The 111,892-nt window shown below is 75.5% G+C and carries 113 protein-coding genes and 1 riboswitch (1 of these 114 only partly in view); of the genes, 34 read left to right on the forward strand and 79 right to left on the reverse strand.

Features of this window, described 5'->3' with window-relative positions; translation table 11 throughout:
• A protein-coding gene (locus ABWU78_RS01340; protein WP_439157335.1) for a penicillin acylase family protein crosses the window boundary here: on the forward strand, window positions 1–653 show its 3' end. The gene continues 1,666 nt to the left of window position 1, outside the view; 653 of the gene's 2,319 nt are visible here — the last part of the coding sequence; the start codon falls outside the window, past its left edge; it ends in the stop codon at window positions 651–653.
• The gene (locus ABWU78_RS01345; RefSeq protein WP_439157336.1) at window positions 650–1,369 is read left to right on the forward strand and encodes a GNAT family N-acetyltransferase; all 720 of its coding nucleotides are present in this window, start codon (window positions 650–652) and stop codon (window positions 1,367–1,369) included. The genes ABWU78_RS01340 and ABWU78_RS01345 overlap by 4 nt, the downstream gene beginning before the upstream one ends.
• A 69-nt stretch (window positions 1,370–1,438) precedes the next feature.
• On the opposite strand, the gene ABWU78_RS01350 is transcribed toward ABWU78_RS01345, so the two are convergent.
• The 5 genes from ABWU78_RS01350 to ABWU78_RS01370 all read right to left on the reverse strand — a co-directional run bounded on the left by ABWU78_RS01350 (window position 1,439) and on the right by ABWU78_RS01370 (window position 5,259).
• Window positions 1,439–1,798, reverse strand: a complete 360-nt coding sequence (locus ABWU78_RS01350; protein ID WP_253049507.1) for an ACT domain-containing protein — start codon at window positions 1,796–1,798, stop codon at window positions 1,439–1,441.
• 65 nt (window positions 1,799–1,863) lie between these two features.
• A complete protein-coding gene (locus tag ABWU78_RS01355; RefSeq protein WP_253049505.1) occupies window positions 1,864–2,412 on the reverse strand; it encodes a hypothetical protein in 549 nt (182 codons plus the stop codon).
• A 30-nt stretch (window positions 2,413–2,442) separates the two neighbouring features.
• Window positions 2,443–3,555, reverse strand: coding sequence for an NAD(P)/FAD-dependent oxidoreductase (locus ABWU78_RS01360; RefSeq protein ID WP_439157337.1), 1,113 nt, complete (start codon window positions 3,553–3,555; stop codon window positions 2,443–2,445).
• A 10-nt stretch (window positions 3,556–3,565) separates the two neighbouring features.
• On the reverse strand, window positions 3,566–4,126 hold the full coding sequence (locus tag ABWU78_RS01365; protein ID WP_253049501.1) for an isoprenylcysteine carboxyl methyltransferase family protein: 561 nt from the start codon (window positions 4,124–4,126) through the stop codon (window positions 3,566–3,568).
• Entirely contained in the window at window positions 4,123–5,259 is a 1,137-nt protein-coding gene (locus ABWU78_RS01370) for a type III polyketide synthase (protein ID WP_439157338.1), read from the reverse strand. Before ABWU78_RS01370 ends, ABWU78_RS01365 begins: the two co-directional genes overlap by 4 nt.
• A gap of 146 nt (window positions 5,260–5,405) precedes the next feature.
• Here ABWU78_RS01370 and ABWU78_RS01375 point away from each other — a divergent pair, with 146 nt between their 5' ends.
• A complete protein-coding gene (locus tag ABWU78_RS01375) occupies window positions 5,406–6,260 on the forward strand; it encodes a UbiA family prenyltransferase (RefSeq protein WP_439157339.1) in 855 nt (284 codons plus the stop codon).
• Between the two features lie 44 nt (window positions 6,261–6,304).
• On the opposite strand, the gene ABWU78_RS01380 is transcribed toward ABWU78_RS01375, so the two are convergent.
• The 3 genes from ABWU78_RS01380 to ABWU78_RS01390 are packed head-to-tail and all read right to left on the reverse strand — an operon-like array spanning window position 6,305 to window position 9,231.
• Window positions 6,305–7,165 (reverse strand): family 1 encapsulin nanocompartment shell protein, encoded by an 861-nt coding sequence (locus ABWU78_RS01380; RefSeq protein WP_439157340.1) that lies wholly within the window; start codon window positions 7,163–7,165, stop codon window positions 6,305–6,307.
• Complete coding sequence (locus ABWU78_RS01385) at window positions 7,162–8,274, reverse strand: Dyp-type peroxidase (protein WP_439157341.1); 1,113 nt, start codon at window positions 8,272–8,274, stop codon at window positions 7,162–7,164. The genes ABWU78_RS01380 and ABWU78_RS01385 overlap by 4 nt, the downstream gene beginning before the upstream one ends.
• Window positions 8,275–8,322: 48 nt before the next feature.
• Complete coding sequence (locus ABWU78_RS01390) at window positions 8,323–9,231, reverse strand: LysR family transcriptional regulator (protein WP_439157342.1); 909 nt, start codon at window positions 9,229–9,231, stop codon at window positions 8,323–8,325.
• A gap of 94 nt (window positions 9,232–9,325) precedes the next feature.
• Between ABWU78_RS01390 and ABWU78_RS01395 the strand changes: the two genes are divergently transcribed.
• Both ABWU78_RS01395 and ABWU78_RS01400 read left to right on the forward strand, forming a co-directional pair.
• Window positions 9,326–10,306 (forward strand): threonine ammonia-lyase, encoded by a 981-nt coding sequence (locus ABWU78_RS01395; RefSeq protein WP_353709260.1) that lies wholly within the window; start codon window positions 9,326–9,328, stop codon window positions 10,304–10,306.
• A 77-nt stretch (window positions 10,307–10,383) separates the two neighbouring features.
• A complete protein-coding gene (locus tag ABWU78_RS01400) occupies window positions 10,384–11,004 on the forward strand; it encodes an L-threonylcarbamoyladenylate synthase (protein WP_439157343.1) in 621 nt (206 codons plus the stop codon).
• Window positions 11,005–11,040: 36 nt separating this feature from the next.
• Here the strand turns inward: ABWU78_RS01400 and ABWU78_RS01405 are convergent, their stop codons facing one another.
• Complete coding sequence (locus tag ABWU78_RS01405; protein ID WP_439157344.1) at window positions 11,041–12,582, reverse strand: lipase maturation factor family protein; 1,542 nt, start codon at window positions 12,580–12,582, stop codon at window positions 11,041–11,043.
• Between the two features lie 94 nt (window positions 12,583–12,676).
• On the opposite strand from ABWU78_RS01405, the gene ABWU78_RS01410 reads away from it, so the two are divergent.
• Together ABWU78_RS01410 and ABWU78_RS01415 are read left to right on the forward strand one after the other, a co-directional pair.
• Window positions 12,677–14,098, forward strand: a complete 1,422-nt coding sequence (locus ABWU78_RS01410) for a UTP--glucose-1-phosphate uridylyltransferase (RefSeq protein WP_439157345.1) — start codon at window positions 12,677–12,679, stop codon at window positions 14,096–14,098.
• Between the two features lie 223 nt (window positions 14,099–14,321).
• Window positions 14,322–14,606 carry a DUF6881 domain-containing protein gene (locus ABWU78_RS01415; protein ID WP_439157346.1) on the forward strand — a complete coding sequence of 95 codons (285 nt, stop codon included), beginning with the start codon at window positions 14,322–14,324 and terminating at the stop codon, window positions 14,604–14,606.
• Between the two features lie 341 nt (window positions 14,607–14,947).
• Here ABWU78_RS01415 and ABWU78_RS01420 read toward each other — a convergent pair whose 3' ends face one another.
• The 10 genes from ABWU78_RS01420 to ABWU78_RS01465 form a co-directional block, all read right to left on the reverse strand.
• Entirely contained in the window at window positions 14,948–15,604 is a 657-nt protein-coding gene (locus ABWU78_RS01420; RefSeq protein WP_439157347.1) for a YigZ family protein, read from the reverse strand.
• Window positions 15,605–15,745: 141 nt separating this feature from the next.
• Window positions 15,746–17,194, reverse strand: a complete 1,449-nt coding sequence (gene argG / locus ABWU78_RS01425) for an argininosuccinate synthase (protein WP_439157348.1) — start codon at window positions 17,192–17,194, stop codon at window positions 15,746–15,748.
• A gap of 735 nt (window positions 17,195–17,929) precedes the next feature.
• Window positions 17,930–18,418 carry a VOC family protein gene (locus tag ABWU78_RS01430; protein WP_439157349.1) on the reverse strand — a complete coding sequence of 163 codons (489 nt, stop codon included), beginning with the start codon at window positions 18,416–18,418 and terminating at the stop codon, window positions 17,930–17,932.
• 178 nt (window positions 18,419–18,596) lie between these two features.
• The gene (locus tag ABWU78_RS01435; RefSeq protein WP_253049476.1) at window positions 18,597–19,175 is read right to left on the reverse strand and encodes a Dps family protein; all 579 of its coding nucleotides are present in this window, start codon (window positions 19,173–19,175) and stop codon (window positions 18,597–18,599) included.
• Between the two features lie 103 nt (window positions 19,176–19,278).
• Complete coding sequence (locus ABWU78_RS01440; RefSeq protein ID WP_439157350.1) at window positions 19,279–19,833, reverse strand: hypothetical protein; 555 nt, start codon at window positions 19,831–19,833, stop codon at window positions 19,279–19,281.
• On the reverse strand, window positions 19,830–21,185 hold the full coding sequence (locus ABWU78_RS01445; protein ID WP_439157351.1) for a DUF58 domain-containing protein: 1,356 nt from the start codon (window positions 21,183–21,185) through the stop codon (window positions 19,830–19,832). Before ABWU78_RS01445 ends, ABWU78_RS01440 begins: the two co-directional genes overlap by 4 nt.
• Complete coding sequence (locus ABWU78_RS01450; protein WP_439157352.1) at window positions 21,182–22,189, reverse strand: AAA family ATPase; 1,008 nt, start codon at window positions 22,187–22,189, stop codon at window positions 21,182–21,184. The genes ABWU78_RS01445 and ABWU78_RS01450 overlap by 4 nt, the downstream gene beginning before the upstream one ends.
• Window positions 22,186–22,740: a hypothetical protein gene (locus ABWU78_RS01455; RefSeq protein ID WP_439157353.1), complete on the reverse strand. Its 555-nt coding sequence runs from the start codon at window positions 22,738–22,740 to the stop codon at window positions 22,186–22,188. Before ABWU78_RS01455 ends, ABWU78_RS01450 begins: the two co-directional genes overlap by 4 nt.
• A complete protein-coding gene (locus ABWU78_RS01460) occupies window positions 22,737–23,522 on the reverse strand; it encodes a DUF4129 domain-containing protein (protein WP_439157354.1) in 786 nt (261 codons plus the stop codon). The genes ABWU78_RS01455 and ABWU78_RS01460 overlap by 4 nt, the downstream gene beginning before the upstream one ends.
• Entirely contained in the window at window positions 23,519–24,688 is a 1,170-nt protein-coding gene (locus tag ABWU78_RS01465) for a DUF3866 family protein (RefSeq protein ID WP_439157355.1), read from the reverse strand. Before ABWU78_RS01465 ends, ABWU78_RS01460 begins: the two co-directional genes overlap by 4 nt.
• Before the next feature lie 36 nt (window positions 24,689–24,724).
• On the opposite strand from ABWU78_RS01465, the gene ABWU78_RS01470 reads away from it, so the two are divergent.
• The 10 genes from ABWU78_RS01470 (at window position 24,725) to ABWU78_RS01515 (ending at window position 37,130) form a co-directional block, all read left to right on the forward strand.
• A complete protein-coding gene (locus tag ABWU78_RS01470; protein WP_439157356.1) occupies window positions 24,725–25,825 on the forward strand; it encodes a helix-turn-helix transcriptional regulator in 1,101 nt (366 codons plus the stop codon).
• On the forward strand, window positions 25,818–26,831 hold the full coding sequence (locus ABWU78_RS01475; RefSeq protein ID WP_253049460.1) for a helix-turn-helix transcriptional regulator: 1,014 nt from the start codon (window positions 25,818–25,820) through the stop codon (window positions 26,829–26,831). Before ABWU78_RS01470 ends, ABWU78_RS01475 begins: the two co-directional genes overlap by 8 nt.
• A 10-nt stretch (window positions 26,832–26,841) precedes the next feature.
• The gene (locus ABWU78_RS01480) at window positions 26,842–27,168 is read left to right on the forward strand and encodes a hypothetical protein (RefSeq protein WP_353709273.1); all 327 of its coding nucleotides are present in this window, start codon (window positions 26,842–26,844) and stop codon (window positions 27,166–27,168) included.
• A gap of 57 nt (window positions 27,169–27,225) precedes the next feature.
• Entirely contained in the window at window positions 27,226–27,492 is a 267-nt protein-coding gene (gene tatA / locus ABWU78_RS01485; RefSeq protein WP_439157357.1) for a Sec-independent protein translocase subunit TatA, read from the forward strand.
• Between the two features lie 36 nt (window positions 27,493–27,528).
• Window positions 27,529–28,272: a twin-arginine translocase subunit TatC gene (tatC, locus tag ABWU78_RS01490; protein ID WP_253050706.1), complete on the forward strand. Its 744-nt coding sequence runs from the start codon at window positions 27,529–27,531 to the stop codon at window positions 28,270–28,272.
• Between the two features lie 43 nt (window positions 28,273–28,315).
• The gene (locus tag ABWU78_RS01495; protein ID WP_353709275.1) at window positions 28,316–29,431 is read left to right on the forward strand and encodes a diacylglycerol/lipid kinase family protein; all 1,116 of its coding nucleotides are present in this window, start codon (window positions 28,316–28,318) and stop codon (window positions 29,429–29,431) included.
• Window positions 29,432–29,519: 88 nt separating this feature from the next.
• Window positions 29,520–32,495 carry a DEAD/DEAH box helicase gene (locus tag ABWU78_RS01500; protein ID WP_439157358.1) on the forward strand — a complete coding sequence of 992 codons (2,976 nt, stop codon included), beginning with the start codon at window positions 29,520–29,522 and terminating at the stop codon, window positions 32,493–32,495.
• A gap of 127 nt (window positions 32,496–32,622) precedes the next feature.
• Window positions 32,623–34,263, forward strand: coding sequence for an amidohydrolase (locus tag ABWU78_RS01505; RefSeq protein ID WP_439157359.1), 1,641 nt, complete (start codon window positions 32,623–32,625; stop codon window positions 34,261–34,263).
• A 438-nt stretch (window positions 34,264–34,701) separates the two neighbouring features.
• The gene (gene lnt / locus ABWU78_RS01510; RefSeq protein WP_439157415.1) at window positions 34,702–36,315 is read left to right on the forward strand and encodes an apolipoprotein N-acyltransferase; all 1,614 of its coding nucleotides are present in this window, start codon (window positions 34,702–34,704) and stop codon (window positions 36,313–36,315) included.
• Complete coding sequence (locus ABWU78_RS01515; RefSeq protein WP_439157360.1) at window positions 36,312–37,130, forward strand: polyprenol monophosphomannose synthase; 819 nt, start codon at window positions 36,312–36,314, stop codon at window positions 37,128–37,130. The genes lnt and ABWU78_RS01515 overlap by 4 nt, the downstream gene beginning before the upstream one ends.
• Before the next feature lie 166 nt (window positions 37,131–37,296).
• Here ABWU78_RS01515 and ABWU78_RS01520 read toward each other — a convergent pair whose 3' ends face one another.
• Window positions 37,297–37,641: an RNA polymerase-binding protein RbpA gene (locus tag ABWU78_RS01520; RefSeq protein WP_021483180.1), complete on the reverse strand. Its 345-nt coding sequence runs from the start codon at window positions 37,639–37,641 to the stop codon at window positions 37,297–37,299.
• A gap of 368 nt (window positions 37,642–38,009) precedes the next feature.
• On the opposite strand from ABWU78_RS01520, the gene ABWU78_RS01525 reads away from it, so the two are divergent.
• The 3 genes from ABWU78_RS01525 to ABWU78_RS01535 all read left to right on the forward strand — a co-directional run bounded on the left by ABWU78_RS01525 (window position 38,010) and on the right by ABWU78_RS01535 (window position 40,912).
• On the forward strand, window positions 38,010–39,197 hold the full coding sequence (locus ABWU78_RS01525; RefSeq protein WP_253049444.1) for an LLM class flavin-dependent oxidoreductase: 1,188 nt from the start codon (window positions 38,010–38,012) through the stop codon (window positions 39,195–39,197).
• Window positions 39,198–39,373: 176 nt separating this feature from the next.
• Window positions 39,374–40,012 (forward strand): FMN reductase, encoded by a 639-nt coding sequence (locus tag ABWU78_RS01530; protein WP_253049442.1) that lies wholly within the window; start codon window positions 39,374–39,376, stop codon window positions 40,010–40,012.
• Between the two features lie 150 nt (window positions 40,013–40,162).
• Window positions 40,163–40,912, forward strand: coding sequence for a hypothetical protein (locus ABWU78_RS01535; protein ID WP_439157361.1), 750 nt, complete (start codon window positions 40,163–40,165; stop codon window positions 40,910–40,912).
• 25 nt (window positions 40,913–40,937) lie between these two features.
• On the opposite strand, the gene ABWU78_RS01540 is transcribed toward ABWU78_RS01535, so the two are convergent.
• Window positions 40,938–41,378, reverse strand: a complete 441-nt coding sequence (locus ABWU78_RS01540) for a pyridoxamine 5'-phosphate oxidase family protein (RefSeq protein WP_439157362.1) — start codon at window positions 41,376–41,378, stop codon at window positions 40,938–40,940.
• Between the two features lie 91 nt (window positions 41,379–41,469).
• On the opposite strand from ABWU78_RS01540, the gene ABWU78_RS01545 reads away from it, so the two are divergent.
• Window positions 41,470–42,303 (forward strand): class I SAM-dependent DNA methyltransferase, encoded by an 834-nt coding sequence (locus ABWU78_RS01545; RefSeq protein WP_439157363.1) that lies wholly within the window; start codon window positions 41,470–41,472, stop codon window positions 42,301–42,303.
• A gap of 6 nt (window positions 42,304–42,309) precedes the next feature.
• On the opposite strand, the gene ABWU78_RS01550 is transcribed toward ABWU78_RS01545, so the two are convergent.
• The gene (locus ABWU78_RS01550; protein WP_353709283.1) at window positions 42,310–43,068 is read right to left on the reverse strand and encodes a DinB family protein; all 759 of its coding nucleotides are present in this window, start codon (window positions 43,066–43,068) and stop codon (window positions 42,310–42,312) included.
• A gap of 271 nt (window positions 43,069–43,339) precedes the next feature.
• Between ABWU78_RS01550 and ABWU78_RS01555 the strand changes: the two genes are divergently transcribed.
• Entirely contained in the window at window positions 43,340–43,864 is a 525-nt protein-coding gene (locus ABWU78_RS01555; RefSeq protein WP_253049437.1) for a putative immunity protein, read from the forward strand.
• 47 nt (window positions 43,865–43,911) lie between these two features.
• Here the strand turns inward: ABWU78_RS01555 and ABWU78_RS01560 are convergent, their stop codons facing one another.
• A complete protein-coding gene (locus tag ABWU78_RS01560; RefSeq protein WP_253049435.1) occupies window positions 43,912–44,334 on the reverse strand; it encodes a hypothetical protein in 423 nt (140 codons plus the stop codon).
• A 48-nt stretch (window positions 44,335–44,382) separates the two neighbouring features.
• On the opposite strand from ABWU78_RS01560, the gene ABWU78_RS01565 reads away from it, so the two are divergent.
• On the forward strand, window positions 44,383–44,550 hold the full coding sequence (locus tag ABWU78_RS01565; RefSeq protein WP_439157364.1) for a hypothetical protein: 168 nt from the start codon (window positions 44,383–44,385) through the stop codon (window positions 44,548–44,550).
• Here ABWU78_RS01565 and ABWU78_RS01570 read toward each other — a convergent pair.
• Complete coding sequence (locus tag ABWU78_RS01570; RefSeq protein ID WP_253049431.1) at window positions 44,538–44,927, reverse strand: hypothetical protein; 390 nt, start codon at window positions 44,925–44,927, stop codon at window positions 44,538–44,540. The genes ABWU78_RS01565 and ABWU78_RS01570 overlap by 13 nt on opposite strands.
• A gap of 188 nt (window positions 44,928–45,115) precedes the next feature.
• Here ABWU78_RS01570 and ABWU78_RS01575 point away from each other — a divergent pair, with 188 nt between their 5' ends.
• From ABWU78_RS01575 to ABWU78_RS01600, 6 genes are all read left to right on the forward strand, one after another.
• Entirely contained in the window at window positions 45,116–45,580 is a 465-nt protein-coding gene (locus tag ABWU78_RS01575) for a hypothetical protein (protein WP_439157365.1), read from the forward strand.
• 229 nt (window positions 45,581–45,809) lie between these two features.
• Window positions 45,810–46,514, forward strand: a complete 705-nt coding sequence (locus tag ABWU78_RS01580) for a histidine phosphatase family protein (RefSeq protein ID WP_439157366.1) — start codon at window positions 45,810–45,812, stop codon at window positions 46,512–46,514.
• A gap of 113 nt (window positions 46,515–46,627) precedes the next feature.
• Window positions 46,628–47,692 carry a tyrosine-type recombinase/integrase gene (locus ABWU78_RS01585; RefSeq protein ID WP_439157367.1) on the forward strand — a complete coding sequence of 355 codons (1,065 nt, stop codon included), beginning with the start codon at window positions 46,628–46,630 and terminating at the stop codon, window positions 47,690–47,692.
• A gap of 33 nt (window positions 47,693–47,725) precedes the next feature.
• On the forward strand, window positions 47,726–49,195 hold the full coding sequence (locus ABWU78_RS01590) for an outer membrane protein assembly factor BamB family protein (protein ID WP_439157368.1): 1,470 nt from the start codon (window positions 47,726–47,728) through the stop codon (window positions 49,193–49,195).
• Window positions 49,196–49,298: 103 nt separating this feature from the next.
• Window positions 49,299–49,568 (forward strand): DUF7218 family protein, encoded by a 270-nt coding sequence (locus ABWU78_RS01595; RefSeq protein ID WP_277515497.1) that lies wholly within the window; start codon window positions 49,299–49,301, stop codon window positions 49,566–49,568.
• Window positions 49,569–49,670: 102 nt separating this feature from the next.
• Window positions 49,671–50,924: a phospholipase D-like domain-containing protein gene (locus tag ABWU78_RS01600; protein WP_439157369.1), complete on the forward strand. Its 1,254-nt coding sequence runs from the start codon at window positions 49,671–49,673 to the stop codon at window positions 50,922–50,924.
• A 59-nt stretch (window positions 50,925–50,983) separates the two neighbouring features.
• Here ABWU78_RS01600 and ABWU78_RS01605 read toward each other — a convergent pair whose 3' ends face one another.
• The 11 genes from ABWU78_RS01605 to ABWU78_RS01655 form a co-directional block, all read right to left on the reverse strand.
• Window positions 50,984–51,247 carry a DUF2510 domain-containing protein gene (locus ABWU78_RS01605; RefSeq protein ID WP_253049417.1) on the reverse strand — a complete coding sequence of 88 codons (264 nt, stop codon included), beginning with the start codon at window positions 51,245–51,247 and terminating at the stop codon, window positions 50,984–50,986.
• Between the two features lie 79 nt (window positions 51,248–51,326).
• Window positions 51,327–52,079, reverse strand: coding sequence for an MBL fold metallo-hydrolase (locus ABWU78_RS01610; protein WP_439157370.1), 753 nt, complete (start codon window positions 52,077–52,079; stop codon window positions 51,327–51,329).
• A 79-nt stretch (window positions 52,080–52,158) separates the two neighbouring features.
• Entirely contained in the window at window positions 52,159–55,557 is a 3,399-nt protein-coding gene (locus tag ABWU78_RS01615; protein ID WP_439157371.1) for a pyruvate carboxylase, read from the reverse strand.
• Between the two features lie 196 nt (window positions 55,558–55,753).
• Window positions 55,754–56,344, reverse strand: coding sequence for a MerR family transcriptional regulator (locus tag ABWU78_RS01620; protein WP_439157372.1), 591 nt, complete (start codon window positions 56,342–56,344; stop codon window positions 55,754–55,756).
• Window positions 56,345–56,556: 212 nt separating this feature from the next.
• Entirely contained in the window at window positions 56,557–57,030 is a 474-nt protein-coding gene (locus ABWU78_RS01625) for a bifunctional nuclease family protein (protein WP_024839673.1), read from the reverse strand.
• 109 nt (window positions 57,031–57,139) lie between these two features.
• Complete coding sequence (ftsR, locus tag ABWU78_RS01630) at window positions 57,140–57,901, reverse strand: transcriptional regulator FtsR (RefSeq protein ID WP_353709291.1); 762 nt, start codon at window positions 57,899–57,901, stop codon at window positions 57,140–57,142.
• Window positions 57,898–58,380: an FHA domain-containing protein gene (locus ABWU78_RS01635; protein ID WP_047234767.1), complete on the reverse strand. Its 483-nt coding sequence runs from the start codon at window positions 58,378–58,380 to the stop codon at window positions 57,898–57,900. Before ABWU78_RS01635 ends, ftsR begins: the two co-directional genes overlap by 4 nt.
• Window positions 58,381–58,557: 177 nt before the next feature.
• Window positions 58,558–59,940 carry a DUF881 domain-containing protein gene (locus tag ABWU78_RS01640; protein ID WP_439157373.1) on the reverse strand — a complete coding sequence of 461 codons (1,383 nt, stop codon included), beginning with the start codon at window positions 59,938–59,940 and terminating at the stop codon, window positions 58,558–58,560.
• Window positions 59,937–60,269, reverse strand: a complete 333-nt coding sequence (locus ABWU78_RS01645; RefSeq protein WP_021483549.1) for a small basic family protein — start codon at window positions 60,267–60,269, stop codon at window positions 59,937–59,939. Before ABWU78_RS01645 ends, ABWU78_RS01640 begins: the two co-directional genes overlap by 4 nt.
• The gene (locus ABWU78_RS01650) at window positions 60,266–61,237 is read right to left on the reverse strand and encodes a DUF881 domain-containing protein (RefSeq protein ID WP_439157374.1); all 972 of its coding nucleotides are present in this window, start codon (window positions 61,235–61,237) and stop codon (window positions 60,266–60,268) included. Before ABWU78_RS01650 ends, ABWU78_RS01645 begins: the two co-directional genes overlap by 4 nt.
• Complete coding sequence (locus ABWU78_RS01655; RefSeq protein ID WP_253050704.1) at window positions 61,234–61,860, reverse strand: CDP-alcohol phosphatidyltransferase family protein; 627 nt, start codon at window positions 61,858–61,860, stop codon at window positions 61,234–61,236. The genes ABWU78_RS01650 and ABWU78_RS01655 overlap by 4 nt, the downstream gene beginning before the upstream one ends.
• A gap of 400 nt (window positions 61,861–62,260) precedes the next feature.
• On the opposite strand from ABWU78_RS01655, the gene ABWU78_RS01660 reads away from it, so the two are divergent.
• Window positions 62,261–64,171: a DEAD/DEAH box helicase gene (locus ABWU78_RS01660; protein ID WP_353709294.1), complete on the forward strand. Its 1,911-nt coding sequence runs from the start codon at window positions 62,261–62,263 to the stop codon at window positions 64,169–64,171.
• Window positions 64,172–64,266: 95 nt separating this feature from the next.
• On the opposite strand, the gene ABWU78_RS01665 is transcribed toward ABWU78_RS01660, so the two are convergent.
• From ABWU78_RS01665 to rpe, 8 genes are all read right to left on the reverse strand, one after another.
• Window positions 64,267–64,761, reverse strand: a complete 495-nt coding sequence (locus tag ABWU78_RS01665; protein ID WP_253049401.1) for a PH domain-containing protein — start codon at window positions 64,759–64,761, stop codon at window positions 64,267–64,269.
• Between the two features lie 60 nt (window positions 64,762–64,821).
• Window positions 64,822–65,676 (reverse strand): ATP phosphoribosyltransferase, encoded by an 855-nt coding sequence (gene hisG / locus ABWU78_RS01670; RefSeq protein ID WP_253049399.1) that lies wholly within the window; start codon window positions 65,674–65,676, stop codon window positions 64,822–64,824.
• 109 nt (window positions 65,677–65,785) lie between these two features.
• Entirely contained in the window at window positions 65,786–66,049 is a 264-nt protein-coding gene (locus ABWU78_RS01675) for a phosphoribosyl-ATP diphosphatase (protein WP_024839663.1), read from the reverse strand.
• A 73-nt stretch (window positions 66,050–66,122) separates the two neighbouring features.
• On the reverse strand, window positions 66,123–66,590 hold the full coding sequence (ribH, locus tag ABWU78_RS01680) for a 6,7-dimethyl-8-ribityllumazine synthase (protein WP_439157375.1): 468 nt from the start codon (window positions 66,588–66,590) through the stop codon (window positions 66,123–66,125).
• Window positions 66,587–67,966, reverse strand: a complete 1,380-nt coding sequence (gene ribB / locus ABWU78_RS01685; protein ID WP_439157416.1) for a 3,4-dihydroxy-2-butanone-4-phosphate synthase — start codon at window positions 67,964–67,966, stop codon at window positions 66,587–66,589. The genes ribH and ribB overlap by 4 nt, the downstream gene beginning before the upstream one ends.
• Before the next feature lie 53 nt (window positions 67,967–68,019).
• Window positions 68,020–68,655, reverse strand: a complete 636-nt coding sequence (locus ABWU78_RS01690; protein ID WP_439157376.1) for a riboflavin synthase — start codon at window positions 68,653–68,655, stop codon at window positions 68,020–68,022.
• Window positions 68,655–69,779, reverse strand: coding sequence for a bifunctional diaminohydroxyphosphoribosylaminopyrimidine deaminase/5-amino-6-(5-phosphoribosylamino)uracil reductase RibD (ribD, locus tag ABWU78_RS01695; RefSeq protein ID WP_439157377.1), 1,125 nt, complete (start codon window positions 69,777–69,779; stop codon window positions 68,655–68,657). The genes ABWU78_RS01690 and ribD overlap by 1 nt, the downstream gene beginning before the upstream one ends.
• Window positions 69,780–69,938: 159 nt before the next feature.
• Window positions 69,939–70,062, reverse strand: a riboswitch (FMN riboswitch).
• A gap of 214 nt (window positions 70,063–70,276) precedes the next feature.
• A complete protein-coding gene (gene rpe / locus ABWU78_RS01700) occupies window positions 70,277–70,945 on the reverse strand; it encodes a ribulose-phosphate 3-epimerase (protein ID WP_439157378.1) in 669 nt (222 codons plus the stop codon).
• 148 nt (window positions 70,946–71,093) lie between these two features.
• On the opposite strand from rpe, the gene ABWU78_RS01705 reads away from it, so the two are divergent.
• Window positions 71,094–71,612 (forward strand): GNAT family N-acetyltransferase, encoded by a 519-nt coding sequence (locus tag ABWU78_RS01705; protein ID WP_439157379.1) that lies wholly within the window; start codon window positions 71,094–71,096, stop codon window positions 71,610–71,612.
• 97 nt (window positions 71,613–71,709) lie between these two features.
• Here ABWU78_RS01705 and ABWU78_RS01710 read toward each other — a convergent pair whose 3' ends face one another.
• The 25 genes from ABWU78_RS01710 to ABWU78_RS01830 form a co-directional block, all read right to left on the reverse strand.
• Window positions 71,710–72,981, reverse strand: coding sequence for a type II toxin-antitoxin system HipA family toxin (locus ABWU78_RS01710; RefSeq protein WP_439157380.1), 1,272 nt, complete (start codon window positions 72,979–72,981; stop codon window positions 71,710–71,712).
• Entirely contained in the window at window positions 72,978–73,205 is a 228-nt protein-coding gene (locus ABWU78_RS01715; protein WP_253049387.1) for a helix-turn-helix domain-containing protein, read from the reverse strand. The genes ABWU78_RS01710 and ABWU78_RS01715 overlap by 4 nt, the downstream gene beginning before the upstream one ends.
• Before the next feature lie 87 nt (window positions 73,206–73,292).
• Window positions 73,293–75,011 carry an RsmB/NOP family class I SAM-dependent RNA methyltransferase gene (locus ABWU78_RS01720; RefSeq protein ID WP_439157381.1) on the reverse strand — a complete coding sequence of 573 codons (1,719 nt, stop codon included), beginning with the start codon at window positions 75,009–75,011 and terminating at the stop codon, window positions 73,293–73,295.
• Window positions 75,008–75,961: a methionyl-tRNA formyltransferase gene (gene fmt, locus ABWU78_RS01725; protein ID WP_439157382.1), complete on the reverse strand. Its 954-nt coding sequence runs from the start codon at window positions 75,959–75,961 to the stop codon at window positions 75,008–75,010. Before fmt ends, ABWU78_RS01720 begins: the two co-directional genes overlap by 4 nt.
• A 52-nt stretch (window positions 75,962–76,013) precedes the next feature.
• The gene (locus ABWU78_RS01730; protein WP_253049381.1) at window positions 76,014–76,385 is read right to left on the reverse strand and encodes a hypothetical protein; all 372 of its coding nucleotides are present in this window, start codon (window positions 76,383–76,385) and stop codon (window positions 76,014–76,016) included.
• Window positions 76,386–76,508: 123 nt separating this feature from the next.
• Window positions 76,509–77,159 (reverse strand): HAD family hydrolase, encoded by a 651-nt coding sequence (locus ABWU78_RS01735; protein ID WP_439157383.1) that lies wholly within the window; start codon window positions 77,157–77,159, stop codon window positions 76,509–76,511.
• On the reverse strand, window positions 77,156–79,480 hold the full coding sequence (locus ABWU78_RS01740; protein WP_439157384.1) for a primosomal protein N': 2,325 nt from the start codon (window positions 79,478–79,480) through the stop codon (window positions 77,156–77,158). Before ABWU78_RS01740 ends, ABWU78_RS01735 begins: the two co-directional genes overlap by 4 nt.
• A gap of 136 nt (window positions 79,481–79,616) precedes the next feature.
• Window positions 79,617–80,813, reverse strand: a complete 1,197-nt coding sequence (gene metK, locus ABWU78_RS01745) for a methionine adenosyltransferase (protein ID WP_439157385.1) — start codon at window positions 80,811–80,813, stop codon at window positions 79,617–79,619.
• A 63-nt stretch (window positions 80,814–80,876) separates the two neighbouring features.
• A complete protein-coding gene (gene coaBC, locus ABWU78_RS01750; protein ID WP_439157386.1) occupies window positions 80,877–82,166 on the reverse strand; it encodes a bifunctional phosphopantothenoylcysteine decarboxylase/phosphopantothenate--cysteine ligase CoaBC in 1,290 nt (429 codons plus the stop codon).
• 107 nt (window positions 82,167–82,273) lie between these two features.
• The gene (gene rpoZ, locus ABWU78_RS01755; protein ID WP_047234226.1) at window positions 82,274–82,552 is read right to left on the reverse strand and encodes a DNA-directed RNA polymerase subunit omega; all 279 of its coding nucleotides are present in this window, start codon (window positions 82,550–82,552) and stop codon (window positions 82,274–82,276) included.
• Window positions 82,553–82,728: 176 nt separating this feature from the next.
• The gene (gmk, locus tag ABWU78_RS01760) at window positions 82,729–83,403 is read right to left on the reverse strand and encodes a guanylate kinase (RefSeq protein ID WP_439157417.1); all 675 of its coding nucleotides are present in this window, start codon (window positions 83,401–83,403) and stop codon (window positions 82,729–82,731) included.
• Window positions 83,404–83,464: 61 nt separating this feature from the next.
• Window positions 83,465–83,776: an integration host factor, actinobacterial type gene (mihF, locus tag ABWU78_RS01765; protein WP_021482878.1), complete on the reverse strand. Its 312-nt coding sequence runs from the start codon at window positions 83,774–83,776 to the stop codon at window positions 83,465–83,467.
• 222 nt (window positions 83,777–83,998) lie between these two features.
• On the reverse strand, window positions 83,999–84,889 hold the full coding sequence (locus ABWU78_RS01770) for a tyrosine-protein phosphatase (RefSeq protein WP_439157387.1): 891 nt from the start codon (window positions 84,887–84,889) through the stop codon (window positions 83,999–84,001).
• A gap of 119 nt (window positions 84,890–85,008) precedes the next feature.
• Window positions 85,009–85,878, reverse strand: a complete 870-nt coding sequence (gene pyrF / locus ABWU78_RS01775; RefSeq protein WP_439157388.1) for an orotidine-5'-phosphate decarboxylase — start codon at window positions 85,876–85,878, stop codon at window positions 85,009–85,011.
• On the reverse strand, window positions 85,875–89,243 hold the full coding sequence (carB, locus tag ABWU78_RS01780) for a carbamoyl-phosphate synthase large subunit (RefSeq protein ID WP_439157389.1): 3,369 nt from the start codon (window positions 89,241–89,243) through the stop codon (window positions 85,875–85,877). Before carB ends, pyrF begins: the two co-directional genes overlap by 4 nt.
• A 2-nt stretch (window positions 89,244–89,245) precedes the next feature.
• Window positions 89,246–90,439: a glutamine-hydrolyzing carbamoyl-phosphate synthase small subunit gene (gene carA, locus ABWU78_RS01785; RefSeq protein WP_439157418.1), complete on the reverse strand. Its 1,194-nt coding sequence runs from the start codon at window positions 90,437–90,439 to the stop codon at window positions 89,246–89,248.
• Between the two features lie 62 nt (window positions 90,440–90,501).
• Window positions 90,502–91,206: a PH-like domain-containing protein gene (locus ABWU78_RS01790; protein ID WP_439157390.1), complete on the reverse strand. Its 705-nt coding sequence runs from the start codon at window positions 91,204–91,206 to the stop codon at window positions 90,502–90,504.
• Window positions 91,203–92,567 carry a dihydroorotase gene (locus ABWU78_RS01795; RefSeq protein ID WP_439157391.1) on the reverse strand — a complete coding sequence of 455 codons (1,365 nt, stop codon included), beginning with the start codon at window positions 92,565–92,567 and terminating at the stop codon, window positions 91,203–91,205. Before ABWU78_RS01795 ends, ABWU78_RS01790 begins: the two co-directional genes overlap by 4 nt.
• Window positions 92,564–93,655, reverse strand: coding sequence for an aspartate carbamoyltransferase catalytic subunit (locus ABWU78_RS01800; RefSeq protein ID WP_253049358.1), 1,092 nt, complete (start codon window positions 93,653–93,655; stop codon window positions 92,564–92,566). The genes ABWU78_RS01795 and ABWU78_RS01800 overlap by 4 nt, the downstream gene beginning before the upstream one ends.
• Window positions 93,652–94,311, reverse strand: a complete 660-nt coding sequence (pyrR, locus tag ABWU78_RS01805; protein ID WP_439157392.1) for a bifunctional pyr operon transcriptional regulator/uracil phosphoribosyltransferase PyrR — start codon at window positions 94,309–94,311, stop codon at window positions 93,652–93,654. The genes ABWU78_RS01800 and pyrR overlap by 4 nt, the downstream gene beginning before the upstream one ends.
• 184 nt (window positions 94,312–94,495) lie before the next feature.
• Window positions 94,496–94,915 (reverse strand): transcription antitermination factor NusB, encoded by a 420-nt coding sequence (gene nusB / locus ABWU78_RS01810; RefSeq protein ID WP_253049354.1) that lies wholly within the window; start codon window positions 94,913–94,915, stop codon window positions 94,496–94,498.
• Window positions 94,916–94,943: 28 nt separating this feature from the next.
• The gene (gene efp, locus ABWU78_RS01815; RefSeq protein ID WP_021482610.1) at window positions 94,944–95,507 is read right to left on the reverse strand and encodes an elongation factor P; all 564 of its coding nucleotides are present in this window, start codon (window positions 95,505–95,507) and stop codon (window positions 94,944–94,946) included.
• Window positions 95,508–95,617: 110 nt separating this feature from the next.
• Entirely contained in the window at window positions 95,618–96,109 is a 492-nt protein-coding gene (locus ABWU78_RS01820; protein ID WP_439157393.1) for a hypothetical protein, read from the reverse strand.
• Complete coding sequence (locus tag ABWU78_RS01825; protein WP_439157394.1) at window positions 96,106–96,756, reverse strand: hypothetical protein; 651 nt, start codon at window positions 96,754–96,756, stop codon at window positions 96,106–96,108. The genes ABWU78_RS01820 and ABWU78_RS01825 overlap by 4 nt, the downstream gene beginning before the upstream one ends.
• A gap of 93 nt (window positions 96,757–96,849) precedes the next feature.
• Window positions 96,850–97,296 carry a type II 3-dehydroquinate dehydratase gene (locus ABWU78_RS01830; RefSeq protein ID WP_439157395.1) on the reverse strand — a complete coding sequence of 149 codons (447 nt, stop codon included), beginning with the start codon at window positions 97,294–97,296 and terminating at the stop codon, window positions 96,850–96,852.
• Window positions 97,297–97,418: 122 nt separating this feature from the next.
• On the opposite strand from ABWU78_RS01830, the gene ABWU78_RS01835 reads away from it, so the two are divergent.
• Both ABWU78_RS01835 and ABWU78_RS01840 read left to right on the forward strand, forming a co-directional pair.
• On the forward strand, window positions 97,419–98,441 hold the full coding sequence (locus ABWU78_RS01835; RefSeq protein WP_439157396.1) for an alpha/beta hydrolase: 1,023 nt from the start codon (window positions 97,419–97,421) through the stop codon (window positions 98,439–98,441).
• Window positions 98,438–99,220: a glycerophosphodiester phosphodiesterase family protein gene (locus tag ABWU78_RS01840; protein WP_253049346.1), complete on the forward strand. Its 783-nt coding sequence runs from the start codon at window positions 98,438–98,440 to the stop codon at window positions 99,218–99,220. The genes ABWU78_RS01835 and ABWU78_RS01840 overlap by 4 nt, the downstream gene beginning before the upstream one ends.
• A 39-nt stretch (window positions 99,221–99,259) precedes the next feature.
• Here the strand turns inward: ABWU78_RS01840 and aroB are convergent, their stop codons facing one another.
• The 3 genes from aroB to aroC all read right to left on the reverse strand — a co-directional run bounded on the left by aroB (window position 99,260) and on the right by aroC (window position 102,305).
• A complete protein-coding gene (gene aroB / locus ABWU78_RS01845; RefSeq protein WP_353709531.1) occupies window positions 99,260–100,378 on the reverse strand; it encodes a 3-dehydroquinate synthase in 1,119 nt (372 codons plus the stop codon).
• Window positions 100,379–100,479: 101 nt separating this feature from the next.
• Entirely contained in the window at window positions 100,480–101,088 is a 609-nt protein-coding gene (locus ABWU78_RS01850) for a shikimate kinase (RefSeq protein ID WP_439157397.1), read from the reverse strand.
• Window positions 101,088–102,305, reverse strand: a complete 1,218-nt coding sequence (aroC, locus tag ABWU78_RS01855) for a chorismate synthase (RefSeq protein WP_253049342.1) — start codon at window positions 102,303–102,305, stop codon at window positions 101,088–101,090. The genes ABWU78_RS01850 and aroC overlap by 1 nt, the downstream gene beginning before the upstream one ends.
• A gap of 177 nt (window positions 102,306–102,482) precedes the next feature.
• Between aroC and ABWU78_RS01860 the strand changes: the two genes are divergently transcribed.
• The gene (locus tag ABWU78_RS01860; RefSeq protein ID WP_439157398.1) at window positions 102,483–103,178 is read left to right on the forward strand and encodes a prepilin peptidase; all 696 of its coding nucleotides are present in this window, start codon (window positions 102,483–102,485) and stop codon (window positions 103,176–103,178) included.
• Window positions 103,179–103,227: 49 nt separating this feature from the next.
• On the opposite strand, the gene ABWU78_RS01865 is transcribed toward ABWU78_RS01860, so the two are convergent.
• The 8 genes from ABWU78_RS01865 to ABWU78_RS01900 all read right to left on the reverse strand — a co-directional run bounded on the left by ABWU78_RS01865 (window position 103,228) and on the right by ABWU78_RS01900 (window position 111,839).
• The gene (locus ABWU78_RS01865) at window positions 103,228–104,103 is read right to left on the reverse strand and encodes a shikimate dehydrogenase (protein WP_439157399.1); all 876 of its coding nucleotides are present in this window, start codon (window positions 104,101–104,103) and stop codon (window positions 103,228–103,230) included.
• Window positions 104,100–105,257: an endolytic transglycosylase MltG gene (gene mltG, locus ABWU78_RS01870; protein ID WP_439157400.1), complete on the reverse strand. Its 1,158-nt coding sequence runs from the start codon at window positions 105,255–105,257 to the stop codon at window positions 104,100–104,102. The genes ABWU78_RS01865 and mltG overlap by 4 nt, the downstream gene beginning before the upstream one ends.
• Window positions 105,254–105,790 (reverse strand): Holliday junction resolvase RuvX, encoded by a 537-nt coding sequence (gene ruvX, locus ABWU78_RS01875; protein WP_439157401.1) that lies wholly within the window; start codon window positions 105,788–105,790, stop codon window positions 105,254–105,256. The genes mltG and ruvX overlap by 4 nt, the downstream gene beginning before the upstream one ends.
• Window positions 105,787–108,474 carry an alanine--tRNA ligase gene (alaS, locus tag ABWU78_RS01880; RefSeq protein WP_439157402.1) on the reverse strand — a complete coding sequence of 896 codons (2,688 nt, stop codon included), beginning with the start codon at window positions 108,472–108,474 and terminating at the stop codon, window positions 105,787–105,789. Before alaS ends, ruvX begins: the two co-directional genes overlap by 4 nt.
• A gap of 72 nt (window positions 108,475–108,546) precedes the next feature.
• Window positions 108,547–108,906, reverse strand: a complete 360-nt coding sequence (locus ABWU78_RS01885; protein ID WP_253049333.1) for a hypothetical protein — start codon at window positions 108,904–108,906, stop codon at window positions 108,547–108,549.
• Window positions 108,906–109,301, reverse strand: coding sequence for a DUF948 domain-containing protein (locus tag ABWU78_RS01890; RefSeq protein ID WP_253049331.1), 396 nt, complete (start codon window positions 109,299–109,301; stop codon window positions 108,906–108,908). The genes ABWU78_RS01885 and ABWU78_RS01890 overlap by 1 nt, the downstream gene beginning before the upstream one ends.
• Before the next feature lie 249 nt (window positions 109,302–109,550).
• A complete protein-coding gene (gene rpsD / locus ABWU78_RS01895) occupies window positions 109,551–110,177 on the reverse strand; it encodes a 30S ribosomal protein S4 (protein WP_047234514.1) in 627 nt (208 codons plus the stop codon).
• 195 nt (window positions 110,178–110,372) lie between these two features.
• The gene (locus ABWU78_RS01900) at window positions 110,373–111,839 is read right to left on the reverse strand and encodes a replication-associated recombination protein A (RefSeq protein WP_439157403.1); all 1,467 of its coding nucleotides are present in this window, start codon (window positions 111,837–111,839) and stop codon (window positions 110,373–110,375) included.
• Window positions 111,840–111,892: the final 53 nt, after the last annotated feature.

Below are 111,892 nucleotides of genomic sequence, written 5' to 3' on the forward strand. Positions count from 1 at the left end.
CCCTGTTCGCCGCGTGGCGTGCGGCGCTCGTGCGGGTCGCCGCGCATCCCGCCCTGGCGCCCCTGCACGCGCCGGACGGGCTCGACACCGTCTTCACCCCGTGGCTGTCGGTCACGGCGCGCGTCGCGGACGCGCTGCCGGCGCTGCTCGGCGCCGCGTGGCTGGGGATCGACGGGACGAGCGAGGCGTGGGCCGCGCTGCGCGAGGTCGTGCGTGCTCCCGCGGGCGCGCGTGTCGAGGGCCCCGACGGACCGGACCGGGTGCCGCCGCACCCCGACGGCGCGAGCACCGTGCCCGCGAGCACCGTGCCGGTGTGGGGCGCGACCCACCGCGTGCTCGGCCTGCACGTGCTCCTCGACGTCCCGGGCGCCACGGCGCCACGCGTGCCGTCGCTGCCGCTCGGCGGCGACACGGACACCGTGCGCTGCACCGCGAGCGTGCCCGGGATCAGCGACGTGTGCGTGCGCGGGTCGGTCGCGCGCTGGGCGTGGGACCTGGCCGACCGCGACGCGAGCCGCTGGGGCGTGCCGTTCGGCGCGAGCGGGGACCCGCGCTCGCCGCACTTCGCCGACCAGCTCACGGCGTGGGCGGTCGGGGAGACCGTGCCCGTCGTGACCGACTGGACCCTGCTGCGCCACGAGGAGACCCGATGACGACCCCCGCGAGGACCGCGACGACCGCGACCTTCCCCGACGTGCCGACCGGACCGGGTGGCGAGGCCGACCTCGCCGCTCCCGCTGCCGACGTCGCTCCCCCCGGGAGCGGGCGGCTGCTGACGGGGGCGCCGGGCGAGCTCCTGCTGACGCACGCCGCCCCGGGCGGTGGCCGGCTGACGCTGCGCGTGCTCGACCCCGATGCCGACCTCGACGTGCTGCACGACTGGGTGACCCGGCCGCGGGCGCGCTTCTGGGGTCTGGCGGAGCTGTCAAGGGCCGAGCTGCGCGACCTGTACGCGTACGTCGGCTCGCTGCCCACGCACCACGCGTTCCTCGTGCGGTGGGACGAGACGCCCGTCGCCTTGCTGCAGACGTACGAGCCGGAGCACGACCCGGTGGGCGAGGCGTACCCGGTGCAGCCCGGCGACGTGGGCGCGCACCTCCTGCTCGGGGCGCGGGGCCCCCGCGGCGCGGACCTGTGGGGTGCCGTCGGGCCGCTGATGGTCGCGTTCTGCTTCGCGAACCCGCGCGTCGACCGCGTCGTCGTCGAGCCGGACGCGGCGAACGCGAGGGCGCACGCCCGGATGCGCGCGCTCGGCTTCGAGACCGCGGGCCGCGTGCGCGTCGGGGAGAAGGACGCGGTGCTCGCGTTCCTCACCCGCGAGCGCGCCCGGGACCTCCTCGCCGCGGCGGCGGCGGTGTCGCGCGACTGACTCCCGCGCGCGACGTCGTCGACGGGGTCGGGCGCGGGGGCGCGCGGTGCCCCCGTCCCGGTGCGCGCCTCAGCGGGGGGCGACGGCGTGACCGGCGTCGCGGAGAGCGTGCGTGGCCTGGTCGAGGCGGTCCTCGGGCACGAGCACGAGGTCCGCGTGGAACGTGGACGCGACGAACACGGCGATGCCCGCGTCGGCGAGGGGCCCGACGACGGAGGCGAGCACCCCGGTCGTCGTCAGGTCGTGCGCCGAGCCGTAGAACCCGGCCCACCGCTCGGCGTCGTCGAAGGGCGACGCGTGCCGCACGACCGTCAGGCCCTCGGGGGCACGCACGAGCGCGACCCACTCGTCGTCCTCGGGGAACGTGGCGCCGGGGACGTGGGCGAGGAGGAAGCGGTCGGGGACGACGTGGAGGTCGAGCGAGGTCATGCGCGGGACGGTATCCGCCTGCGCCCACACGGCCGTCGTCGCCCCGGCGTCCGCGGGCGCGTGCGCTACGGGGCGAGCGCGAGCAGCGGCTCGGGGTCGTCGACCCCGACGAGGACGGTGGTCGCGGTCACGCGACGGGTCCCCGCGACCCGGGCCGCGACCGGGGCGGCGAGGTCGAGGCGGACCACGGGTGAGCGCGCGGACCGCACGAACGACACGACGCCGTGCGCGCCGGTGCGCTCCCCGCCGTCCGCCGGGTCGTCGTGACCCGCGCCGATCTCGACGGGCCGCACTGCTGTCCCCGTCCAGGTGCCGGCGGCCACGACGTCCGCCCGGGGCACGACGACGCCGCCGACCCAGCCGAACCGCACGACGAGCGCGTCGGGGCCGAGGCGGACCGACGCCCAGAGGGGCGAGGCGAGGGCGAGGACCAGGGCGAGCGTCGCGAGGCCGAGGACGACGTCGACGACGAGGGCCGCGACGTCCGGCAGCAGCGCCCCCGCGACGAGGTGCACCGTGAGCACCTCGACGGCGCCGAGCCCGACGACGCCCGCGACGAGCGCCCACCACTGGCCGCGCGCGCCCGCGCCGAGGCGCTGCCGGGACCGTGTCACGCGCCGACCCTACCGGCCGGGCGCGGCTCGTCAGCGGGCGAGGCGCTCGACGACCGCGCCGTACAGCCACGGGGCGACGCTCGCCGCGGGCACGATCGCCCCGCGGGCCGGGCTGCCCGCCCATGCGAGCAGGCCGGTCGTCAGGACGCGGTAGTCCCGCGTGGCGCGCGACCACGCCCGCTCGTACGCTCCCGCGTCGTCGAGGTGGCGCACCGCGGCGTCGGCCTGGGCGAGCCCGACGCGCACGCCCTCGCCCGTGAGCGCGTCGACGTACCCGGACGCGTCGCCGACGAGCCGCACCCGCCCGGCGGTGCGCCGTCGGGCGCGCTGGCGCAGCGGCCCGGCGCCGCGCACCTGCCCCACCGCGGGGGCGTCGCGCAGCCGGTCGGCGAGCTCGGCGAACGCGTCGAGCCCCGCCCGCGCGCCGTCGCCGTCCGCCCGCGCCGGGCTCGCGTCGCCGCGCCGCGCCAGCACGGCGACGCCGACGACGTCGGGCGCGACGGGGGTCACGTACGCCTCGGCGTGCGGGGCCCAGTGCACCTCGACGAGGTCGCTCCACGGCGTCGTGCGGTAGTGGGTGCGCAGCCCGAACCGGGCGCGGCCGTGGGCGGGGGCGTCGAGCCCGGTGAGGCGCCGGACCGTGGAGTGCAGGCCGTCGCACCCGAGCACCCAGGACGCGCGCACGTGCGTGCGTGTGCCGCCCGCGTCCTGGCCGAGGCGGTGCGCGGCGCGGGGCGAGGTGTCGAGCGCGACGTCGACGCCGCGGTCGTCCTGGCTCAGCCCGCGGAGGGTTGCCTGCTCGATCAGGACGCCCTCGGCCAGCGCGCGCTCGCGCAGCGCCGTGTGCAGGGCGGTGCGTCGCACGCCGCGCCCCGGTCCGGCGGCGAAGGGGTGGTCGGCGTGGCGGGTCGCGTCGCGGTAGCTGATGCCCGCGAGCCGGTGCCCGGGCGGGTCGACGCCGAGGTCGAGCACGGCGGCGAGCGCGCCGGGAAGCAGGCCCTCCCCGCACGCCTTGTCGATGACGCCCGCGCGCCGGTCGACCACGACGACCTCGCGCCCGGCCCGCCGGGCGTGCAGCGCCGCCGCCAGGCCGACGGGGCCGCCGCCCACGACGAGGACCTCGGTGCGTGCCGGGACGCTCACGTCGCGCCCGTCACGACCGGGGGCGCGGCGGGCCGTCGGCGCTCGCCCCCGCCGCGGTGGCGAGCGCGAGCGCACGCTCCTCGGCGGGGATGCGGAACCGGGCCAGCAGCACGGCGTTGAGGACGGTGAACGCGAGAGCCGTGACCCAGCACGAGTGCACGAGCGGGAGGGCGAAACCCTCGACGACGACCGCGACGTAGTTGGGGTGACGCAGCCACCGGTACGGACCGCGCGCCACGAGCGGGAGGCCGGGCACGACGATGACGCGCGTGTTCCACCGCGGTCCGAGCGTCGCGATGCACCACCAGCGCAGCCCCTGGCTCGCGAGCACCAGGGCGAGCATGGGCCAGCCGAGCCAGGGCAGGAAGGGCCGGTCCGCGAGCCACGCCTCGGCGACGCACGCGACCAGGAGCCCGGTGTGCAGGGCGACCATGGCGGGGAAGTGCCCCCGGCCCGACTCCACGCCGCCGCGCGCGAAGGACCAGCGCGCGTTGCGCGCGGACACCACGAGCTCCGCGAGGCGTTCCACCGCCGTGGCGCCGACGAGCACGACGTACCAGGCGAGGCTCATCCGTCCGCCCCCGCGCGGGGTGCCCCGCGCCCGTCGAGGCGCAGGAGCACGAGCTCGGTGCTGACCCCGGGGCCGAACGCCAGGAGGACGGCGGGCGTGCCGGGCGGCGTGCGGTCGCGTCCGAGCGTGGCGGCCAGCACGTGCAGCACGGATGCGGACGACAGGTTCCCGACGTCGCGCAGCGAGGCCCGGCTCAGCGCGAGGTCCTCCTCCACGAGGCCCAGCGCGTCCCGCACGGCGTCCAGGACGCGGGGGCCGCCCGCGTGCACGACCCACGCGCCGACGTCGGCCGGCTCGAGGTCGTGCTCGGCGAGGAGCGCCTTGACGTCGCCGAGCAGGTGCGCCCCGATGAGCTCCGGCAGGCGCGCGGACAGCACGATCTCGAACCCGGTGTCGCCCACGCGCCACCCGAGGTCGCCCGTCGTGCCCGGGTGCAGGTGGGAGCGCGAGTCGACGACGCGCGCCCCGCGCGCCCGCACCCCGTCGCGCGCGGCCCGCCCGTACGGACCGGGGCGCCGCGCGAGCGGGTGTTCGTCGCCCACGAGGACCGCCGCCGCCGCGCCGTCGCCGAACAGGCCCGACGCGACGAGGTTCGCCGTCGACGGGTCGCCGCGCTGCAGCGTCAGGGAGCACAGCTCGACCGCGACGAGGAGCGCGACGTCGCGCGGCCGGCCCCGCAGCAGGTCGTCCGCGCGCGCCAGGCCCGCCGCGCCCCCGGCGCACCCCCACCCGAACGACGGCGTGCGCCGCACGTCGGTGCGCAGGCCCAGCCGGGCGGCGACCAGCACGTCGAGCGTGGGCGCGCCGACGCCCGTGACGGTCGTCAGGACGACGTGGTCCACCTCGTCCGCGCGCAGCCCCGCGTCGTCGAGCGCCGCCCGGCACGCGCGCTCCGCGAGGTCCGTGCCGAGCGCGAGGAACGCGTCGTTGGCGGACCCGAACGACAGCCCGCCGTAGTCCTCGACCGGCAGCGCGAGGTGACGGGTCTCCACGCCCGCGTGGGCGTGCAGGCGGCGCGTGAGCGCACGCCGCACCGGGTCGTCCGTGAGCAGCTCGCTCGTGACCCGGGAGATCTCGTCCTGGCGGTACGCATGGTCGGGAAGCGAGGTCCCGACGGCGACGACGCGCGACATGCCCGCATCGTCCCACCGGCCTGTCCCGCCCGCGCGGGGGCGAGCCGCTCCGAGCGGTCGGCCGCGTCGCCGTCCGACGGGTGACGAGCCGCGCTCAGGCGTCCCGACGGCGGGCACCGCACCCGCAGCCGGACTACGGTGCGGCCATGGCGTCGAGGCGGTCGCGGGGGCTCGTGCGCGGGCTGGTCGTCGCGAGCCACTTCCCGCCCACGGTGATGGTCACCCTGTTCGCGCTCGCGCTCTCGGCCGGGATCGGTGCGGGTGCCCGCACGACGACGCTCGTCGCGCTCGCGGTCCTCACCGGCCAGCTCTCGGTCGGGTGGAGCAACGACTGGCTCGACGCGCGCCGCGACCTCGCCGTCGGGCGCGCGGACAAGCCCGTCGTGACCGGACTCGTCACGCCCGCGACCCTGCGCACGGCGGCGCTCGCGGCCCTCGCCGCGTGCGCGGCGCTCTCGCTCGCGACGGGCGTGGTGCCGGGGCTGGTGCACGTCGTCGCGGTCGCGAGCGCGTGGTCGTACAACGCGGCGCTCAAGGCGACGTGGTGGTCCTGGGCCCCGTACGCGCTCTCCTTCGGCCTGCTCGCGGTGTTCGTCGTGCTCGCCGCGCCCGGGGACGGACGGCCCGCTCCGTGGGCCGTGGCCGCCGCGGTGCTGCTCGGCGTGGGCGCGCACGTCGCGAACACGCTTCCGGACCTCGAGGACGACGCCGCGACCGGGGTCCGTGGCCTGCCCCACCGGCTCGGGCGGCGGGCGAGCAGCGTCCTCGCGCCCGCGCTGCTCGGCATGGCCGCGCTCCTCGTCGTCCTGGCGCCCCCGGGTGCGCCGGACGCCGCGGCCTGGGTGCTGGGCGGGGCAGGTTTGCTCCTCGCCGTCGCGGCGGGGGTCGTGGGCGTGCTGCGGCCCCGCAGCCGGGCCCCGTTCGCGCTGTCGATGGCGGTGGCGGGCGTGTGCGTCGTGCTGCTCGTGCTCGCGGCGCCCGCCGTCGTCGTCCCGGGCTGACCGGGCGGCGCAGGTGTCGACCGACGCGAGACCCGGGAGGTGGGTCAGCGCGTGAGGTGGACGGACGCCTCGGCGGTGTAGGTCTGGAACGTGAGCGAGGCGAACAGGTAGAGGCGCACCTCGTCGGCCGTGTGGTCGAGGTAGCCGATGGACACGTCCTGCCCGATCGTCAGCTCGTGGTCGCCGCCGCGCGTGGTGAGCAGGTACCCGCCGCGCAGCGCGGGCGCCCACACGATGTCGCGCTGCACCATGCGCTCGAGCTGCTCGCGGATCGGGTACCCGTGGTCGCGGGTCTCGGACACCGCCGTGTACAGGTCGGCGTCGAGCACGAGCGCGTACGGGCCCTCCACGCCCGCGAGGCGCAGCTCGGTCTGCGCGGCGGCGACCGCGTCGGGCAGGTCGCGCGGGTCGGCGGGGACCGCGATCGGCGGGTTGTCCGAGCCCGGGCCGATGCCGCGGATCCCGGCGGCCGCGTACCCCTCGAACACGGCCCGGTCCTCGGCGCGCGCGAGCGCCGTGGCGGCGTCCTTGACCGGCTGCCAGTCGGAGTCCTTCGAGCCGCGCGCGACGTCGTCGACCGCCTGCCGGGACACCGTGAACGGCACCTGGAGCTCGACGAGCGGCACGACGTCGCGCAGGCGCGCCCGGATACCGTTGTGCGGCGCCTCGACGTCGGTCACGTGGCCCGTGCGGGCGGACGCCGTGCCGAAGCCGAGGGGGCCCGTCACGTCGACCACGCGCCGCCCGGCGACGTTGCGCACGAAGGTGCGCCGCGCCTCGTCCGCGATCTCCTCCCACGCCGCGTCCGTGACGGGCGCGAGCCAGCGGTGCAGGTTCGAGTCCCCGGGCGCGCCCGCGCCGCTCGTGGGGACGACCGAGCCCAGGTCCGGTTCCGAGGTGCTCACGACGGTTCTCCCTTCAGCGACCCGATCGCGAGAGTCCCGACGGGCGCGGTGGTGGCGGGTGCGGCGGGTTCCCCGAGCGCGGGACCCGGGTCGGCGGGCGTGTCCTGGCCGAGGGCGTCCGGGGCGTCGTCGGCCAGCGACTCGAGCAGGTCGAGCGAGGGGACGAAGAACGACGTGCCCGTCAGCGCGGTGGACACGTCGAGGATGTGGTCGTACCGACCCGGCGGGTTCCCCACGAACATGTTGTCCAGCATGCGCTCCACGACGCCGACGTCCGCGGCGTAGGCGATGTAGTAGGTGCCGAACTCTCCGGTCGACGGGTCGCCGAACGCCATGTTGTCGCGCAGGACGTCACGCTCGGTCCCGTCGTCGTCGACGATCGTGTTGAGCGACACGTGCGAGTCCGGGGGCTGCACGTCGTCCGCGAGCTCGACGTCGTCGAGCTTGGTCCGCCCGATGATGCGTTCTTGCGCCTCGACGGGCAGCGCGCCCCAGGCCGCGAGGTCGTGCACGTACTTCTGCACGACGACGTGGCTGCCGCCCGCGAACGGTCCGTCCGGGATGATCGCGGCGCCCGCGGCCGAGCGGCCCGTCGGGTTCTCGGTGCCGTCGACGAAGCCGAGCAGGTCGCGCGAGTCGAAGTAGCGGAAGCCCGTCACGTGGTCGTCGACGCGCACGGCGTCGCCGAGCGCGGCCATGACCTGCCGGGTCAGCTCGAACGTGAGGTCGGCGCGGTCGGCCCGGACGTGGAACAGCACGTCGCCCGGGGTCGAGGGGGCGTCGTGCACGGCGCCCTGCACGGCGCGGAACGGGTGCAGGCCGTCGGGCCGCGGCGCCCCGGGCGGGCGCACGGCGTCCCAGAACGCCGCACCCAGCCCCACGACGCACGTGAGACCCGCGGCCGACTGGCGGAACCCCACCGCGCGCACCAGGTCGTTGACCGACGAGGCGACGTCGAGCAGGCGCCCGCGCGACCCGGGCGACCCCGTCGCGCTGACGACGAGGAACACCGCGGACTCGGTGAGGCCGCCCAGGACGGGCTGCGGCTCCGGGACGTCGGCCGGCACGCCGATGCTCGCGCCGGTTCCCTGGGTCGTGTTCTGCGGCACGAGGCGAGCGTGCCACGCGTGCCGGGGGAGCGCACCCGCGCGGCGGCGTCACGCCGCAGCGCGCACCAGGCCCTCGACGACGGCCGCCGTGCCCGGCGCGGGGCGGTCCCCGTACGTGACCGCGAGGACGCGGCGGGCCGCGCCGGGCAGGGCCCGCACGTCCACGCGCGGGTCGCGGTGGGCGCGCAGCGCCAGGGCGGGCAGGAGCGAGACCCCGACCCCGGCCGCCACGAGGGACTGCACCGCGACGTAGTCGTCCGTCTCGAACGCGACCCGTGGCGTGAAGCCCGCGCGCTCGCACCGGCCCACCAGGTCGGCGCGGCACCTCTCGCAGCCCGCGATCCACGCCGCGTCCGCGAGCGTCGCGAGGTCCCCCGGCGCGGCGTCCGCCCCCGGCACGCGCTCGCGCCCGCCGGGGGTCGGCGCGGGGTCCGCCGCCCGCACGAGGAACAGCTCCTCGGCGAGGACCGGCACCGCGCGCAGGCCCTCCACGTCGACGGGGGAGCGGTCGTGCTCGAACACCAGCGCCACGTCCACCGCGCCACGCCGCAACGCCTCCAGCGCCTCGGGCGGCTCCGCCTCCACGAGGCCCACGCCCAGGCCCGGATGGTCCCGCGCGAGCCGCGCCACGACGTCGGGCACGAGCGTCGCGAGCGCCGAGGGGAACGCCGCCAGCCGCACCCGCCCCGCCGAGAGCGACACCAGCGCGTCCAGCTCGTCCCGTGCCGCGCCCACGCGACCCAGGATCTCCTCCGCGCGCGTCGCCAGGAGCCGCCCCGCCGCCGTCAGTCGCACCCCGCGCCCGTGCCGCTCCAGCAGGGGCACGCCCACCTCCGCCTCCAGCCGCGCCAGGTGGTGGCTCACCGACGGCTGCGCGTAGTGCAGCGACCGCGCCGCGGCCGTCACCGACCCCTCGCGGGCCACGGCCGCCAGGACGCGCAGCCGTGTCAGGTCCATCTCGACTCCCTCACCGACGAAGCATAGATCCGATCGATCGATCCACTCAGAACAGGCATTGGACCTATGGGACGGCACCCGTCACCGTGGACGCATGGCCCCCGCAGACCTCGCCCCGCCCACGATGCGCGACGTCCTCGACGCCCGCCGCCTCCTCGCCGCACACCTCGACCCCACCCCGGCGCGCACCTACGCGGCCCTCGACCACGCCACCCGCGCCCACGTCGTCGTCAAGCACGAGAACCTCCAGCCCACCGGCGCGTTCAAGGTCCGCGGCGCCCTCAACCTCCTCCAGCGCCTCACGCCCGACGAGCGCGCCCGCGGCGTCACCGCGTTCTCCACCGGCAACCACGCCCAGGCGGTCGCCCACGCCGCCCGCACCACCGCCACCCCCTGCACCATCGTCATGCCCACGAGCCCCAACCCCACCAAGGCCGACGCCGTCCGCGACCTCGGCGCCCGCCTCGTCCTCGCCGGCACCACGTTCGACGACGCACGCGAGCACGCCACGGCGCTCGCGGCCGACGACGGGTCCCGGCTCGTCAGCGCCGCCAACGAGCCGCTGCTCGTCGCCGGCGTCGCGACGGCCTACCTCGAGCTGCTCGAACGCGCGCCGGACCTCGACGTGCTCGTCGTGCCCGTCGGCGGGGGCAGCGGCGCCGCGGCCGCGTGCCTCGTCGCCCGCGCGCTCGCCCCCGACCTCGACGTGGTCGCCGTGCAGTCCACCGCCTCGCCCGCCGCGCACGACTCCTGGCGCGCCGGGGACCTCCTCGCGCGGCCCAACGCCTCGCGCGCCGAAGGCCTCGCCACCGGCACCGGCTTCGCGCTCACCCAGGCGATGCTGCGCGAGCACCTCGCCGACTTCGTCCTCGTCGACGACGACGCGATCGACCGCGCCGCCGCGATCTACCTCACCGCGGCGCGCACCGTCGCCGAGGGCGCGGGAGCGGCGGCGCTCGCCGCCGTGCTCGCCGACCCGGAGCGGTTCGCCGGACGTCGGGTCGGGGTCGTGTGCTCGGGCGGCAACGCGAGCCCGGCGGAGCTGCGCCGGGTCGCCGCGCACCTGCCGGGGTAGCTCGGGTCGCGTCGCGGTCACGGCACGCCGGGCACGCGCACCGGGCCCTCCCGCTGGACGGGCCTAGGCTCGGGGCCATGGCCCGCTACCTCGACGTCCACCCCGACAACCCGCAGCCGCGCGCGATCGCGCAGGTCGTCGCCCTCCTCGAGGACGGCGGGCTCGTCGCCTACCCGACCGACTCCGGCTACGCCCTCGGGTGCCGCATGGACGACCGGGAGGGCGCGGACCGCATCCGCCGGATCCGGCACCTCGACGACCGGCACCACTTCACGCTCGTGTGCGCCGACTTCGCGCAGCTCGGCCACTTCGTCATGGTCGACAACTCCGCGTTCCGCTCCATCAAGGCCGCCACGCCCGGCCCGTACACGTTCATCCTGCGCGCGACGTCCGAGGTGCCGCGGCGCCTCGCCCACCCCAAGAAGAAGACCGTCGGCGTGCGCATCCCCGACGACGCGGTCGCGCAGGCCATCGTGGCCGCGCTCGGCGAGCCCATCCTGTCGAGCTCGCTCATCCTCCCCGGCTCCGCCGAGGCGCTCACCGACGGGTGGGCGATCAAGGAGGAGCTCGACCACGTCGTGGACGCCGTCGTCGACGGCGGCGAGCGAGGCAGCGCGCCGACGACGGTCGTGGACTTCTCCGACGGCGCCCCCGAGGTCGTCCGCGTGGGTGCGGGCGACCCCTCCCGCTTCGAGTAGGGATCGCCCGCTCAGGCGGCACGAGACCGTGGCCGGTCAGGCGCCGGGACCGAGGAGACGGCGCAGGCGCGCGAGGTCGACCGGGTCGACGAGGGTGCCGCGCTCCGCGCGCACCCACCAGTCGCCCAAACGGCGACGCTCGTCGCGCGTGGTGAAGCGGTAGCGGAACACGCGGGCCCGGACCCACCGGGGCGCCGGTCCCTCCGGGTCGAGCGCGAACGGGTCCGCGGCGAGCAGGCGCAGGGTCGCGCGGTCGGCCTCCAGGAGGCGCAGCAGCAGCACCTCGAACCACCGGGTGCCCGGCGACCCGAGCGCGAGGAACCACATCTGCCAGTCCAGCCGCAGGTGGTACGGCGCGACCTGCGGCGGGCGCCGCCCCACGTCGCCGGGCTTGCCGCGGAACGCGTACTCGACCCAGTCGTCCGGACCAGGGGAACGGGCAGTCGACCCCTCGATCACGACCTCGTCCCGCCGCCGCGACACCGACCCGAACGCCCCGTAGGCGTTGACGAGCCGGAACGGCTCGAAGCTCGCGTTCATGAGCTGGCGGCGCGCGACCAGGTTGCGCGCCGGGCGCACGCTCAGCACGAGCAGCAGCGCCGACACCGCGAGCACCGCCAGGACCAGCGACACCGGACCGCCCAGGCCCGTCCCGCCGTCGGGCACCGGCGCCTCGCCCCGCCCGAGCGCCGGCACGAGCCACGACCCCACCGTCGCCCACGCGCCGTCGCTCACCACGCCCAGCCCCAGCACGACCGTCAGCCAGTTCAGCCACGCGAAGTTACCCGTCACCAGCAGCCACGCCTGCGTGAGCACCACCACGCCGCCCGCCACGCTCGCGACCGGCTGCGGCGCGAACAGCGCGAACGGCACCACGAGCTGCGTCACGTGGTTGCCCGCCACCTCCACCCGGTGCCACCACCGCGGCAGGTGGTGCGCGTGCCACGAGAACGGGCCGGGCAGCGGCTGCGTCTCGTGGTGGTAGTACAGCGCCGTCAGGTCCCGCCAGACCCGGTCGCCGCGGATCTTGATGAGCCCCGCACCCAGCTCGACCCGGAACAGGCACCACCGGGCCGCCAGCAGCACCAGCACCGGGGGAGCGACGCCCCCGCCCGACGACCCCAGCCACCCCACGAGGAACGTCACCTCGCACAGCAGCGACTCCCAGCCGAACCCGTAGAACCGCTGCCCGACGTTCACCACCGACAGGTACGCCGCCCACAGCAGCAGGAACGCGAGCGTCGTCACCCACCACGGGCCACGCTGCGGCACCCCCACCACGAGCAGCCCCGCGAGCACGACGCCGCACCACGCCATCCCCGCCACGAACCGGTCGCCGCACCGCCACCGGAGCACGCTCGGCCCGTCCCGCCACGACGTGCGGGCCACGAACGCCGCCACGGGCAGCAGCCCGTGCTCGCCCAGCAGCGGCCGCCACTGCCGCACCACGACGACGAACGCCACCACGAGCACGGCCGCCGTGCCCCGCTGCAGCACCTCGCGCGCCACGTCGTAGTCCGGCGCCCAGAACCACGACCCCAGCCACGTCGCCCCGCGGCCGGGCCACCCGTCCGCCATCCCTCCACGGTAGGCGTGTGACCCGTGTCTCACCCGGCCGCGGTGAGCACCCGCCGCCCTGCCCCGGACGATGCCCCACCCCTACGATCGGGGCATGAGCAGCCAGGGCCTCACCCAGTCCACCGACCGCATGCGCGACGCCGGAGTCGCCCCCGCCGCCATCGACGTCTTCACCCGCTTCTACCGACTCCTCGAGTCCGGCGCGACCGGCATGATCCCCGAGACCGACGTCGAGCCCCTCACCGACGTCGCCCACCGCGACCAGCTCGACGTCCCCGACGCCGCCGCCCGCGACGCCCTCCAGCGCACCGCGATCATCAAGCTCAACGGCGGCCTCGGCACCTCCATGGGCATGGACCGCGCCAAGTCCCTCCTCACCGTGCGCGACGCCGACCCGCAGCGCCCCGACAGCGGCCCCCTCACCTTCCTCGACGTCATCGTCGCCCAGGTCCGCGCCGCCCGGCACGCCACCGGAGCACCCCTGCCCCTGCTCCTCATGAACTCGTTCCGCACCCAGGACGACACCCTCGCCGCGCTCGCCCCCCACGACGACCTCCCCGTCGAAGGCCTCCCGCTCGACTTCCTCCAGAACCGCGAGCCCAAGCTCCGCGCCGACGACCTCACCCCCGTCGACTGGCCCGCCGACCCCGAGCTCGAATGGTGCCCGCCCGGCCACGGCGACCTCTACACCGCCCTCTACGCCTCCGGCGCGCTCCGCGCATTGCTCGACGCCGGCTACCGCTACGCGGCCGTCTCCAACTCCGACAACCTCGGCGCCGCCCCCGACGCCGCCATGGCCGGCTGGTTCGCCGCCAGCGGCGCCCCCTTCGCCGCCGAGGTCGCGCGCCGCACCCCCGCCGACCGCAAGGGCGGACACCTCGTCGTACGCCGCAGCGACGGCCGTCTCGTCCTGCGCGAGACCGCGCAGACCCCCGTCGACGACCAGGACGCCGCCGCCGACATCAGCCGGCACCGGTACTTCAACACCAACAACCTCTGGTTCGACCTCGAGGCGCTCGCAGCCGAGCTCGACCGCACCGGTGGCGTGCTCGAGCTCCCGCTCATCAAGAACACCAAGACCGTCGACCCGACCGACCCGTCGTCGCCCGAGGTCGTGCAGATCGAGTCCGCCATGGGCGCCGCCGTCGAGGTGTTCGACGGCGCCGTCGCCATCGAGGTCGGGCGCGACCGGTTCCTGCCCGTCAAGACGACGAACGACCTCCTCGTCCTGCGCTCCGACGTCTACGACCTCGACGACCGGTACCGGTTCGTCGCCCGGACCGACGCTCCGCTCGTCGACCTCGACCCGGCGCACTACAAGACCATCGCCGCGTTCGACGCCCGGTTCGACGACGGCACGCCGTCCCTGCGCGCGGCACGCTCCCTCACGGTCCGCGGCGACTGGACCTTCGGCTCCGGCGTCACCGTCACCGGCGACGCCGAGCTCGCCGACCCGGGCGGCTCCTCGCGCGTCCCCGACGGCGCCGTCGTCGGCCCGGACGGAGTCAGCGACTGACCGAGGGAGCACCCCGGATGGCCGAGGTAGAGCCCTGGTGACCAGAGGTAGAGGCGTGGTTCTCGTGCTCGACGGCGCATGGTTCGCCGGGGGTGGTCGGCACGGGTGGTGGTTCGGCCGCGCCATGCCGTGGGTAACCGTGCAGCTCGCGGTCCGGGCCTCGCGTCGGGCAGATAGGGCGTGTCTCTCATACGGGTGGTGGCGCGCGCGGGAGCATCGGAGGGTGAGTGGCTACTTCCAGCGCGTTCAGTGGCGTCATGACGACGCGGAGGACCCGATTGTGCTCTGGGCGCATGTCGTCGACGGCTGGGAGGTACGGAAGGTCGACGAGTTCGCCGATGGGCGTCTCGCGTGGGCGGACGGCGAGCACGAGTCCGGCAGCACAAGGCTGGGCGTGGTACCGGTGCCGCCACCTGAGGAGATTGCCATCGATACGCAGTTCGTGGTCGAGGTTGTGGATGAACTCGTCTTCGAGCGTGTCTGGCTGCGAGCTCGCCGCGGTGCCTGAGCAGTTTGCTACGCGCGCGTCCAGGCGATGCAGGCGCAAAGGTTGTCGGCGGCACGGTAGGTGATGGCAAGGTGGCCGCGCGCCCGGTCGCGAAGGTTGCGCGGGTCGTCCGCTCGGCCGGGCACCGCCGCCTGGTCGACCTTCCTGGTCACAGCATCGGCCGAGCACAGTCGTCGCCCCGACCGCCGCAGGCGCCCGACCACCTCGGGAGCTGACCGGCGACGGCGGACGATCGACCGCCGTCGGGCATGACCAGGGCTCTACCTCGCGCTACCAGGCATCTACCTCGTGATACCAGGCCTCTATCTCGGCCGGCCGCGGCTCTACCTCGGCGGGTGGGCTCAGGCCGGGAGGTCGACGACGCGGTCCTCGCCCCGGCGGGGCGTGAGGGTGCCGGACGAGGTGGCGGCGAGGTCGGCGTCGAACCGGTCGAGCTCGGCCGGGGGGACGAGGACGGTGAACTGCGCCTCGGTGCCGTACGTGACGTCGTCGAGGGTGCCGTCGTGCTGAGCGCACCAGTCGCGCAGGACGCCGTGCAGGCGGCCGGCGTCGGCGTGCGGGACGTCGACGCGCACCTCGGTGAGCACCGCGCGACGGACGGGGCGCGCGACGTCGAGCGCCTCGCTCACCGCGGACGAGTACGCCCGGACGAGCCCGCCCGCGCCCAGCAGGACGCCCCCGAAGTAGCGCGTGACGACGGCGACGACGTCCGTGACCTGACGGTGCCGCAGCACCTCGAGCATGGGGACGCCCGCGGTGCCGGAGGGCTCGCCGTCGTCGGTGGAGCGCTGCTGGTCGGCGTGGGCGCCGACGACGAGCGCGACGCAGTGGTGCCGCGCGTCCCAGTGCTCCTTGCGGACCCGGGCGATCACGGCGTCCGCCTCGGCGACCGAGGTGACGGGGGAGAGGTGCGCGAGGAACCGGGACTTCTTGACGACGAGCTCGTGGTCGACGGGTCCGGCGATCGTCCCCCACAGCTCACCGGTGCCCGCGCTCATCCCGCGAGCCTATCCGTGGGTGCGGTCGCCCGGAGCAACCGGCGAGCGAGCGGCCTGCCGCCGAGAGAGCGACGGGCGACTGTGCGGAACCTGCGTTCCGTGCGGTCGCCCGGCGCTCTCTCGGCGGGTGCGGCTACCGGGTCAGTCCGTGCCGGACTCCATGGCGGCGCGGTCGAGGAGCGCGTCGTCGCCCTCGGCCATGCCGCGCGAGGCGATGACCTCGGCGCCACCCTCGGGCATCGCGCCGATGAGCTCGGTCGTCGCCCCGGCTCCGGCCCCGATGAGCGCCGCGTGCGCGGTGCCGACGATGCCGATGCCGGCGTACTGCTCGAGCTTGGCGCGCGAGTCGGCGATGTCGAGGTTGCGCATGGTGAGCTGGCCGATGCGGTCCATGGGACCGAACGCGGAGTCCTCGGTGCGCTCCATCGAGAGCTTGTCCGGGTGGTAGCTGAACGCGGGCCCGGTCGTGTCGAGGATCGAGTAGTCCTCGCCGCGGCGCAGGCGCAGCGTGACCTCGCCCGTGACGGCGGTGCTGACCCAGCGCTGGAGGGACTCGCGGATCATGAGCGCCTGGGGGTCGAGCCAGCGGCCCTCGTACATGAGGCGACCGAGACGGCGGCCCTCGGTGTGGTACTGCGCGAGCGTGTCCTCGTTGTGGATCGCGTTGACGAGGCGCTCGTACGCGGCGTGAAGGAGCGCCATGCCGGGCGCCTCGTAGATGCCGCGGCTCTTGGCCTCGATGATGCGGTTCTCGATCTGGTCGGACATGCCGAGGCCGTGGCGGCCGCCGATCGCGTTGGCCTCCTGGACCAGGGCGACCGCGGACTCGAACTCCTGCCCGTTGATCGTGACGGGGCGGCCCTGGACGAAGCCGATCGTCACGTCCTCGGTCGCGATTTCGACCGAGGGGTCCCAGAACCGGACGCCCATGATGGGCTCGACGGTCTCGATGCCGGTGTCGAGGTGCTCGAGCGTCTTCGCCTCGTGCGTGGCGCCCCAGATGTTGGCGTCCGTCGAGTAGGCCTTCTCGGTGCTGTCCCGGTAGGGGAGGTCGTGGGCGAGGAGCCACTCCGACATCTCCTTGCGGCCCCCGAGCTCGGCGACGAAGTCGGCGTCGAGCCACGGCTTGTAGATGCGCAGGGCGGGGTTCGCGAGGAGGCCGTAGCGGTAGAACCGCTCGATGTCGTTCCCCTTGAACGTGGAGCCGTCGCCCCAGATCTGGACGTCGTCCTCGTGCATCGCGCGCACCAGCAGGGTGCCGGTGACGGCCCGGCCCAGGGGAGTGGTGTTGAAGTACGCGCGCCCGCCGGAGCGGATGTGGAACGCACCGCAGGCCAGGGCCGCGAGGCCCTCCTCGACGAGCGCCGCGCGGCAGTCGACCAGGCGCGCGACCTCCGCGCCGTACGCCGTGGCGCGTCCCGGCACCGACGCGATGTCGGGCTCGTCGTACTGGCCGATGTCGGCGGTGTAGGTGCAGGGCACGGCGCCCTTGTCGCGCATCCAGGCGACGGCGACGGACGTGTCGAGGCCGCCGGAGAACGCGATCCCGACGCGCTCGCCGACGGGGAGGGAGGTGAGAACCTTGGACATGCTCAAAGTATGCGCGAATCTGCATAGGTATTCAATCTCGCCCGACGAGTCGGGCTCTCGCGCGCCGGTGCCGGCGTGTCTCCATCCGTAATAGTGTGCCAAGCGGATAGGTTCTCGACCGTGACCACCGCCTCCGCCGTCTCACCTTCCGAAGGCCCCGACCGCACGGGTGCCGACCCCGCGGCCTCCCCGTCTCGCTATCCCCGGCCGACGGTCTCGCTGGACGAGGCCGAGTGGGTGTGGCGGACGCTCGCCACCGAGGCGATGGTCGAGTCGGCGAAGCCGGAGACGGTGCGGCTCGCCGTGATCGCGGGGCTCACGCGCGCGACGGGCGCCCGGTACGGCGACCTGCTGCGCTGCACCGCCGACGCGATCGACCTCGGCCCCGCGACGGCGCGGGCGGGGAAGGGGAGGGTCGTGCTCACGCACGGCAAGCACCGCACGGTGCGCGAGCACGTGCTCAGCGCGAGCGTCGTCGTCGTGCTGCGTCGCTGGATGGCGGTACGCGAGGTGCTGGCGGCAGACCTCGAGGGGTCCGTGCCCCGCGCGCTGCTGCTCACGGTGCACCACACGCACGACAACGGCGTGACGGTCTCCAGCGGCCTGCCCATCACCAAGCAGGGGCTCGTGCTCTCGTGGCGGCGGTTCGTGCACCGGACGAACGCCCGCTACGGCGCCGTGCGGGCTCCGCTGCCGACGCGCTTCGAGCAGGTCCGGCGCGCGTGGGTCGAGGCGTCAGCGCCCGCCGGCAGCGGGATCGTCGCCGGTCCCGGGCTCGGCGACGACGCCGGGCGGGACGCCCTCCTCGCCGCCGAGCTCCTGGAACAGGGTGACGTGGAGGCCGGCGGGGGCGTCGAGCCGTGAGTTGAGCGAGCCCCACGGGGTGCGGGTCGGGGGAGCGACGAGGTCTGCCCCGGCCTCGACGGCGCGCTCGGTGGCGGCCCGCGCGTCGTCCACCTCGAACGCCACGCGCAGGTGGCCGGCCACCTGGCGCCCGACCTCGACGTCGTCGATCGCCCGCTTGTGGGCCGGGTTCGCGATCTCGAGCGTCGCGTGCCCGACGTCGAGGATCGCCACCCGGTCCTCCTCGCCGTCGGCGTACGCGATGCGCTCGGGGAGGCCCAGGACGTCGCGATAGAAGGCGAGAGCGACGTCGTAGTCCTCCGCCTCCACGACGAGACGGAGCTGGCGGACGGTGGGCTGGCGAGGAGTGTTGTCGCTCATCAGGCGACACTACGTCACATCGGAGAAAAATAGTGTGCCAAGCGGCCTCAATCAACCCCACCCACCGGACACAACTCACCAAACAGCACGGAAAAGCCGGCCGCGCGCCGGGTCGGGTGGACCGTGGCGCGCGGCCGGCTCTGAGCTGTGGAGCAGCGGTCCGGCAGGGGAGCGGGCGTCAGGGCTGGCCGGCGGCCGCCTGCTCGGCCTTGCGCGCCGCGCCCGTCTCGGTGCGCGCGCCGTCGGTGGAGAGGTCGCCGCCGGTCGACTCGAGGTGCGCCCGGACGAACCAGTGGAACAGCTCGAGGTCGTGCAGGTGTCCGATGAGCAGGTCGTTCGTGACGTCGTCGAGGCCCTCGGTGGCGGACGCCGCCTCGCGGTGCGCCGTGATGACCCCGACGTACACCTCGTCGAGTGCCCCCAGGTGGGCGATGGTCGAGGCGCGGCCGAGGGAGTAGTCCTCCCAGGTCCGCTCCGCGACGAGCGCGCCGGGAGTGCCCTTCGGGGAGACGCCGAGGGTCGCGATGCGCTCCGCGACCGCGTCGACCATGGCGCGGACGGCGTCGACCTGCGGGTCGATCATCTCGTGCACCGCGATGAAGTGCGGCCCGACGACGTTCCAGTGGATGTGCTTGAGCGTGAGCTGCAGGTCGTTGAGCGCGTGCAGGCGCTCCTGGAGGATCCCGGCGACCTTCGCCCCTTCCTCGGGGGTGAGCGACGGGACGGTGTACTTCGGCAGGTCGGAGCGAGCGGCCATGGGTGCCTCCTCGGGTCGGTTCGTGCGCCGCGGCGGCGGCGGGACGGTCTCGGGTGCCGTCCCCGCCATCGTCGGGCGGTCCCCGGCCGCTCGCAGGGCGAGGTCAGTCCCGCGGCGTGACGAGCAGCACGAGGCCCAGCACGGCGACACCGCCGAGCGCGGTCGCGACCGCGGACGAGACCTCTCGCGCGGTGACCGCCTGGACGCCGAGCGCCACCACGAGCAGCGCGGCCTGCAGCACGACGACCCGACGGAGGTCCGGCAGGACCGCCCGCAGCTCGGCGCGCGCGTCGGGTGGCACGTGGTCCGCCCACCAGGCGGCGCGCAGGACGAGGTGGCCCAGCGGGAGGAGCGCGAACACGACGGGGTCGAAGGGGCCGTCACCCTCCACGATCAGGAGGAGGCCGCCGAGGAGCACGAGCACGTGCGGGACCGGCGGCGCGGGGAGGAAGGCCGTCGCGGTCCCGAGGGCGACGGCGGTGCCCCAGACGAACGACGGTGCGAGACCCGTCGTCTGGAGCGCGGCTCCGGTGAAGGCGGTGGCGAGGACGAGGAGGACGACGCGCGGCCACCAGCCCGCGACGGCGCGCCCGGTCTCGACCTCGAGGCGGGGACGCGGCCCTGCGGTGACGACCTCGCGTCGGACGAGGCGTCTCATCGGGCACCCCCGAGAGGGCCCGGTCGACCGGGGCCCTGCCGGTCGAGCCGTCGTGCCGCGAGCTCGAGCGTCCCGCGAGCGCCGTCGGCGCCGGGTGTGCCGTCGTGCCAGCGAGCGACGACGATCCCGCGCTCGCGCAGGTCGTCCACGCGGTCCGCGCGCTCGTGGCGCGTGACGGCCCAGGCGGTCGCGACGTGGTCGTCGACCTCGGCGAGGGAGACCGGTGGGAGGACGTCGACGACGACGACCACGTGCCCGGTGTCGTGCCACTGGCGTGCGAGGCGGGGCGCCTCGTCGTCGAGGAGGGTCGAGAAGAGGTAGACGGCGGCGCCGGCGGGCACCTGGGGCGGGCGGAGGCGGGCGGAGGGGTCGCCGACGGGTCGGGCGAGGGCGAGTCCGTGGAGGACGCGGCGCAGGTGGCGTCGTCCTCCGCCGGCGCGGACGGGTCGGGCGAGGCGGCCGAGGTCGTCGAGGGCGACGCGGTCGCCGTCGGCGAGGACGGTCTGGGCGACGGACGCCGCGGCGTGGCGCGCGAGGTCGAGGGAGGTGGCCTCGTCGGGGCGCTGGGCGCCGACGCCGCTCCAGGTGGCGAGGTCGGGGGCGACCTCGTCGCGGGAGTCGACGACGAGGACGACGGTCGCCTCGGCGGTGCCGAAGGTGCGGCGGACGTACAGCGTGTCGAGGGCGGGTGAGCGGCGGGCGGTGGCGCGCCAGTCGATGCGGCGGAGCCGGTCGCCGGGGCGGAAGGCATCGACGTCGCGGAGCTCGGTGCCGTCGCCGGGGCGTCGGGAGGTGTGGGGCCCGGAGAGGCCGCGCAGGCGGGAGGCGAGGGGCAGGCGTCCGAGGGGTCGGGGGCGGGGCAGGACGAGTCGGCGCGGGCCGTGGGCGACACGGGCGACCTGCTCCTCGACGCCGTCGGGCCCGTAGGCGGCGTAGTCGACGCGGAGGGTGTCGGTGACGCCGGTGCGCGCCGAGGGCGCGCGCCAGGTGAGCTCGCGGGTTCCGGCCGTGGTGCGGACCAGGCGTTCGGTAACGAGGCCACCGGGGGCGAGGGCGCGCAGCCGCAGGAGCTCGACGCCGGGCGGCACGTCGGCGACGGTGCGGGCTGCGAGGGTGCCGGGTGGGGCGTCGGCGTCGAGGACGACGCGCACGGTGACGGGTCCGTGGGGGCGGCGGGTCCAGCCCCAGACGGCGCCGAGGAGGGGCGCGACCCCGAGGAGGGCGGCGTCGGGGCGGCGGAGGAGGACGCCGAGGGCGAGGAGCGTGGTGCCGAGGAGGACACCGGCGGCGAGGTGGACGGTGGTGCGCCAGCGGGGCGCGTCGTTGTCCCGGTCCGCCGTGGTGGTGCTCATCCGCGGTCGCCGACGGTGGCGGGTCCGGGGACGGTCTGGAGGATGCCGGCGACGACGGTCTCGGGCCGCAGGTCGGCGGCCCAGGCCCCGGGGGTGAGGGTGAGGCGGTGGGCGAGCACGGGGACGGCGACGCGCTTGACGTCCTCGGGCAGGACGACGTCACGTCCGTCGAGGACGGCGACGCCACGGGCGAGGAGAGCGAGGTTCTGCGAGCCGCGGGGCGACGCGCCGACCTCGAGGTCGCGGTGGGTGCGGGTGGCGGCGGCGAGGTCGACGCAGTAGGCGACGACGTCGGGGTGGACGTCGACCTGCTCGACGGCGGCCTGCATGGCGAGGACGGTGTCGCGGTCGACGACCTGGCGCACGACGGGGTCGTCGTGGCGGCGGGCGATGCGGCGGGTGAGGACCTCGCGCTCCTCGTCGCGGCCGGGGTACCCGACGGACAGGCGCACCATGAAGCGGTCGAGCTGCGCCTCGGGGAGGGGGTAGGTGCCCTCGTGCTCGACGGGGTTGGACGTCGCGACGACGTGGAAGGGGCGGGGCAGCGCGTGGGTGGTGCCCTCGACGGTGACCTGGCGCTCGGCCATGGACTCGAGCAGCGCGGACTGCGTCTTGGGGGCGGTGCGGTTGATCTCGTCGGCGAGCAGCAGCCCGGTGAAGACGGGCCCGGGCCGGAACTCGAACGTGCGGGTCGCGGGGTCGTACACGGAGGACCCGGTGACGTCCGACGGCAGGAGGTCGGGGGTGCACTGCAGGCGGGTGAAGTCGAGGCCGAGGGCCCGGGCCAGGCTGCGCGCGGCGAGGGTCTTGCCGAGCCCGGGGACGTCCTCGAACAGCACGTGCCCGCCGGCGAGGACCGTGGCGAGCGCGAGGGTCAGGGGTTCGCGGGCGCCGACGACGGCGGTCGCGACCTCGTCGAGGACGGCGCGGCCGTGCGCGGCGACGGTGGGCACGTCGAGGGTCGTGCCCGGTCCGGCGGTGCGGGGGGCGGGTTCGGCGGTCATCGGGGTGTCCCTCCGTCGGGGCTGTCCGGGTGGTCGTGGATGGTCGTCGTCGGGTCGAGCCGGTCGAGCGCCGCGAGCCAGGCGTCGAGCTCGGCGGGCGTGGGGAGGCGCCCGTCGGCGACGAGGTCGTGGACGGTGCGCGCCACGCGGGGGCCGAGGAGGCGGGCCACGTCGGTCGCGGCGCCGGGGTCCGCGAGGTCGTCGATGCCGTGGCGGGCCAGGCGACGTTCCGTGAGGTGGCGCACCCGGCGGGCGGCGCCGACCGTGACGCGTCCGTCGCGGCCCAGGACCGACCAGCCGAGGTCGGACACGTCGCGCCGGTTGCCGTCGCGCCGCACGTCGGGGACGCGCGGCCACACGGTGTCCCCGGCGTACCCGGTGCGGTGCCACAGCAGGACGCCCGCGACGCCGAGGGCGGTGAGCATGAGGGCGTGCGCGGGCGAGGAGCCGAGCAGCACGAGGGCGACCCCGAACCCGACGGCGGCGGTGGCCGCGAGCAGGGCGCGCCGGTCCGCCGGGCGCAGCCGGTCCCAGCGTTCGCGCGCCCTCATGGCCGGGCCTCGTCGTGGAGCGGGGACGCGTCGGGACCCTGGGTGCCGACGACCCGTGTCGTGAGGTCGGCCGCGATGCGGGCGAGCGCCGCGCGTGCTGCCTCCAGGTCGTGCTCCCCGAGCGGCGTCTCGCCGAACCGGGCCCGGTGGTACAGGCCGCGCAGCGTCGCGACCGCGTCCGCGTCCACCCGGGTGCTCGCCAGGACCGCGGTCGTGAACTCCGTGGGCGTCTGCGCGGGGTCGCGCCGGGTGCCTGCCCGCTCCGCGGCGCGCTCGAGCGCGACCCAGGCGGCGACGACGGCGTGGTGCGGGTCCGCGTCCGGCGCGCGCAGGTCGTCGTGCGCCCGCTCGACCGCCTCCCGCAGCTCCGGCACGACCGGGTCCTCGGCAGCGTGGACGGAGACGTCGCCCGGCGCCGCGACGAGGAGGTCGCGTCGACGTCGCCGCACGAGGAGGGCCGGGAGGTAGCGGCGCGCCAGCACGACGAGGACCACGAGCACGACCACGCCCAGGGACCAGAGCAGGTACGCGTCGAACGACAGGCCGCCGGTGTCGGTCAGTGCCCGGAGGTCCTCCCGCTCCTGCGACAGGACGTCGGTCGCGGCGGTGTCCGGCGGCGGCGCGACCGGGTCCTGCGCGAGGTCGTCGAACCAGCCGGGCGCGTCCCAGCCCCACGGCGCGCCGACGGCGGCGGCGAGCACGGCCGCGAGCGCCAGCGCCGTGACGGCGGCGAAGCGGGCCGGTCCGGGCCGGCGGTGGTCGTCCCCCTGCGGTGCGGTCATGCGGGTCGGAGCGACTCTGCGTGGACTCCGGCGACGGCGGCGGCGACGAACGCGGCGGGGTCGGTGTCGAGGCCGCGGCCCATGGTGGAGAGCCGGACGGGGGTGTCGTGGAGGGCGTCGAGGAGGGCGGGGCCGGCGGGGACGTCGACGAGGTGGTGGCGCCCGGTGGGGGCGGCGAGGGTCGCGGCCTGCTGGGTGACGCGGCGGGTGAGGTCGGCGCCCCACCCGGTGAGCGCTTCGAGGTCGGGCGCGGGGACGGGCACGGGGACGTCGCTGGGGGCGAGGGCGACGCGGCCGTAGGCGGTGAGGGAGTGGTGGGAGATGCCGAGGTGGCGGTCGCGGGCGTCGGCGCCGGAGACGCGCAGGGAGGCGACGGGGCGGCCGCGGAGGGCGGCGACGGCGTTGAGGGCTTCGCCGGCGGCGACGCCGGAGAAGCCCCAGCGGGTGCCGGTGCCGAGGTTGCCGGGTCCTTGGGCGACGACGACGAGGTCGGCGCCGGTGACGTGGTGGGCGGCGAGGAGTCCGGTGTGCACGGTGACGGCCTCGAGGTCTCCGCCGAACGCCTGCCCGACGGTGAGGCAGGTGTCGATCCAGCCGGTGTCGCGCAGGGTGGCGACGGTGCGGGAGAACGCGGCGGGGAGGGCGCCGCCGTCGGTCATGACGTAGGCGACCCGTGGCGTGGGGCGGCCTGCGAGCGCCGCGGCGTGCCGGGCGCCGGCGACGACGGCGGGGAGGGCGGAGTGGAGGTCGGCGACGACGACGGGGGTGCCGTCGAGGTCGTCGGCGTCGCGGAGGGTGTCGTGGTGGGGGGACTCCTGCTCGTCGACGCCGAGGACGAGGGCCTGGAGGGGGGTGTAGCGGGCCTTGACGAGGTGGCCGGGCCCGGGTGCGGGGTCGGGCGGGAGGGGTGTGCCGGGCTGGGCGGGGCCGACGACGAGGGCGTACCCGCCGGTGCCGAGGCCGCGGGCGAGGGCGGAGACGTTGAGGAGCACGTGGTCGCCGGGTCCGGGGGTGCCGACGAGCTGGGTGTAGGCGAGGGCGCGCACGGTCGCGTCGGGGTCGTCGTCGCGCCCGGGCAGGGGGGTGTGGAGCCGCACGTGCAGCTCCTGGGCGCCGGTCCAGGTCTTCGCGTGCGACACCACGGTCGCGGTCCGCCACGTGATCACGCGGCACACCCTATCGACCGACTAGCGTGGTGCCCGATGTCCGAGCCCACGCCCCCCTCGTCCGTGCCCGACCCTGCGCCGTCGTCGTCGGGGTCGTCGCCGACGAACCCGGCCGCGCGTCTGCTGAACCTGGTGATCGCGCTGGTGAACACGAACGCGTCGATGACGAAGCAGCAGATCCGCGTCAGCGTGGCGGGGTACGGCGACGCCCCGTCCCCGGACGCGTTCGAACGGATGTTCGAGCGCGACAAGGACACGTTGCGCGACCTGGGGATCCCGATCGTGACGGTGGACGCGGGCGGGCACGCGGACGAGGTGGGGTACCGGATCGATCAGGACGCGTACGCGCTGCCCGCGGTGGACCTGACGCCGGCGGAGCTGGGGGTGCTGGCGCTGGCGGCGCAGTTCTGGCAGGACAAGACGCTGCGGACGGACATCTCGCGGGCGCTGACGAAGCTGCGGGCGGCGGGCGCGGGGGAGACCGCGATGGACGTGGTGGCGGGTCTGGCGCCGCAGGTGCGGCCGGTGGGGGACGCGTACGCGACGCTGATGGACGCGATCTCGGCGCGGCGCGCGGTGTCGTTCACGTACCGGGCGGCGAGCACGGGCGAGGTGCGGGCGCGGCGGGCGCAGCCGTGGCGGATCGCGGCGCGGCGCGGGGGCTGGTACCTCGTGGGGTTCGACCTGGACCGGGGGGCGCCGCGGTCGTACCGGCTGAGCCGGGTCGAGGGCCGGGTGCGGGCGACGGGTCCGCGCGACGCGTTCGAGGTGCCGGCGGAGGTGGACGTGGACGCGGCGCTGGGCACGCGCGACGCGGGCGGGGTGGCGCGTCTGGCGGTGGTGCCGGAGCGTGCGGGTGCGCTGCGGGCGCGCGGCACGGTCGTCGGGTCGGTGCCGGACGCGCGGGCGGGCGACGGCGCGGGCCGCGACGTGCTGGAGGTGGCGTACGACGTGCGGTACGCGCTGGCGGACGAGGTCGTGGGGTACGGCGACGCGGTGCTCGTGCTCGGGCCGCCGGACCTGCGCGCGGCGGTCGTGCGCCGGCTGCGGGACGCGGCGGCGCTGGGGTCGTCGTCGGGACCCGTGCCGGGTTCCGGCCAGGGCGAGGGGTCGACGGAGGTGGCGGGGCGTGGCTGAGCGCGCGGACGACCGGCTGGTGCGCCTGCTGGGCATCGTCGCGTACCTGGACGGGGCGGGCCCGGTGCCGGTGGGCGAGCTCGCCCGGCACTTCGGCGTGAGCGAGCGCCAGGTCCTGGACGACGTCGACGCCCTGTGGGTGTCCGGCACGCCCGGGTACTGGCCGGACGACCTCATCGACTTCGACGCCGACTCGATCGAGCGCGGCGTCGTGCGGCTCACCGAGGCGCGCGGCATGACCCGGCCCCTGCGCCTGGGCACGCGCGAGGCGGTGGCGCTCATCGCGGCGCTGCGCGCCATGCGGGAGACGGCGGCGGTGCAGGCCGACCCCGAGCGCGCGGGCGTCGTCGAGTCGGTGCTGCGCAAGCTCACCGACGCGACGGGCGAGGCGGCGGCGGCGCTCGACGTGCAGCTCGCCCCCGAGGGCGACCCGCGCGTCGTCGCGGCGATCACGAGCGCGCTCGTCGCGGGCCACCGCCTGCGCATCCGGTACGTGACGGCCGCCGACGAGGAGTCGGAGCGCGAGGTCGACCCCGTGTCCCTGCACACCCAGGACGAGCACGCCTACCTGCTCGCCTGGTGCCACCGCGCGCAGGGCCGGCGCACGTTCCGCGTCGACCGGATCCTCGCCGCCACCGAGCTCGACCAGCCCGTCGAGGGGCACGACGTCGACCCCGACGTCGACTTCACGCCCACCGGCGACGCGCCGCTCGCGACGATCACGTTCGCCAGCCCCGCGCGCGCCGTCGCGGAGCAGGTCCCCGTCGAGTCCGTGCGCAACCTGCCCGACGGCGCGTTCGAGGTGCGCCTGCGCGTCACCAACCCGGTGTGGCTGCGCCAGCTCCTCACGGAGCGGGCGCGGCACGTGCTCGCCGTCGAGCCGGCCTCGGTCGCGCGCGACGTGCGCGAGGCCGCGAGCGCCGCCCTGTCCGCGTACGCGCACCTGCCGGGCGAGCCCGACGGCGCGTCGGGCGGCGTCGCGTCCGGCGGCACGGCTGCTGGCTAGGGTGGGCGGCATGTGGTTCTGGGTCTGGACGCTGCTCGTCGTGGGCACGCTCGTGGGCGCGTTCTTCCTCGCGCGGCGCCTGTGGCGGTCCGTGAAGGGGCTGGGGCGCGAGCTGTCGCGCGCGTCGCAGGTGGCGGCGGACATGAGCGCGCGGGCGGACGAGCTGTCGCGCGCCCTGGAGGAGGCGCAGCCGTCGACCGCGCCGACCCTGTTCGACGACCCGGTCGCGCTCCAGGAGCGCGTGGACCTGCTGCGCGCCGAGCGGGCGGAGCGGCGTGTCCAGCGGCGCCGGCGCGACGAGCAGGTCTGGTCCCGCTGGCGCCGGTTCAACGCGTAGGGTTCACCACGTAGACTCGCTCGCGTAGCGCCGTTCGCCTCGAGGAGGAGTTAGCCCATGGGCATGCTCAAGCCCTGGCACATCATCGTGCTGGTCGTCGTCATCCTGCTCCTGTTCGGTGCGCGTCGGCTCCCCGACCTGGCCAAGAGCGTCGGGCAGTCGCTGAAGATCTTCAAGAGCGAGGTCAAGGACCTGCGCGAGGACGACGCCACGCCGCCCGCGGCGGGTGGCGCCGGGTCGTCGCCCGCGTCGACCGGCACGTCCTCGCCGACCGTGACCGGAGGGACGACGTCGCCCGAACCGGGCGACACCTCGAAGGGATAGTCGGTGTCACGTACGTCCCGTGACCCCGAGGGGCGGATGCCGCTCCGCGAGCACCTCCTGGAGCTGCGCAAGCGGCTGTTCCTCGCCGCGTGCGGCCTCGTGGTCGGCGCGATCGTCGGGTGGTTCCTCTACGAGCCGCTGCTCGAGGCGCTGCAGGCGCCGCTGCTCAAGGCGGCGGAGGAGCAGGGCAAGGTCATCAGCCTGAACTTCTCGGGCCTGGCCTCCGCGCTCGACATGAAGGTCAAGGTCTCCCTCTTCCTCGGCGTCATCGTCACCTGCCCGTGGTGGCTGTACCAGCTGTGGGCGTTCATCACGCCGGGCCTGACCACCCGGGAGAAGCGGTACGCGTTCGCGTTCCTCGGTGCGTCGGTCCCGCTGTTCCTCGGGGGCGCGTTCCTCGCCTGGTGGGTGCTGCCGCACGCGGTCGACATCCTCGCCGGGTTCGTGCCCGACGGCGCGACCAACCTGGCCGACGCGCAGGGCTACCTGAGCTTCGTCATGCGCCTCGTGCTGGCGTTCGGACTCGCGTTCGTGCTGCCCGTCGTCCTCGTCGCGCTCAACGCGGCCGGGATCCTGCGGGCGTCCGCGATGGCCAAGGGCTGGCGGTGGGCGGTGCTCATCGCCTTCGTGTTCGCGGCCGTGATGACCCCGACCCCGGACGCGCTGACGATGATCTTCGTGGCGCTGCCGATCTGCGGCCTGTACTTCGCGGCACTCGGCATCAGCTACCTCCACGACCGGCGCGTCGACAAGCTCGACGCCGCACGGCTCGCCCTGTGAGCGCCCCGCCCCGGCCGCGCCCCCGCGGGCGCGGGGGTCGCGCGTGAGCACGGTCGCCCTCGTCGTCAACCCGACGGCGGGGCGCGGCCGCGGCCGCGCGGCCGGGGACCGCACCGCCGACGCGCTGCGCGCCGCCGGGCACGCCGTCGTCGACCTCAGCGCCCCGAGCCTGCCCCTCGCCCAGGAGTCGGCCGACGCCGCCGTGCGCGGCCCGGGCGGCGACGGCGCGGGAGCACGGCCCGGGGTGGACGCGCTCGTCGTCGTGGGCGGGGACGGCATGGTGCACCTCGGCGTCAACGCGACCGCCGGGACCGGCGTCCCGCTCGGGATCGTCGCGGTCGGGACGGGCAACGACTTCGCGCACGGCCTCGGGCTGCCCACGACCCGCACCGACCGGTGCGTGGACGCCCTCCTCGCGGCCCTCGGTACCGCCACGAGCACCGTGTCCTCGGCGAGCGCGCCGCCGTCCGTGCGCGCGGTCGACGCCGCGCGCGTCACGGGCGAGCACCTGGCAGCGCCCCGCTGGTACGCGGGCGTGCTGTCCGCGGGGATCGACGCCGCCGTCAACGCGCACGCGAACGCGGCCACGTGGCCCCGCGGCCGGTCCCGGTACGCGCGCTCGGCCCTCACGGAGATCACGCGCTACCGCCCCTACGGGTACCGGGTCACGCTGCACGGCGTCCCCGCGGGCGACCAGCTGCCCGACCTGCTCGCCGGGGCGCCCCTCCTGCTCGACGGCGCCGCCGTCGGGACGAGCCCCGACGGCGGCGGCACGCAGGGCGGGCGGACCGTGGTGTGGGAGTCGCCGGGCGCGCTCGTGTCGGTCGCGAACGGTCCGCGGATCGGCGGCGGCATCCGGATCGCGCCGGGCGCGGCGCTCGACGACGGCCTCCTCGACGTCGTCGTCGCAGGCCCGTTCGGGCGCTGGGGCGCGACGCGCATCTTCCCCGGCATGTACGCGGGGCGGCACCTGGCGAACCCGGGCGTGGGGACGCTGCGCGCGACGTCGGTGACGGTCGCGGCGACCGAGGCGGGCGCGACCCCGCCGCACGCGTTCGCCGACGGGGAGCACCTCGGCCCCCTGCCGCTGCGGGTCGACGTCGTCCCGGGCGCGCTGCACGTCCTCGACGCCCCGGCCCGTCCCGCCGCGCAGCGCTGACACCCCGCCGGCGACCGGGAGGCGGCCGGTCGGCGAGGCGGCCCGCGCGCCGACCGGCGAGGTCGGCGGTGGACCGTAGGCTGGCACCATGACGGCCGCTGAATCGCCCGCCGCCCGTTATGCCGCGTCCCGGGCCCGCCAGGCGGCGTCCCGCACCCGGCTCGCGGAGTTCCGGCAGGTCCTCGACTTCCCCCTCGACGACTTCCAGGAGCGCGCGTGCGAGGCGCTCGAGGAGGGCCGCGGCGTCCTCGTCGCCGCGCCGACGGGCGCGGGCAAGACGGTCGTGGGCGAGTTCGCCGTCCACCTCGCCCTCGCGGGCGGGCGCAAGGCGTTCTACACCACCCCGATCAAGGCGCTGTCAAACCAGAAGTACGGCGACCTCGTGCGCCGCTACGGCGCCGACTCCGTGGGTCTGCTCACCGGCGACACGACGATCAACGGGGAGGCGCCCGTCGTCGTCATGACGACCGAGGTGCTGCGCAACATGCTGTACGCGGGCTCGCGCACGCTCGACGGCCTCGCGTTCGTCGTCATGGACGAGGTGCACTACCTCGCCGACCGGTTCCGCGGGCCGGTGTGGGAGGAGGTCATCATCCACCTGCCCGACGACGTCCAGCTCGTGTCCCTGTCCGCGACCGTGTCGAACGCCGAGGAGTTCGGCGACTGGCTGGAGATGGTGCGCGGCGACACCACCGTCGTCGTCAGCGAGCGCCGGCCCGTGCCGCTGTGGCAGCACGTGCTCGTCGCGTCGGCGAACCCGGCGACCGGGGTCGCGCACGCGGGCGGCGGGCGGGCGCTCGGCGCGGACCTGCTCGACCTCTACGCCGGGCACGTGGACCCCACGGACCCGGGCGTGAACCCGCCCATCAACCCGGACCTGCTGGCCGCGTTCCGCGCGGCCCCGCGCACGAGCGCGTCGGGCCCGGGCGGGCGGCGCGGCGCGGGCGACCGCGGGTACCGGGGGCGGGGCGGGCGGCGCCCCGGTCCCGACCGGTCGGGGCTCGGGGCGCGCCGCACCCCGGCGCGGTTCGCCGTCGTGGACGCCCTGGACGCGGACGGGCTGCTGCCCGCGATCTACTTCATCTTCTCCCGCGCCGGGTGCGAGGGCGCCGTGCAGCAGTGCCTCGCGGCGGGGCTGCGCCTCACCTCGCCCGCGGAGGAGGCGGAGATCCGGCGCGTCGCCGAGGAACGCACCGAGACCATCCCCGCGGAGGACCTCGAGGTGCTCGGGTACTGGACGTGGACGGAGTCGCTCGCGCGCGGGATCGCGGCGCACCACGCCGGCCTGCTGCCCGTGTTCAAGGAGACGGTCGAGGAGCTGTTCAGCCGCGGCCTGGTCAAGGTCGTGTTCGCCACCGAGACGCTCGCGCTCGGCATCAACATGCCCGCCCGGTCCGTCGCGCTGGAGAAGCTCGTCAAGTGGGACGGGACCGCGCACGTCGACGTCACCCCCGGCGAGTACACCCAGCTCACCGGCCGGGCGGGGCGGCGCGGCATCGACGTCGAGGGGCACGCCGTCGTCGTCGACCACGCGGGCCTCGACCCCGTGCACCTCGCGGGCCTGGCGTCCAAGCGCCTGTACCCGCTGCGCTCCAGCTTCCGGCCCACGTACAACATGGCGGTCAACCTCGTCGCGCAGGTCGGGCGCGACCGGGCGCGCGAGGTGCTGGAGACGTCGTTCGCGCAGTTCCAGGCCGACCGCGGGGTCGTCGGCCTCGCGAAGCAGGCGCAGGCGCACGCCGAGGCGCTCGACGGGTACGCGCAGGCCATGACGTGCGATCGGGGCGACTTCGCCCAGTACGCGGCGCTGCGGCGGCGCATCACCGCGCGCGAGGGCGACCTGTCGCGCGCCGCGAGCCGGTCCCGGCGCGCGGAGGTCGTGGCCGCGTTCGAGCGGCTGCGGCCCGGGGACGTGGTGGAGGTGCCGTCGGGGCGGCGCGCGGGCTACGTCGTCGTGCTCGACCCGGGGGAGGGGGCCGGGTTCGACGGCCCGCGCCCCACCGTGCTCACGCAGGACCGGCAGGTGAAGAAGCTCACCGTGGCCGACGCGCCCGGCGGCATCCGCACCGTCGCCACGGTCCGGGTGCCGAAGTCGTTCAACCCGCGCGTCCCGGCGCAGCGGCGCGACCTCGCGTCCACGCTGCGCAACGCCCTCGGGGCGCTCGACGAGCCCGGCACGCGACCCGGGCGCACCACCCGCACCCGGTCCGCCGCCGCGGACGACGCCGAGCTCTCCCGCCTGCGCGCGCAGCTGCGCGCCCACCCGTGCCACGACTGCCCCGACCGCGAGGACCACGCCCGCTGGGCCGAGCGGTGGGCCCGGCTCAAGAAGGAGCACGACCAGCTCGTGCGCCGCGTCGAGGGCCGCACCGGGTCCATCGCGCGCGTGTTCGACCGCATCTGCGACGTCCTGCTCACGCTCGGCTACCTCGCCCCCGGCGAGGTCGCGGACGACCCGGCCGCACCGCTCGAGGACGCCCTGGACGCGGAGGAGCCCGCCCACGGGGCCCGGGCCGGCGGCGAGCGCGACCGCGCGGGGCGGGCCGGGCTGCGCGTCACGCGCGACGGACAGTGGCTGCGGCGCCTGTACGCCGAGAACGACCTGCTGCTCGCCGAGTGCCTGCGCCGCGGCGTGTGGGAGGACCTCGACGCCCCCGCCCTCGCCGCGGTGGTGTCCACGTGCGTGTACGCGGGACGGCGTGAGGACCGCGGCGAGCCCGACGTCCCCGGCGGGCCGCACGGCACGCTCGCCCGTGCGCTCGAGGCGACCACGCGCGTGTGGTCCGAGGTGGACGACCTCGAGGAGGCCCACGACATCGACGCCACCGGCGCCCTCGACGAGGGCCTCGTCACCGCCGTGCACCGGTGGGCCGTGGGCCGCAGCCTCGACGCCGTGCTGCGCGGCTCGGAGATCGCGGCCGGCGACTTCGTGCGCTGGTGCAAGCAGGTGATCGACGTCCTCGACCAGGTCGCGACCGCCGCGCCCACGCCCGCCGTGCGGCGCACCGCGCACCAGGCGATCGAGAAGCTGCGGCGCGGCGTCGTCGCGTACTCGAGCGTCTGAGCCGCCCGCGCCCGCACCGCCGGGAGCGCGCGCGGGCGCGTGACGTGCGCGACACCCGCCGCCACCTGCGCGGACGTCGCGCCGGAACGGCGAGGTTCGGGCGGTTGTGGCGGTATCGTGAAGGATTGTGGCCTCAACCCTGTACCGCGGCGGCGTGATCCACTCCCAGGCCGACCCGTTCGCAGAAGCGCTCCTCGTCGACGACGGCGTCATCGCCTGGATCGGCGCCGACGACACGGCCGACGGGCTCGCCGCCCGCGCCGACCGCGTGATCGACCTCGACGGCGCGCTCGTCGCGCCCGGGTTCGTCGACGCGCACGTCCACCTGTTCGAGGTCGGGCTCGCCCTCGCGGGCGTCGACCTGTCCGCGAGCGCCGGCGTGACGACGCTGGCGGCGGCGCTGGAGGCGGTCGCGAAGGCCGCGGCGGGCGTCGGGGACGACGACGTCGTGCTGGCGTTCGGGTGGGACGAGCGGTCCTGGCCCGAGGGGCGGCCGCCGACGCGCGACGAGCTCGACGCGGCCGCGGGCGGTCGCGCGGTGTACGCGGCGCGGGTCGACGTGCACTCCGCCGTGGTCTCCACGACGCTCGCGCGGCGCTGCGCCCTGGCGGAGCGCCCCGGGTGGGACGAGTCAGGCTGGGTCACGGGGGAGGCGCACCATGTCGCCCGGGACGTCGCGCGCGACGTGTCGCCCGCGCGGCGCACCGCCCTGTACCGGGCGGCGCTGCGCGCGGCGGCGGAGCAGGGGATCGTGTCGGTGCACGAGATGAGCGCCCCGCACATCGACACGCGCGCCGGGCTGCGCGAGCTCCTCGCGCTCACAAGCGACGCGTCCTCGGGGCTGGCGCACGTCGTCGGGTACCGGGGCGAGCTGTGCACCACGGTCGACGACGCGCGCGAGGTCCTCGCGGACGTGCCGGGACTGACGGGGCTCGCGGGCGACCTCAACGTGGACGGGTCGATCGGGTCGCGCACCGCGGCGATGCGCCTGCCCTACCAGGACGGGCCCGACCCCACCGACCGGGGGAACCTCTACCTGAGCGCGGAGCAGATCGCGAACCACCTGTCCGCGGTCGGGGCGGCGGGCACGCAGGGCGGCTTCCACGTCATCGGGGACCGCGCGATGGACGAGCTCGTCCTCGGGCTCGAGGTCGCCGCGCAGGTCCACGGCCAGGGCGCGGTGCGCGCGGCGCGGCACCGGGTGGAGCACGCGCTGTTCGTGGACGCGACGGCGCTGGCGTCGCTGCTGCTGTTCGGCGTGAGCCTGAGCATCCAGCCGGGGTTCGACGCCGCGTGGGGCGGGCCGCAGGGCATGTACGCGGCGCGCGTGGGCGCGACCCGGGCCGAGGGCCTGAGCCCGTTCGCGGACCTGGCGGGGGCGGGCGTCCCGCTCGCGTTCGGGTCGGACGCGCCCGTCACGCGCCTCGACCCGTGGGCGGGCGTGCTGGCCGCGATGTCGCACGTGGACCCCGACCAGCAGATCTCGGCGCGGGCCGCGTTCCGCGCGCACACGCGCGGCGGGTGGCGCATCGCGGGCCTGGACCACACGGGGGCCGGCCAGCTGCGCGTCGGGGCGCCCGCGCACCTCGCGGTGTGGCGGGGCGAGCACCTCGTGGTGCAGGGCGCGCTCGGGCGCACGACGTCGTCGTGGAGCACGGACGCGCGCGCCGGGCAGCCGCTCCTGCCGGAGCTCGGCCCCGACGTGCCGCGACCCCGGTGCCTGCAGACGGTGCGCGACGGCGCCCCCCTGTTCGACACGTTCGTGTGACCGCTACCGCTTGACAGGGCCGTGAGCCGGAGTAGGTTCGACAGGGTGTTCCGGCCCCCGCGGCCGCAGGGGGATCAGCCACCGACGACGACCCCTCGGCGTTCCGCGCCGGGTACCTGGCCGGGCTCGCGCGCTCAGTAGAAAACGTGCTCCGCCGGTGGCGGCGGCGTACGGGCCGAAGGGCGCGCGAGCCCGCACACACCACCCTCGGGCCGCCTGCGGATCACCCGCCGGGCCGACGCCGCGGACCCCGGTCCGCGCAGGTGCGTGGCGTAGGGTGCACCCGTGCACGCCCCCGAGCCCGCGGCCACCCCGGCCGGGCGACCCCGCCCCGCAGGACCGGCCACCTCAGGACCGGAGACCCCGTCGTCGCACGCCTCGTCCCCGGCGCCCCCCGCGCCGGTGCGCGCCGAGAACGGACGCGGGACCCCCGCGGTGGTGGACGGCGGCAGCCCCGTCGGGCCCCCGTCGCGGCCGCTCTCGCTCCTCCTGGCCCTCGCGGGCGGCCTCGCCACCGACGCGGCCTTCCCCGACCGCGGGTGGTGGCCCCTCGCGTTCGTCGGCGTCGCCGCGCTGTTCTGGGGGCTGCGGCGCGACGGCGCCCGCTGGGGCTTCCTCGTCGGGCTCGTGTGGGGTCTGGCGTTCTTCCTGCCGCACCTGTGGTGGGCCAACTACGCGACCGAGACCGTGCCGTGGGTCGCGCTGTCCGTCATGGAGGCGTGCTTCGTCGCCGTGCTCGGTGCCGCCTGGGCCTGGGCCCGCCGGTGGTCGTGGCTGGCCGGGCGCCCGGGGGCGCAGGCCGTCGCGTTCGCGCTGCTGTTCGTCGGCGTCGAGCAGGCGCGCACCGAGGTCCCGTTCGGCGGCTTCCCCTGGGGCCGGCTCGCGTTCTCCCAGGCGGACTCCCCGCTCGGGCGCGCGGCCTGGCTCGGGGGCGAGGTCCTCGTGTCCCTGCTCGTCGCGCTCGCCGGGTCGCTGCTCGCGGTCGCGGTGCTCGCGCTGGTGCGCCGCCGCGACGTCGTCACGGGCGCCGTCGTCCCGGGCGCCGTCGTCCCGGCCGCCGTGGCCGGTGCGCTCGTGGCCGCGCCCCTGCTCGTGCCGCTCGACACGCGTGCCGAGGCCGGCACGCTCGCCGTCGGGGCGGTGCAGGGCAACGTGGGCGAGCCCGGGCTCGGGTCGTTCGCGAACCGGGCCGAGGTGCTCAACAACCACCTGCAGGGGACGGTCGCGCTGCTGGACCAGGTGGAGCCCGGCGACCTCGACGTGGTGCTGTGGCCCGAGAACGGCTCCGACCTCGACCCGCAGACCGCGCCCGACGTGGCGCGCGCCATCGACGACGCCGCGCGCGAGGTCGAGGCCCCGATCCTCGTCGGCGCGCAGGAGTACCCCGAGACCGGCGGCCGGTACAACGTGTCGCTGCTGTGGGAGCCCGGCGCGGGCGTCGTGGACCGCTACGCCAAGCAGCACCCCGCGCCGTTCGGCGAGTACATCCCCCTGCGGTCCCTGCTGCGGATCTTCTCCGACCAGGTCGACCGGGTCACCATCGACATGATCCCCGGCACCGAGACCGGGGTCGTGGACCTCGCGTCCGAGCGCCTCGGGCGCACCGTGCCGCTCGGCGTCGTCATCTGCTTCGAGGTCGCCTACGACGGCCTCGTGAACGACGCCGTGGACGCGGGCGCCGAGGTGCTCGTCGTGCAGACCAACAACGCCTCCTTCGGGTACACCGCCGAGTCCACGCAGCAGCTCGCGATGTCGCGCCTGCGCGCCGTGTCGACCGGGCGCGCGACCGTGCAGGTCTCGACCGTCGGCGTCAGCGGCGTCATCGCCCCCGACGGCGAGCTCCTGCAGAGCACCGACCTGTTCACCGCCGACCAGATGGTCGCCGACCTGCCGCTGCGCACGAGCCTGACCCCGGCCGTGCGGGCGGGGGACTGGCCGGGCCGCGTCGTCGAGCTCCTCGCCCTCGGGCTCCTCGCCGCGGGCGTCGTCACCGCGGTCCGCGAGCGCCGCACCCCGACCGCCGCGGCCCCGGCCGGAGACGAGGCGCCGTGAGCGGGCCGGCGGGGGAGGGCGGCGTCCTGGGCGGGCGCGTGCTCGTCGTCGTGCCCACGTACGACGAGGCGCTGACCCTGCCGGGCACGCTGGCACGCCTGCGCGCCGCGGTCCCGGACGCGGACGTGCTCGTCGTGGACGACGCCAGCCCGGACGGGACGGGCGACCTCGCCGACGCCGCCGCCGCCGTCGACCCGGGCGTGCACGTGCTGCACCGGGCCGGGAAGGAGGGCCTGGGCGCCGCGTACGTCGCGGGGTTCGGGTGGGGCCTGGACGCCGGGTACGACGTGCTCGTGGAGATGGATGCCGACGGCTCCCACCAGCCGGAGCAGCTGCCGTCCCTGCTCGCCGCCCTCGGCTCCGCCACGGCGAACGGCGCGCACGACGGCGCGGACCTCGTCATAGGGTCGCGCTGGGTCCCGGGCGGGCGCGTGGAGAACTGGCCGCGGCACCGCGAGGTGCTCTCGCGCGCGGGCAACGCGTACGTGCGCCTCGCGCTGGGGCTGCACCTGGGCGACGCGACGGCGGGCTACCGCGCCTACCGCGCGTCCGCGCTGCGCGCCGTCGACCTCGCGAGCGTGGAGTCGCACGGGTACTGCTTCCAGGTCGACATGGCGTGGCGGGTCGTGCGGGCGGGGGGTCGCGCGACGGAGGTGCCGATCACGTTCGTCGAGCGCACGGCGGGGCGGTCGAAGATGAGCCGCGCGATCGTCACCGAGGCGCTGTGGAAGGTCACGGTCTGGGGTGCTCGACGGCGCGCGGCCCAGCTCGCGAGCCTCGCGCGGTCGGTCGCGGGGCGGCGCGGCCCGCGCTGAGGCGTCGCCGTGGTGCGGGCCGCGTGAGTCCGCGACGTGCCGAGCGAGCCCGGGCCGTGCCGGGCCGCGTCGGCGCGCACGGGCCCGTGCGAGGGCGACGGCCCGGCCGCGACGCAGAGAGGCCCGGACCCCCGCGGGGTCCGGGCCTCTCAGTGGTCGCGGGCGGTCAGGCGCTGCGGCGCAGCTTGCCGGCGCGCAGCAGGCCGAGGCGCTCGTCGAGCAGCTCCTCGAGCTCGGAGATCGTGCGCCGCTCGAGCAGCATGTCCCAGTGGGTGCGGGCCGGCTTGCCGGCCTTGGGCTCGGGGCGCTCGGCGTCGCGCAGGAGCGCCTCGGCGCCGCAGCGGCACTCCCACACCGGGGGGACCTCGGCGTCGGTCGAGAACGGCAGGATGATGGTGTGCCCGTTGGGGCAGTCGTAGTGCGCCTGGAAGCGGGGGGCGAAGTCGACGCCCTCGTCCGACTCCATGCTCTTCGCACCGATGCTCATCCCGCGCAGCGAACGGTCGGCCATGGTGTCCTCCTGAGGGGTCTTCGGGGGTGGGTGGGCGCGCCCGGTGGGTGCGGGCAGCGGCCCGGTCTACGAGAGGCAACGCCTCACCGTCGGTCGGTGTTCCGGCGCGCCGTGAAGGTCCGGTGAACGTCGCGGGGTGTCTCCACGGCCTGGCCGCCGCCCACGGCGTCGAGCCGGTCCGCCTCGGCGCGTCGCGGTCCCAGGCTCCCGGGTTTCGATGCCCGACGCAACTCGTCACGGTCGCCACGGCCCCCGACGTGCGCACGCTCACACCCGTGCCGGGAGGGCCCGGGAACAAACCCGGGGGACACCCGGTTGAGGCGCATGTACATGCAAACGCATCGACCTAGGACTCACGGGAGCACACCATGCAGTTCGGCATCTTCACCGTCGGCGACGTCACGACGGACCCCACGACGGGCCGGACCCCCGACGACACCGAGCGCGTGCGCTCGATGCTGACGATCGCGAAGCACGCGGACGAGGCGGGCCTGGACGTCTTCGCCACGGGCGAGCACCACAACCCGCCGTTCGTGCCGTCCTCGCCGACGACCATGCTCGGCTACCTCGCCGGTGTGACGAAGAACATCGTCCTGTCGACGTCCACGACCCTCATCACGACGAACGACCCCGTGCGCCTCGCGGAGGAGTACGCGATGCTCCAGGTCATCTCGGACGGCCGCATGGACCTCATGATGGGCCGCGGCAACACGGGCCCGGTGTACCCGTGGTTCGGTCAGGACATCCGCAACGGGATCCCGCTCGCGATCGAGAACTACGCGCTGCTGCGCCGCCTGTGGACCGAGGACGTCGTGGACTGGGAGGGCAAGTTCCGCACCCCGCTGCAGGGCTTCACCTCGACCCCGCGGCCGCTGGACGGCGTGCCGCCGTTCGTGTGGCACGGGTCGATCCGCAGCCCCGAGATCGCCGAGCAGGCCGCCTACTACGGCGACGGGTTCTTCCACAACAACATCTTCTGGCCCATCAGCCACACGAAGCAGATGGTGCAGTTCTACCGCCAGCGCTGGGAGCACCACGGCCACGGCCCCGCGGACACCGCGATCGTCGGGCTCGGCGGCCAGGTGTTCATGCGCAAGGACTCCCAGAAGGCGTGGGACGAGTTCCGGCCCTACTTCGACAACGCGCCCGTGTACGGGCACGGCCCGTCGATGGAGGACTTCACGCGCGAGACGCCGCTCACCGTCGGCTCCCCCCAGCAGGTCATCGACCGGTACGCCGCGATGCGCGAGCACGTGGGCGACTACCAGCGCCAGCTGTTCCTCATGGACCACGCCGGCCTGCCGCTCAAGACGGTGCTCGAGCAGATCGACCTCCTCGCGGGCGAGGTCGTGCCCGTGCTCCGCAAGGAGATGGAGGCCGCGCGCCCCGCGCACGTGCCGGCGAACCCGCCGAGCCACGCCGAGCGCGTCGCCGCCGCCAGGGCCTCCGGGACCGAGGGCGCCGCGCACGTCGGCGGCACCGAGGACCGCTGGACCGGGCGCACCGCCGAGGACGACCAGGAGCCGGCGAAGGCCGGCGCCGCGTTCGGCCTGTAACCGGACCTCGCGGCCCGCGCCCACCCGGGCGCACGAGCCGCACGACCACCCGCCCGACGGCGTACGGTCGACGGGTGCCCCGCGCACCCGGGCGCCCGGCCGCCGTCGGGCGACCGCACCACCCGGCCCGGTGACGGGCCGCACCCGCACCGCACGCCAGACCTCAGGAGCACCGCATGACCGCCAGCACCCCCGCCCCGGACCGCCGCCTCGTCGTGGTGTCCGCCGGGCTGTCCAAGCCGTCCTCCACGCGCCTGCTCGCCGACCGGCTCGGCGAGGCCACGGTGCGCGAGCTGCAGGGTCTCGGCGTGAGCGCCGAGGTCGAGACCGTCGAGCTGCGCGACCACGCGCACGCCGTCGTGGACGCCATGCTCACCGGGTTCCCCACGGGCGACCTCGCCGGGGTCCTCGAGCGCCTCACCGCCGCCGACGGGATCGTCGTGACGACCCCGCTGTTCACGACCACGTACTCCGGGCTGCTCAAGTCGTTCGTCGACGTCCTCGACAAGGACTCACTCACCGGCACGCCCGTCCTGCTCGGCGCGACCGGCGGCACCGCCCGCCACTCGCTCGCGCTCGAGTACTCCCTGCGCCCGCTGTTCACCTACCTGCGGGCCGACGTCGCCACGACGTCCGTGTTCGCCGCCACCGACGACTGGGCGGCCGCCGAGGCCGACTCCGGTGGCGGTCTGCCCGCCCGGATCGCGCGCGCGGGCCGCGAGCTCGCGGAGAAGGTCGCCCTGCGCAAGAACTCCGGGCCCGCCGACCCGTTCGCCGCCACGCCCGACTTCACGGCGCTCCTCGGCGGGCTCTGACCGCCCCCACGCTGCGCGCCCCCGGCCACCGGTGCTCCCGGCCGGGGGCGCGCTCATGTCTCCCTGACCTGCGGCGACACCACCCGAGGGGTTGCTCTCCGCAGGGGTCGCGCGGCAGGATCGGGGGACCGACGACGACGGGGGAGCACCATGAGCACGAGCGCGACCGAGGACCACGCCGGGCAGCACCCGGCAGGACCCGCCCCGGAGCCCGGTGCCGAGCCCGTCGCCCCCGTCACGGTCGCGGTCCCCGTCGTGGAGACCCTCGCGGCGCACGCGCACGGAACCACCCCCGCGGTCCCGCCCCGACGGCGGACCGTCGGCGTCGTCACGATCCCCGGCCGCGCGCCCGACACGTCTCGCTTCGCCGCCGCGCCCCGCTACCCGGCCATGTTCCACGTCGCGGGCGGCCGGCTCGTGTGGGACGGCGCACGGCTGCGCCTCGTCCGCGGCGACGACACCGTGCTCGAGCCCGCCGGGCGACCCGTCGTGACCGTCACCGGCGACGGGCCCACCGTCGTCGTGACCTGGCGGGACGAGCACCCCGGGGCCCGGACCACCCGCGCCGTCCTCCTCGACGGGTCGTCCGCCCGGTTCGCACGCTTCGCGCGCTCGCTCGCCGACACGCGCCCCGGGAGCATCGTCGTCGACGACCGGACCGTGCCCTCGCCGCGCGTACCGCGCCTGCACCCCGGCCAGGCGGGCACCACCCGGCGCCCGGGCGTGTTCGCCCGCGCGCTGTGGCGCGTCGTCGGGCGCGGCGCACCCGCCGCGGGCGCCACCACGGGCGACGGGGGAGCAGCCCTCGTCGGCCGCCTCGAACGGCTCGCCGCCCTGCACCGCGCGGGCGACCTCACCGACACCGAGTTCGCGCGCGCGAAGCAGGCGCTGCTCGGCTGAGGAGTCGATCGAGGACGGGCGGCCGTCAGCCCCCGAGCGGACCCCACCCGGTCACGTCGAGCTCCGTCATGACGGACCGGCCGTCGCGGAAGTCCCCGTACCGCGCCCACGTCACCGCGACGCGCAGCAGCACGATGCCCTCGTCGGTCAGCGAGGCGGCGAACTGCGGGAACGCCGCCGCGTACGCCGCCGCGCACCGGTCCCGGTCCGCCCCGACCGGGACGTCCGCCAGGCCCTCGCACTGCAGCGTCGTCCCGTCCGTCCCGCCCACCGTCACGGCGACCCGCGCGTCCCGGGCCAGGTTCGCCACCTTGCGCGACGTCGCGCGCGCGTCGAACACCAGCTCGCCCGCGCCCGTCGCGGCCACCGCGAGGAACGCGGCCTGGGGCCCGCCGTCGTCGCCCAACGACGCCACGACGCCCCACCCCTGCGAACGGACATAGCCGACGAACGCCTCACGATCCATGCCGCCACCGTAGCGGCCGCGCTCCCGACACGAGGCGCGACGACACGAAAACCCTGGACCACCGCAGACGCCACCTGGCACCGTCGACCCGATGGCCCACCCCCGCACCGACCTCGCCGGCACCGACCAGGAACGCCTCTGGGACGCCGGCGCCGCCGCCCGGTACGACACCCCCGGCGAGGGCATGTTCGCCCCCGACGTCCTCGACCCCGCCGTCGACCGGCTCGCAGCGCTCGCAGGCCGGGGGAGCGCCGTCGAGCTCGCCGTCGGCACCGGCCGCGTCGCGATCCCGCTCGCCGCACGCGGCGTGCCCGTCACCGGCATCGAGATCTCCCGGCACATGGTCGCCCGGCTGCGTGAGAAGGCCGACGAGACGACCCTGCCCGTCGTCGTCGGCGGCATGGCCACCGCCCGGGTGCCGGGGGAGCACGCGCTCGTCTACCTCGTGGACAACACGATCTCGAACCTGCTCACCCAGGAAGCCCAGGTCGAGTGCTTCCGCAACGCCGCCCGCCACCTCGCCCCCGGGGGCCGGTTCGTCGTCGAGCTCTGGGTCCCCGAGCTGCGCGCCCTCCCGCCCGGGCGCACCGCGACCGTCTGGCACGACGAGCCCGGCTACCTCGGCGTCGACACCTACGACGTCCTCCACCAGCGCGTCGTGTCCCACCACGTCCGGTTCGACGACGACGGCAGCGCCACGGTAGGACGCTCGCCCCACCGGTACGTCTGGCCCGCCGAGCTCGACCTCATGGCCCGCCTCGCCGGGCTCGAGCCCGAGACCCGGCACGCCGGATGGGCAGGGGAGCCGTTCACGGCCGAGTCCCGCTCCCACGTGTCCGTGTACCGCCGCCCCACCACAGACGTCGCATCGACCGGCGGGGAGCCGTCGTACCCGGAGGACCACGTCGTCGACGGCGGACGATAGACCTCCTCACGCACCCCAGGACGCCTCCACCGCCTCCAGGTCCCGCACCGCGAAGCGGTGGTGCTCCCACTCCTCCTCCAGGATCACGTGCAGGCACGACAACGTCGTCTCCGGATACTCCGGCGACCACGGGTTGCGCCGCACCACCACCAGCTCCTCCGGCGTCACGCCCGCCAGGAACTCCCGCACCATCGCCACCCGGCCCGCACGCGCCTCCAGCACCTCCCCGTAGGGCGGCGTCCCCGTCACGAACAACGACAGGTCCAGCCCGTCCTCCGCCGCCTGCGGTCCCGCCTGACCCAACGGGTGGAACGGCTGCGCGATCCCCAGCACCGCCCGCCCCAACCACGCGTCCGTCGCCAGCACCAGGTGCCGCACCGTCTGCGCGAACGACCACTCACCGTCCACCGACACGTCCACGGCGCTCGCGGGCAGCGCCGCCACCCGGTCCAGCGTCGCGGCCCACGTCGACTCCAGCGCCGACCACGCCGCGCGCAGCCCCGCCGGGTCGCCGGCACGACGCAGCTCCCGGCCCGGGAACCGGCGGTCCAGCTCCGCCTCCACGAAGCCCGTCACGTCCACCCCGTTCACCCGGAACGACGCGTCGCCGTCCGCGAGCCAGGGCGCGTCGATGTCGACACCCTCCACCTGCACGCCCCGCATCACCGCACCGGACAGATCGGACTCCACGAACCGCGCACCGCGCAGGTCCGCACCGTCGAACCTCGCGCCGCGCAGGTCGTCAGAGCGGGTGAACCGGGCCATGAACGCCTCCTCGGGGAGCGACCCGCCCGCAGCAGCCGACCAGCCCGGGGGAGCGGCCTCCGTGCGGCGACAGCGCCGCACCAGGGCACCCGGGCGGGGGAGAGGCGTGCACCTCGTCGACGGTCACGACGAGCGGGGACGACGAACGCACCGTACGCCCCGCCACCCACGCCCACCAGAGGGGGACGCGACCCCGCAACCCCACCGCTCTCATGGGCGACGGCCACCACCAGGGTGGTCGGCAGGCGTCGACCTGGGGCAGCATCGGACCATGCCGATCCTGCCCACCGCACGCGACCCCCGACTCGTCACCGTCCGCCGCGGCGGCACCCTCACCGACGACCACCACCGCCAGCTCGCCCAGTGGGCCGTCGACTGCACCGAGCACGTCCTGCCGATCTTCGAGCACGCCCGGCCCGACGACACCCGACCCCGCGACGCCCTCGACGTCGCCCGCGCCTGGATCCGCGGCGACGTCCCCATGAAGACCGCCCACAGCACCGCGTTCGTCGCCAACGCCGCCGGCCGCGACCAGCCCGCACCCGTCAAGTTCGCGGCGCTCGCGGCCGGGCAGGCCGTCGCGGTCGCGCACGTCGCGGCGCACGACCTCGGCGCCGCGGCCTACGCGATCCGGGCTGCCGCCGCGGACGCCGCCGCCCGGGGCGAGGACCCGGAGGCCGCACGGCTCGCGGAGCGGGACTGGCAGCGCGAGCGCATCCCGGCGGAGCTGCGCGAGCTCGTGCTCGACGACCAGCGGCGGCGCAGCGCGATCTGCTGGGACGTGTTCGACGACTGAGACCGGACCGGTCGGTAGGCGAGACCGGAGCGGTCGTCGCGGGGGACTCAGCGCAGGAGGTCGTCGTAGGAGACGAGGGGAACCCGGCCGTCCGCGGCGGCCGCGACGCGCTCGTCGCCGGCGACGAGGACGTCGGCCTGCAGCACGGCCACGGCGACGTACTCGGTCAGCGCCGTGTCGTCCGCGTCGAGCTCGCGCGCGATCCGCCACGCCGTGGCCCGCGACACGCGGTCGCCGAGCAGGCGGATCTTCAGCGTGGCGAGGCCCTCCAGGCGTGCGCGTGCCGTCGTCTCGTCGAGCACGCCGCGGCGCACGTCGCGGTAGAGCATCGACAGCGCGTGGCTGCGCAGCACGACGGGGCCGACGAGCGGGCGCCGCGCACCGAGGCCGACGTCGTCGCGCACCAGGCGCAGCGCCGTGACGGCGTCGATCGCGCACCGGGTCGTCGGAGCGACGCCTGAGGAATCCATAGGTCTCAGTAGACACCCGGCCCTACCGGCGCGGGTACGGTCGGGCTCGTGGACGGTGGTGGGGACGGCAGCGGGTGGCTCGTGCTCGGTGGCGGCATCATCGTCCTGGCCCTCCTGATCGGCTGGTACGTCGCCCGGGCGTCACGTCTCGACATCCGTCGGCAGACCGAGAAGGGCGACCCTCTCGACCACCGTGACGACCACTACGCGCCGTAGGTCGGCTCGACCGGTGGCGGTGGGGTGGTCTCGCCGGTGAACGTCAGCAGCAGGTAGATGACCAGGGCGACGGCGAGGATGACGGTAACGACCTTGCCCACGTGCCTGGGGCGTGTGATGAGGAGCCCGACGACGGTGGGCGCGACCAGCATCACGATCGACTCTGCATACCCCTGAGCTGCCGTGTGGTCGCACGTGTCAGGGATCGGCCCCGACTCCCGACAGGTGCCGTTCTGGAAGTCCTTCGCGACGCCGAACGAGAGCGCGGCCGGGACGAACAGCGCGACGGTGCCGAGGACGGCCACGAACAGGCCGAGCAGCGCACGCCACCACGGGACCGACCGCGGTGCCTGTGGGATTCCTGCCTGCGAGCTCACGGATGAAGTATCCCGGGTGCGATGACTGCACTGACGGTGGCTTCCCGAGAATCGTCCGTCAGCGCGAAGCCTTGGTGAGCTACGGACACCTGCACCAACACGGCGCCGATAATGTACATTATGTCATTTCGAGGTCGGACGAGTCGCTCCGACGCATCACGGAGGGCCCGCGCACACTCCCCTTCGTCATGAGCACGACGACGTACGCACCCCGGCTCGGCATGCGCCGCCCGGGCGCACCGAGCACGGACCGACGCGCCGGCCGGCGGCCGCTCGCAGGTCTGGTGGCGCTCGCGCCGTCCCGGGCGTCGTCAGGAACCGTCTCCAGGACGTTCGCGGCGACGTCGCCGTTCACCGGGCTCGCACCGGACGGCCGTCGTCCGCGACGCCTCGTCACGGCGACGCTGGTGACGCTGGCCTGGGTCCCGGCCCTCGTCCTGACTCTCGTGGCGTTCGTGCTCGTCGGTGCCGCTGCCGGCGCGGCGACCGTCGCCGTGTGGGCCTGGCGCTCGGTGTCCCCCGCGCGGGCGCCGCGGTCCGGGCCCGACGACGTCGACGCGCCACGGGACGAGCTCGAGCCGTCGATCGCGCCAGGCGTCCGAGCGCCTCGACGACGTCTGGTGCGCGACCGCACGCTGGGCTACGATGCCTAGAATCGGACATACAACGCAAACCATTGTGTTTAGGTCAACAGCATGGTGACGCGGCATCGCCGGCCCGGCGGGCCTCGGCAGTCCTCCGCGGTCCGGTAGCCAGCGGCGGGCACGTCGCTGCGTCCGACCGAGCCCGCGCCGGGATCGCGCCCACGCCCGGTCCCCTGCCCTCTGGCCGACCGCACCGCCTCCGGCGTCCCGACGCCCGAGCGTGTGCCAGCCTGGGCACGTGCCCGACTCCACCCGCTCCCGGACCGCCTTCCCTCCCCCGCCCCTGGCCGACGTCGTCGGCGCGCGCGAGCGCACGGTCCACGTCGTGACCCATCCCGAGGCGACGCACCACGTCGCGGGCCTGGTCGGCGGCGTCCACGACTCCGACCTCACCGCGCGGGGCGCACGGCAGGCGGCCCTGGTCGCCGCGGCGCTGCGTGCCCGGATCGCGCACGACGCCGCCGTCGACGTCGTCACGTCCGACCTCCTGCGCACGCGCCGCACCGCGACCGCGATCGGCGAGGCGCTCGGCGTCGTGCCGTCGCCGGACGCGCGGCTGCGCGAGGCGTCCTACGGCGACGCCGGCGGGCGGCCACAGTCCTGGCTCGACGCCCGGTTCGTCCCGCCGCCGGCCGTGGGCGACCGCCTGCGGCACGACGTGGGCATCGTCGGCGCGGAGACGAGGCTCGAGGTCGCGCTGCGCGTGTACGCGGCGACCACGGATCTGCTCCGTCGCGCCGCGGACCACCAGGTGGTGGTCACGCACGGGTTCGCGGCCACGTTCGTCGTCGCGGCGTGGATCGGGATGCCGGTCGAGGCCGCCGGGCACGTCGCGTTCCCGGTCGCCTCCGGGAGCATCACGACCCTGCGCGAGGACGGGTTCTTCCACAACCGTGCCGTGCTGAGCGTCGGGGACGTCGCGCACCTCGACGAGGGGCACTGAGCCGTCGACCCCGCGGTTCCGGCGTCGGCGCAGGTCAGGGCGCCGCCCGGCCGCGTCGTTGTCGGTGGTACGACCTAGGCTGGCCGCGACCGCACCCCGAAGGAGGCTCGCTCATGGTCGCCCCGCCCCGCCTCGAGCGGATCACCGTCGCCGAGGCGGCCGACCGCTACCTCGCGTCCGTGGCCGCGCAGACCCTCCGGGGCGTCCTGTCGCCGACGACGCGCCGCAGCTACGAGCGGGACGTGGCCGAGTTCGCGCGGCTCGCCGGCCCGACCCGGGTGCTGGACGACGTCGCCGGCGAGGACGTCGACGACGTCCTCCTGCGTTACCAGACGACGCCTGACGGCCGGTACACGGACGCGTCGCGCAAGCCGGGGAGCTCGGGCCGCTCCGCCGCGACGGTCAACCGGTTCCGCCAGTCCGTCACCCGCTTCTTCTCCCACGCGGCGCGCGAGGGGTGGGTCCAGGCCGACCCGATGCAGTGGGCCTCTCCCCCGGCCCGCGTGCGCGACGGCCTGCGCGTCGCGCGCACCGCGTTGTCCGCGGGGTCGGCGGCGTCGCTGCTCGAGGTCTCCGCCGCCCGGGCCCCAGGAGACCCGGCCGCGGCGGCGCGCCGCGACCAGGACCTCCAGCTGCGCGACCGACTCGTCGTCGCGCTCCTGCTGGTCCTCGGCCCCCGCGTCTCCGAGCTCGAGCGCGCGAACCTCGACGACTTCTCCCGCGAGCCCGACCAGACGCGCTGGCGCATCCAGGGCAAGGGCGGGCACGTCCGCACCGTGGCGCTCTCTCCCCCGCTCGCCGCGGCGCTCGAGGAGTACCTGGAGCGCCTGCGCCCCGCACTGCTCGCCCGCCGCCCGGACGACCCGGACGCGCGGCGCGCGCTCCTGCTGTCCTGGCGGGGCCGCCGCATCGACGCGCAGGCCGTCCGCGGCCTCCTGCGACGCTGCGTCGCGCGCATGCCCGCGCAGTACCGGCGCGAGGCGACGCCGCACGCCCTGCGCCACACGACCGCGACCCTCCTCGCCGCCGAGGGGTGGGACGTCAAGGTCGTCGCCGAGCTCCTCGGGCACGCGTCCATCGCGACCACCGGCGTGTACCTCGACCGGATCGAGGGCGAGCTCGCCGCGGCGATCCGTGCCCACCCCCTCTCGGCCGCGCTCGAGCCCGCCGAGACCTGACGCCGGCCCGGCGGGGCGCGTAGCGTCACCGGTATGGCCTCGCTCCACCGGGTGGAGCTCGTCCCGGACGACGAGCCCGCGCCGGCCGGGCGCGGCGCACCCGCGGAGGGGGCCCACGGGCCCGCGGCACCGGCCCGACGACGTGCGCTGCTCCTGCGCGTCGTCGCGCCGCTCGTCCTCCTCGTCCTCGCCCTCGTCGCCGTCGGGACGTGGCGCACGACCACGGCCGAGCGGGAACGCCTGGCCCGGCCCGGCGCCGTCGCCTCCCTCGCGGTGGCGCCGGCGCCCGACTGGGAGACGGACGCCGCCGCGCCCCGGCTGTCCGTGGTCGGTGACGGCGACGACGCGGCCCTCGCCGTGGTCACCGGCGCGGGCGTGGAGGCGTACGACGTCGGGTCCGGTGCGCGGCGCTGGCGGGCGCTCGACCCGACGGCCTGGTGCGGGCCTGCCGCCGACGAGACGTCGGCCCCGGCTCCCCACCCGGCTGTCATCACGTGCCTGACCGGCCCCGCCCTCGCACCCGTCGCGCACGTCCTCGGCCCGGGAGGACCGACGAAGGACCCGGTCCCCCTCGGCGACGAGCTCGGGCGAGCGGTCCCCGCCCCCGGCGCGACCGTGCTGCGCTGGTCGCGCACCGGCGGCGTCGTCCACCTCGCGCTCCAGGACGCCCGCACCGCAGGCGTGCGCTGGCAGCAGGAGGTCCGGCCCGACGACGCGGAGCGCACCGCGATGTGCCGGCCCCAGGTCGCCGGCCAGGCCGCCGTCACCGTCGAGGACGACCTGCTCGTCGTGCGCGGCTGCCGCCTCAGCGCAGTCCTCACTCTCGCCGGGACCCGGCTGGACGCCGCCGGCGACGCGATCACGACGACCGTCACGCCCCGCGCCGACGGCACGTTCTGGCGCACGACCGCCCGGCCCCCGGACCGCACCGGGTCCACCCAGCTCCTCGCTCCCGACGGAACGGTCCGCGTCGCCGTCTCCGGACGGCTGCTCGTCCCGCTCGCCGGACCGGGCCGCGACGCGACCACCTGGCTCGTCACGACCCCGGGCGGGGTGCGCGCGCTCGCGTCCCCGCCCGGCGGCGTGGCTCACGCCCCGCGCGAGCTGTGGCGCGCCGACGTGCCCGTCGTGCAGGCCGTGGCGCTCGCGGACGACCGCGCGGTCCTCGCCACCGGCGGCGCGCTCGTCGCCCTGGACGCCCGCACGGGCGAGCGGGTGTGGTCGTGGTCGGGGTCCACCCCGGGAACGTCCGCGGGCGAGCCCGGCGTCGGGCCGGACCTCGCGGGCGGCGTGACGGCCGCGTTCTCCGACGGCGCGACGCTCGCCGTGGTCGTGCCCGACCCGGACTCCTCGCGGCGCTCGCTCCTGGTCGGCCTGTCGCTCCACGACGGCGGGGTGCGCTGGCAGGCCGGGTACGACGCGGACCCGCACGGGTTCGCCGCGGTGACGGGGCGGGTCGTGCACGTGGACCCGCGCACGTCGCGCGTCGTCGTGCTCGGGTGAGGTGCCCGCGCGAGGTCCGCGTGCGAGCGCGCGGCGTCGGGGTGAGCCTGACGGGAGACCGGCCGCGCCCCGATGCGGCCGGGCCGAGACGAGGGAGGACGCCGTGCCGAAGCGCGACCCGGGACCCAGCGTGAAGGACCCCGAGCTGTACGAGAAGCTGCGGGACGAGGGCGACTCGAAGGAGAAGGCGGCGCGCATCGCGAACGCCGCGGCGGGCTCGTCCCGCCGGAGCGTCGGCCGCAAGGGCGGCAAGGCCGGCGACTACGACGACTGGACGGTCGAGAAGCTGCGCAAGCGTGCCGCGGAGATCGGCATCGAGGGCCGCTCCTCGATGCGCAAGGCCGAGCTGATCAAGGCCCTGCGCTCCCACTGACCGGACGCTCGTCGACCCCGACGGCGGTGGGGGTGCAAGATCTCACCCGCGGCGCGCCTGCCCTCGGGTCGCGCCGGGAGGCGCGCCCGCTACGGTGAGTCCGTGCACCTGTCCGCCGACTCCGCCCTGCGCACCGCCCGCCGTCTGCTCTCCCGTGCGCTCGTGGTCGCCGTCGCGGCGCCCGTCACGGTGGCAGGCGTGCTCGTCACCGCCGACGCGATCCGCAAGCGTCGCAACACGACCGAGGCGTCGTTCCCCCGCTCCTCCCCCGCCGACGTGGAGGTCGCGGGCACCACGACCACGGTCTTCACGTACGGCGAGGACGTGTACCGGGAGATGCTCGGGGCGATCCGCGGGGCGCAGCGCCGCATCCTGCTGGAGACGTACATCTGGAAGGCCGACGCGCTCGGCGAGGAGTTCAAGCAGGCGCTGGTCGAGGCGAGCGACCGCGGCGTCGAGGTGTTCGTCGTCTACGACGGGTTCGCCAACCTCGTCGTCCCGCAGTCGTTCTTCGACCTGCCGGAGCCGATCCACGTGATCCGCTACCCGGTGTTCCGCCCGGGCGTGCTCATGCTCAACGTGCGCAAGTCGGGCCGGGACCACCGCAAGATCCTCGTGGTCGACGACGAGATCGCGTTCGTCGGCGGGTACAACCTCGGCGCCCTGTACGCGACGCAGTGGCGGGACACGCACGTGCGCCTCGTGGGGCCGAGCGCGTGGGAGCTGCGCAACGCGTTCGTCGACTTCTGGAACGCGAACCGCAAGCCCGGCCAGCCGCTCCTCGCGGACCCGGGGTCGGTGCACTGGGAGCCGCGCCTGCGCGCGGCGCGCAACGCACCCGCGCACCTCGTCTTCCCGATCCGCGGCATCTACCTCGACGCGATCGACCGCGCGAGCTCGCACGTCTACATCACGCAGGCATATTTCATCCCCGACCGGGAGATCCTCGCGGCGCTCCTCGCCGCCGCTGCCCGCGGGGTCGACGTCCGCGTGCTGGTGCCCGAGCGCTCCAACCACGTGCTCGCCGACTGGCTCTCGCGCGGCCTCTACACGGCGCTGCTCAAGGGCGGGGTGCGCATCCACCTGTACCGGGACGCGATGGTGCACGCGAAGACGGCGACGATCGACGGCGCGTGGACGACGATCGGGACGGCGAACATCGACCGGCTCTCCCTGACGGGCAACTACGAGGTGAACCTCGAGATCACCGACCCCGGGGTGGCCGAGCAGATGGAGAAGGTGTTCGAGGTCGACCTGTCGAACTCGCGCGAGCTGACGCTCGCCGAGTGGGACTCCCGCTCGGTGGCGGCGAAGCTCAGCGAGGTCGTCCTGACGCCCCTGCGTCCGCTGCTCTGACGCGCGGACCCGCACGGGTCACGAGTCCCGACCGGGTCCGGCGCGGGACCAGCGCCGCGTCAGTCGCAGTAGTGGGGTGCCTCGCCGCAGACGACGCCCTGCACCATGAGGACGAAGAACACCACGACGGCGGCGACGACCGCGAGGGCGAGGAGCACGCCCAGCACGATCGCGACGATCGCCCCGGGGTGCATCGTGCGAGGGCCGCCCGCGCCCGCGGGACGGTCCCGGACGTGCGGCGTCCACGCGCGCCCGTCGAACCACCGCTCAGCTCGCACGCCCCACGGGTCCGGGTACCAGCCTGGCACCGGGGGGCCGCTCACCGGCCAGTCTCCGCGCGGGCGACGTCGGCCGCCTCCTCCTCGGGGCGCGGGGGCACGGTCTCGTCGGCCTCGAGCAGGGTCACCTCCCCGTACTCGGGGTGCGCGTCGCGCAGGGCCCGCGCCGCAGCGTCCCCGGTCCCGTCCAGGCTCCCTGCGGCGACGTCGAGCGCCCCGCCGGGCACGAGGGGCCGGTACGCGTAGTCCCGCCGGTGCGCTGCTCGCCGAGCAGACGGTCGACGAGGCCGTGCCCGGCCGCCGAGAGCAGGGCGTCGTGGATCGGGACGACGACGCGCGGGTCGAGCCCGCGCACGAAGTCGATCGTCTCAGCGAGCTTGAGCCACGGCGCGGCCACCGGTGCGAGGAGCACGTCGAGCCGCCTTCCCTCGAGCGCGGCGTCGTCGGGCGCGTCGAACGAGTCGCCCGGATGCAGGAGCGTCGCGCCGTCCCCGCGGACGAGGTACGTCACGTTCGCGATCCGGGGCACGTCACGGTGGATCACCGCGTGCTGCCCGCCACCGACCACGACCTCCAGCCCGCCGAGGTCCAGCCCGTCACCCGGCACGACCACGCGCGCCGACGCGCCCTCCGGCAGCGACGGCCGCAGCGCGGCGACGACCGCCTCGGGCGCCCACACCACGAGCCCGGGCCGCGCGGCGAGGGCGGCGCCGAGCGCGGCCGCGTCGACGTGGTCCGGGTGCTGGTGCGTGACGAGCACCGTGTCGGCGTCGCGCAGCGCCGTCGCGGCGTCACTGAACGTGCCCGGGTCGATCACGACGACCTGCCCGCCGTGGCGCACCGACACGCACGCGTGGCCGTGGAACGTGACTCGCATGGATCCTCCTCAGCTCACCCTGCCCGGCGCGACGGCCGTCGCCTCAGGCTGCCACCCCGATCACGAGAGCGCCCACCGCTCAGCCCACGACGAGGACCAGGTCGCCGCCCTCGAGCTGCTGCACCGCCCCGATCGCGACGCGCTGGACCGTGCCCGCGACCGGCGTCGTGATCGCGGCCTCCATCTTCATCGCCTCGACCGTGGCGACCGTCTGCCCCGCCTCGACGACGTCACCGGCCACGACGACCGGCGTCACCGCGCCCGCGAACGGCGCCGCGACCTGCCCGGGCTGCGACGGGTCCGCCTTCTCCGCCGTGCGCGCGTCGACGTCGACCGCACGGTCGCGCACCTGGATCGGGCGCAGCTGACCGTTGAGGGTGAACATCACCGTGCGCATGCCCCGCTCGTCGGGCGTCCCGATCGCCTCGAGCCCCACCAGCAGGCGCACGCCCTTGCCGAGCGCGACCGCGACCTCCTGGCCGGGCTCGAGCCCGTACAGGTACGTGGGGGTGTCGAGCACGGACACGTCGCCGTACGCCAGGCGCACCTGCCCGAACTCCTTGGTCGGGCCCGCGAACAGCAGGTGGTTCAGCCGCCGGCGCCGCACCTCCCCGGCCTGCGCGAGCTCGGCCTCGTCCTCCGACGAGAGCGGGGTCACGCCACCGCGCGCGGCACGACCGGCGAGCGCGCGCGAGCGGAACGGCTCCGGCCAGCCCCCGGGCGGGTCGCCGAGCTCGCCGCCGAGGAACCCGATCACCGAGTCCGGGATGTCGAACGCCTGCGGGTCGGCCGCGAACTCCGCCGGGTCCGCGCCCGCCGCCACGAGGTGCAGCGCGAGGTCGCCCACGACCTTCGACGACGGCGTCACCTTCACCAGGCGCCCCAGGATGCGGTCCGCCGCGGCGTACATCGCCTCGATCTGCTCGAACTTGTCCCCCAGGCCCAGCGCGATCGCCTGCTGGCGCAGGTTCGACAGCTGCCCGCCCGGGATCTCGTGCTCGTACACGCGCCCCGTCGGCCCGGGCAGCCCCGACTCGAACGGCGCGTAGACGCGACGCACCGCCTCCCAGTACGGCTCCAGGTCCGCGACGGCGGCCAGCGACAGGCCCGTGTCGCGCTCGGTGTGCTCCAGGCCCGCGACGAGCGCCGACAGCGACGGCTGGCTCGTCGTGCCCGCCATGGCGGCGCTCGCGGCGTCCACCGCGTCCACGCCCGCGGCCGCCGCGGCGAGCAGCGTGGCCATCTGACCGCCGGACGTGTCGTGCGTGTGCAGGTGCACCGGCAGGTCGAAGCGCTCGCGCAGCGCGGTCACGAGGCGCGTCGCCGCCGCGGGGCGCAGCAGCCCCGCCATGTCCTTGATCGCGAGCACGTGCGCGCCGGCGTCGACGATGCGGTCCGCGAGGCGCAGGTAGTAGTCGAGCGTGTACAGGTCCTCGGCGGGGTCCAGCAGGTTGCCCGTGTAGCACAGGGCGACCTCGGCGACCGTGGTGCCCGTGGCGCGCACGGCCTCGATCGCGGGGCGCATCTGGTCGACGTCGTTGAGCGCGTCGAAGATGCGGAACACGTCGATGCCCGTCGCCGCGGCCTCCGCGACGAACGCCTCGGTGACGCGCGTCGGGTACGGCGTGTACCCGACCGTGTTGCGGCCGCGCAGCAGCATCTGGATCGCGAGGTTCGGCATCGCCTCGCGCAGCGTCGCGAGCCGCTCCCACGGGTCCTCGCCGAGGAACCGCAGCGCGACGTCGTACGTCGCCCCGCCCCACGCCTCGACCGACCACAGCTGCGGCGTCGCCCGCGCCACGTACGGCGCGACGGCGGCCAGGTCGTGCGTGCGCACGCGCGTCGCGAGCAGGGACTGGTGGGCGTCGCGGAACGTGGTGTCCGTGACCCGCAGCCGCTGCTCGCCCCGCAGGGCGCGCGCGAAGCCCTCGGGGCCCAGCTCGAGGAGCTGCTGGCGCGTCCCGGGCGGCGGCGCGACCGACAGGTCGACCGCGGGCAGCTTCGTCGCGGGGTCCGTCGTGCGCCGCGGCTCGCCGTGCGGGCGGTTGACCGTCGTGTCCCCCACGTACGCGAGCAGGCGCGTGCCCCGGTCGGCGCTCTCGCGCGCGGCCAGCAGCTCGGGCCGCTCGTCGATGAACGACGTCGCGACGTTGCCCGCGACGAACTCCGGGTCCGCGAGCACGGCCTGCAGGAACGGGATGTTGGTGCGGATGCCGCGGATGCGGAACTCGGCGAGGGCCCGCCGCGCGCGCCGCACCGCCGTCGGGAAGTCACGGCCGCGGCACGTCAGCTTGACGAGCATCGAGTCAAAGTGGCCCGACACGACGGACCCGGCCGTCGCCGTCGCGCCGTCGAGCCGCACCCCCGCCCCGCCCGGGGAGCGGTAGGCGATGATGCGGCCCGTGTCGGGACGAAACCCGTTCGCCGGGTCCTCCGTCGTGATGCGGGTCTGCAGGGCGGCGCCGTTGACGCGCACGTCCTCCTGCCGGATGCCCAGGTCCTCCAGCGTCTCCCCCGACGCGATGCGCATCTGCGCCGAGACGAGATCGACGTCGGTGACCTCCTCGGTCACCGTGTGCTCGACCTGGATGCGCGGGTTCATCTCGATGAACACGTGCTGCCCGGCCCGCTCCCCCACGGTGTCCACCAGGAACTCGACCGTGCCCGCGTTCTGGTACCCGATGTGCCGGGCGAACTTCACCGCGTCCGCGCACAGCGCGTCCCGGACCGCCGGGTCGAGGTTGGGCGCCGGCGCGATCTCGACGACCTTCTGGTGCCGGCGCTGCAGCGAGCAGTCCCGCTCGTACAGGTGCACGACGTTCCCTGCGCCGTCGGCGAGGATCTGCACCTCGATGTGCCGCGGGCGCAGCACCGCCTGCTCCAGGAACACCGTCGGGTCCCCGAACGCGCCGTCGGCCTCGCGCATCGCGGCCGCCAGCGACTCGGGCAGGTCCTCCCGCGTGTCCACGCGGCGCATCCCGCGACCGCCGCCCCCGGCGACGGCCTTGACGAACACGGGGAACCCGATCGCGTCGGCCGCCGCGACGAGCTCGTCGACGTCCGACGACGGCTCGCTCGACGCGAGCACCGGCAGCCCCGCCTCTCGCGCGGCCTTGAGCGCGCGCACCTTGTTGCCCGCGAGCTCGAGCACCTCCGGCGGCGGACCGACGAACGTCAGCCCGGCATCCGCGCACGCGCGCGCCAGGTCGGGGTTCTCCGAGAGGAACCCGTACCCCGGATAGACGGCGTCCGCGCCCGCCTCCCGCGCCACGCGCACGATCTCCTCGATGTCGAGGTACGCACGCACCGGGTGACCGGGCTCCCCGATGAGGTACGCCTCGTCGGCCTTGAGCCGGTGCTCGGAGTTGCGGTCCTCCTGCGGGAACACCGCGACGGTGCGGGCCCCCAGCTCGTAGGCGGCGCGGAACGCCCTGACGGCGATCTCCGCGCGGTTGGCGACCAGGACCTTCGAGAACACCGGCACTCCATCCGTCGACCGTGCGGCGCTGCCGGGGAGAGCGTGACGCGCCGCGTACCGGGCGATCCTCCCACGGCCCCACGGGGCAGGCCGTCGCACCGACTGTGACGTGCTCCACAGCCGGGTGTCACGGCGTCCGGCCTCGGCGGGCCCGGTGTTCCCCGCCCGCCTCAGGAGCCGGCGGCGCTCGCGGTCGTCAGCCGACGGAGCGGGCCCGACGGCGCTGCGCGAGCTCGTCCTGCGGGCTCGCCGTCGTGTCGTCCTCGTCGTCGAGCGACTCGGTGGGCAGCTCGGCGAGCGTGCCCTCGACCTCGCGCCACACGCGCCCGACCGCGATGCCGAAGACGCCCTGACCACCCTGGACGAGGTCCACGACCTCGTCGGGGGACGTGCACTCGTACACGCTCGCCCCGTCGCTCATGAGGGTGATCTGCGCGAGGTCGTCGACGCCGCGCTCGCGCAGGTGCTCGACCGCCGTGCGGATCTGCTGCAGCGAGACCCCGGTGTCCAGGAGCCGCTTGACGACCTTGAGGACGAGGATGTCCCGGAAGCTGTACAGGCGGTGGGAGCCCGACCCCGAGGCGGGTCGCACGGTGGGCTCGACCAGCCCGGTGCGGGCCCAGTAGTCGAGCTGGCGGTAGGTGATGCCTGCGGCGCGGCACGCGGTCGGGCCGCGGTAGCCGGTCGTGGTGTCCTGCTCGGTGATGTCCTCCCCGAAGAGGAGGCCCTGCGCACCGTGGGGAACTGCCGCGCCGGCACCGACGCTCGCCTCACCGCTGCTGTTCACTTTCGCCTCCTGGGGTGATGTCCACGACCACGCTATGGGCGCCGTCGGGGGTCGTCAACGACCGACGACCCGAGCGTGCGGGCGTGTCGCGCCCGCACGTCCGGCGGTCCGGCCGCCCAACCCTCGACCTGAGGTCGAACGTCTGCCTTGTCCGTTGTGTCCGAAGGGCTGGTCCTCGCCCGACGGTCGGCCCGTCCCGCGCGGACCGCCCTCTACTCGTCCACCGAGAAGTCCTCCGGCTGGACGTGGTCCAGGAAGTCGCGGAACTTCTCGACCTCCTCCTGCTGCGCGACGTCGACGACCTCGACCCCCGCCGTCGCGACGACCTCCGCCGAGCACAGCACCGGGCTCCCGGTGCGCACCGCGACGGCGATGGCGTCCGAGGCGCGCGAGTCGAGCCGGACCCCGTTGCTCAGGACCAGCTCGGCGAAGAAGATGCCGCCGTCGAGCGCGACGATCTCCGCCCGCTCCAGGCGCACCCCGACGGCGTCGAGGAGGTCCCGCAGCAGGTCGTGGGTCATGGGCCGCGGTGTCGGCAGGCCTGCCTGCGCCATGGCGATCGCGCTCGCCTCCCGTGGTCCGATGACGATCGGCACGACGAGCTCGGACGCGTCGTCGAGCAGCAGCACCACGATCTCCTGGTCGCGCTGCTGCTGACGGACCCCCAGCACCTCGACGGGGACCATCGGGACGTCGTCGCTCACCACTCCACGGTACGTCGCCCTCCGTCATCCGGCAGGGGTTGAGGCCCGTCTCGTCCGGGTGCCTCGCGGGACCGGGGAACCGGTGCGACGGTCAGCGCGTGAGGTCGTCGATCCCCTGGCGCACGAACACCGTGTGCAGCTGCGCGCACAGCTCCCCGACCTCCGAGGCCACGGTGCCGGCGTGGGCGCGGGCGGACGCGCTCTGCTGCCCGCGCCACGGGGAGACGACCTGGTGCACGAGGCTCACGTGCCGGTCGGCGGCGGTGCGCAGGGAGCGCAGGTGCCGCGGCTCGATGCCGTACTCCGACAGGCCGGCGGCCAGCACGACCACGTCGAGCGAGCGCGCGTCGAGCTGGCCTCCGGGCGCCTGGCGCAGCACGCCGGCCTCGATGAGCCCCTCGACGAGGTCGCGCTCCACCCCCGCCGCGGACACGAGCGCGTCCACCGTGTACCGCTGGCGGACGGTCGCCGAGCCGGGTTCGCCGTCGTTCGTCGCCAGGCGCGGGGCGAGGACCTCGACCTCGGTGCCGGCGTCGAGCGCGGCGAGGCGCTCCTTGATGACCTTGAGCGGCAGGTACCGGTCGCGCTGCTCGACGAGCACGAACCGCAGCCGCTCGACGTCCGCGGGGCTGTACTGGCGGTAGCCCGACGCGGTGCGCACGGGCTCGATGAGGCCCTGCTCCTCGAGGAAGCGCAGCTTGGAGTGGCTGACGTTCGGGAACTCGGCCCGCAGCGCGCGCAGCACGTCGGAGATGCGCATGGTCGCGCGGCGCGAGATGCCCTGCGGCCACGGCTCCGTGCCGTCGGGGGGCTCGGGGACCGTGGCGTGCGCCGCGCCCGTCGAGGCGTTCACGACCGGGGGGCCGTGCCGCCCGCCGGTGCCCCCGCGTGCGGGCTGGCGTGGAACGTGAGCCGGTACTTGCCGATCTGCACCTCGTCGCCCGTCGAGAGCGCGACGGCGTCGATGCGGCTGCGGTTCACGTACGTGCCGTTGAGCGACCCGACGTCGCGCACGAGGAAGTGCTCGCCCTCGCGCACGAACTCGGCGTGCTTGCGCGAGACGGTGACGTCGTCGAGGAAGATGTCCGCGCGCTCCGACCGGCCGGCGACGGTGCGCTCGGCGTCCAGGAGGAAGCGGGACCCCTGCCCGGGACCGCGCTGCATGATGAGCAGGGCGGAGTGGCGCGGCAGGGCCGCGACCGCGGCGTGCTCCTCGGGGCTCAGGCCGCCGGGCTGCACGCCCTCCTCGATCGGGGCCTCGATCCGGCCGAAGCTGACCGTCGTGTCGCTACCCGCCCGGTTCGGCACCTCAGGACCGCCTGGGACACTCATCTCGCCTCCTCGGGGCTCACGCACGTCGTGCTCGACCTCGGAACACCGCACCGCGGGGCCGTGGCCCCGCCGCGCGGGAATCGTGCTCGAAAACTACTACACCCGCAGGTCACGCGGTGCGCGCGACCCACGGTCGTCCCAACCTACCCCGGCCTGCGGGGATGCGGGAAGCCGCGGTCACTCGTCGGCCGGGACCGGGGTGGCGTACTGCGGCGCAGCGGGCTCGACGGTCGCGGTGACCTCGACCCGGTCCTGCTGGGTGATCGTCGTGCGCGCACCGTCGGCGCGCAGCGACGCCATCGCGCCGCCGGGGATCTCGAGGGCCGTCTCGAGCGTGGACGGGTCGCCGATCACGTTCCACCGGTACGGCGAGGAGATCGTCTGCCCGTCGACGACGACGCCCTCGGCAGAGTCCTCGAAGTAGCTGCTCGCCACGAGACGGACCCCGTTGACCTCCATCGCCTCCGCGCCCGCGTTGCGCAGCTCCTCGAGCACGTTGAAGAGCGAGAACGCGTCGAGCGCCTCCGCGCCCTCGACGACCTCGATCTCGACGCCCGGGCCCTCCGCGGGGAGCCGACCGGACAGGATGCCGAGCGTCTCGGCCTGCTGCTCGGCGAGCTCGAGCGCCGCGCGCTCGCGCCCGGTCCCCGACTGCAGCTCGTCGCGCGTCGACTCGAGCGAGGAGACCTGGTCCTCGAGCTCGCCGGAACGCTGCGTCACGTCGTCGAGCAGGCGCACGAGGTCGCTCTGGCGCAGGGACGAGAGCTGGTCCTCCTGCGTCTGGCTCACCTGGACCACGAGCGCGAAGCCGAGGAGCGCGCACAGGACGCCGACGACGATCTGGGACCGGGACGCGCGGGGGCGCAGCGCGCGGCCGAGCCCGCGCAGGCCCCGCGGTTCCGGCCGGGTGGGGGCGCCGTGGCGGCCCACGGCGCCGATCGTCCCGGTCGTCGCGGGCGGCTCCGCCGGCGACGACGCGTCGGTGCTGGCGGAGCCGCCGGTGGTCGTGTCGTCGTGCGGCGGGGCGGGGTGCGGTGCGTCGGCCGCGGCGAAGGGGGCGCGGTCCGGGGTCTCCGGGTCCTCGTCGCTGTTCTCCGGCGGTGCGGTGCCGGTCGGGTCGTCCTCGGGCTCCTCGCCCGTCACGGGGGTCGAGGGCTCGCCGCGCTCGTCGTCGACCGAGGAGTCGTCGCCGATCGCGTCGTCCTGGTCGGTGTCCCGGTCCGCTGCCCCGCTAGCGGCGTCGGGCTCGCGCGCGGGACCGTCGGTCGGGGCGTCGTCCTCGACGCCGGTCGCGTCCGGCGCGCCGTCGACCGCATCGCCGGTGCCCGCGTGCGCGGCGGCGGGCTCTTCCTGGCCCTCGGGCTGACGCTCGGGCTCGCTGTCCGCCTCGACGGCGCCCTCGTCCGGGTCCGCGGGGGACGGCCGGGCGGTCGCGGCGTCGCCGGCGGTCCGCCGGGCGGTCGGGTCCGTGGTCTCGTGGGCGTCGTCCGGGGCGGGGTCCGGCGTCACGTCGTCGGTGGCCGCGTCGCGCGGGTCCTGGGGGTCGCGGGTCACGCTCACGCCTTGAAGATGTGGCGCCGGATCGCGGCGGCGTTGGAGAAGATGCGGATGCCGAGCACGACGACGACGGCGGTGGAGAGCTGGCTCCCGACGCCGAGCTGGTCGCCGAGGAAGACGATGAGGGCGGCGACGACGACGTTCGAGAGGAACGAGACGAGGAAGACCTTGTCGTCGAACAGCCCGTCGAGCCGGGCCCGCAGGCCCCCGAACAGCGCGTCGAGCGCGGCCACGACGGCGATCGGCAGGTAGGGCTGCAGCGACACGGGCACGGTGGGTTGCAGGACGAGGCCCGCGACGATGCCCACCACCAGTCCGACGACTGCGATCATTCGACGATCTCCTGCCCTGTCTCGTGCGGTTCCGGGCCCGTCCCGAACCCGTCGGTCGTGCCGTCCGTCGTGCCGTCGGTGCTCCCGGCGGGCGTGTCGGAGTCTACGGTCGCCGCCGGGGCCTTCGCGAAGAACAGCGTGGGCGCGGGCCGGCCGGGCAGGTCGAGGCGGCTCTGCGTCGTCACGCTCGACCGGATGCCGTACTGGGTGCCCAGGATCTGCAGGTAGTCCGACGTGCCGGAGCGCAGGAGCGAGGTGCGCAGGGAGTCCGGGTCCCCGATCGCCTCGACCCGGTACGGGCCGACGAGGGGCTGCAGGTCGACGAGCACCGCGTCCCCGGCGGAGCGGATCGCCGAGAGCCCGGTGAGTCGCTGGTCGTTGATCGCGACCGCCTCCGCGCCGCCGGCCCAGAGCGCGTTGACGACGCGCTGCAGGTCGGAGTCGTGCACGAGCGAGCTCGAGTCCACGGTGTCGGAGGACAGGCCGCCGCTCGTGTCGTCGAGCGTGACGACGACGCCCTGGCCCTCGACCGCCTGCGTGCCGGTCAGCGCGCCCTCCGCCTGGAGTCCCTGCAGCACGTCGGCGCTCGCGCCGCTGAGCGCCGCGCCCTGGAGCTGCTCGATCTCCGCGGACAGCTCCGCCCCGCGGGCGGCGAGCTCCTCCGCGGCGCCCTGCCGGTCGAGGATCTCCTGCTCCAGGGTCTCGCGCGCCGCGATGACGCCCGGTTGCGGGGCGCGCAGCTCGACGGCCGCCGCCGTCGTCACGACTCCGAGCGCGACCGCGAGGGCGACGAGGACCACCGTGCCGGTGCGACCACGGTGCGGCGCCCGCCCGGCGGCCCGGCGCGCCGCGGCGTCCGCGTACCCGGGGTCGAGCGGGCGGTGCATGACCTCGTTGAGGAGCGTCATCGACGCGTCGACGGGGGCGCGGCGCGCGGCGCCACCCGGGTCCTGACGGTTCTCGCTCACGGCGCCTCCCGCGTCGTCGTGCCGGTCTCGTCGCCCTCCGCGGCGGCCGCCCGGTCGCGGACCACGAGCGAACGGGTCTGCAGCACGTACTGCGCGCCCGCGAGCCAGTACAGCCCCACGCCCCACCAGGTGAACGCCCACCCGGTGACCGCGGCGACGTCGCCCAGCCAGCCCGGCATCTCGGCCAGGAGCAGGAGCGGGAACGCGTACAGCAGCGCGAACGTCCCGGCCTTGCCCGCGAAGCTCACCGGCAGGGGCCCGTACCCGTGGCGCGCCAGCAGCGGCAGGAGACCGGCGAGGAGCAGGTCGCGTCCCACGATGACCACGACGAGCCACACGGGCACGACGTCGCGCCACGCGAGCCCCAGGAGGGTGACGAGGATGAAGAGCCGGTCCGCGGCCGGGTCGAGCATCTGCCCGAGACGGCTCACCTGGTCCAGGCGCCGCGCGAGGACGCCGTCGAGCCAGTCCGACGCCCCCGACACCGCGAGCACGACCAGCGCCCACACGTCGTCGCCGCGCACGATGAGGACCGCGAACACGGGCACGAGGAGCAGCCGCAGGAGGCTGATGACGTTCGGGACGGTCAGGACGCGGGAGCTGACCTGCTGCCCTGCTGACACACCCACCGCCCCGTGCTCACGTCGCGCCGTCGCGGCGACCTGCCGCGCGCGGACCATCCTACGTACCGGGCCCGCGCACCCGGGCCCTCATTTCGCGGCGCGGCGCCCGCGGCGGGCGGAAATCACCCGTTTCGTCCGTCGTGCCCGGCGACCGGGTGGCGGCCGCGGTGAGGGAGGTCACCGGGGCCGGCCCGCGAGCCCGCCGCGACCTCCGGTAGGATGGGCACACCTCTGGAGTTCGTCGCTCGTCCCGCGTGTGTCCGTGAGAGCGGCCGTCCCCCTCGATCGTCCCTGATCGTCCTGGTGGCCGGCCTGGTGTGTTCGGGAGTGCGACCTGCGAGAACCGTCCTGGTGACCGCACGCCACTCCACACCCCGAAACGAACGGTCCTCACCCCTTCATGACTGCTGACGTCCTCGCGCCCTCGCACGCCCTCGACCAGTCCGCCGACGCCCCCGAGCGCGCGGAGCGCACGCGCCCCGAGCCGGCCGCTCCCGCCGGTCCCGTCTTCGCCGACCTCGGCCTGCCCGCTCCCCTCGAGCGCGCCGTCGCCGACCTCGGCTTCGTCACCCCGTCCGCGATCCAGGCCGAGGCCATCCCGGCGCTCCTCGCCGGCCGCGACATCACCGGCGTCGCGCAGACCGGCACCGGCAAGACCGCCGCGTTCGGCCTCCCGCTGCTCGCCGCGATCGACCCGTCCCTGCGCCGCGTGCAGGCCGTCGTCCTGACCCCGACGCGCGAGCTGGCCATGCAGGTCGCCGACGCCGTCGAGTCGTTCGCGACCCACCTGCCCAAGGTCGACGTCGTCGCCGTGTACGGCGGCTCGCCCTACCAGCCGCAGCAGCGGGCGCTCGCGGCCGGCGCGCAGGTCGTCGTCGGCACGCCCGGGCGCGTCATCGACCACATCGAGCGCGGCACCCTCGTGCTCGACGACGTGCGCTTCCTCGTCCTCGACGAGGCCGACGAGATGCTGCGCATGGGCTTCGCGGAGGACGTCGACACGATCTTCTCCCGCGCCCCGCGCGAGCGTCAGGTCGCCCTCTTCTCCGCGACGATGCCCGCCCCGATCCGCCGCGTCGCGAACGAGCACCTCACCGACCCGGTCGAGATCGCCGTCGCCCGCCAGTCCTCCACGGTGACGAGCGTGCGCCAGACGTACGCCGTCGTCCCGTTCCGGCACAAGACCGGCTCGCTCGTGCGCGTCCTCGCCACCTCCGACGCCGAGGCCGCGATCGTGTTCACCCGCACGCGCGGCGCCGCCGAGGAGGTCGGGTCCGCGCTCGTCGAGCGCGGCATCTCCGCCGCCACCATCTCGGGCGACGTCGCGCAGAAGGAGCGCGAGAAGATCGTCGAGCGCCTGCGCTCCGGCGCGCTCGACGTCCTCGTCGCGACCGACGTCGCCGCGCGCGGCCTCGACGTGGACCGCATCGGCCTCGTCGTGAACTTCGACCTGCCGGGCGAGCCCGAGGCGTACGTGCACCGCATCGGCCGCACCGGCCGTGCCGGACGCACCGGCGAGGCCCTGAGCTTCGTCACCCCGCACGAGCGGGGCCGTCTGCGCGCCATCGAGCGCACGACCCGCACCCCGCTGCAGGAGATCGAGATCCCCTCCCCCGCGGACGTGTCCGCGCACAAGGTCCGCACCCTCCTCGGCCAGGTCCCGGCCCGCCAGGAGGCCGGCCGCCTGTCCATGTACGCCGACATGGTGCGCACCTTCCTCGCCGAGCACGACGTCGACCCGGTCGACCTCGCGGCGGCCATGGCGGCGCTCGCGGTCGGCGACGACGGCCCCCGCGCCCGCGAGGAGCAGGAGCGGTTCGAGGCCGAGCGCGCCGCCGCGCGCGAGCAGGCGAAGGCACGCCGCACCGAGCGCACGGGCGAGCGCCCGCGCGGCGAGCGCGCGTCGGGCCGCCGCGAGGGCGACGGCACGCGCGGCATCCGCCGCGACGCCGTCGGGACCCGCTACCGCCTGTCCGTGGGCCACAAGGACGGCGTGATGCCCGGCGGGATCGTCGGCGCGCTGACGAACGAGGCCGGCCTGGCCGGGTCGGACGTCGGCAAGATCGACATCTTCCCGTCGTTCTCCCTCGTGGACATCACCGCGCCGCTCGACGCGGAGACCATGGACCGCATCTCCCGTGCCCGGGTCGCCGGGAAGGCGCTGCGCATCCGCGTGGACGAGGGCGCGCCCGCCTCGCGCGGCCCGCGCGGCGGTCACGGCCCGTCGGGCCGTCGCGACGAGCGTCGCGACCGCTTCGACCGCGCCGACGACCGGGGCGAGCGCAAGCCCCGTCATCGCACGGCGTACTGACGCACCCGCGTCGCCGTCGGCGACGCGAGCAGAGGGACGGCCCCGGATCCGCTGGATCCGGGGCCGTCCGTGTTCTGCCCCTGTGCCGTCGCGCGTCAGGTGCGCGGGCCCTCGTGCGCCTCGCCGTGCGCCTGGACCAGTGCCGCCAGGCGGCGCGCCTCCGCGTCCCCGCGCGCGCCGTCGGCCCGTTGGATCCCCATGACGGCGAGCGTCGACCCGTCCGCAAGGTCCAGGCGCACCCACGCGTCGCCGGAGCCGAACCGGACGGACACGACCTGCGCCCACTCGAGCTCGCGCGTGTAGATGACGTTGCGCACCCGCAGCCCCTCGCGCGTCGGGACGGCGTGCACGCCCCCCAGGCGCCACAGCAGCCACGCCGCGAACAGGGCGAACGCGGCCAGCGAGAGGCGGTTCACCCACGACGTGCCGAGCGGGCCCGTCGCCGACAGCCCGACGACGACGCACCCGCCGACCACGACGACACCCGTCGCCCACGCCGACACCAGGCCGAACCGGGGCCGGAACGGCCGGTAGGGGTCGTCGTGGCGCTCCCCCGGCAGGCCAGGATCAGGGAACGGGTCGGTGCTCATGCCGCCACCGTCTCACACCCGCACGACGCCCACCGGCGCCGCGCCCCGGGGCGAGCGGTGTCAGAGGCGGGACGCGTGGATCCGGGTGACGAGGATCGCACGCGCACCCACGTCGTACAGGGCGTCCATGACCTGGTTCGTCTGGTCGCGACGCACCATCGCCCGCACCGCCGCCCAGTCGCGGTCGTGCAGCGGCGACACCGTCGGCGACTCCAGGCCCGGCGTGATCGCGACCGCACGCTCCACGAGCGACACCGGCACGTCGTAGTCCATGAGGACGTACTGGCGCGCCGTGAGCACGCCCTGCAGGCGCCGGCTCAGCACCTCGACCCCCGCCGGGACGTCCGCCTCCGCGACCGCGCGCGGACGGATCAGCACCGCCTCCGACACGAGGATCGGGTCGCCGAACACCTCCAGGCCCGCGCCCCGCAGCGTCGTGCCCGTCGAGACGACGTCCGCGACGACGTCCGCCACCCCGAGCTGCACCGCCGACTCCACCGCGCCGTCCAGGTGCACGACCGTGGCCTCCACGCCGTGCGAGCGCAGGTGCCCTTCGACCAGCACCTCGTACGACGTCGCGACGCGCAGCCCCTGCACCTGCTCCAGCGATGTCACCGTGCCCGCCGGGGCCGCGTACCGGAACGTCGACCCCCCGAACCCGAGCTGCATGTGCTCCACCGCGTCCGCGCCCGAGTCCAGCAGCAGGTCGCGGCCCGTGATCCCCACGTCGACCGTGCCCGACCCCACGTACACCGCGATGTCGCGCGGGCGCAGGAAGAAGAACTCGACGTCGTTGTCCGGGTCGGCCAGCACCAGCTCGCGCGAGTCACGACGCTGGCGGTACCCCGCCTCGCGCAGCATCTCGACGGCGGGCTCGGACAGGGACCCCTTGTTGGGGACGGCGATACGCAGCATGACAGGACCTTCGTTCAGGGGATCGGGCAAGGAGCGGGGAACAGCAGGGACGAGCGAGGGGCGAGCGGCGCTCGCGGCCGGGAGCGGGGACGCTCACCGGCACGGCCGCTCACAGATGCTCGTACACGTCCTGCAGGCTCAGACCCTTCGCCAGCATGAGGACCTGCAGGTGGTAGAGGAGCTGGGAGATCTCCTCCGCCGTCTTCACGTCGCCCTCGTACTCGGCGGCCATCCACACCTCGGCGGCCTCCTCGACCACCTTCTTCCCGATCGCGTGCACGCCGGCGTCCAGCTCCGCGACCGTGCCGGAACCGGCAGGTCGCGTCGTGGCCTTCTCGGACAGCTCCGCGAACAGGGACTCGAACGTCTTCACGCGCCCAGGGTATCCGCCGCCCGGGCAGGGCCGGGGCGCGGTCCGCCCAGCGGGCACGCCCCGACCCGGTCCGTCACAGGTCGCGCAGCGCCACCACCGTCGCGACCGCCGCCTCCGCGGCCTCCGCACCCTTGTCCTCGCGCGACCCCTCCAGCCCCGCCCGGTCCAGCGCCTGCTGCTCGTCGTCGCACGTCAGCACGCCGAACCCCACCGGCACCCCCGTCCGCACGCTCACGTCCGTCAGACCCGACGTCGCCGCCTGGCACACGTACTCGAAGTGCGGCGTCCCCCCACGGATCACCACCCCCAGCGCCACCACCGCGTCCGCGCCGTGCTCCACCGCGCGCGCCGCCGCCACCGGCAGCTCGAACGACCCCGGCACCCGCACCACGCTCACGTGCGACACGCTCGCCGCCGCCAACGCCCGGCGCGCACCCGCCAGCAACCCGTCCATCACCTCCGTGTGCCAGCTCGCCGCGACCACCGTCACCCGCAGCCCCGACCCGTCCACGCTGATCGACGGCGCACCTGCCCCGCTCATCCCTCGTCCTCCTTCGACTCCTCGGCACCGGACCCGTCGTCCGGCCCTCCCCGGGCAGCCCCGTCCGGGACTGCCACCGTGTCCAGCAGATGACCCATCGCCACCTTCTTCGTCACCAGGTACGCCCGGTTGTGCTCACCGTGACCCACCTCGATCCGCTCCGTCCCCACCACGTCGATGCCCGAGGCCACCAGCCCCGTCACCTTCGCCGGGTTGTTCGTCAGCAACCGCACCCGCGACAGCCCCAGGTCCGCCAGGATCGCCGCCGCCGCCCCGTACTCCCTGCGGTCCACCGGCCACCCCAGCTCCAGGTTCGCCTGCACCGTGTCCAGACCCGCGTCCTGGAGCTCGTACGCCCCGATCTTCGCCAGCAGCCCGATGCCGCGCCCCTCGTGCCCCCGCAGGTACACCACCGCACCGCCCTCCGCCGCGACCCGCCCCATCGCCGCCTGCAGCTGCGGACCGCAGTCGCACCGCAACGACCCGAACGCGTCCCCCGTCAGGCACTCCGAGTGCACCCGCACCACCGGGACGCCGTCGGGCCCGACGGCGCTCGCGGCCTCCGCACCCACCTCATCGCGGTCCGCCGTACGGACCGGGTCGACGGCAGGGACGAGAGCCACGTGCTCCGCACCCGTCCGCAGGTCCCGGTACCCGATCACGCGGAACCGGCCGTGCGCCGTCGGAAGATCCGCCGAGGCGGTCCGGTGCACCCGCCGCGCCAGCGCCTCACGGTCCGGCACCTCCACAGCCGCCGCCGGTGCCGGGTCGTGCACGCGCCGCCACGCCACCAGGTCCGCGATCGTGAGGAGCACCAGCCCGTCACGCTCCGCCAGGGCCGCCGCGTCCCCCAGCCGCATCATCGTCCCGTCGTCGTGCACCAGCTCCGCGATGCCCCCGACCTCGCCCCTCCCCGCCAGGCGCACCAGGTCCACCGCCGCCTCCGTGTGCCCCGCACGGTGCAGCACACCCCCCGGCACCGCCCGCAACGGCAGCACGTGACCCGGCCGGATCAGGTCCACCGGACCCGACGCCGGGTCCGCCAGCACCCGCAACGTCCGCGCCCGGTCCTCCGCCGAGATCCCCGTCGTCACCCCCGTCGCCGCGTCCACCGTCACCGTGTACGCCGTGCGCCGCGGGTCCTGGCTGTGCGGCACCATCAACGGCAGCTCCAGCGCGTCCGCCCGCGACGCCGGCATCGGCGCGCACAGGTACCCCGACGAGTGCCGGATCGTCCACGCCACCCACTCCGCCGACACCCCCTGCGCCGCGAACACCACGTCCGCCTCGTTCTCCCGGTCCGGCGAGTCCGCCACCAGCACCGGCCGCCCCGCCCGGATCTCCGCCAGCGCCTCCTCGACCGACCCCAGGCGCACACCCCCCGACCCCTCCGGCACGGCGGCGCTCGCGGACGGCGCGCGTCCGCCCGTCACGACGCGCTCCCGGAGGTGGTGCCGGCACCGGAGCCCGACTGGAGCAGGCGCTCGACGTACTTCGCGAGCACGTCCACCTCGAGGTTCACCCGGTCGCCCGGGACGAGCCCGCCGAGGATCGTCGCTTCGAGCGTCGTCGGGATGAGGGAGACGCCGAACGTCTCGTCGTCCACCCGCGTCACCGTCAGCGACACCCCGCTCACCGCGATCGAGCCCTTCTCCGCGACGTACCGCGTCAAGCCCGCAGGCGCCGAGAACACCAGGTCGTCCCAGCGCTCGCCCGGGTCGCGGCTCACCAGCGTCCCCACACCGTCCACGTGCCCCTGCACCACGTGACCCCCCAGCCGCGCATCCGCCCGCACCGCACGCTCCAGGTTCACCGGCGAGCCCACCACGAGGTCGCCCAGGGCGGTCCGGCGCAGCGACTCCGGCATCACGTCCGCCGTGAACGACCCGTCGCCGCCCAGGCCCGTCACCGTCAGGCACACCCCGTTGACCGCGATCGAGTCCCCCGGCGCCGCGTCCGACGTGGCGAGCGGCCCCTCCACCGTGAGCACCGCATCCGCTCCCTCGCCGCCCGGGAACCCGACGTCCCGAACCTTCCCGATCTCCTCCACGATCCCCGTGAACATCAGCCGACCCGTCCTTCCGTGCTCGTCCTGGACACCACCAGCGCGTCGTCCCCGACCCGCCTCACCTCGACCGTGCGGAACCGGTGCGCGTCGGCGATCGTCGCCACGCCCAGCCCGTCCACGACCCGCCGACCGCTCCCCAGCAGCACCGGGGCCACGTACGCGTGCAGCTCGTCCACCACGCCCGCCGCGAGGAATGCCGTCGCGAGCGTCGGGCCGCCCTCCACGAGCACGTGCCGCACCTCGCGCTCCCCGAGCCGTTCCAGCACGTGCCCGACGTCGCGCGTCAGCAGGTGCAGCAGCTCGCCGCCCTCCCCGCGCACGCGCGCCGCCGGCGGGATCCCCCGCAGCCCGACGACGACCCGCAGGGGCTGGTGCGCCGCGAGGGCCTCGGCGCTCGCGGCGTCGTGCGTGCGCACCCGTGCGGTGAGCGCCGGGTCGTCCGTGAGGAGCGTGCCCGTGCCGACGACGATCGCGTCGACCTCGGCGCGCACGCGGTGCGCGTGCTCGCGGGCCGCCGGCCCGGTGATCCAGCGGCTCGTGCCGTCCTCGGCCGCGACGTACCCGTCGAGCGTCGTCGCCGTCTTGAGCGTCACGTACGGCGTACCGCGTCGCACGGACGTCAGCCACACCCGGAGGAGCTCCTCGCCCTCGGCGGCGCGCAGGCCGCGCACGACGCGCACCCCGGCCGCGCGCAGGCGGTGCGCACCACCCGTCGCCACGGGGTTCGGGTCGTCGACGGCGTGCACGACCTCGGCCACCCCCGCGGCCACGAGCGCGTCCGCGCACGGCCCCGTGCGGCCGGTGTGGGCGCACGGCTCGAGCGTCACGACGGCGGTCGCGCCGGTGACGTCGACGCCGCGCGCCCGGGCGTCCGCGAGGGCGGCGGCCTCGGCGTGCGGCGTCCCCGCACCTCGGTGGTATCCCTCGGCGAGGACCGGCCGCGGGTGCGGGTCCACCGAGTCGGGCGCGGCGCCGTCGGGCAGGGCAGGGCCGTGCGGGGCGGGCCCCAGCAGGACGCAGCCGACCCGGGGGTTGGGTCCGTGCGCGGGTCCGCGTCCCGCGAGCTCGAGCGCGCGCGTCATCGCGGCGTCGATCGTCAGGGTCCTGGGGTGCTCGCCCATCGTCCTCCTCCCGGGCACGCGTGCTCCGGGGTGAGGGCGGGCGGCGGGGTCAGGCCTGGACGGGCCCGACGGCGTCGCTCACCACGGCGAGGCCGTCGCCGTCACGGACGGGTGCTCCGACGGGTCGCCGGAGCACCACGCCCAGGCGTGGCCGCGCCGCACGTGCTTCCTCCCATCCGGACTGTCACCGTCGGTCCTGGAGTTCCACCAGGTCAACCGCGCGTGGGCGCGGGTCGCGGACTGTCACCGCCGGCTCGGAATTGCACCGACCCCGGAGCACGTTCGTGCGTACTGCTGCTTCCAACCGAGCATGCTACTCGCGCATTCCCCGGGGCCTGCCTGTCCGCCTGCCGAGCAGACGTGACCGAACGACCCCTCCCCTCCGTGCTGTGTGGTGACCGGCCTCGGTAGGTCGGGGTCGTCATGACCGCTTGGCACACTATTTTTGTCGCTACGAGAGAGGGAGCCCGAGGTGCGGGCTCCCTCTCGGCCGGTCGTCAGTGTGCGTGCGCCGACGCCTCCGCCAGCTCGCGCAGCGCCTGGATCTCACCCGGCACGCTCTCCGCCCCGTACACCGCCGACCCGGCGACGAAGACGTTGGCCCCCGCGTCGGCCGCCCGCTCGATGGTCGTGCGCGACACTCCCCCGTCGACCTGGATCCACACGTCCAGCCCGGACTCGCTCACGGCCTCGCGCGCCCGTCGGATCTTCGGGAGGGTCCCGTCGATGAACGACTGCCCGCCGAAGCCCGGCTCGACCGTCATGACGAGGATCATGTCGACCTCCGCCAGGAGGTCCAGGAAGGGCTCCACGGGCGTCGCAGGGCGCAGCGCGAGGCCTGCACGGGACCCGAGGCGCCGGAGCTCGCGTGCGAGCCGCACAGGGGCGGCAGCGGCCTCGGCGTGGAACGTCACCGACGCGGCACCCGCCTCCGCGTACGCCGGCGCCCAGCGGTCCGGGTCCTCGATCATGAGGTGCGCGTCGATCGGCACCGGCGACACCTGCGCCAGGCGCTCGAACACCGGCAGCCCGAGCGTGAGGTTCGGCACGAAGTGGTTGTCCATGACGTCGACGTGCGCGTAGTCCGCCGTCGAGATGGCGTTCAGGTCGCGCTCGAGGTTCGCGAAGTCGGCGGACAGGATGCTCGGTGCGATGAGGGCTGCCATGGCTCCAGCCTAGGGTGCCTCCGCCCGCCCCCGACGCTCGTAGGCTCGTCCCGTGAGCAGCCTCCCCTCCCCCGGCACCCGACGCCCACCTGCGCCGACAGGGCCGACAGGGCCGAAAGGGCCGACACCGGTCCCCGCGGGCGTCCGGGTGCGCGCCGCCACGCGGGCCGACCTCGGCCGCGTCGCCGCGATCGCCGCGCCGTTCGTCCGCGACACGTGCGTGACGTTCGAGGAGGAGGTCTGGGACGTCCCCGCGTGGGAGCGCAAGCTCGACGACGTCACCGCTCGCGGCCTGCCGTTCCTCGTCGCCGAGGTCGACGGGCCGCCAGGTCCGGACGGCACGGGCCACCCGGTGGTCGCTGGCTACGCCTACGCGTCCGCATGGCGCCCGAAGCCCGCGTACCGACACACCGCCGAGGACACGATCTACCTCGACCCCGACCACACCGGGCACGGGATCGGCACCGCGCTGCTGGGCGCGCTGCTCGACGCGTGCGTCTCCGCAGGCGTCCGGCAGGTCGTCTCGGTCGTCGCCGACGTCCCCGAGGCGGCGGGCTCGCTCCCCCTCCACCGGCGCTTCGGCTTCGTCGAGACCGGCCGCCTCACCGCCGTCGGCTTCAAGCACGGCCGCTGGGTCGACACGATCCTGCTCCAGCGCTCCCTCTGACCCGGCGACGAGACCCTCACAGCCCGCCCGACGCGCCGAGGTAGAGGCGTGGTCGTGCCGTCGGGCACGACCAGGGCTCTACCTCGGCGAGCCGGGATCAGGCGAGGATGCCTCGGCGGAGGTCGGTGGTGCGCTGCTCGACGGTGCGCCAGGCGTGGCGGCTCACGCCGGGGTGGGCGTCGCGGTCGACGTCCGCGAGCGCCGCGAGGAGTGCGTCGAGGGTCTGGACGACGGCGCGCTGGGCGCGGCGTCGGGGCAGGCCCCAGGCGGTGCCTTCGGTGACGAGGTGGTCGGCGGTGAGGCGGTCCATGTCGCGTTCTCCGGCGACGTCCATGGCGAAGACGCGGGAGGCGTGGTCGTGGTGGAGGTGCATGGAGACGTCGTAGGCGGGGGCGAGGCGGACGGTGCCGTCGGCGTGGCGGAGGACGGAGATGTTCTTGGCGTGGGCGTCGGTGTTGCCGAGGGCGAGGTTGAAGGTGGTGAGGGCGAGGAGGGGGTCGGGGCGGGTGCCGTCGTCGCGGAGGGTGCGGGCGATGGCGGCGAGGGAAGGGAAGCGGCGTCCGTGCTGGAACTTGCGTTCGGGGTCGCGGGTGTTGATGCCGAGGGCCTGGGCGGCGTCTTCCTGGTGGAGGCGGGCGGTGCCGCTGGGTTCGCGGGGGTCGGGGATGCGGTCGTAGCGGGTGACGACGATGGCGCGTTCGCCGTCGAACTCGGTGACGTGCGCGTCGACGGTGGTGAGGCCGACGCGGCGGGCGAGGTCGAGGGCGGCGGCTTCGGTGTTAACGAGGTCGGCGGTGGGTGAGTCGGAGGGGCGGGCGACCTTGAGGATGTGGGTGGTGGGGGCGGATCCGTGGGGGCGGGCCCAGCCGTGCTCGTCGTGGAGGAGGGTGATCTTGGGTTCCATGCCGGGCAGGGAGCTGGTGAGGTGCTTGCTTCGTCCGACGCCGCCGAATCGCGCGACGCCTTCTCGAAGGAGCCTGGCGACCGCGGCGTCGTCGAGCCGTTCGGCGGGAACGGATCGATGGCCGGCTTGGCCTGGAGGGCGCAGCTCTACGGCCCCGATGGTGTCGCCTGCGTACGCCGTGAAGAACGAGAGGTGGTCCTCGGGGTCGACGGCGGCTTCCATGGCCATCTGGTCGCGGGCGCGGCCCTCGGGCATGAGCCCGTCGAGCCATGCGGTGGCCCGGGCGGGGTGTGGTGGTTCGTCGGGTTCCATCGGGAGGAGGTGGGACAGCGTTCGCGCGCCGATCCCCCACCGTTCGTAGGCCTCGTCTGTCCATGTGAGGTCGACGCGATCGTCTCGTCGTCGCGTGAAGCGCCCGGCGTGAGTCCCGTAGAGCCAGAGGTCGAGCTCCTCGGCCCGTCTCACGATCGGTCCTCGAGGCGGAGGGAGATGTCGAGGTGGTCGAGGACCTCGAAGAGCCGGGTGATGTAGAGGTTGTCGACGCCGTTCTCGAGCTCGGAGAGATACTGGCGAGTGATTCCGAGGTCGTCGGCGAGCTCCGCCTGAGTGATGCCCTGCGCTCGCCGTACCCTGCGGACGGCCGCGCCGATGTCGCGCGCGCTCCGGGCGCCCGTCCAGTGTCCTGTCATCGCGTCTTCCCTCCTGCCAGCGAACTATGTCCGACTATCATGACACGGACTTCCGCCGAATATCCTGACAAAGGCACTGTGGCCTGGTCAGATGCGACGGAGGAGCGTGAGGTGCATGGCGTCGGTGCCGTGGACGTGCGGCCAGAGCTGGACGTCCTGGCGGTCGCCGAGCTCGATCGCGTCGCGCGCCTCGGGGCGCACGACGTCGCGCACGACGGCCGGGGCGTCGAGGACCTCGACGTCGTCGCGGCGGCGGAGCACGTCGGCGACGACGACCTGGGTCTCGGCGAGGTGGGGCGAGCACGTGACGTACCCGACCACTCCCCCGGGCCGGACGGCGTCGAGCGCGGAGTCGAGGAGCTCGCGCTGGAGCCCGGTGAGGGTCGCGAGGTCCGCCGGGGTGCGCCGCCACCGGGACTCGGGACGACGGCGCAGCGCACCGAGGCCGGTGCAGGGGGCGTCGAGGAGCACGCGGTCGTACGCACCCGGCTCGTCCTGCCCGACGGCGCGCCCGTCACCCGTGCGCACGGCCTCCACGGCGTCCGCGGGCACAGCGGCGAGCGCGTTCTCCACGAGGCGTGCGCGGTGCGGCTGGACCTCGTTGGCGACGAGGCGTGCCCCGCGCTCGGCCGCGAGCGCCGCGAGGAGCGCGGCCTTGCCGCCGGGGCCGGCGCACAGGTCGAGCCAGCGCGCGTCGTCGCCGGTGGAGCCGGGCTGCGGTCCGGTGAGCGGTGCGGCGGCGAGCGCGAGCGCGACGAGCTGGCTGCCCTCGTCCTGGACGCCGGCGCGGCCGTCGCGCACGGCGCCGAACGCGGCGGGGTCGCCGCCCTCGAGGCGCAGCGCGGTGGGGGCCCAGCGCGAGGGCGTGACGCGGTCGTCGCCGTCGGCCAGCTCGTCGGGGTCGGCGAGGCCGGGACGGGCGACGAGCGTGACGCGGGGGGCGTCGTTGTCGGCGGCGAGGAGGGCGTCGAGCTCGGCGACGGGGCGCCCGTTGCCGGCGAGGGCGTCGCGCAGGGCGCGGGCGATCCACACGGGGTGGCTCTGGGTGGCCGCGAGCGCCGCGAGGGCGTCCGGGGCGTCGTCGGCGATGGTGGTGAGCCAGTCGTCGAGGGGGGTGCGGGCGACGCGGCGCAGGACGGCGTTGACGAGCTGGGCGCTGCCGGCGCCGGTGCGCTCCCGGGCCAGGCCGACGGTCTCGGACACGGCGGCGTGCTGGGGCACGCGCATGCCGAGGAGCTGGTGCGCGCCGAGCCGCAGGACGTCGAGCACGGGCGGGTCGAGGCGCTCGAGGGGGCGGTCGAGGCACAGCGCGAGGATCGCGTCGTAGCGCCCGCGCAGGCGCAGGGTGCCGTAGGCGAGCTCGGTGGCGAACCCCGCGTCGCGGCCGCGGATGCCGCGCTCGCGCAGCAGCGGGGGCAGGACGAGGTTGGCGTAGGCGTCGGAGCCGTCGACCTGCCGCAGGACGTCGTAGGCGACGGCGCGGGCGGGGTCGGTGCCCTTGCGGCGCTGGGAGGGTGCGTGCGCGCTGCGGGACGTCTCGCCCCGGGAGCGGGCGGCGCCGCGCTGGCGCCCGCGGGCGTCGCGGCGATCGTCGGCACGGCGGTCATGGCCACCGGCGGACCGGTTCGAACGGTCGTTCGAGCCGTCGAGCTCGGCCTCTCCGCGCGCGCTCGAACGCGCGTTCGACTCGCGGTCGTCCCGCGCGGATCCGCTCGCCCGATCGTTCGAACGTGCGTTCGATCCCCTGGTCGACGGCCGGCGGTCCATGGCGTCGCGGTCGCGGTCCGCGGGCGTGCCGCCGCTCATCGGGCGACCTCCGCGCCGAGCACGAGCTCTTCGGGGAGGCGTGCCCCGCGCGCCCAGTCGGCGGCGGGCATCTGCTTCTTGCCGACGGGCGCGACGTCCCCGAGCCGGACGGCGTGCGTCGCGGTGCCGACGAGCACCTCCTTCTTCCCGGCGCGCACCTGCCCGGGGGCGAGGTCCGTGACGTCGGGGCGCGGCGTCACCGGGCCGAGGCCGAGGCGGGCGCGCGCGCCGTCGGGACCGGGGACCGTGGTCCAGGAGCCCGGCGCCGGCGTGCAGCCGCGCACGAGGCGGTCGACCGCGAGCGCCGGGTGGTCCCAGCGCACCTCCGCGTCGGCGGGCGTGAGCTTCGCGGCGTGGGAGACGCCGTCGGCGGGCTGGGGCTGCGGGCGCAGGGTCCCGTCCTCGAGCGCGTCGAGCGTCGCGACGAGCAGGCCCGCGCCGGACACGGCGAGGCGGCCGAGGAGGTCCCCGGCGGTGTCGCGGGGACGGATGGTCTCGGTCGTCGTGCCGAGCGTGGGGCCGGAGTCCAGGCCCTCCTCGATGAGGAACGTCGTGGCGCCGGTGACCTCGTCCCCGGCGATGATCGCGCGCTGCACGGGCGCGGCGCCGCGCCAGGCCGGCAGGACGGAGAAGTGCAGGTTGACCCACCCGTGCCGCGGCACGGCGAGCACGTCGGGGCGCAGGATCCCCCCGTACGCGACGACGGGTGCCGCGTCGACGTCGAGCTCCGCGAGGCGCGCGAGGAACTCCTCGCCGCGGGGGCGGTCGGTGATCACGGGGATCCCGGCCTCCGCCGCGCGCACGCGGACGGGGCTCGGGGTCAGGCGCCGTCCCCGGCCCGACGGCGCGTCGGCGCGCGTGAGGACGGCGACGACGTCGTGGCGGGAGTCGAGGAGGGCGTCGAGGGACGGGACCGCGGTATCCGGGGTCCCGGCGAACAGCAGGCGCATGGGCCCGAGTCTAGGTCGCGCGGCGCTCCCGCCCGCGCGGTCGGGAGCCGCGCTACCCGAGCGCGGGAGTCTCCTCGTGCCCTGGTCCGCCCACCGTCCGCGCGCCGAGCGGCACGTCCAGGGGGACGTCCACCCGGCGCGAGATCGCCGCCTCGGTGCACACGGACCCCTCCTCCGGTCGCCGGACGACCACCCGCACGGTGATCTCGACCGCGTCGTCGCTCTCGACGACGTCGACGCCCGCGTACTCCTCGCAGGCGGCGCCGTGCTCGACCACGATCGGCAGCACGTCCCCCGCGAGGTCCGCGTCCGGAGCGACGTGCCACCGTGCGGTCGCGCTCGGCGCGCCGTCGGAGCAGGCCGCGAGCGCCGCCACCACGAGCAGCGCGGACGCCATGAGGGCCGGTCGCCGAGCGGGGAGCACGGCTCTCATCCCAGCAGACGCCGCGCACCCGCGGAAGGGTCGGCGCCCGTCAGCCCAGGGACCCCGGTCGACCACCTCCGGCCCGCGCGGTGCGGGACGCGCCACGGACGCCCGCGGCGACCGTCACCGCGCGACGGGCACGCCGAGGTCACGCAGGGTGGCGCGCAGGCCGGGCGTGCCGTCGAAGAGGTGCGTGCGCAGGCCGAGCCGGGCCGCGGCGTCGATGTTCGCGGGACTGTCGTCGGTGAAGAGCGTGCGCGCCGGGTCGAGGCCGAACCGGTCGACCGCGAGCGCGAAGATCGCGGGATCGGGCTTGGCGAGACCCTCGCGCCCGGAGACGAGGACGTCCTCCATGAGGGTCGTGGCCGGGGCGGCGGGCCCGGCGTGGGGGTACAGCTCGGCGGACCAGTTCGTCAGCCCGTAGAGGCGCAGCCCGAGGTCGCGCAGCTCGCGCACCAGCTCCTCGGAGCCCTCCACGGGGCCGGTGAGCGTCGCGGGGAACTCCGCGACGTAGCGGTCCAGGAGCGCCACGTGGTGCGGGTGGGACGCCGCGACGGCGGCGCGCGCGTCCGCCCACGTGGCCCCGGCGTCGCGCTCGTGGTTGAGGACCCGGAAGTCGACGTCGGCGAAGAACGCGTCGACCACCTCCCGCTCCAGCCCGGCGTACGCGCCGTACGGGTCCCAGCCCACCAGCACGTTGCCGAAGTCGTACAGCACGGCGTCGACCGCGCGCTCGGGGGTGCCGCCGGTCGGCGCGGGGTGGTGAGTCGTCACAGAATCTCCTTCGGGTCGAGCTCCACCCGCACGCTACCCGGCTCCCGGCGCGCCGACCGCACCGCGAGGGACGCGGCGAGCTCACGCGCGAGCCGCCGGCCGTCGCGCACGGGCACCCGCACGACGGCGCGCACGGGTGGGGCGTCCAGCATCCCCGGCCCCGGGCCGTCGACGGCCCCGCTCCCTGGGCCGCCCGCCCCCGGCGCCCGCCCGCGCGGCGGGGGCGCGGGCACCTCCACGGGACCGAGGACGGCGTCGGGCCGCGCCAGCTCCACCCGCCCCAGCAGCGCCGCGACGGCCGGGCGGTCCCCCGTCACCGCCGCCACCCGGACGGCGGGCGGCAGGGACAGCTCGGCCCGCTCGTCGAGCTCCCGGTCCGCGAGGAGCGCCGGGTCCCAGCGCACGAGCGCGTTGGTCGGCGCCGGGGCGGCGTCGCCGACGAGCAGCACCTGCCCGCCCGCGGTCGCCGGACGTACGAGCGCCGCCGCGGCGAGCCAGCGCGCGAGCGCGTCCTGCGCGACGTCCAGCCCGACGTGCGCGGTGCTCACGGCGGCGTCGAGCAGGAGCGCCGCCGCGTACCCGCCCTCGGCGACCGGCTCCGCACCCGGCGTCGCGACGACGAGCGCCGGTCGGGACGACACCGCGCCCAGCACGCCGCCCGCCGCGGCCGCGCCGGACACCTGCACGGGCACGCCCGCGAACGCGCGTCCCAGCTCCTCCGCCGTGCGCTGCGACCCCACGCGCACCGACCGCAGCCCCGTCCAGTGGCACTCCGCGCACGACCACCCGCCCGCGAGCGCCCCGCACCACGCGCACTGCGGCGTCGCCTGCGGGCCGGACAGCGCGAGCGGGCCGTGGCACACGGTGCAGCGCGCCGGCGTGCGGCAGCGCCCGCACGCGACGACGGGCACGTACCCGGAGCGGGGCACCTGCACCAGCACCGGCCCCTGCTCGAGCGCGGAGCGAGCCGCGCGCCACGCCGCGGTCGGGATGCGGGCCGCGGCGCCCGGGCCCTCGGCGGCGAGCTCCACGGAGGTCAGGGCGCGGACCCGGGGCGCCCGTGCCCGCACGACGTCGCGCGGCGCCGCCAGGTCGTGCGCCCAGCCCCGGGTCACGAGCGCGTGCGCCGCGACCGTGCGGCCGTGCGAACCGAGGAGGAACGCGGCACCCTCCTGGTCGCTGCGCAGCGCGAGCACCTCGCGCGCGTGCGGGTAGGGGGCACGCGGCTCGGCGAGCGTGTCCTCGCCGTCGTTCCAGCACACCACGAGACCGAGGTCCGCCACCGGGGCGAACGCCGCCGCCCTGGTCCCCACGACGACCCGCGCCCGGCCGTGCAGCACCGCGAGGAAGCCACGGTACCGGGGCGCCGGTCCCTCGTCCGCGGTGAGGCGCACCACCTCACCCCCGGTCGCGGCGTCCCACGGGGGCAGCCCCGCGGCGTCCAGGGCGGCGCAGACCTGGTCCACGTCCCGCGCGTCAGGCACGACGACGAGCGCCCCCCGGCCGCCCGACCGGGCCGCGCGCACCGCCTCCGCGACGGCCGCGGCCCAGTGCGTCACGGGCAGCGGGTCCGCCGCCCGGCGCACCCGCGCGGCACCCTTCCCGCGCTCGACCGGCCCCGGCACCGAGGCAGGAGGGGCGGGCGGCGCGAGGCCCGGCAGCGCGGTCCACACCGCCCGCGGCGCGCCCCCGCCCGCGACGTGCGCGAGGAACGCCGCGCCGGCGCGGTACGGGGCCCACACGGACCCGCCGGACACCGCACCGGACCCTGCGGCCTCTGACGGGGCGGGGTGTGCCGCGCCGGACTCGCCCACCGGCGTCGTGCCCCCCGCGGCGCCGCTCCCGGGTGCCGCGGCGACGGCGGCCGCGAGCGCCTGCTCGGCGCGCGCGTGCCGGGGCGGGACGGCGAGGCGGAGCACGTCCGACAGAGTGCCCGCGTAGTGGTCGGCGACCGAGCGCGCGAGCCGCGCCACGGCCGGCGAGAGCACCGGCTCCGGCGAGACGACCCGGCGCAGCGGCAGCAGGCGGCCGTCGTGGTCGGAGCGCTCGGTCCGCTCCAGGACGTACCCGTCGACGTCGCGTCCGGCGAACCGCACCTTGACCCGCACGCCGGGCTGCGCGTCGTCGGACATCGTGGCGGGCACGAGGTAGTCGAACGCGCGGTCCAGGTGCGGGGGCGCCAGGTCGAGCGCCAGGCGCGCGACGGGCAGGTGCCCCGCGACCTGCTGGGACGCCGGGACGGCCGGGCGCCGTGCCGCGGGCGCCGAGACGCCCGGCAGGGTGTCCTGCACCGCCTGCGCCGTGTCCTCGGGCTCGCTCACGACGTCATCGAACCACGCGCCGCCGTCACGACCGGGCGGGCGGGCGGCACCTCGCCGAGCGCGCGGACGCTCGGGCACGCCAGCAGGTCGACCGGCAGGCGAGCCGGCGCGGCCGTGCGAAGCCGGGCCGGGCTCGTCACACCTGGGACTGCAGGTCCGCGACGCGGTCCGTGCGCTCCCACGTGAACTGGTCCAGCTCGCGCCCGAAGTGCCCGTACGCGGCCGTCGCGGCGTAGATGGGGCGCAGCAGGTCCAGGTCGCGGATGATCGCCGCGGGCCGCAGGTCGAACACCTCGCGGATCGCGGCCGTGATGCGCTCGACCGGCACCTTCTCCGTGCCGAACGTCTCCACGTACAGGCCCACGGGGTGCGCCTTGCCGATCGCGTACGCGACCTGCACCTCGCAGCGGCGCGCGAGGCCCGCCGCGACGACGTTCTTCGCGACCGAGCGCGTCGCGTAGGCGGCCGAGCGGTCCACCTTCGACGGGTCCTTGCCGGAGAAGGCGCCGCCGCCGTGGCGGGCCATGCCGCCGTAGGTGTCCACGATGATCTTGCGGCCCGTCAGGCCGGCGTCGCCCTGCGGGCCGCCGACGACGAAGGTCCCGGTGGGGTTGACGAACAACCGGGTCGCGCGCGTGTCGAGGTCGACGCCCGCGGCCTCGAGGACCGGCGCGACCACGTCGTCCGCGACCAGCCGGTGCAGCGCGTCCTGGCGCACGTCCGGGTCGTGCTGCGTGGACAGGACGACGGTGTCGAGCGTGACCGCACGGTCGCCGTCGTACCCGATGGTGACCTGCGTCTTGCCGTCCGGGCGCAGGCCCGGCACCGTCCCGTCGCGGCGCACGAGCGCGAGACGCTCCGCGAGGCGGTGCGCGAGCCAGACCGGCAGCGGCATGAGGCTCGGCGTGTCGTCGCTCGCGTACCCGAACATCAGGCCCTGGTCGCCCGCGCCCTGCGCGTCGAGCGGGTCGTGGTCGCGCTGGTCGTCGCGCTCCTCGAGGCTCTTGTCGACGCCCTGCGCGATGTCGGGCGACTGCTGCCCGATCGACACGGAGATGCCGCACGAGTCCGCGTCGAAGCCGATCGCGGACGACGTGTACCCGATGCGGCGCACGACGTCGCGCACGATCTGCGGGATCTCGACGTACGCGTCCGTGGTCACCTCGCCCGCGACGTGCACGAGGCCCGTGGTGACCATGGTCTCGACCGCCACGCGGGACGTCGGGTCCTGCGTCAGGAGCGCGTCGAGGATGGAGTCGGAGATCTGGTCGCAGACCTTGTCCGGGTGCCCCTCGGTGACGGACTCGGACGTGAACAGACGCAGATCAGCCATGCCGCACAGCCTACTGTCCCGAGGCGTGGGCGCGGGCATCCGGTAGGCGAGACGAGACGCGGGTCACTCGACCCGTGCGACCCCGTCGCCCGCCGTCGCCGCGGCCACCCGGCCCGCGACGACGTCCCACACGGCGTCCGCCACCGCGCGCTTCGTGCCCCCCGCCGTCGCGACGACGTCGCCGGACCCGTCCACGACGGTCACGTCGTTCGCGTCGACGCCGAACCCGAGGCTCTCGCCCACCGCGTTCACGACGAGCAGGTCCGCGCCCTTGCGGCGCGCCTTCGCCCGGCCGTGGTCGAGCACCGAGCCGTCCGCGTCGCCCGTCTCGGCCGCGAACCCCACGACGACCTGGCCGGCGCGCAGCCGGTCGTGCGCGAGCTCGGCGAGCACGTCCGGGTTCTCGACGAGCGCGATCGGCTCCGGCCCGCGGCCCGGCACCTTCTTGATCTTCGCCCCGGGCGCGTGCGCCGGGCGGAAGTCCGCGACCGCAGCGGCCATCACGACGACGTCCGCCGACGCCGCCGCGGCGCGCACCGCGTCGCGCAGCTGGGCCGTCGTCTCGACACCGACCACGTCGTCCAGGCCGGCGTCCCGCACCAGCGCGGCGACGTCCGGGGCCAGGTTCGCCGCGACGAGCGTCACGTGGGCGCCCCGCGCCCGCGCCGCCCGCGCGAGCTCGACCCCCTGGCGCCCGCTGGACCGGTTGCCGATGAAGCGGACCGGGTCGATCGGCTCGCGCGTTCCGCCCGCGGAGACCACGACCCGGCGACCCGCGAGGTCGCGCGCCGGCGCCGGTTCCCCGCTGGCGCCCGCCTCGTCGTCGGCGCCCTCCGCGACGGCCAGGGCGACGCGCGCGATCTCGTCGGGCTCGGGCAGGCGCCCCGGGCCCGTGTCGGCACCCGTCAGACGGCCCGACGCCGGCTCGATCACGTGCACGCCGCGCTCGCGCAGCGTGGCCACGTTCGCGCGCGTGGCCGGGTGCTCCCACATCTCGGTGTGCATCGCGGGCGCCATCACGACCGGGCAGCGCGCGGTCAGCAGCGTCGAGGTCAGCAGGTCGTCCGCCCGGCCCGACGCCGCCCGCGCGAGCAGGTCCGCGGTCGCGGGCGCCACGACCACCAGGTCGGCGCCCTGGCCCAGCGCGACGTGCGGCACGTGCTCCACGTCCTCGAACACCTGGTCCGTCGCGGGCTCGCCCGACAGCGCCTCCCACGTGGGCGCGCCCACGAACCGCAGCGCCGACGCCGTGGGCACCACGCGCACCCGATGCCCTCGCTCGCGCAGCAGCCGCAACAGCAGCACGGCCTTGTACGCCGCGACCCCGCCGCTCACCCCGAGCACGATCCGCATGTCGCTCCTCCCGCCGGTCCCGCTCGAACTCCGCGTCCACCCCGGGGGCGGACGGCCGTGGACGCACGAACGCCGCGCCCTCGTCGTGAGGGGCGCGGCGTACGGGCTCAGGCCTCGTCGGCCTCGTCGGGCTCGGCCTCGATCGTCAGCAGGCCCGCGTTGATCTCGCGCATCGCGATCGACAGCGGCTTCTCCTGGTTGCGCGTCTCGAGCAGCGGCCCGACGTTCTCCAGCAGGCCCTCGCTGAGCTGCGAGTAGTACGCGTTGATCTGGCGCGCGCGCTTGGCCGAGTAGATGACGAGCGCGTACTTCGAGTCGACGTGCTCCAGCAGGTCGTCGATCGGCGGGTCGGTGATGCCCTCGGGGGCGGCGACGGTTCCGGACACAGTTCGCTCCGTGGGTTCAAGGGTCTGCAGCCGACGGCTGCAGCTGGTCGATGGCGGCGGCGCGCCGACCGCTCCGTCCGGGGCCGGGCGGCGCGGCCCCGGGCAGTCGCCGGGTCCGCGGACCGGGCCTGCGGCCCACCGGGGAGCGGGCCCGCGCGCGGGCACCGCAGGACAGTCTACTCGGTGTGCTGCTGAGTGTGCTGCTGAGTGTGCTGCTCGGTGCGCTCGGGCGGCGCGGGATCCGCCGACCGCGCGGCGTCGCCCGTCCCGCCCACGACGGGCCGGGGCTCGAGCCCCATGACGCGCACGAGCTCGTCCGTCGCGCGGTGCACCTCGTCGTTGACGATGACGTGGTCGAACTCCGACTCCGCCGCGAGCTCGACCCGCGCCGTCGTGAGCCGACGCTCGCGCTCCTCCGCGTCCTCCGTGCCGCGGCCGACGAGCCGGCGCACCAGCTCGTCCCAGCTCGGCGGGGCGAGGAACACGAAGCGCGCCTCGGGCATCGAGGCCCGCACCTGGCGGGCGCCCTGGAGGTCGATCTCCAGGAGCGCCGGCACGCCCGCGGCGAGCTTCTCCTCGACCGCACGCCGGGGCGTGCCGTAGCTGTTGCGACCGTGCACCACCGCCCACTCGAGCAGCTCCCGGTCCGCGACCATGCGGGCGAACTCGTCGGCGCCGACGAACAGGTAGTGGACGCCGTCCACCTCCCCCGGCCGCGGGTCGCGCGTCGTGGCGGACACGGACAGCCACACCTCCGGGTACCGGGCCCGGATGTCCGCCGACACCGTCCCCTTCCCCACGGCGGTCGGACCGGCAAGGACGGTCAGGCGGGCGGGGCCGGGTGAGACCACCGACGCCGACGTCCCCTCGGCGGGGGCGTGCGGCGTCGGGTCGGACGGGTGCGCGGAAATGTCAGCCAAACCTCTCGATGAGGGCCGCGGACTGGTGGGGGCCGAGGCCGCGGACACGACGTGTCTCGGCGATCCCGATCTCCTCCATGATCGCCCGAGCCTTCACCTTACCCACGCCGGGCAGGGACTCCAGCAACGAGACCACCTTGAGCTTGCCGATCATGTCGTCCGTCTGCCCGCGCTCGATGACCTCCTTCAGGGAGCCCTGGGAGTACTTGAGCCTGTTCTTCACCTCGGCGCGCACGCGTCGGGCCTCTGCGGCCTTCTCGAGCGCCGCCGCGCGCTGTTCTGGGGTCAGGGGTGGAAGTGCCACGCAAGTCACCTACTCGTCGTCAGGCGGATGGGCCCACTCAGTCGTCCCGGCGTGCCCCGACGAGGAGCCCTAATCGGGTGAATCACCCGGGCGACCTGCGCCGACGCACGGAGCCGACCCCTCGAAAGTAGCGAGCCTCGACCGATCGGGCAACGACTGGGCAGGGCGCGTCGCGCGCCGTCGGCGCAGCGAGGGGCGTCGTGAGGTGACCGAGGGGGACCGTCAGGACGCCACGAGGCGCGCGACGAGCGCGTCGCGCACGGCCGTGGTCACCCCGCACGCGACGAGGTAGCCGTCCACGCTCCCGTGCTCGCGGGCGGCGAGCTCCCACGCCGCCTCGAGGTACTCCGGCTCCACCGTGAGGACCGGGGCCAGCGCGTCCGGGGACAGGCCCGGGATGGGCGGGACGAGCGCGGCGAGTCCACCCACGGCCGACCGGCTCGCGAGGTACTCCGCCAGGCGGTCCTCCTCCCCGACGCCCGCGACGTACTGGGCGAGGGCGACCACCCACCCGGTGCGGTCCTTGCCCGCCGAGCAGTGCACGACCGCGGCGCCGTCCGACGACGCGACCTCGCCGAGCACGCGCCCGACCGTCGCGCGGATGCCCGGGTCCTGGACGAACGTCGCGTACACGCCGTGCATCATGCGGCGCGCGACCGCGGTCGGGTCGTCCGCCGCCAGCAGGCCCGCGATCAGCGCCGCGGGGTCGGCCGACGCTCCCCCGCCGCCCCCGGCCTGCAGGCCCTGCGCGGGGTCCATGCCGCGGCGCAGCACCCGCACGCCGCCCGGCACCGCGTCCGCACCGTCGCGCTCGAGCTCGTCGTCCCCGCGCAGGTCGAGGACCGTCGTCACCCCGAGGTCGGAGAGCGCCGCCTGGCCCGCCGGGGTCAGGCGCGACAGGCTCGCCGTCCGCAGCAGGACGCCGGTGCGCAGGGGCTCGTCGTGGCCGACCGGGACCGCCCGGCCTCCGACGTCGCGCGCGTTCCACGTGCCCGGCACGTCCAGCGCGCCCGGCACGGCCGCGCCCTCGGGTGCGGGGACGGCGGCAGCCGCCTCCGTGGGCGTGCCGGAGCCGCGCGGGCCCGCGTCGTGGGACGTGTCGTGGGAGGTCATGGGCGCAGTCTCGCACGGCACGACGACGACCAGCGTGCCCGGACCCTCGCCGACCACGTCCCGGAACGACGGCGGGGCCGGCACCCGCAGGTGCCGGCCCCGTCGCCCGGGTCGGTCTCTCAGCCGCGCAGGGCCTGCGCCGCCTCGTCCGTGGCCGCTCGCGCCGCGGCGCGCAGGGCGTCGGCGTCCGGTCCGGCACGCAGGACGCCGCGCGAGGAGGACGCGAGCACCTGGCGCCGCGCGTCCCCGAACACGGCGGCGAGCTCGGCCGCTCCCGCGCCCTGCGCACCCACGCCGGGGGCCAGGAGCGGGCCCCGCACCGCCGCGAGGTCCGTGCCGGTGCGGGCCGCGGCGTCGGCGATGGTCGCACCGACGACGAGCCCGACCGGTCCGAGCGCGTCGCCCGACTCGACGACGGGCGCGTTGAGCCGCGCGGCCTCGCGCGCCACGTGCGCCGCGACCGACTCCACGTCGGCCCCGGCGCCGCGGCGCGCGTGCTGCACCTCGGCCCCCTCAGGGTTCGAGGTGAGGCACAGCACGAACAGCCCGCGCCCGGTCTCCAGGGCGGCGTCCACCGCGGGCTGGAGCGAACCGAAGCCGAGGTACGGCGAGACCGTCAGCGCGTCCGCCGCCAGCGGGGAGCCGTCGCGCAGGTACGCGTCGGCGTAGGCGGCCATGGTCGAGCCGATGTCGCCGCGCTTGGCGTCCATGATCGCGAGCGTGCCCGCCGCACGGGCCGCCGCGAGGACCTCCTCGAGCGCCGCGACGCCGCGCGACCCGTGCCGCTCGAAGAACGCCGACTGCGGCTTCACCGCGGCGACGCGCCCGCCGACCGCCTCGACGACCCGCAGCCCGAACTCGCGCAGCCCCGCGGCGTCGTCGGTGAGGCCCCAGTCCGCGAGCAGGCCGGGGTGCGGGTCGATCCCGACGCACAGCGGCCCGTGATCGTCCGTCGCGGCAGCGAGCCGTGCGCCGAAGCCCGCGTTCACGCGCCCACCCGCTCCGCGGCGGCGGGCAGCGTGACGCCGGCCGTCAGGCCCTCGCCCGCCATGTGCTCCTGGAGGCTGGCCACCGCGAACGGTCCCGCGAGGACCGCCTCGATGCCCTGCACCGCCGCGGCGAGCTGGTCGACGGTCGTCGCGATCGGCTTGTCCGCCGCGGTCGTGGCGGCCCGGATCTCGTAGCCGTCGGCCCGCGCGCCCTGGCCGGACGGGGTGTTGATGACCATGTCCACCTCGCCGGCCGTGATGAGGTCGACGATCGTCGGCTCGCCGTCCGCCCCGCGGCCCGCGGAGAACTTGCGCACCACGCGCGACGCGATGCCGTTGCGGCGCAGCACGCTCGACGTGCCGTCCGTCGCGAGGATCTCGAACCCGAGCTCCGCGAGGCGCTTGACCGGGAAGACGATCGAGCGCTTGTCGCGGTCCGCGACCGAGACGAACACGCGGCCCGACGTCGGCAGCCCGCCGAACGCGGCGGCCTGCGACTTGGCGAACGCGTGCGGGAAGTCACGGTCGAAGCCCATGACCTCGCCCGTCGAGCGCATCTCCGGGCCGAGCACCGTGTCCACGACGACGCCGTCCGCGGTGCGGAAGCGCTTGAACGGCAGGACCGCCTCCTTGACCGCGATCGGCGCGTCGAGCGGCAGGGTGCCGCCGTCGCCGTCGGCGGGCAGCACGCCCGCGGCCCGCAGCTCGGCGATCGACTCGCCGGCCATGACGCGCGCCGCAGCCTTCGCGAGCGACGTGCCCGTCGCCTTCGAGACGAACGGCACCGTGCGCGACGCGCGCGGGTTGGCCTCCAGGACGTACAGCACGTCGGAGACGAGCGCGTACTGCACGTTGAGCAGGCCGCGCACCCCGACGCCCTGGGCGATGGCCTCGGTCGAGCGGCGGATGCGCTCGATCTCCTGCTCCGAGAGGGACACGGGCGGCAGGACGCACGCCGAGTCGCCGGAGTGGATGCCCGCCTCCTCGATGTGCTCCATCACGCCGCCGAGGAACAGCTCGGTGCCGTCGTAGAGCGCGTCGACGTCGATCTCCATCGCGTCGTCGAGGAAGCGGTCGATGAGCAGCGGCGCGGGCAGCGTGCCTGCCGTGCGGTCCTCGGCGGCGGCCGCGGCGAGCGCACGCTCGACGTAGCCCGTGAGCTGCTCGGCCGAGTAGACGATCTCCATGCCGCGACCACCGAGCACGTAGGACGGGCGCACGAGCACCGGGTAGCCGATGCCGGCCGCGACGTCCTTCGCCTCGTCGAGCGACCGCGCCGTGCCGAACGCCGGGGCGGGCAGGCCCGCCTCGACGAGCACGCGGCCGAACTCCCCGCGGTCCTCGGCGGCGTCGATCGCCTCGGGGCTCGTGCCGAGGATCGGCAGGCCCGCGTCTGCGAGGCGCTGCGCGAGCGCGAGCGGCGTCTGCCCGCCGAGCTGCACGATGATGCCCTTGACCGGCCCCGCGGCGAGCTCGGCCTGGTAGACCTCGAGCACGTCCTCGAACGTGAGCGGCTCGAAGTAGAGACGGTCGGACGTGTCGTAGTCGGTCGAGACCGTCTCCGGGTTGCAGTTGACCATGACCGTCTCGTAGCGCTCGCGCAGCGTGAGCGCCGCGTGCACGCACGAGTAGTCGAACTCGATGCCCTGGCCGATGCGGTTGGGGCCCGAACCGAGGATGATCACGGCCTCGCGCTCGCGCGGTGCGACCTCGGTCTCCAGGTCGTAGGACGAGTAGTGGTACGGCGTGCGGGCGGCGAACTCGGCCGCGCACGTGTCGACCGTCTTGTAGACGGGGCGCACGCCGAGCGCGTAGCGCACCTCGCGCACGGTCGCCTCGCCGGCGGGGCCCATGCCGCGCAGGCGCGCGACCTGCGCGTCGGACAGGCCGTGCTTCTTCGCCTCGCGCAGCACGTCCTCCGTGAGCGCGGGCGCGTCGGCGACGGCCGCCGCCACCTCGTTGACCAGCTGGATCTGGTCGAGGTACCACGGGTCGATCTTCGTGGCCTCGAACACCTGCTCCACGCTCGCCCCGGCGCGCAGCGCCTGCTGGACGCCGATGATCCGGTTCTCCGTGGGGCGCGCGATGCGCACCAGGAGCTCGTCGAGGTCCGCGCCCGAGACGGGCTCGCCGTCCCAGTGGAACACCGAGCCGCCCTTGTCGATCGAGCGCAGCGCCTTGCCGAGCGCCTCGGTGAAGTTGCGCCCGAGCGCCATGGCCTCGCCGACGGACTTCATGGTCGTCGTGAGCGTCGGGTCGGCGGCCGGGAACTTCTCGAACGCGAAGCGCGGCACCTTGACGACGACGTAGTCGAGCGTCGGCTCGAACGAGGCCGGCGTGACCTGCGTGATGTCGTTGGGGATCTCGTCGAGCGTGTAGCCGACGGCGAGCTTCGCCGCGATCTTCGCGATGGGGAACCCGGTCGCCTTGGACGCGAGCGCCGACGAGCGCGAGACGCGCGGGTTCATCTCGATGACGATGACGCGGCCCGTGTCCGGGTCGACGGCGAACTGGATGTTGCAGCCGCCCGTGTCGACGCCGACCTCGCGGATCACGGCGATGCCGATGTCGCGCAGCTTCTGGTACTCGCGGTCCGTGAGCGTGAGCGACGGCGCGACCGTGATCGAGTCGCCCGTGTGCACGCCGACGGGGTCGACGTTCTCGATCGAGCACACGACCACGACGTTGTCGTGCTTGTCGCGCATGAGCTCGAGCTCGTACTCCTTCCAGCCGAGGATCGACTCCTCGAGGAGCACCTCGGTCACCGGGGAGTAGTGCAGGCCCTGCCCGACGATGCGGCGCAGCTCCTCCTCGTCGTACGCGAAGCCCGAGCCGAGGCCGCCCATCGTGAACGACGGGCGCACGACCATCGGGTAGCCGAGGTCGCCCGCGGCCGCGACGGCCTCGTCGACCGTGTGGACGATGACCGAGCGCGCCGACTCGCCGCCGCACTTCTCGACGACGTCCTTGAACTGCTGGCGGTCCTCGCCCTTCTGGATCGCCTCGATGTTCGCGCCGATGAGCTCCACGCCGTACTCGGCGAGGACGCCCGCCTCGTCGAGCGCGATCGCCGCGTTGAGCGCGGTCTGCCCGCCGAGCGTGGGCAGGAGCGCGTCGGGGCGCTCCTTGGCGATGATCGAGGTGAGGACCTCGGTCGTGATGGGCTCGACGTAGGTCGCGTCGGCGAACTCGGGATCGGTCATGATCGTGGCCGGGTTCGAGTTCACGAGGACGACCCGCAGGCCCTCCTCCTTGAGCACGCGGCACGCCTGGGTGCCGGAGTAGTCGAACTCGCACGCCTGGCCGATGACGATCGGGCCGGACCCGATGACCAGGACGCTGGAGATGTCGGTTCTGCGAGGCACGGTCAGCTCTCCTTGGTGTTCTGGTCGGCGGCTGCGGAGCTCTGGGCGCGGCGGGACGCCATGAGCTCGACGAAGCGGTCGAAGAGGTACGCGGCGTCGTGGGGGCCGGCCGCGGCCTCGGGGTGGTACTGGACGGAGAAGGCGGGCAGGTCGAGGCACTCGAGCCCCTCGACCACCTGGTCGTTGAGCCCGACGTGGGACACGACGACGCGCCCGTAGCGGCCGCCGTCGTGCGGGGCGACGGACTCGCCGTCCAGCGGCGCGTCCACGGCGAACCCGTGGTTGTGCGCGGTGACCTCGACCTTGCCGGTCCGGCGGTCCATGACGGGCTGGTTGATGCCGCGGTGGCCGTACGCGAGCTTGTACGTGCCGTAGCCGAGGGCGCGCCCGAGGATCTGGTTGCCGAAGCAGATGCCGAAGAACGGGGTGCCGCGGTCCAGGACGCCGCGCAGCAGCTCGACCTCGTGCGTCGCCGCCCCGGGGTCGCCCGGGCCGTTGGAGAAGAACACGCCGTCGGGCGCGTACGCCTCGACGTCCTCGATCGTCGACGCGGCGGGGACCACGTGCACGCGCACGCCGCGCTGGGCGAGGCGCTGCGGCGTCATCGACTTGATGCCGAGGTCGACGGCGACGACGGTGGCGACGGGCTCGCCGTCCGGCGTCGTGCCTTCGAAGGGCTCGACGACGTACGCCGTGTCCGTGCTCACCTCGCGCGCGAGGTCGGCACCGGCCATCGCGGGCGCCGCCTTCACCTCGGCGACGAGGTCCTCCACGGTGCGCGGGTAGCCGTCGCGCACGAGCGCGTCGCCGGAGAAGATGCCGGCGCGCATCACGCCGAGCTCGCGCAGGTGGCGCGTGAGGGCGCGCGTGTCGACGTCGCTGATGCCGACGACGCCCTGCGCGGCGAGCTCCTCGTCCAGGGTGCGCTGCGCGCGCCAGCTCGACGCGCGGCGGGCCGCGTCGCGCACGACGTACCCGGCGACCCAGATCTTGCCCGACTCGGGGTCCTCGTCGTTGACGCCGGTGTTCCCGATGTGGGGCGCCGTCATGACGACGATCTGCCGGTGGTAGGAGGGATCGGTGAGCGTCTCCTGGTAGCCGGTCATGCCGGTGTTGAAGACGATCTCGCCGACCGTGGTGCCGCGCGCGCCGTAGGCGCGCCCGGTCTGCACGGTCCCGTCCTCGAGGACGATCAGGGCCCGGTCGGCGGGCGGCGCGGTCGCTGAGGTCAGGGTGGTCGCTGTGTTCACTGGGGCGGTCACGGTGCTTCCTCGTCGTTCTCGTCGGTGCCGGGGGCCGCGCTCTCGCGCGTCGGCGCCGGGTCTGCGGGGTCTGCGGGGGCGGCGCCGCTCGGCGCCCCGGGTCGTCGCTCGTGCGTGCCGGCGGCGACGGGTTCGTCGCGGTCGGCGTCGGCTCGTCCGGCGAGACCGCGGACGGCCTCCAGGAGGCGCGCGACGTCGTGGTCGTGGCGGGGCAGGAGGCCCGTGTCGAGCCGGACCTCAGGGTTCGCCGGGACCTCGGGCGCGTCGGCAGGGACCGGCTCACCGGGCACGGTCCACGTCACGACGACGATGGCCTCCTTGCCGACGAACTTGCCGGCCATCCCGGGAGTGAGGGCCACGCCCCCGACCGCGGCGGCGGGCACCCACAGGTCCGGGGCGCCGCTGCGCTCGACGAGCAGGCCGCCGTCGTGCACGGTCGCCTGGGCCTGGGACCGGTCGCCGAGCCCGTGGGCCCCGACGCGCGCGAGCCAGTCGCCCGCGAGCGTGCTGGACACGTAGAGCGCGTCGAGCGGCCCGAGCACCACGGCGCCCCGCGCGGCCTCGGCGGGCACCGCCGGGGGCGTCGGGACGACGCCGGCCGAGCGACGCACGAGGCGCCGGCGGCCGACGAGGACGAGCGTCAGGAGGACGACGCCGAGGACGACCCAGATGCCGACCGCGACGGGCTGGGGCAGGTTCACGCCCCCACCCCCTGCGCGTCCGCGGGTGCCGGGACGGGTGCGCCGTCGAGCACGGTCGCGCGCCCCCGCAGGAACGTGGCGACGACGGCGCCGGGCAGCTCGCGGCCCTGGAACGGCGTGTTGGTGCTCGCCGTGACCTGCCCCGCACCGTCGACGACCCGACGCGCGGCCGGGTCGACGAGCGTCACGTTGGCGGGCTCGCCGACCTCGAGCGGGCGGCCCTGGGCGCGCGCGCCGGTGTCGATGCGACCGATGCGCGCGGGCGCGCTCGAGAGCACGCGCGCCACGTCGGCCCACGTGAGTCGGCCGGTGTCGATCATGGTCTGCTGGACGACGCTGAGCGCCGTCTCCAGGCCGGTCATGCCGAACGCGGCCGCCGCCCACTCGCAGTCCTTGTCCTCGCGCGCGTGCGGCGCGTGGTCGGTCGCGACGATGTCGATCGTGCCGTCGGCCAGGCCCTCGCGCACCGCCTCGACGTCCGCGGCCGTGCGCAGCGGCGGGTTGACCTTGAACGTCGGGTCGTAGCCGCGCGCCAGGTCGTCGGTGAGGACGAGGTGGTGCGGCGTGACCTCGGCCGTGACGTCGATCCCGCGGCCCTTGGCCCAGCGCACGATCTCGACCGAGCCCGCGGTGGACAGGTGGCACACGTGCAGGCGCGAGCCCACGTGCTCCGCGAGGAGCACGTCGCGCGCGATGATCGCCTCCTCGGCGACCGCGGGCCAGCCCGCGAGGCCGAGCTCGGCAGAGACGACGCCCTCGTTCATCTGGGCGCCCTCGGTGAGGCGCGGCTCCTGCGCGTGCTGGGCGACGACGCCGTCGAACGCCTTGACGTACTCCAGCGCCCGGCGCATGAGGATCGGGTCGTCGACGCACTTGCCGTCGTCGGAGAACACGCGCACGCGCGCGGCGGAGTCGGCCATCGCGCCGAGCTCGGCGAGCTGCTCGCCGGCGAGGCCGACGGAGACGGCGCCGACCGGGTGCACGTCGACCCAGCCCGCGTCGCGCCCGAGGCGCCACACCTGCTCGACGACGCCGGCCGTGTCCGCGACGGGCGTCGTGTTCGCCATGGCGTGCACGGCGGTGAACCCACCCGCCGCGGCGGCGCGGGTGCCGGACTCGATCGTCTCGGCGTCCTCGCGGCCCGGCTCGCGCAGGTGCGTGTGCAGGTCGACCAGGCCCGGCAGCGCGACGAGGCCGGTCGCGTCGACGACCACCGTCTCGTCGTCCGCGGACCCGGCCCGCGCGGCACCGACCGGCGCGATCTCGGCGATCACGCCGCCGGAGAGCACGAGGTCGACGGGGTCGCCGCCGAGCGGGCGCGCGCCGCGCAGGACGTACGTGGTGGTTGCGGCGCTGCTCACGAGGCGGGGACCCTTTCGACGACGGGAGGCTGGACGGGCGGGTGCGGGACGGCCGTGGCCGGGGCGGCGTCGGTCTCGTCGCTGCCCGCGAGGAGGAGGTAGAGCACGGCCATGCGCACGGCGACGCCGTTCGCGACCTGCTCGACGATGACGGCGCGCGGCGAGTCCGCCGCCTGCGCGGAGATCTCGAGCCCGCGGTTCATCGGGCCGGGGTGCATGACGATCGCGTGCTCGGCGAGCAGCCCGAGGCGCCGGGCGTCGAGCCCGTACTTGCGGCTGTACTCGAGGGGGTTCGGGAAGAACGCTCCCCCGCCGGCACCCGAGCCGCTCATGCGCTCGCGCTGCACGCGCAGCATCATCACGGCGTCCGGGCCGCCGTGCGCGGTGTCGCCGGCGAGGGTCGCGTCGAGGTCGTAGGAGACCGCGCACGGCCACGTCTGGACGCCGACCGGCAGGAGCGTCGGCGGGGCGACGAGCGTCACGCGCGCACCGAGCGTGTGCAGCAGGTGCACGTTGGAGCGCGCGACGCGCGAGTGCAGCACGTCCCCGACGATCGCCACGTGGCGCCCGTCGAGGCCCGCGCCGCGCGCGGCCGCGTCGTCCGGGCCGCTCGCGCCGGGGGCGGTGAGCCCCGTCCCGGACAGGTGGCGGCGCAGCGTGTACGCGTCGAGCAGCGCCTGGGTCGGGTGCTGGTGCGTGCCGTCGCCGGCGTTGAGGACGGCGGCGTCGAGCCAGCCCGCGTGGGCGAGCAGGTGCGGCGCGCCGGACGCCTGGTGCCGCACGACGACCGCGTCCGCGCCCATCGCCTGGAGGGTCAGCGCGGTGTCCTTGAGCGACTCGCCCTTGGACACGCTCGAGCCCTTGGCCGAGAAGTTGATGACGTCGGCCGACAGGCGCTTGGCCGCGGTCTCGAACGAGATGCGGGTGCGCGTCGAGTCCTCGTAGAAGAGGTTGACGACCGTGCGCCCGCGCAGCGTCGGGAGCTTCTTGATCTCGCGCGCCTGCGTCGCGGCCATCTGCGCGGCCGTGTCGAGGATGCGCACCGCGTCGGTGCGGGCGAGGTCCTGGGTGGACAGCAGGTGCCTCATGCGGGGGCCTCCGTCCCGGTGGTGGCGGACCGGATCACGACCGCGTCCGCGGAGGACCCGTCCGCGGGCGCGCCGTCGACCTCGGCGAGGCGCACGCTGACGCGCTCGGACGTCGACGTCGGCAGGTTCTTCCCGACGAAGTCCGGACGGATCGGCAGCTCGCGGTGACCGCGGTCGACGAGTGCCGCGAGCTGCACCGCGCGGGGACGGCCCAGGTCGCTGATCGCGTCGAGCGCGGCCCGGATCGTGCGCCCGGAGTACAGCACGTCGTCGACGAGGACCACGACCTTGCCGTCGATGCCCGACGCGGGCAGGCGCGTCGCGCCGATCGTGCGCGTCGGGTGGCGGTGCAGGTCGTCGCGGTACATCGTCACGTCGAGCTCGCCGACGATGGCGTGCGGGTCCGGCGCGCCGTCTGCGGGCGTCCCCTCGATCGCGGCGAGGCGCTCGGCGAGCCGCGTCGCGAGCGGGACGCCGCGCGTCGGGATCCCGAGGAGGACGAGGTCGTGGGCCCCCTTGTTGCGCTCCACGATCTCGTGGGCGATGCGCGTCAGCGCGCGGGAGATGTCGGCGGCCGTCAGGACGACGGTCCCGGCCTCGGGCGTCGTCTCCGGGGTCGATGGGGGTGGTGTGGGCACAGCAGCGCCAGAGCTCATGTCCGGCGACCTCCTTCCCCGCCTCACGGGACGGGCATTAAAGGATGTCTGACGGTCACCCACCCTACCGCCGCGGGCCGCGGCGGCGGGTACGCGTCCCGCCGGATAAGACGCGGCGTCGGTCACACCTGTGACCGACGCCGCGTCGAGGGTCGCGCCGGCCCGCAGCGGGGCCGTGGAGCGCTCAGGCCGTGATCGTCGGCTTCATCTCGACGATGCGGGCGAGCAGCCCGTTGACGAACGACGGCGAGTCGTCGGTCGACAGGGAGCGCGCGAGGTCGACGGCCTCGTCGATCGCGACGACGTCCGGGACGTCGTCGTTGAAGAGGATCTCCCAGCCGCCGATGCGCAGCAGGGCCCGGTCGACCGCCGGCATCCGCTCGAGCGTCCACCCGTGGGAGTACGTCTCGATCAGCTCGTCGATGCGGTCGCGGTGCGCGAGCACGCCCTCGACGATGTCGACCGCGTACTGCGGCAGGGCGGTCTGCGCGGTGCCGGGGTCGGCGACGCGCTCCGCGAGGAGGGTCGCCGGGTCCACCTGGCGCTGCTCCGCCTCGAAGAGGACGTCGAGCGCGCGCTTGCGCGCCTTGGTGCGTGCGGCCATGTGTGTCGTCAGCCCGTCGTGCCGGCGGTCAGTCGTTCACGCGGCCGAGGTACGAGCCGTCGCGCGTGTCGACCTTGACCTTGGTGCCCTGCTCGAGGAAGAGCGGGACCTGGATCTGCGCGCCCGTCTCGAGCGTGGCCGGCTTGGTGCCGCCCGTGGAGCGGTCGCCCTGGAGGCCCGGCTCGGTGTACGTGATCTCGAGGACGACCGAGGCGGGCAGCTCGATGTAGAGCGGCTGGCCGTCGTTCGACGCGATGAGGACGTTCTGGTTCTCGAGCATGTAGTCCTTGGCGTCGCCCACGATCTCGGCACCCACCGTGATCTGGTCGTACGTCGAGGTGTCCATGAACACGTAGTCCGCGCCGTCCTGGTACAGGTACTGGAAGTCACGGCGGTCGACGTTGGCCGTCTCGATCTTGAGGCCGGCGTTGAACGTCTTGTCGATCGTCTTGCCCGTCATGACGTTCTTGATCTTGGTGCGGACGAACGCGCCACCCTTGCCGGGCTTGACGTGCTGGAACTCGATCACGGTCCACAGCTGGCCGTCGAGTCGCAGCACGGTGCCGTTCTTGATGTCGTTGGTGGTCGCCACGTTCGTCTTCCTGTCGGAGGGTCTGCGGTCTCCGCCCCACGCGGAGCCGCGTGCCGGGACGGCACGACAGGGTCCTCGAGGACGGGATGCGGAAATGGGCCTTGACGATCTTACCGGAGCGCGACGAGGACCGCGTTCGCGACCACGCCCACGGTCGCCGCCCAGCACATCGAGGCGAGCGTGCCGATGACGAACCGCTCGGACGCGACCGGGTGCTCCCGCAGCTCCGGGTAGCGCCCGAGGCCCTTGATCGCCACGACGAAGGCGATCCCGCCGGGCTCCCCGGCGAGGAGGCAGCCGGTGATGGCGAACCGTTCGAGGATCCCGATCCACGTGCCGCCGCGCAGCGCCTTCACGGCCTCGGTCCCGATGGGTCCCGTCGTGGGAGGCGGCGGCGGGGGGACGGGGACGGAGGCCGGGTCCGCCGCGGCGGCCCGCGACCTCGCGCGCCCCGCCCGCCGGGAGCCCGCCCGGGCCGGGTCGCCGGAGCGTGCCGCGGCGCGCAGCACCCACTGCGTCACGGTCCCTCCGCCGAGGACGCTCACCGCGAGCGCCACGACCCACACCAGCACGACCAGCACGACCGACACCGGGTCCGTCATCTCCCGCCCTCCCGCAGATCCTTCGACGGCTCACCCCGTCGGCTCGCCCCGAGCTCGCCCAGCAGCCTCGCCACCACGGGCCGCACCGCCGCCTCCTCGGGCCACAGCGCGGCGCGCAGCCGCTGGCTCACCGCTTGCTCGGAGACCCCGAGCGCGCGGGCCACATCCTTCTGGGTGCCACCCACGCGCGCGAGCGTGTCGACCGCCTCCCACCCCGGCGCGGTCCGCCGGTCCACGACCGCCGCGAGGAGGCGCAGGAGGGCCTCGACCTCGGCCGCCCGCGCCGACGGCTCGCCCCGGACGGCGACGGGCGCCGTCGCCGCGCGCGACTTGGCCTGCTCGACCGCCTCGCGCGCCCGCACGAACGCCTCTCCCGACGCCTCGCGCGAGACCGCGGGCAGGGGCTCGTCGACGCTCCCGGTGCCGACGCCGACGCTCCAGCCGCCGTCGCGCAGCAGGTCCAGCACGACCTCGACCACGGTGCCGGCGTCGTCGAGCACGCCCTGCACCTCGTCGCCCACGGTCCGGTCGAACGGGACCACGACGCCGGGGCGGCCGTCGAGGAGCTCGCCCAGGCGCGCGAGCACCTCGGGCACCCGGTCCGGGTGGCCCGTGCTCCCGCGCTGGTCGACGGTGAGGACGAACATGAGATCCAGGCTAGGCCCTTGAGAAGGTCTAATCAAGCATGAGGGCTTGAGAGAGAGGGATCAAGGCCGACGCTCGGCACGGAGGGCGCCGCGTCAGCCCCGCAGCCGGGCCGCGAGCGCCTCGAGCGCGAGCCGGTACGAGTCGAACCCGAACCCCGCGATCGTCCCCGTGGCGACCGCGCCGACGACGGACTGGCTGCGGAACGACTCGCGCGCCGCGGGGTTGCTCAGGTGCACCTCGACGAGCAGGAGGCCGGAGGTCGTGACCTGCGCCGCGGCGTCGCGCACGGCGTAGGAGTAGTGCGTGAACGCGGCCGGGTTGAGCACCACGTGGGTGCGGGCGTCGACGGCCTCGTGGAGCCAGCCCACCAGCTCGGACTCGTCGTCGGTCTGCCGCACGTCGACCGTGAGGTCGAGCGCGCTCCCCCACGCGACCGCGGACTCCTGGAGGTCGGCCATCGACGCCGAGCCGTAGATCTCTGGCTCGCGGACTCCGAGCCGGCCGAGGTTGGGTCCGTTGAGGACCAGCACGCGTTCCATGGCGCCCGAGCCTAGCGGCGCCGCGGGGCGCGGCGCGTGGGTGCTCGTGCCGTGGTCGGGCCCACGGCACGCGACGGGCTTCTCGACGCGCGGCGGCCGGCGCCGTCGGGCACGCTGGCGGGGTGAGCCTCGTCGCCGCCACCCGTGCCCGCTGGGAGCCCGACGCGCTGGTCGAGGGGTGGGAGTCGCTCGGGCTCCCGGCCCCGCGGCTGCCGGGCGTCGCCACCCCGGGCAGCGCGCGCGAGGCGGTCCCGCCGGTCCTGACGCTCGTGCGGCGCGCGCACCGGCCAGCCCGACCTGTCGGGACGGTCGTCCTCGTCCACGGCTACAACGACTACGTCTTCCAGGACCACGTCGTCGGGGCGCTCGCCGAGGCGGGGTGGGACGCGCTGGGCGTCGACCTGCGGCGGGCGGGCCGGTCGCTGCGCCCCGGGCAGGTGCCGCACTACGTGGACGACCTGCGCGAGACCGCGGCGGACCTCGGCGTGGCGGTCGCGGCCGCGCGGCGGACGCCGGGCCCGGTGGTCGTGCACGCGCACTCGACGGGCGGCCTCGTCGCGGCGCTGTGGGCCCACGCTCACCGGGGTGGGGGCGGGTGCGACGCGCTCGTGCTCGACAGCCCGTTCCTCGACCTGCGCGCGTCGTGGGTCGAGCGGACCGTGGGGACGCGGGTGCTGGACGCCGTCGGGCCGTGGAGCCCGCTGACGGTCGTCAGTGCGGGGCCTTCCGCGTACACCGGGCACCTGCTCGCGGACCGGGGCGGCCGGTGGACCTTCGACACCACGCTCAAGCGCCCCGAGGGCGTGCCGGTGCGAGCCGGCTGGCTGCGGGCGGTACGCCAGGGGCACGCGCGCGTGGCGCGCGGCCTGGAGGTCGCGTGCCCGGTGCTCGTCGCCCGGGCCGAGCGGTCCGGGACGGACGACCCGACGAGCCCGGACCGCGAGCGGGACCTCGACGCGAGCGACACCGTGCTCGACGTCGCCCAGATCGCCCGGCTCGCCCCGCGGCTCGGGCGCGACGTGACGGAGCTTGTCGTCCCCGGCGCGGTGCACGACCTCACGCTCTCCGCCGACGGGCCGCGCGCGAGCTACCTGGAGGCCCTCGCCGGCTGGCTCGACGAGCGCGTCGTGCAGGTCGCGGCGTGAGCGTCGCCGCGGGCCGCACCGGCGGCTACCTGGAGGCGCCGTTCGTCGCGCTCGCGCACCGCGGCTTCTCGCGCGCGGGCCTGGAGAACTCCATGGCGGCCTTCGCCGCCGCCCGCGACCTCGGGCTGCGGTACGTCGAGACGGACGCCCACGCGACGTCGGACGGCGTGGCGGTCGCGCTCCACGACGCGTCGCTGGACCGCACGACGGACGCGCGCGGGCTCGTCGCCGACCTCCCGTGGCGGACCGTGCGCGCGGCCCGGATCGGCGGGACCGAGCCCGTGCCGTCGCTCGAGGACGTGCTGGGCACGTGGCCGGACCTGCGCGTGAACGTCGACGTGAAGTCGGCGGCGGCCGCCGAGCCGGTCGCGCGGGCGATCGAGCGCACGCGCGCGCACGACCGCGTGTGCGTCGCGTCGTTCGCGGCGTCGCGCCGGGAGGCGACGGTGGCACGGCTCTCGCGCCCCGTCACCGTGTCGGGGGCGCGGGGCGCGGTCCTGGGCATGTTCCTCGCCGGGCGGGCGCGGACCGACGCCCTGGCCCGGCTCGCGGCGCGCTCGGTCGACTGCCTCCAGGTCCCCGTGCGCGGGGGCTGGGTGCGCGTCGTCGACTCGGGGTTCGTCCGGGCCGCGCACCGGGCGGGCGTCGCGGTGCACGCGTGGACCGTGAACGACCGCGCGACGATGCACCGGCTGCTGGACCTCGGGGTCGACGGGATCGTCACCGACCGCGCGGACCTGCTGCGCGACGTGCTCCGCGCACGCGGCCTGTGGGCGTGAGCGGCTCCGGGCTCCCCGCGGCGCTCCCCGGGCGCCGCGTCAGAGCGCGACGGGGCCGCGTCCCACCGGCGCGTCGGCCGCGATCTCGGCGTACGCCGCGGCGAGGAGCGTCGGGTCCGGGCCCTCGAGCCGCGTGGGCCGCGCGACGTCGTCGAGCACGACGAAGCGCAGGAGGTCGCCGCGCGACTTCTTGTCGCGGCGCATGGCGGACAGGAGATGCTCCCAGCGGTCGCCGCGGTACGTGAGCGGCAGCCCGAGCGAGCCCAGGATCGCGCGATGCCGCTCGACGACCGCGTCGTCGAGCTTCCCGGCGAGGCGCGACAGCTCGGCCGCGAACACCATGCCGACGGACACCGCCGCGCCGTGGCGCCACTGGTAGCGCTCCGTGAGCTCGACCGCGTGGCCCAGCGTGTGCCCGTAGTTGAGGATCTCGCGCAGGCCGGCCTCCTTGAGGTCCTCCCCCACGACGCGCGCCTTGACCGCGATCGAGCGCTCTACGAGCTCGGCGACGACGGCCCACGTCTCGTCCGTGGTCGGGCGCGTGCCCCACGCGCTCAGCGCGTCCGCGTGCTCCTCGACGAGCTCGAGGATGCGCTCGTCGGCGATGAAGCCCGTCTTGACGACCTCCGCCATGCCGGCGACGAAGTCCCAGCGCCCGAGCGACTCGAGCGCTGCGAGGTCGCACAGCACGCCCGCGGGCGGGTGGAACGACCCGACGAGGTTCTTGCCCTCGGCGGTGTTAATGCCCGTCTTGCCGCCGACCGCCGCGTCGACCATCGCGAGCAGCGTCGTCGGCACGTGCACCACGCGGATGCCGCGCAGCCAGGTCGCGGCCACGAACCCGCCGAGGTCGGTCGTCGCGCCGCCGCCGACCGTCACGACCGCGTCCGTGCGCGTGAAGTCCAGCTGCCCCAGCACGCCCCACAGGAACGCCGCGACCTGCGCGGTCTTGGCCTCCTCCGCGTCCGGGACCTCCGCGACGTACGCCTCGTACCCCGACGCCTTGAGGTCCTCGTGGATCACCTCCGCCGTCGCGGCGAGGGCCGCGGGGTGGACCACGAGCACGCGGCGCACCCGGTCGCCGAGCATGGTGGGCAGCTCGCCGAGCAGGTGCCGTCCCACGACGACGTCGTACGGCTGGTCCCCGGCGACCCGCACGCGCGTCGGGACGGAGGTGGGCTGCGCGTCGGTCGGCCCGTCGACGGGCTCGGTGGCTGCCCGGGTGCCAGCCTGGGCGTCGGGGGCGGGGGTCGTGTCGCTCACGCGTTCTCCTGTTCGGCCGGGGTGTCGGCGGGGGTGGGCGCCGCGGCGCGGTCCGCCGCGTCGGCGCCGCCCGCGAGGTGCGCACGGATCTCCTGGGCGACCTGCGCGGGCGTGCGCGCGTCGGTGACGACGTGCAGCGTCGCGACCCGCTCGTAGACGGGACGCCGCGCCTCCATGAGCGCGGCCCACCGCGCGCGGGGGTTGCCCAGCAGGAGCGGGCGGGACTGGTTGAGCCCGACGCGCGGGGCCGCGTGCGCGAGGCTCACGTCGAGGAACACGACGGCGCCGCCCGCCGCGACGTACGCCGCGAGGGCGGCCTGCGTGTGCTCGTCGAGGACGGCGCCGCCGCCCAGGGCGAGCACGCCGTCGTGGGTCGCGAGCGCCGTCGTCACGGCCTCGCGCTCGAGCTCGCGGAAGTGCGGCTCGCCGTGGTCGACGAAGATGTCGGCGACCGGCTTGCCCGCCGTGGTCTCGACGTCGGTGTCCGTGTCGCGCTGCGCGAGGCCCAGCAGGTCCGCGAGGTGGCGCGACACCGTCGACTTGCCGCTGCCGGGCGGGCCGACGAGGACGACGACCGGGCGCGTGCCCGGAGGGACGGGCGTCATCAGCGCTGCAGCTCCGGGATCGCGGCGAGATAGGCCTCGGCGTTGCGGCGGACCTCCGCGACGGAGTCGCCGCCGAACTTCTCGAGCGCCTGCTCCGCGAGCACGAGCGCGACCATCGCCTCGGCGACGACCGCCGCCGGCGGGACCGCGCACACGTCCGAGCGCTGGTGCTGGGCCTTGGCGACCTCGCCCGTGACCACGTCGACCGTCGCGAGCGCGCGCGGCACCGTCGAGATGGGCTTCATCGCGGCGCGCACGCGCACGACCTCGCCGTTCGACATGCCGCCCTCGACGCCGCCCGCGCGGTTGCTCAGGCGGTGGATCAGGCCGTCGGCGCCGCGCTCGATCTCGTCGTGCGCGGCGGACCCGCGGCGGCGCGCGGTGCGGAAGCCGTCGCCGACCTCGACGCCCTTGATGGCCTGGATGCCCATGAGCACCGCGGCGAGCCGCGCGTCGAGGCGCCGGTCGCTCTGCGCGTAGGTGCCGAGCCCGGACGGGACGCCGTAGGCCAGGACCTCGACGACGCCGCCGAGCGTGTCACCGGCCTTCTGGCACGCGTCGATCTCGGCGACCATCGCCGCGGACGTGGCGGCGTCGAAGCAGCGCACCGGGTCGGCGTCGAGCGCGGCGACGTCGTCGGGCCCCGGCACCGCGGCGTCCTCGGGGACCTCGACGGGACCGATGCCGACGACGTGCGACACGAGGCGGACGCCCAGCGCCTGCTCGAGGAACTTCGCGGCCGCCGCGCCGAGAGCGACGCGCGTCGCCGTCTCGCGCGCCGATGCGCGCTCCAGCACGGGGCGGGCGTCGTCGAAGCCGTACTTGCGCATGCCCACGAGGTCGGCGTGGCCGGGGCGCGGGCGCGTGAGGGGCCGGTTGCGCGCGATCTCGCGCGCGTCGCCCGTGCCGGCGTCGACCAGCAGCGCCTCGGGCGGCACCGGGTCCGCGGACATGACGTCGACCCACTTGGGCCACTCGGAGTTCGCGATCTCGAGCGCGAGCGGGCCACCCTGGGTCACGCCGTGGCGCAGCCCGCCCAGGACACGCAGCACGTCCTGCTCGAACTTCTGGCGCGACCCGCGCCCGTACCCGAGGCGACGGCGCGCGAGCGCGGCCTTCACGTCGTCCGTCGTGAGCTCGACGCCCGCAGGCAGCCCGTCGAGGATCCCGACCAGCGCCTCACCGTGCGACTCACCCGATGTCAACCAACGCAGCATGATCGCCATCCTCCCACGTCGGCACCCACGTCCCGGCGGGCGCCCGCAGTGCGGACCGGCGGTCGCCGACGAGGTCCCGGGCGGCCGACACCCGGGGATCGGGGAGGCGGAGACACCGTCCGGCGCGCTGTGGACGATGGCGGCGCGCGCGGTGGCGGGCACGCTACGGTGCCGCGCATGGTCCAGCAGGGGGACGGGACGACGACGGACGGCACGTCGGCGCGGGTCGCCGCACCGGAGGCGGTCGAGCGTGTGACGGCCGACGACGAGCCGCCCTGGGTGCGACGCCGGGGCGACGACCTCGTCCGCGAGCTCCGGATCGCCGGGCGGCTCGGGGCCGTCCTCGCGGGGCTCGCCGCGGCCGGCGCGGCGTGGTGGTCGGGTCCGTCGTGGGCCACGCCGGCCCTCGTGCTCGTGGCCGCGGCCGGAGCGGTCGTCGCCGTGGTCGACGCGCGCACGCACCGGCTGCCCGACATGATCGTCCTGCCGTCCTGGCTCGCGTCCGCGCTCCTGATCGGCGCCGGCGCGGTCGCCACCGGTGACGGCGCCGCCCTCGGCCGTGCCGTCGCCGGCGGTCTCCTGGGCTTCGGGGCCTACGCCGCGCTCCGGATCGCCTACCCGCCGGGCCTCGGCTTCGGCGACGTGAAGCTCGCGGGGATGCTCGGCACGCCGCTCGCCTGGCTCGGGTGGGGCGAGCTCGTCGCCGGTCTCGTCCTGCCGTTCCTGCTCGGCGGCGTGTGGGCGCTCGCGCTCGTCGTCACGCGGCGCGCGCGCCGTGACACCGCGGTCCCCTTCGGCCCGTTCATGGTCGTCGGGGCGGGGGTCGCCGCCGTGCTCGGCGACGCAGCGCTCCGGGCGTACGCGATCGCCTGACAGCGGCGTCCGGCGCGCGCGACCCTGTCCGACGGTCTCCGACCGGCCGTCAGGCCGCGACGCCGAGCGCGGCCTCGAGCGCCTGGTCCATCGCGGCGAGCGGGGCCACCTTTCCCGTCATGAGGCGCACCTGCTCGGCCGCCTGATGCAGGAGCATGCGCTCGCCGCCCACGACGATGCCTCCCGCCGCAGCCCAGGCGGCCGAGAGCGCCGTGGGACGGGGGTCGTAGACGACGTCGAGCAGCACTCCCGTCACGCGCGGGGCCGCCTGTGCCAGCGCCTCGGCCACTGGGTCGGCCGCACGCGACGGAAGGGTCGCGACGACCGCGTCGGCCTGCGCGAGGCGGGCGACGAGCCCGGGCGACGAGTCGAGTATCTCGAACCGCGGCTCGACGCCCATGCGGTGCGCGGCGCGCTGGAGGGTGCCCGTGCGCCCGAGCGAGCGCACCAGGACCGTCGGCGCGGTGCACCCGAGCTCGGCGAGGGCCGCGAGCGTCGACGCGGCGGTCGCGCCCGCGCCGAGCACGACGGCAGTCCGGGCGCCCCGCTCCCCCAGTCCCTCACGCAACGCGGCGACGAGACCGTGCACATCGGTGTTCGTCCCGACGAACGTCGGGCGCCGCCCGCCCGTGGGCTGCACGACGAGCGTGTTCACCGCGCCGACGACGTTCGCGAGCGGGTCGACGTGGTCGAGCAGCGGGATCACGGCGTGCTTGAGCGGCATGGTCAGGCTCAGGCCCGCCCACGACGCGTCGAGCCCGTTGACCAGCGCCGGGAGCTGCTCCTCGGTCGTGTCGATCGCCTCGTACGACCAGCCGTCGAGGCCGAGCGCCTCGTACGCGGTCCGGTGCAGCACCGGGGACAGCGAGTGGGCGACGGGGTGGCCGAGGACGGCCGCCCGTCGCGGAGCGCGCGCGGCGCTCACCCGCCGTTCTCCGCGAGCCACTGCTTCAGCGCCTCGACGTTCTGGTTGTGCTCGGCGAGCGTGACCGCGAAGCGCGTCTCCTTCGTGTCGTAGTTCACCGTCGTCCAGAACAGCCACTCGCCCGGTTCGGGGTTGAGGACCGCCTGCATCGAGGGCGCGCCCGGGGACGCGATGGGACCCGGCGGGAGCCCGTTGTGGGCGTAGGTGTTGTACGGGTTCGACGCGTCGCGCGTGTCCTCGGGGGTCACCTGGTACCCGGGAGGGTTGCCCGTGCCGTAGGCGACCGCCGCGTCGATCTGCAGCGGCATCCCCGTCGCGAGTCGGTTCTCGATCGCTCGCGACATCTTGGGCCGGTCCTCGTCGCGGCCGGCCTCCCGCTCGATGAGGGACGCCTTGATGAGGACGGCCTCCCTGTCCTCGGGTGCGACGCCGAGCTCGTCGAGCTTCATCAGCGTCTGGCTGACCATGCCCTGGATGATCCCGAGCGCGTTCTTGTCCTCGGGCTCGAGGACGTACGTCGTCGGGAAGAGCCACCCCTCGTAGTTGCCGTTCGCCTCGGCGGGAAGGCCGGTTGCGGCAGTGTCCGCCATCGCCGCCTCGAAGTCCGCGACCGGGATGTCGGTCACCGAGGACGCCTTCTCGAGGATCTGCGCGACCGTGCTGCCCTCGGGGATCGTGATCTTCGTCTCGACCCGCGAGTCGTTCGCCACGAGGCGCGCGACGGCGTCCTTGGCCGACATGCCGAGGAGCAGGGTGTGGGTGCCCGGCTGGATCTTCCCCGCGTTCGGGTTCTCCTCGAACGCCTTCGCGAAGGCCGCCGAGCTGGCGACGACGCCAGCCTCGGTGAGCACCGCGCCCATGTCGCGGCCCGTCGAGCCGGGCTCGATGACCACGTCGACGGGGTCGGTGCCCGGGCCCTCGAAGTCCTTCGCCTCGAGCGGGTTGTCGAACCCGAAGAGGTCGGAGGCGTTGTCGAGCAGCAGGTACCCCGCGCCGCCCACCACGAGGAGGGAGACGAGCAGCACCACGAGGGCGCGGCGACGCCGGCGCTGGCGTCGCTTCTTCGCCGCACGGCGGGCACGCTGCTCCGAGCGCGACGAGCGCGCGGGCTGCTGCTCGCCCTGGACGGCGGGCCGTTCGAACAGGTCGGTCACGGTCGGTGGTCTCCTGTCGGGTCTACAGGTTCTCCGGCGCGCGCCCCCGCGCCCCGCTCGGCGTCGAGAGCGGATTGCAGAATGATAACGGCGGCTGCCTGGTCGACGACGCTCCGGTGCTTGCGACCGGCGCGCCCCGACGCGTGCAGCGCCTGGTGCGCGCTGACCGTCGTCATCCGCTCGTCGACGAGGTGGACCGGCACCGGCGCGACGGCGCGTGCCACGAGTCCAGCGTACGCCCGCGCCCCCTGGGCGGCGGCACCCTCGCCACCGGAGAGGTGCCGTGGGAGGCCGACGTAGACCACCCGGGCGCCGCGCTCGTCGGCCTCGGCGGCGATCCGCGCGACGTCCGCCGGGACCGCAGCCCCAGCCTTCGTGTCGCGCGCGAGCGTCTCGACGGGGGTCGCGACGAGCCCGTCGGGGTCGCTCGCCGCGAGGCCGACGCGCACGCTGCCCACGTCGACGCCGAGGCGCGCCCCCCGCGGGAGGGGGACGCGCCCGTCGTCACCGGGCGGTGGAGGGACGGCCGTCACGCGGCCGCCGCGGCGCCGTCGCGCACGCCCTGGAGGGCGGCCGGCAGCGCCGACACGTCCGTGCCGCCGCCCTGGGCCATGTCGTCCTTGCCGCCGCCACCACCACCCAGGGTCTGGGCGGCCGCCTTGGCCAGCACGCCGGCGCGAAGGCCCGCGGCACGGGCCGACGCGTTGGTCACGACGACCACCTGCGGGCGGTCCTTCGCGACGCCCCCGACCGCCACGACGGCCGGCTCGGACTCGCCGAGGCGGCCGCGCACGTCGAGCGCGAGTGCACGGAGGTCGTCCGCGGAGGCGACCTCGCCGGCGTCGTGCACGACGACGCGCGTGCCGCCCGAGAGCTCCGCACCCGCGGCGAGCGTGCCCGCCACCGCGAGGAGCTGGGACTGCCGGAGCTGCGCCAGCTCCTTCTCCGCGTCGCGCAGGCGGGACACGAGCGCGCCCACGCGGTCCGGGAGCTCCTCGGTCCGCACGTTGAGCAGACCGGTGAGCTGGCCGACGAGCGCGTGCTCCTTGGCCTGGAAGCCGTACGCGCCGTCGCCGACGAGGGCGTCGACGCGACGCACGCCCGAGCCGATCGACGACTCGCCGAGGAGCGTGACGAGGCCGAGCTGGCCCGTCTGCCGCACGTGCGTGCCCGCGCACAGCTCGCGCGACCAGTCGCCGCCGATCGACACGACGCGCACGACGTCGCCGTACTTCTCACCGAACAGCGCCATCGCGCCCAGCGCGCGCGCCTCGGTGATCGGCATGAGCTGGTCCGTGACCTCGAGGTTCTCCTGGAGCTGGGTGTTGACCCGCTCCTCGATCTCCGACAGCGCGCCCGCCGGCACGGCGGACGAGCGCCGGAAGTCGAACCGGATGCGGCTCGGCGCGTTCTCCGACCCGGCCTGGGTCGCGTCCTTGCCGAGCGACTCCTGGAGGGCCTTGTGGATCATGTGCGTCGCCGAGTGGGCGCGGCTGATCGCCTTGCGACGGTCACGGTCGATCGTCGCGGTGCCCGGGTCGCCGAGCGCCGCGGTCCCCTCGACGAGGCGGCCGCGGTGCACCGACAGGCCCTTGATCGGGTGCTGGACGTCGTCGACCTCGATGGTCGCGCCGCCGTCGAGCACGATCGTGCCGTGGTCGGCGAGCTGGCCGCCGGCCTCCGCGTAGAACGGCGTGCGGTCGAGCACGACCTCGACGTCGGCGGGCGCGGTCGCGGCGGGCGCGGGCACGCCGTCGACGAGCAGCCCGGCCACGCGCACGGCGGCCGAGGACTCGGTGTAGCCGAGGAACTCCACCGGAGCGGACAGCTCCGACGCGAGCGACTCGTAGGCGGCCGTGTCGACCCCGCCCGAGCGCTTGGCGAGCGCGTCGGCCCGGGCGCGCTGGCGCTGCTCGGCCATGAGCGCGCGGAACGCCTTCTCGTCGACCTGGACGCCCTGCTCGGCGGCCATCTCGAGCGTGAGGTCGATCGGGAAGCCGTAGGTGTCGTGCAGCGCGAACGCCTGGTCGCCCCCGAGCACCGGCACCTCGCCGGTCCCCGCCGCGGACTTCGCCTTCGACACGGCCGTGTCGAGGATCGTCGTCCCCGAGGTGAGGGTGCGGCGGAACGCGTCCTCCTCCGTGTAGGCGACGTTCGAGATGCGCTCGAAGTCGGTCGCGACCTCCGGGTACGACGGCGCCATCGCGTCGCGGCTCACGGGGAGCAGCGCGGGCATCGCGCGGTCTTCGACGCCGAGCAGGCGCATCGCGCGCACGGAGCGGCGGAGCAGGCGGCGCAGGACGTAGCCACGACCCTCGTTAGAGGGACGCACGCCGTCGCTCATGATCATGAGCGCCGAGCGGACGTGGTCGGCCACGACGCGCATGCGCACGTCGTCCTCCTGGTTCGCGCGGTAGCGCCGGCCCGAGAGCGCCTCGGCGGCCGCGATGACGGGGAACACCTCGTCGATCTCGTAGAGGTTGTCCTTGCCCTGGAGCAGGTAGGCGACGCGCTCCAGGCCCATGCCCGTGTCGATGTTCTTGCGCGCGAGCTCCGAGACGATCCGGAACTCCTCCTTGGACTTCACGTCGTCGATCGCGTACTGCATGAACACGAGGTTCCAGATCTCGAGGTAGCGGTCCTCGTCGACGACGGGGCCACCCTCCTGACCGAACTCCGGGCCGCGGTCGATGTAGATCTCCGAGCACGGGCCGGCGGGACCGGGCTGGCCCGTGGACCAGTAGTTGTCCTTCTTCCCGCGGGCCTGGATGCGCTCGTCCGGCAGGCCGGCGATGCGCTTCCAGAGCTGCCGCGCCTCGTCGTCGTCGTGGTAGACGGTCACCCAGACGGTCTCCGGGTCGAACCCGTACTTGCCCTCCTCGCGCGAACCCGTGACGAGGTCCCACGCGTAGGTGATCGCGCCTTCCTTGAAGTAGTCACCGAAGGAGAAGTTGCCGTTCATCTGGAAGAACGTGCCGTGACGGGTCGTCTTGCCGACCTCGTCGATGTCGAGCGTGCGCACGCACTTCTGGACGCTCGTCGCGCGGTCCCAGGGCGGGGTCTGCTCGCCCGTCATGTACGGGATGAACGGGACCATGCCCGCGATCGTGAACAGCGTGGACGGGTCCGGGGAGACGAGCGACGCCGAGGGCACGACGGTGTGGTCGCGGTCGGCGAAGTAGTCGAGCCAGCGCTTGCGGATCTCGGCGGTGCGCATGATGTCCTTCGGGCAGTCGGTGGGTCGTGCGGGGTGCTTGCTGTGGGTCGCGGCGGCCGGGCCGCGCGGGTCCTAGAAGGAGTAGCCGAGGAGGTCCTCGACGTCGTCCGTGTCGTCGAACGGGCTGGGGTCTCCCGCGGCCGGGCGCGTGTGGCGGCCGGCCGCGCGCCGCGCTCGGACGACGTCCGGGTCCTCCTGGCCCTCCGCGAGGAGCGCCGCCATGAGCTCCTGCTCGCGCGCGTCGCGCGCGAGCGTGAACTCGGTGCGGAAGTCGCGGGCGATCTCGACGACCTTCTCGCCCAGACCGTTGACCTGCTCCGTCGCCTGGTCCACGAGCGACGCGGGTGCGTACCGCGCGAGGATCTTCTTCCCGCGGACGACGACCACGACCGTGATCGCGACCCCGACGCCGATCCAGAAGACGCGGCGCATCAGCGCGACCCCTCGGCACGTCCGGTGCCGTCCGACGAACGGCGTCGGCCGAACGAGCGGGCGGCCGCCTGGCGCACGCCGTAGGTGAACGCGGCGACCTTCACCAGCGGGGCGCCGAACGTCGCGGCGTACAGCCCCGTGAGCGCGGACACGTTCTCGCTCACCTGGGCGGCCGACGTCGTGATCGTGTCGACCTTGACGAGCTGGCTGTTGGTCGTGGCGACCGTGGTCGCGGCCTCGTCGAGGATCGGGACCGAGTGGTCCGTCACCTCCTTGATGCTCGCGCGCGCCTCGTCGAGCACGCGGCCGAGCTTGAGGAGCGGCACGGCGAGCAGGCCGACGAGCAGCACGAACGCGATGGCTGCGATGAGGCCGGCCACGTCTCCCAGGGACATTCTTCCTCCAGTGCCAGTCAGGGTGCGTCGTGCACGGACGTCGCGCGCCGCGCGCGGGACGGTCCTCCTCGTCGCGGGGTCCTCGCGGACGTGCCCACGACTCCGCGAAACACTACCCGCACCAGGGCGGGGACCGCCGTCGGGCACGACACGACGACGCCGTCGCCGCGGTGCGGCGCGCGCACCGGTCCGGACGCACGAACGCCTCGCTCGCCGACGAAGCGGTGAGCGAGGCGTCCGGAGCGAGGGTCAGCGAGCGTAGTACTCGACGACGAGCTGGACCTCGCACTGCACGGGGACCTCGGCGCGCTTCGGGCGACGCGTGAGGATCGCGCTCAGCTTCTCGAGCTGGACGTCCAGGTAGCCCGGGACGGCCGGGAGGACGTCGCGGTGCGCGCCCGCGGCCGCGACCTGGAACGGCGTGGTCGCCTGGCTCTTCGGCTTGACCTGGAGGGTCTGGCCGGGCTTCACGCGGAACGACGGGCGGTCCACGATCTTGCCGTCGACGAGGATGTGGCGGTGCGTGACCGCCTGGCGCGCCTGCAGGATGGTACGGGCGAAGCCGGCGCGCAGCACGAGCGCGTCGAGACGGGTCTCGAGGTTCTCGACGAGCGCCTCACCGGTCAGACCCTTGTCCTTGCGGGCCTCCTCGTACGCACGCGCGAGCTGCTTCTCGCGGAGCATGTACTGGGCGCGCAGACGCTGCTTCTCGCGGAGACGGACCGCGTAGTCCGACTCGGTGCGGCGGCGGGCGCGGCCGTGCTCACCCGGGGGGTACGGGCGCTTCTCGAAGTGCTTGACGGCCTTCGGGGTGAGGGCGATGCCCAGGGCGCGGCTCAGGCGGACCTGGCGGCGCGAGCGCTTGACAGACGTCACAGCGATATCTCATTCCTGTCGTGTGGGTACTGACGTCACACCTGGTCCCGGGAGTCCGGGTCCGGGTGCGGGACCAGCCGATGGACCGCGCGCTTCTCCGAGGGAGAGTGCGGGTCGGGGCCGAGGTCCCAGGTGGTCGCCGTGAAGGCAACCTGAGAAGTCTACCGCACGCCCGGGTGGCGATCCCCCGACGGGTCAGCGCGCCGGCTCGTCCTGCGCCAGGATGTCCCGGATCCGCCCGAGGCGGTCGGAGACCTGGCGCTCGTACCCGCGGTCGGTCGGCGTGTAGTACCGCGACCCGACGAGCGTGTCGGGCAGGTACTGCTGCGCCGCGACGCCGTGGGGCGCGTCGTGCGCGTACCGGTACCCGGTGCCGTGGCCGAGCTGCTTCGCGCCCGGGTAGTGCGCGTCGCGCAGGTGCGGCGGGACGGACCCGGCCTTCCCGGCGCGCACGTCCGCGAGCGCCGCGTCGATCCCGAGGTAGGCGGCGTTGGACTTGGGCGCGGTCGCGAGGTGCACGACGGCCTCCGCGAGGACGATCCGTCCCTCGGGCATGCCGATGAGCTGGACGGCCTGGGCCGCGGCGACGGCAGTCTGGAGCGCGGACGGGTCGGCCATGCCGACGTCCTCCGCGGCGGCGATGACGATGCGCCGGGCGATGAAGCGCGGGTCCTCCCCCGCCGCGATCATGCGGGCGAGGTAGTGCAGGGAGGCGTCGACGTCGGAGCCGCGCATCGACTTGATGAACGCGGACACGACGTCGTAGTGCTGGTCGCCGTCGCGGTCGTAGCGCACGGCGGCGACGTCCACGGCGCGCTCGACGGCCTCGAGGTCCACGCTCACCGGCGAGCCGTCCGCCGGGCCTAGCTCGCCGTCCTCGTCGGTCGTCGCGTCCTCGGAGGCCGCCACGGAGGCCGGGACCGGGGCGTCGGAGAGCGCGGCGCCGGCCGCCGCCTCGAGCACGGTGAGCGCCTTGCGCGCGTCGCCGCCCGCGAGGCGCACGAGGTGGTCCTCCGCCTCGTCGGTGAGCGCGACGAGGCCGCCCAGCCCCCGGTCGTCGGCGACGGCGCGGCGCACGAGGGCGCGGACGTCGTCGTCCCCGAGGGGCTGGAGCGTGAGCAGGAGCGAGCGGGAGAGCAGGGGCGAGTTCACGGAGAAGCTCGGGTTCTCGGTGGTCGCCGCGACGAGCGTGACCCAGCGGTTCTCGACGCTCGGCAGGAGCGCGTCCTGCTGGGACTTGGAGAAGCGGTGCACCTCGTCGATGAACAGGACGGTCTCCTCGCCGCCGGTCGCGAGGCGGCGGCGGGCGTCCTCGACGACGGTGCGCACGTCCTTGACGCCCGCGGTGACGGCGGAGAGCTCGACGAAGCGGCGGCCGGACGCGGTCGCGATGAGGTAGGCGAGCGTCGTCTTGCCGGTGCCGGGCGGGCCCCAGAGGATGACGGAGCCGGGCGCGGCCCGGCCGCCGGACGCGTCCGACTCGATGAGGCGCCGCAGGGGCGAGCCGGGGACGAGCAGGTGCGCCTGGCCCGCGACCTCGTCGAGGGCGGCGGGACGCATGCGCACGGCGAGCGGGGCCCCCGGTCCGGGTCGCGGCGTGCCCTGCGCGCCGGAGGTGGCGGCGCCGAAGAGGTCGCCGCCGAAAAGATCACCGGTGGACATGCCCCGAGCCTACGCACCGCCGCCCACGCGCCCGGACGCCGCCGGCGTGGGGA

It is taken from the genome of Cellulosimicrobium sp. CpK407, assembly GCF_051844275.1.
GTDB classification, from domain to species: Bacteria; Actinomycetota; Actinomycetes; order Actinomycetales; family Cellulomonadaceae; genus Cellulosimicrobium; species Cellulosimicrobium cellulans_G.

Bases quoted from the DNA above. Each gene is read 5' to 3' on its own strand.
- ABWU78_RS01645 (WP_021483549.1), bottom strand. From the start codon at position 60,269: ATGATCGCAGTCGTCGGACTGGTGGTGGGCATCGTCGCGGGCCTCGTC.
- ABWU78_RS01375 (WP_439157339.1), top strand. From the start codon at position 5,406: ATGGCGTCGAGGCGGTCGCGGGGGCTCGTGCGCGGGCTGGTCGTCGCG.
- ABWU78_RS01530 (WP_253049442.1), top strand. From the start codon at position 39,374: ATGACCGCCAGCACCCCCGCCCCGGACCGCCGCCTCGTCGTGGTGTCC.
- ABWU78_RS01545 (WP_439157363.1), top strand. From the start codon at position 41,470: ATGGCCCACCCCCGCACCGACCTCGCCGGCACCGACCAGGAACGCCTC.
- ABWU78_RS01585 (WP_439157367.1), top strand. From the start codon at position 46,628: ATGGTCGCCCCGCCCCGCCTCGAGCGGATCACCGTCGCCGAGGCGGCC.
- ABWU78_RS01525 (WP_253049444.1), top strand. From the start codon at position 38,010: ATGCAGTTCGGCATCTTCACCGTCGGCGACGTCACGACGGACCCCACG.
- ABWU78_RS01800 (WP_253049358.1), bottom strand. From the start codon at position 93,655: ATGAGGCACCTGCTGTCCACCCAGGACCTCGCCCGCACCGACGCGGTG.
- ABWU78_RS01435 (WP_253049476.1), bottom strand. From the start codon at position 19,175: ATGGCCGCTCGCTCCGACCTGCCGAAGTACACCGTCCCGTCGCTCACC.
- pyrR (WP_439157392.1), bottom strand. From the start codon at position 94,311: ATGAGCTCTGGCGCTGCTGTGCCCACACCACCCCCATCGACCCCGGAG.
- ABWU78_RS01825 (WP_439157394.1), bottom strand. From the start codon at position 96,756: ATGTTCGTCCTCACCGTCGACCAGCGCGGGAGCACGGGCCACCCGGAC.
- metK (WP_439157385.1), bottom strand. From the start codon at position 80,813: ATGGCTGATCTGCGTCTGTTCACGTCCGAGTCCGTCACCGAGGGGCAC.
- ABWU78_RS01420 (WP_439157347.1), bottom strand. From the start codon at position 15,604: ATGAGCGCGGGCACCGGTGAGCTGTGGGGGACGATCGCCGGACCCGTC.
- ABWU78_RS01450 (WP_439157352.1), bottom strand. From the start codon at position 22,189: ATGACCGCCGAACCCGCCCCCCGCACCGCCGGACCGGGCACGACCCTC.
- ABWU78_RS01460 (WP_439157354.1), bottom strand. From the start codon at position 23,522: ATGACCGCACCGCAGGGGGACGACCACCGCCGGCCCGGACCGGCCCGC.
- ABWU78_RS01405 (WP_439157344.1), bottom strand. From the start codon at position 12,582: ATGGCGGACGGGTGGCCCGGCCGCGGGGCGACGTGGCTGGGGTCGTGG.
- ABWU78_RS01635 (WP_047234767.1), bottom strand. From the start codon at position 58,380: ATGAGTGTCCCAGGCGGTCCTGAGGTGCCGAACCGGGCGGGTAGCGAC.
- ABWU78_RS01455 (WP_439157353.1), bottom strand. From the start codon at position 22,740: ATGAGGGCGCGCGAACGCTGGGACCGGCTGCGCCCGGCGGACCGGCGC.
- ABWU78_RS01660 (WP_353709294.1), top strand. From the start codon at position 62,261: ATGACTGCTGACGTCCTCGCGCCCTCGCACGCCCTCGACCAGTCCGCC.
- ABWU78_RS01470 (WP_439157356.1), top strand. From the start codon at position 24,725: ATGTCCGAGCCCACGCCCCCCTCGTCCGTGCCCGACCCTGCGCCGTCG.
- ABWU78_RS01625 (WP_024839673.1), bottom strand. From the start codon at position 57,030: ATGGTCCCCGTCGAGGTGCTGGGGGTCCGTCAGCAGCAGCGCGACCAG.
- ABWU78_RS01500 (WP_439157358.1), top strand. From the start codon at position 29,520: ATGACGGCCGCTGAATCGCCCGCCGCCCGTTATGCCGCGTCCCGGGCC.
- ABWU78_RS01440 (WP_439157350.1), bottom strand. From the start codon at position 19,833: ATGAGACGCCTCGTCCGACGCGAGGTCGTCACCGCAGGGCCGCGTCCC.
- rpe (WP_439157378.1), bottom strand. From the start codon at position 70,945: ATGGCAGCCCTCATCGCACCGAGCATCCTGTCCGCCGACTTCGCGAAC.
- ribH (WP_439157375.1), bottom strand. From the start codon at position 66,590: ATGAGCGGGGCAGGTGCGCCGTCGATCAGCGTGGACGGGTCGGGGCTG.
- argG (WP_439157348.1), bottom strand. From the start codon at position 17,194: ATGTCCAAGGTTCTCACCTCCCTCCCCGTCGGCGAGCGCGTCGGGATC.
- ABWU78_RS01555 (WP_253049437.1), top strand. From the start codon at position 43,340: ATGCCGATCCTGCCCACCGCACGCGACCCCCGACTCGTCACCGTCCGC.
- ABWU78_RS01410 (WP_439157345.1), top strand. From the start codon at position 12,677: ATGAGCAGCCAGGGCCTCACCCAGTCCACCGACCGCATGCGCGACGCC.
- ABWU78_RS01520 (WP_021483180.1), bottom strand. From the start codon at position 37,641: ATGGCCGACCGTTCGCTGCGCGGGATGAGCATCGGTGCGAAGAGCATG.
- ABWU78_RS01540 (WP_439157362.1), bottom strand. From the start codon at position 41,378: ATGGATCGTGAGGCGTTCGTCGGCTATGTCCGTTCGCAGGGGTGGGGC.
- ABWU78_RS01345 (WP_439157336.1), top strand. From the start codon at position 650: ATGACGACCCCCGCGAGGACCGCGACGACCGCGACCTTCCCCGACGTG.
- ABWU78_RS01480 (WP_353709273.1), top strand. From the start codon at position 26,842: ATGTGGTTCTGGGTCTGGACGCTGCTCGTCGTGGGCACGCTCGTGGGC.
- ABWU78_RS01560 (WP_253049435.1), bottom strand. From the start codon at position 44,334: ATGGATTCCTCAGGCGTCGCTCCGACGACCCGGTGCGCGATCGACGCC.
- ABWU78_RS01370 (WP_439157338.1), bottom strand. From the start codon at position 5,259: ATGTCGCGCGTCGTCGCCGTCGGGACCTCGCTTCCCGACCATGCGTAC.
- ABWU78_RS01900 (WP_439157403.1), bottom strand. From the start codon at position 111,839: ATGTCCACCGGTGATCTTTTCGGCGGCGACCTCTTCGGCGCCGCCACC.
- nusB (WP_253049354.1), bottom strand. From the start codon at position 94,915: ATGGCCGCACGCACCAAGGCGCGCAAGCGCGCGCTCGACGTCCTCTTC.
- ABWU78_RS01610 (WP_439157370.1), bottom strand. From the start codon at position 52,079: ATGCGAGTCACGTTCCACGGCCACGCGTGCGTGTCGGTGCGCCACGGC.
- hisG (WP_253049399.1), bottom strand. From the start codon at position 65,676: ATGCTGCGTATCGCCGTCCCCAACAAGGGGTCCCTGTCCGAGCCCGCC.
- tatC (WP_253050706.1), top strand. From the start codon at position 27,529: ATGCCGCTCCGCGAGCACCTCCTGGAGCTGCGCAAGCGGCTGTTCCTC.
- ABWU78_RS01365 (WP_253049501.1), bottom strand. From the start codon at position 4,126: ATGAGCCTCGCCTGGTACGTCGTGCTCGTCGGCGCCACGGCGGTGGAA.
- ABWU78_RS01820 (WP_439157393.1), bottom strand. From the start codon at position 96,109: ATGACGGACCCGGTGTCGGTCGTGCTGGTCGTGCTGGTGTGGGTCGTG.
- coaBC (WP_439157386.1), bottom strand. From the start codon at position 82,166: ATGCGGATCGTGCTCGGGGTGAGCGGCGGGGTCGCGGCGTACAAGGCC.
- ABWU78_RS01395 (WP_353709260.1), top strand. From the start codon at position 9,326: ATGGCCCCCGCAGACCTCGCCCCGCCCACGATGCGCGACGTCCTCGAC.
- ABWU78_RS01885 (WP_253049333.1), bottom strand. From the start codon at position 108,906: ATGCGCCGCGTCTTCTGGATCGGCGTCGGGGTCGCGATCACGGTCGTG.
- ABWU78_RS01715 (WP_253049387.1), bottom strand. From the start codon at position 73,205: ATGACAGGACACTGGACGGGCGCCCGGAGCGCGCGCGACATCGGCGCG.
- alaS (WP_439157402.1), bottom strand. From the start codon at position 108,474: ATGCGCACCGCCGAGATCCGCAAGCGCTGGCTCGACTACTTCGCCGAC.
- ABWU78_RS01850 (WP_439157397.1), bottom strand. From the start codon at position 101,088: ATGACGCCCGTCCCTCCGGGCACGCGCCCGGTCGTCGTCCTCGTCGGC.
- ABWU78_RS01665 (WP_253049401.1), bottom strand. From the start codon at position 64,761: ATGAGCACCGACCCGTTCCCTGATCCTGGCCTGCCGGGGGAGCGCCAC.
- ABWU78_RS01575 (WP_439157365.1), top strand. From the start codon at position 45,116: ATGAGCACGACGACGTACGCACCCCGGCTCGGCATGCGCCGCCCGGGC.
- ABWU78_RS01690 (WP_439157376.1), bottom strand. From the start codon at position 68,655: ATGTTCACGGGGATCGTGGAGGAGATCGGGAAGGTTCGGGACGTCGGG.
- ABWU78_RS01830 (WP_439157395.1), bottom strand. From the start codon at position 97,296: ATGGAACGCGTGCTGGTCCTCAACGGACCCAACCTCGGCCGGCTCGGA.
- ABWU78_RS01350 (WP_253049507.1), bottom strand. From the start codon at position 1,798: ATGACCTCGCTCGACCTCCACGTCGTCCCCGACCGCTTCCTCCTCGCC.
- ribD (WP_439157377.1), bottom strand. From the start codon at position 69,779: ATGGGCGAGCACCCCAGGACCCTGACGATCGACGCCGCGATGACGCGC.
- ABWU78_RS01890 (WP_253049331.1), bottom strand. From the start codon at position 109,301: ATGTCCCTGGGAGACGTGGCCGGCCTCATCGCAGCCATCGCGTTCGTG.
- aroC (WP_253049342.1), bottom strand. From the start codon at position 102,305: ATGCTGCGTTGGTTGACATCGGGTGAGTCGCACGGTGAGGCGCTGGTC.
- ABWU78_RS01390 (WP_439157342.1), bottom strand. From the start codon at position 9,231: ATGGACCTGACACGGCTGCGCGTCCTGGCGGCCGTGGCCCGCGAGGGG.
- ABWU78_RS01860 (WP_439157398.1), top strand. From the start codon at position 102,483: ATGGTCCAGCAGGGGGACGGGACGACGACGGACGGCACGTCGGCGCGG.
- ABWU78_RS01430 (WP_439157349.1), bottom strand. From the start codon at position 18,418: ATGAGCGACAACACTCCTCGCCAGCCCACCGTCCGCCAGCTCCGTCTC.
- ABWU78_RS01535 (WP_439157361.1), top strand. From the start codon at position 40,163: ATGAGCACGAGCGCGACCGAGGACCACGCCGGGCAGCACCCGGCAGGA.
- ABWU78_RS01550 (WP_353709283.1), bottom strand. From the start codon at position 43,068: ATGGCCCGGTTCACCCGCTCTGACGACCTGCGCGGCGCGAGGTTCGAC.
- ABWU78_RS01720 (WP_439157381.1), bottom strand. From the start codon at position 75,011: ATGAGCGGCGGCACGCCCGCGGACCGCGACCGCGACGCCATGGACCGC.
- ABWU78_RS01400 (WP_439157343.1), top strand. From the start codon at position 10,384: ATGGCCCGCTACCTCGACGTCCACCCCGACAACCCGCAGCCGCGCGCG.
- ABWU78_RS01590 (WP_439157368.1), top strand. From the start codon at position 47,726: ATGGCCTCGCTCCACCGGGTGGAGCTCGTCCCGGACGACGAGCCCGCG.
- tatA (WP_439157357.1), top strand. From the start codon at position 27,226: ATGGGCATGCTCAAGCCCTGGCACATCATCGTGCTGGTCGTCGTCATC.
- ABWU78_RS01445 (WP_439157351.1), bottom strand. From the start codon at position 21,185: ATGAGCACCACCACGGCGGACCGGGACAACGACGCGCCCCGCTGGCGC.
- fmt (WP_439157382.1), bottom strand. From the start codon at position 75,961: ATGCGCCTGCTGTTCGCCGGGACCCCGGATACCGCGGTCCCGTCCCTC.
- ABWU78_RS01770 (WP_439157387.1), bottom strand. From the start codon at position 84,889: ATGACCTCCCACGACACGTCCCACGACGCGGGCCCGCGCGGCTCCGGC.